Annotated in this window: 91 protein-coding genes; 42 read left to right on the top strand and 49 right to left on the bottom strand. The window is 41.1% G+C overall.

The window, feature by feature from the left end:
• Positions 1–141: 141 nt before the first annotated feature.
• From PL11201_RS27505 to PL11201_RS11665, 5 genes are all read right to left on the bottom strand, one after another.
• Positions 142–2,106, bottom strand: a complete 1,965-nt coding sequence (locus PL11201_RS27505) for a nitrate ABC transporter ATP-binding protein (RefSeq protein WP_079678860.1) — start codon at positions 2,104–2,106, stop codon at positions 142–144.
• A 39-nt stretch (positions 2,107–2,145) separates the two neighbouring features.
• Complete coding sequence (locus tag PL11201_RS11680; protein ID WP_079678859.1) at positions 2,146–4,149, bottom strand: ABC transporter ATP-binding/substrate-binding protein; 2,004 nt, start codon at positions 4,147–4,149, stop codon at positions 2,146–2,148.
• A 47-nt stretch (positions 4,150–4,196) separates the two neighbouring features.
• Entirely contained in the window at positions 4,197–5,036 is an 840-nt protein-coding gene (gene ntrB, locus PL11201_RS11675) for a nitrate ABC transporter permease (RefSeq protein ID WP_079678857.1), read from the bottom strand.
• 300 nt (positions 5,037–5,336) lie between these two features.
• Positions 5,337–6,665, bottom strand: a complete 1,329-nt coding sequence (locus PL11201_RS11670; protein WP_079678855.1) for a CmpA/NrtA family ABC transporter substrate-binding protein — start codon at positions 6,663–6,665, stop codon at positions 5,337–5,339.
• A 54-nt stretch (positions 6,666–6,719) separates the two neighbouring features.
• Complete coding sequence (locus tag PL11201_RS11665) at positions 6,720–8,255, bottom strand: ferredoxin--nitrite reductase (protein WP_079678854.1); 1,536 nt, start codon at positions 8,253–8,255, stop codon at positions 6,720–6,722.
• A 312-nt stretch (positions 8,256–8,567) separates the two neighbouring features.
• Between PL11201_RS11665 and PL11201_RS11660 the strand changes: the two genes are divergently transcribed.
• Positions 8,568–9,875: a cytosine deaminase gene (locus tag PL11201_RS11660; protein WP_079678852.1), complete on the top strand. Its 1,308-nt coding sequence runs from the start codon at positions 8,568–8,570 to the stop codon at positions 9,873–9,875.
• Positions 9,876–10,003: 128 nt separating this feature from the next.
• Here the strand turns inward: PL11201_RS11660 and PL11201_RS11655 are convergent, their stop codons facing one another.
• The gene (locus tag PL11201_RS11655; protein ID WP_079678850.1) at positions 10,004–10,660 is read right to left on the bottom strand and encodes a DUF2301 domain-containing membrane protein; all 657 of its coding nucleotides are present in this window, start codon (positions 10,658–10,660) and stop codon (positions 10,004–10,006) included.
• A gap of 199 nt (positions 10,661–10,859) precedes the next feature.
• On the opposite strand from PL11201_RS11655, the gene PL11201_RS11650 reads away from it, so the two are divergent.
• On the top strand, positions 10,860–11,510 hold the full coding sequence (locus PL11201_RS11650; RefSeq protein WP_079678848.1) for a calcium-binding protein: 651 nt from the start codon (positions 10,860–10,862) through the stop codon (positions 11,508–11,510).
• Between the two features lie 66 nt (positions 11,511–11,576).
• Here PL11201_RS11650 and PL11201_RS11645 read toward each other — a convergent pair whose 3' ends face one another.
• From PL11201_RS11645 to PL11201_RS11635, 3 genes are all read right to left on the bottom strand, one after another.
• Entirely contained in the window at positions 11,577–12,323 is a 747-nt protein-coding gene (locus PL11201_RS11645) for a DUF561 domain-containing protein (protein WP_200816756.1), read from the bottom strand.
• Between the two features lie 206 nt (positions 12,324–12,529).
• On the bottom strand, positions 12,530–13,339 hold the full coding sequence (locus PL11201_RS11640; RefSeq protein ID WP_079678845.1) for a creatininase family protein: 810 nt from the start codon (positions 13,337–13,339) through the stop codon (positions 12,530–12,532).
• Between the two features lie 102 nt (positions 13,340–13,441).
• Entirely contained in the window at positions 13,442–13,918 is a 477-nt protein-coding gene (locus PL11201_RS11635) for an ankyrin repeat domain-containing protein (protein WP_079678843.1), read from the bottom strand.
• 179 nt (positions 13,919–14,097) lie between these two features.
• Between PL11201_RS11635 and PL11201_RS11630 the strand changes: the two genes are divergently transcribed.
• From PL11201_RS11630 to PL11201_RS11610, 5 genes are all read left to right on the top strand, one after another.
• Positions 14,098–15,501, top strand: a complete 1,404-nt coding sequence (locus tag PL11201_RS11630) for a protein adenylyltransferase SelO (protein ID WP_079678841.1) — start codon at positions 14,098–14,100, stop codon at positions 15,499–15,501.
• Positions 15,502–15,726: 225 nt separating this feature from the next.
• Positions 15,727–16,110, top strand: a complete 384-nt coding sequence (locus PL11201_RS11625) for a hypothetical protein (RefSeq protein ID WP_079678839.1) — start codon at positions 15,727–15,729, stop codon at positions 16,108–16,110.
• Positions 16,111–16,304: 194 nt separating this feature from the next.
• Positions 16,305–17,384, top strand: a complete 1,080-nt coding sequence (locus tag PL11201_RS11620; protein ID WP_079678837.1) for a tocopherol cyclase family protein — start codon at positions 16,305–16,307, stop codon at positions 17,382–17,384.
• Between the two features lie 120 nt (positions 17,385–17,504).
• A complete protein-coding gene (locus tag PL11201_RS11615; RefSeq protein WP_079678836.1) occupies positions 17,505–18,974 on the top strand; it encodes a leucyl aminopeptidase in 1,470 nt (489 codons plus the stop codon).
• Between the two features lie 494 nt (positions 18,975–19,468).
• Positions 19,469–22,180 (top strand): PAS domain-containing protein, encoded by a 2,712-nt coding sequence (locus tag PL11201_RS11610; RefSeq protein WP_234996670.1) that lies wholly within the window; start codon positions 19,469–19,471, stop codon positions 22,178–22,180.
• A gap of 43 nt (positions 22,181–22,223) precedes the next feature.
• Here the strand turns inward: PL11201_RS11610 and PL11201_RS11605 are convergent, their stop codons facing one another.
• Positions 22,224–23,936 carry a sensor histidine kinase gene (locus PL11201_RS11605; protein WP_079678834.1) on the bottom strand — a complete coding sequence of 571 codons (1,713 nt, stop codon included), beginning with the start codon at positions 23,934–23,936 and terminating at the stop codon, positions 22,224–22,226.
• A gap of 394 nt (positions 23,937–24,330) precedes the next feature.
• Between PL11201_RS11605 and PL11201_RS11600 the strand changes: the two genes are divergently transcribed.
• A complete protein-coding gene (locus PL11201_RS11600) occupies positions 24,331–31,914 on the top strand; it encodes a DUF4347 domain-containing protein (protein ID WP_079678833.1) in 7,584 nt (2,527 codons plus the stop codon).
• Between the two features lie 375 nt (positions 31,915–32,289).
• Positions 32,290–32,487 (top strand): 30S ribosomal protein S21, encoded by a 198-nt coding sequence (gene rpsU / locus PL11201_RS11590; protein ID WP_079678830.1) that lies wholly within the window; start codon positions 32,290–32,292, stop codon positions 32,485–32,487.
• A 152-nt stretch (positions 32,488–32,639) separates the two neighbouring features.
• Here rpsU and PL11201_RS11585 read toward each other — a convergent pair whose 3' ends face one another.
• Together PL11201_RS11585 and PL11201_RS11580 are read right to left on the bottom strand one after the other, a co-directional pair.
• The gene (locus tag PL11201_RS11585) at positions 32,640–33,071 is read right to left on the bottom strand and encodes a GAF domain-containing protein (RefSeq protein WP_079678828.1); all 432 of its coding nucleotides are present in this window, start codon (positions 33,069–33,071) and stop codon (positions 32,640–32,642) included.
• Positions 33,072–33,110: 39 nt separating this feature from the next.
• Positions 33,111–34,229 (bottom strand): YihY/virulence factor BrkB family protein, encoded by a 1,119-nt coding sequence (locus tag PL11201_RS11580; protein ID WP_144017733.1) that lies wholly within the window; start codon positions 34,227–34,229, stop codon positions 33,111–33,113.
• A 122-nt stretch (positions 34,230–34,351) separates the two neighbouring features.
• Here PL11201_RS11580 and PL11201_RS11575 point away from each other — a divergent pair, with 122 nt between their 5' ends.
• The 4 genes from PL11201_RS11575 to PL11201_RS11560 all read left to right on the top strand — a co-directional run bounded on the left by PL11201_RS11575 (position 34,352) and on the right by PL11201_RS11560 (position 36,992).
• Positions 34,352–35,542 (top strand): aminotransferase class V-fold PLP-dependent enzyme, encoded by a 1,191-nt coding sequence (locus PL11201_RS11575; protein ID WP_079678825.1) that lies wholly within the window; start codon positions 34,352–34,354, stop codon positions 35,540–35,542.
• Positions 35,543–35,604: 62 nt separating this feature from the next.
• Positions 35,605–35,973: a DUF2237 family protein gene (locus PL11201_RS11570; protein ID WP_079678824.1), complete on the top strand. Its 369-nt coding sequence runs from the start codon at positions 35,605–35,607 to the stop codon at positions 35,971–35,973.
• A 51-nt stretch (positions 35,974–36,024) separates the two neighbouring features.
• Positions 36,025–36,294 carry a hypothetical protein gene (locus PL11201_RS11565; protein WP_079678822.1) on the top strand — a complete coding sequence of 90 codons (270 nt, stop codon included), beginning with the start codon at positions 36,025–36,027 and terminating at the stop codon, positions 36,292–36,294.
• 17 nt (positions 36,295–36,311) lie between these two features.
• Positions 36,312–36,992 carry an energy-coupling factor ABC transporter ATP-binding protein gene (locus PL11201_RS11560; protein ID WP_079678820.1) on the top strand — a complete coding sequence of 227 codons (681 nt, stop codon included), beginning with the start codon at positions 36,312–36,314 and terminating at the stop codon, positions 36,990–36,992.
• Here the strand turns inward: PL11201_RS11560 and PL11201_RS11555 are convergent.
• Complete coding sequence (locus tag PL11201_RS11555) at positions 36,989–37,675, bottom strand: potassium channel family protein (RefSeq protein WP_079678818.1); 687 nt, start codon at positions 37,673–37,675, stop codon at positions 36,989–36,991. The two genes, PL11201_RS11560 and PL11201_RS11555, sit on opposite strands and share 4 nt — an antisense overlap.
• 90 nt (positions 37,676–37,765) lie before the next feature.
• Here PL11201_RS11555 and PL11201_RS11550 point away from each other — a divergent pair, with 90 nt between their 5' ends.
• Positions 37,766–39,322, top strand: a complete 1,557-nt coding sequence (locus PL11201_RS11550) for a cation:proton antiporter (RefSeq protein ID WP_079678817.1) — start codon at positions 37,766–37,768, stop codon at positions 39,320–39,322.
• A gap of 256 nt (positions 39,323–39,578) precedes the next feature.
• On the opposite strand, the gene PL11201_RS11545 is transcribed toward PL11201_RS11550, so the two are convergent.
• Positions 39,579–40,043 carry an MEKHLA domain-containing protein gene (locus PL11201_RS11545; protein ID WP_079678815.1) on the bottom strand — a complete coding sequence of 155 codons (465 nt, stop codon included), beginning with the start codon at positions 40,041–40,043 and terminating at the stop codon, positions 39,579–39,581.
• A 37-nt stretch (positions 40,044–40,080) separates the two neighbouring features.
• Here PL11201_RS11545 and PL11201_RS11540 point away from each other — a divergent pair, with 37 nt between their 5' ends.
• From PL11201_RS11540 to ftsH, 5 genes are all read left to right on the top strand, one after another.
• A complete protein-coding gene (locus PL11201_RS11540) occupies positions 40,081–40,980 on the top strand; it encodes an alpha/beta fold hydrolase (protein WP_079678813.1) in 900 nt (299 codons plus the stop codon).
• 202 nt (positions 40,981–41,182) lie between these two features.
• Positions 41,183–42,400: a glycosyltransferase gene (locus tag PL11201_RS11535; RefSeq protein ID WP_079678811.1), complete on the top strand. Its 1,218-nt coding sequence runs from the start codon at positions 41,183–41,185 to the stop codon at positions 42,398–42,400.
• An 85-nt stretch (positions 42,401–42,485) separates the two neighbouring features.
• Positions 42,486–43,187 (top strand): cyclase family protein, encoded by a 702-nt coding sequence (locus tag PL11201_RS11530; protein WP_079678809.1) that lies wholly within the window; start codon positions 42,486–42,488, stop codon positions 43,185–43,187.
• A gap of 48 nt (positions 43,188–43,235) precedes the next feature.
• The gene (locus tag PL11201_RS11525; RefSeq protein ID WP_200816754.1) at positions 43,236–44,402 is read left to right on the top strand and encodes a GGDEF domain-containing protein; all 1,167 of its coding nucleotides are present in this window, start codon (positions 43,236–43,238) and stop codon (positions 44,400–44,402) included.
• A 140-nt stretch (positions 44,403–44,542) separates the two neighbouring features.
• Positions 44,543–46,432 carry an ATP-dependent zinc metalloprotease FtsH gene (gene ftsH / locus PL11201_RS11520; RefSeq protein WP_079679567.1) on the top strand — a complete coding sequence of 630 codons (1,890 nt, stop codon included), beginning with the start codon at positions 44,543–44,545 and terminating at the stop codon, positions 46,430–46,432.
• A 113-nt stretch (positions 46,433–46,545) separates the two neighbouring features.
• Here the strand turns inward: ftsH and PL11201_RS11515 are convergent, their stop codons facing one another.
• Together PL11201_RS11515 and PL11201_RS11510 are read right to left on the bottom strand one after the other, a co-directional pair.
• On the bottom strand, positions 46,546–54,318 hold the full coding sequence (locus tag PL11201_RS11515; protein WP_079678807.1) for a LamG-like jellyroll fold domain-containing protein: 7,773 nt from the start codon (positions 54,316–54,318) through the stop codon (positions 46,546–46,548).
• A 304-nt stretch (positions 54,319–54,622) separates the two neighbouring features.
• Positions 54,623–56,653: a flavin-dependent dehydrogenase gene (locus PL11201_RS11510; RefSeq protein WP_079679566.1), complete on the bottom strand. Its 2,031-nt coding sequence runs from the start codon at positions 56,651–56,653 to the stop codon at positions 54,623–54,625.
• Positions 56,654–56,703: 50 nt separating this feature from the next.
• On the opposite strand from PL11201_RS11510, the gene PL11201_RS11505 reads away from it, so the two are divergent.
• Positions 56,704–58,122 carry an aldehyde dehydrogenase gene (locus tag PL11201_RS11505; RefSeq protein WP_255377626.1) on the top strand — a complete coding sequence of 473 codons (1,419 nt, stop codon included), beginning with the start codon at positions 56,704–56,706 and terminating at the stop codon, positions 58,120–58,122.
• Between the two features lie 312 nt (positions 58,123–58,434).
• Here the strand turns inward: PL11201_RS11505 and PL11201_RS11500 are convergent, their stop codons facing one another.
• From PL11201_RS11500 to PL11201_RS11490, 3 genes are read right to left on the bottom strand one after another with little or no spacing between them, the layout of a single operon-like run.
• Positions 58,435–58,701, bottom strand: coding sequence for a DUF4926 domain-containing protein (locus PL11201_RS11500; RefSeq protein ID WP_079678803.1), 267 nt, complete (start codon positions 58,699–58,701; stop codon positions 58,435–58,437).
• A gap of 10 nt (positions 58,702–58,711) precedes the next feature.
• Positions 58,712–59,044, bottom strand: a complete 333-nt coding sequence (locus tag PL11201_RS11495) for a DUF6883 domain-containing protein (protein ID WP_079678801.1) — start codon at positions 59,042–59,044, stop codon at positions 58,712–58,714.
• Positions 59,041–59,292 carry a hypothetical protein gene (locus PL11201_RS11490; protein ID WP_079678799.1) on the bottom strand — a complete coding sequence of 84 codons (252 nt, stop codon included), beginning with the start codon at positions 59,290–59,292 and terminating at the stop codon, positions 59,041–59,043. The genes PL11201_RS11495 and PL11201_RS11490 overlap by 4 nt, the downstream gene beginning before the upstream one ends.
• Before the next feature lie 367 nt (positions 59,293–59,659).
• On the opposite strand from PL11201_RS11490, the gene PL11201_RS11485 reads away from it, so the two are divergent.
• Positions 59,660–59,869: a hypothetical protein gene (locus PL11201_RS11485; RefSeq protein ID WP_144017732.1), complete on the top strand. Its 210-nt coding sequence runs from the start codon at positions 59,660–59,662 to the stop codon at positions 59,867–59,869.
• A gap of 8 nt (positions 59,870–59,877) precedes the next feature.
• Complete coding sequence (locus PL11201_RS27060; protein WP_234996669.1) at positions 59,878–60,018, top strand: hypothetical protein; 141 nt, start codon at positions 59,878–59,880, stop codon at positions 60,016–60,018.
• An 88-nt stretch (positions 60,019–60,106) separates the two neighbouring features.
• Here the strand turns inward: PL11201_RS27060 and PL11201_RS11480 are convergent, their stop codons facing one another.
• Positions 60,107–61,462 (bottom strand): FAD-binding oxidoreductase, encoded by a 1,356-nt coding sequence (locus PL11201_RS11480; RefSeq protein ID WP_079678796.1) that lies wholly within the window; start codon positions 61,460–61,462, stop codon positions 60,107–60,109.
• 87 nt (positions 61,463–61,549) lie between these two features.
• Between PL11201_RS11480 and cbiD the strand changes: the two genes are divergently transcribed.
• The 4 genes from cbiD to PL11201_RS11460 all read left to right on the top strand — a co-directional run bounded on the left by cbiD (position 61,550) and on the right by PL11201_RS11460 (position 66,612).
• Complete coding sequence (cbiD, locus tag PL11201_RS11475) at positions 61,550–62,707, top strand: cobalt-precorrin-5B (C(1))-methyltransferase CbiD (protein WP_079678795.1); 1,158 nt, start codon at positions 61,550–61,552, stop codon at positions 62,705–62,707.
• Positions 62,708–62,784: 77 nt separating this feature from the next.
• Positions 62,785–64,404, top strand: a complete 1,620-nt coding sequence (gene guaA, locus PL11201_RS11470; protein ID WP_079678794.1) for a glutamine-hydrolyzing GMP synthase — start codon at positions 62,785–62,787, stop codon at positions 64,402–64,404.
• Positions 64,405–64,518: 114 nt separating this feature from the next.
• Complete coding sequence (locus PL11201_RS11465) at positions 64,519–66,105, top strand: SDR family NAD(P)-dependent oxidoreductase (protein ID WP_079678793.1); 1,587 nt, start codon at positions 64,519–64,521, stop codon at positions 66,103–66,105.
• 153 nt (positions 66,106–66,258) lie between these two features.
• On the top strand, positions 66,259–66,612 hold the full coding sequence (locus tag PL11201_RS11460; protein ID WP_079679565.1) for a Dethiobiotin synthetase: 354 nt from the start codon (positions 66,259–66,261) through the stop codon (positions 66,610–66,612).
• Positions 66,613–66,657: 45 nt separating this feature from the next.
• On the opposite strand, the gene PL11201_RS11455 is transcribed toward PL11201_RS11460, so the two are convergent.
• Complete coding sequence (locus PL11201_RS11455) at positions 66,658–67,026, bottom strand: Mo-dependent nitrogenase C-terminal domain-containing protein (protein WP_144017731.1); 369 nt, start codon at positions 67,024–67,026, stop codon at positions 66,658–66,660.
• 384 nt (positions 67,027–67,410) lie between these two features.
• On the opposite strand from PL11201_RS11455, the gene PL11201_RS11450 reads away from it, so the two are divergent.
• The 3 genes from PL11201_RS11450 to PL11201_RS11440 all read left to right on the top strand — a co-directional run bounded on the left by PL11201_RS11450 (position 67,411) and on the right by PL11201_RS11440 (position 71,238).
• Entirely contained in the window at positions 67,411–69,105 is a 1,695-nt protein-coding gene (locus PL11201_RS11450; RefSeq protein WP_079678791.1) for a tetratricopeptide repeat protein, read from the top strand.
• 234 nt (positions 69,106–69,339) lie between these two features.
• Positions 69,340–70,233: a type II secretion system F family protein gene (locus PL11201_RS11445; protein ID WP_079678790.1), complete on the top strand. Its 894-nt coding sequence runs from the start codon at positions 69,340–69,342 to the stop codon at positions 70,231–70,233.
• A gap of 231 nt (positions 70,234–70,464) precedes the next feature.
• Positions 70,465–71,238: an alpha/beta hydrolase gene (locus PL11201_RS11440; RefSeq protein WP_079678789.1), complete on the top strand. Its 774-nt coding sequence runs from the start codon at positions 70,465–70,467 to the stop codon at positions 71,236–71,238.
• A gap of 94 nt (positions 71,239–71,332) precedes the next feature.
• Here the strand turns inward: PL11201_RS11440 and sipA are convergent, their stop codons facing one another.
• A complete protein-coding gene (gene sipA, locus PL11201_RS11435; RefSeq protein WP_079678788.1) occupies positions 71,333–71,554 on the bottom strand; it encodes a regulatory protein SipA in 222 nt (73 codons plus the stop codon).
• Between the two features lie 143 nt (positions 71,555–71,697).
• Between sipA and rbfA the strand changes: the two genes are divergently transcribed.
• The 3 genes from rbfA (at position 71,698) to PL11201_RS11420 (ending at position 74,296) form a co-directional block, all read left to right on the top strand.
• Positions 71,698–72,087: a 30S ribosome-binding factor RbfA gene (gene rbfA / locus PL11201_RS11430; protein WP_079678787.1), complete on the top strand. Its 390-nt coding sequence runs from the start codon at positions 71,698–71,700 to the stop codon at positions 72,085–72,087.
• Between the two features lie 165 nt (positions 72,088–72,252).
• On the top strand, positions 72,253–73,857 hold the full coding sequence (locus tag PL11201_RS11425) for a glycoside hydrolase family 3 N-terminal domain-containing protein (RefSeq protein WP_079678786.1): 1,605 nt from the start codon (positions 72,253–72,255) through the stop codon (positions 73,855–73,857).
• Positions 73,858–74,071: 214 nt separating this feature from the next.
• Positions 74,072–74,296, top strand: a complete 225-nt coding sequence (locus PL11201_RS11420; RefSeq protein ID WP_079678785.1) for a DUF4327 family protein — start codon at positions 74,072–74,074, stop codon at positions 74,294–74,296.
• A gap of 382 nt (positions 74,297–74,678) precedes the next feature.
• On the opposite strand, the gene PL11201_RS26450 is transcribed toward PL11201_RS11420, so the two are convergent.
• From PL11201_RS26450 to PL11201_RS11410, 3 genes are all read right to left on the bottom strand, one after another.
• The gene (locus PL11201_RS26450) at positions 74,679–74,837 is read right to left on the bottom strand and encodes a hypothetical protein (RefSeq protein WP_159451533.1); all 159 of its coding nucleotides are present in this window, start codon (positions 74,835–74,837) and stop codon (positions 74,679–74,681) included.
• Positions 74,830–75,228, bottom strand: a complete 399-nt coding sequence (locus PL11201_RS11415; protein ID WP_079678784.1) for a hypothetical protein — start codon at positions 75,226–75,228, stop codon at positions 74,830–74,832. Before PL11201_RS11415 ends, PL11201_RS26450 begins: the two co-directional genes overlap by 8 nt.
• Positions 75,229–75,339: 111 nt before the next feature.
• Complete coding sequence (locus PL11201_RS11410) at positions 75,340–75,696, bottom strand: hypothetical protein (RefSeq protein WP_079678783.1); 357 nt, start codon at positions 75,694–75,696, stop codon at positions 75,340–75,342.
• Between the two features lie 177 nt (positions 75,697–75,873).
• Between PL11201_RS11410 and PL11201_RS11405 the strand changes: the two genes are divergently transcribed.
• A complete protein-coding gene (locus PL11201_RS11405; protein WP_079678781.1) occupies positions 75,874–76,788 on the top strand; it encodes a CDF family zinc efflux transporter Cdf31 in 915 nt (304 codons plus the stop codon).
• A 61-nt stretch (positions 76,789–76,849) separates the two neighbouring features.
• On the opposite strand, the gene PL11201_RS26445 is transcribed toward PL11201_RS11405, so the two are convergent.
• The 15 genes from PL11201_RS26445 to PL11201_RS11335 all read right to left on the bottom strand — a co-directional run bounded on the left by PL11201_RS26445 (position 76,850) and on the right by PL11201_RS11335 (position 94,188).
• On the bottom strand, positions 76,850–77,020 hold the full coding sequence (locus PL11201_RS26445) for a hypothetical protein (RefSeq protein WP_159451532.1): 171 nt from the start codon (positions 77,018–77,020) through the stop codon (positions 76,850–76,852).
• 438 nt (positions 77,021–77,458) lie between these two features.
• On the bottom strand, positions 77,459–78,853 hold the full coding sequence (locus PL11201_RS11400) for an IctB family putative bicarbonate transporter (RefSeq protein ID WP_079678779.1): 1,395 nt from the start codon (positions 78,851–78,853) through the stop codon (positions 77,459–77,461).
• Positions 78,854–78,924: 71 nt separating this feature from the next.
• Positions 78,925–79,638, bottom strand: a complete 714-nt coding sequence (locus PL11201_RS11395) for an NUDIX hydrolase (protein ID WP_079678778.1) — start codon at positions 79,636–79,638, stop codon at positions 78,925–78,927.
• Positions 79,631–80,194 (bottom strand): nicotinate-nucleotide adenylyltransferase, encoded by a 564-nt coding sequence (locus tag PL11201_RS11390; protein WP_079678776.1) that lies wholly within the window; start codon positions 80,192–80,194, stop codon positions 79,631–79,633. Before PL11201_RS11390 ends, PL11201_RS11395 begins: the two co-directional genes overlap by 8 nt.
• Before the next feature lie 31 nt (positions 80,195–80,225).
• Positions 80,226–81,161: an ADP-ribosylglycohydrolase family protein gene (locus tag PL11201_RS11385; RefSeq protein WP_079678775.1), complete on the bottom strand. Its 936-nt coding sequence runs from the start codon at positions 81,159–81,161 to the stop codon at positions 80,226–80,228.
• Between the two features lie 78 nt (positions 81,162–81,239).
• A complete protein-coding gene (locus tag PL11201_RS11380) occupies positions 81,240–83,033 on the bottom strand; it encodes an SLC13 family permease (RefSeq protein ID WP_079678773.1) in 1,794 nt (597 codons plus the stop codon).
• 169 nt (positions 83,034–83,202) lie between these two features.
• Positions 83,203–84,705, bottom strand: coding sequence for a NupC/NupG family nucleoside CNT transporter (locus tag PL11201_RS11375; RefSeq protein WP_079678772.1), 1,503 nt, complete (start codon positions 84,703–84,705; stop codon positions 83,203–83,205).
• Between the two features lie 436 nt (positions 84,706–85,141).
• The gene (locus PL11201_RS11370) at positions 85,142–87,940 is read right to left on the bottom strand and encodes a cation-translocating P-type ATPase (protein ID WP_079678770.1); all 2,799 of its coding nucleotides are present in this window, start codon (positions 87,938–87,940) and stop codon (positions 85,142–85,144) included.
• Positions 87,941–88,136: 196 nt separating this feature from the next.
• A complete protein-coding gene (locus PL11201_RS11365) occupies positions 88,137–89,204 on the bottom strand; it encodes a UbiA prenyltransferase family protein (RefSeq protein ID WP_079678768.1) in 1,068 nt (355 codons plus the stop codon).
• Positions 89,205–89,226: 22 nt separating this feature from the next.
• On the bottom strand, positions 89,227–89,589 hold the full coding sequence (locus PL11201_RS11360; RefSeq protein WP_234996668.1) for a DMT family transporter: 363 nt from the start codon (positions 89,587–89,589) through the stop codon (positions 89,227–89,229).
• 9 nt (positions 89,590–89,598) lie between these two features.
• The gene (locus PL11201_RS11355; protein ID WP_079678767.1) at positions 89,599–90,624 is read right to left on the bottom strand and encodes an NAD-dependent epimerase/dehydratase family protein; all 1,026 of its coding nucleotides are present in this window, start codon (positions 90,622–90,624) and stop codon (positions 89,599–89,601) included.
• Positions 90,625–90,634: 10 nt separating this feature from the next.
• On the bottom strand, positions 90,635–91,195 hold the full coding sequence (locus PL11201_RS11350; protein ID WP_079678765.1) for a YdcF family protein: 561 nt from the start codon (positions 91,193–91,195) through the stop codon (positions 90,635–90,637).
• Between the two features lie 2 nt (positions 91,196–91,197).
• Positions 91,198–92,265, bottom strand: a complete 1,068-nt coding sequence (locus PL11201_RS11345; RefSeq protein WP_079678763.1) for an NAD-dependent epimerase/dehydratase family protein — start codon at positions 92,263–92,265, stop codon at positions 91,198–91,200.
• Positions 92,266–92,341: 76 nt separating this feature from the next.
• Positions 92,342–93,808: a GMC family oxidoreductase gene (locus tag PL11201_RS11340; RefSeq protein WP_079678762.1), complete on the bottom strand. Its 1,467-nt coding sequence runs from the start codon at positions 93,806–93,808 to the stop codon at positions 92,342–92,344.
• Between the two features lie 5 nt (positions 93,809–93,813).
• Positions 93,814–94,188 carry a hypothetical protein gene (locus PL11201_RS11335; RefSeq protein ID WP_079678760.1) on the bottom strand — a complete coding sequence of 125 codons (375 nt, stop codon included), beginning with the start codon at positions 94,186–94,188 and terminating at the stop codon, positions 93,814–93,816.
• A gap of 79 nt (positions 94,189–94,267) precedes the next feature.
• Between PL11201_RS11335 and thiO the strand changes: the two genes are divergently transcribed.
• Positions 94,268–95,380 carry a glycine oxidase ThiO gene (gene thiO, locus PL11201_RS11330; RefSeq protein ID WP_079678758.1) on the top strand — a complete coding sequence of 371 codons (1,113 nt, stop codon included), beginning with the start codon at positions 94,268–94,270 and terminating at the stop codon, positions 95,378–95,380.
• A gap of 747 nt (positions 95,381–96,127) precedes the next feature.
• Here the strand turns inward: thiO and PL11201_RS11325 are convergent.
• On the bottom strand, positions 96,128–97,924 hold the full coding sequence (locus tag PL11201_RS11325) for a bifunctional serine/threonine-protein kinase/formylglycine-generating enzyme family protein (RefSeq protein WP_079678756.1): 1,797 nt from the start codon (positions 97,922–97,924) through the stop codon (positions 96,128–96,130).
• 460 nt (positions 97,925–98,384) lie between these two features.
• Between PL11201_RS11325 and dnaK the strand changes: the two genes are divergently transcribed.
• From dnaK to PL11201_RS11310, 3 genes are all read left to right on the top strand, one after another.
• Entirely contained in the window at positions 98,385–100,292 is a 1,908-nt protein-coding gene (gene dnaK / locus PL11201_RS11320; protein WP_079678754.1) for a molecular chaperone DnaK, read from the top strand.
• A 108-nt stretch (positions 100,293–100,400) separates the two neighbouring features.
• Complete coding sequence (locus PL11201_RS11315; RefSeq protein ID WP_079678753.1) at positions 100,401–100,901, top strand: DUF4112 domain-containing protein; 501 nt, start codon at positions 100,401–100,403, stop codon at positions 100,899–100,901.
• A gap of 305 nt (positions 100,902–101,206) precedes the next feature.
• On the top strand, positions 101,207–102,208 hold the full coding sequence (locus PL11201_RS11310; protein ID WP_079678751.1) for a PRC-barrel domain-containing protein: 1,002 nt from the start codon (positions 101,207–101,209) through the stop codon (positions 102,206–102,208).
• Positions 102,209–102,225: 17 nt separating this feature from the next.
• Here PL11201_RS11310 and PL11201_RS11305 read toward each other — a convergent pair whose 3' ends face one another.
• A complete protein-coding gene (locus PL11201_RS11305) occupies positions 102,226–103,188 on the bottom strand; it encodes an RNA-guided endonuclease InsQ/TnpB family protein (protein ID WP_079678750.1) in 963 nt (320 codons plus the stop codon).
• 11 nt (positions 103,189–103,199) lie between these two features.
• Here PL11201_RS11305 and PL11201_RS11300 point away from each other — a divergent pair, with 11 nt between their 5' ends.
• Positions 103,200–104,663, top strand: coding sequence for an ammonium transporter (locus PL11201_RS11300; RefSeq protein WP_234996667.1), 1,464 nt, complete (start codon positions 103,200–103,202; stop codon positions 104,661–104,663).
• Between the two features lie 298 nt (positions 104,664–104,961).
• Here the strand turns inward: PL11201_RS11300 and PL11201_RS11295 are convergent, their stop codons facing one another.
• The gene (locus PL11201_RS11295; protein ID WP_079678746.1) at positions 104,962–106,368 is read right to left on the bottom strand and encodes an NB-ARC domain-containing protein; all 1,407 of its coding nucleotides are present in this window, start codon (positions 106,366–106,368) and stop codon (positions 104,962–104,964) included.
• A 216-nt stretch (positions 106,369–106,584) separates the two neighbouring features.
• Here PL11201_RS11295 and PL11201_RS27415 point away from each other — a divergent pair, with 216 nt between their 5' ends.
• Together PL11201_RS27415 and PL11201_RS11285 are read left to right on the top strand one after the other, a co-directional pair.
• Positions 106,585–107,043: a prepilin-type N-terminal cleavage/methylation domain-containing protein gene (locus PL11201_RS27415; RefSeq protein WP_079678744.1), complete on the top strand. Its 459-nt coding sequence runs from the start codon at positions 106,585–106,587 to the stop codon at positions 107,041–107,043.
• Positions 107,040–107,381: a hypothetical protein gene (locus PL11201_RS11285; protein WP_079678743.1), complete on the top strand. Its 342-nt coding sequence runs from the start codon at positions 107,040–107,042 to the stop codon at positions 107,379–107,381. Before PL11201_RS27415 ends, PL11201_RS11285 begins: the two co-directional genes overlap by 4 nt.
• A gap of 241 nt (positions 107,382–107,622) precedes the next feature.
• Here PL11201_RS11285 and PL11201_RS11280 read toward each other — a convergent pair whose 3' ends face one another.
• From PL11201_RS11280 to PL11201_RS11270, 3 genes are read right to left on the bottom strand one after another with little or no spacing between them, the layout of a single operon-like run.
• A complete protein-coding gene (locus PL11201_RS11280) occupies positions 107,623–107,829 on the bottom strand; it encodes a type II toxin-antitoxin system HicB family antitoxin (protein WP_007354027.1) in 207 nt (68 codons plus the stop codon).
• A gap of 49 nt (positions 107,830–107,878) precedes the next feature.
• A complete protein-coding gene (locus tag PL11201_RS11275; protein ID WP_079678741.1) occupies positions 107,879–108,322 on the bottom strand; it encodes a pepsin/retropepsin-like aspartic protease family protein in 444 nt (147 codons plus the stop codon).
• A gap of 33 nt (positions 108,323–108,355) precedes the next feature.
• On the bottom strand, positions 108,356–108,562 hold the full coding sequence (locus PL11201_RS11270; protein ID WP_255377621.1) for a hypothetical protein: 207 nt from the start codon (positions 108,560–108,562) through the stop codon (positions 108,356–108,358).
• Positions 108,563–108,666: 104 nt separating this feature from the next.
• Here PL11201_RS11270 and PL11201_RS11265 point away from each other — a divergent pair, with 104 nt between their 5' ends.
• A complete protein-coding gene (locus PL11201_RS11265) occupies positions 108,667–109,341 on the top strand; it encodes an RNA-guided endonuclease InsQ/TnpB family protein (protein WP_079678738.1) in 675 nt (224 codons plus the stop codon).
• Here the strand turns inward: PL11201_RS11265 and PL11201_RS11260 are convergent.
• Both PL11201_RS11260 and PL11201_RS11255 read right to left on the bottom strand, forming a co-directional pair.
• Positions 109,331–110,443: an IS630 family transposase gene (locus tag PL11201_RS11260; RefSeq protein WP_079678737.1), complete on the bottom strand. Its 1,113-nt coding sequence runs from the start codon at positions 110,441–110,443 to the stop codon at positions 109,331–109,333. The genes PL11201_RS11265 and PL11201_RS11260 overlap by 11 nt on opposite strands.
• 722 nt (positions 110,444–111,165) lie before the next feature.
• Positions 111,166–112,101, bottom strand: coding sequence for a serine hydrolase (locus PL11201_RS11255; protein ID WP_079678735.1), 936 nt, complete (start codon positions 112,099–112,101; stop codon positions 111,166–111,168).
• 97 nt (positions 112,102–112,198) lie between these two features.
• Here PL11201_RS11255 and PL11201_RS11250 point away from each other — a divergent pair, with 97 nt between their 5' ends.
• Positions 112,199–112,921 carry a C40 family peptidase gene (locus tag PL11201_RS11250; RefSeq protein WP_079679563.1) on the top strand — a complete coding sequence of 241 codons (723 nt, stop codon included), beginning with the start codon at positions 112,199–112,201 and terminating at the stop codon, positions 112,919–112,921.
• Between the two features lie 69 nt (positions 112,922–112,990).
• On the opposite strand, the gene PL11201_RS11245 is transcribed toward PL11201_RS11250, so the two are convergent.
• Positions 112,991–115,168 carry a CHASE2 domain-containing protein gene (locus PL11201_RS11245; RefSeq protein ID WP_079678734.1) on the bottom strand — a complete coding sequence of 726 codons (2,178 nt, stop codon included), beginning with the start codon at positions 115,166–115,168 and terminating at the stop codon, positions 112,991–112,993.
• Positions 115,169–115,343: the final 175 nt, after the last annotated feature.

Genomic DNA, 115,343 nt, shown 5'->3' with positions numbered 1-115,343 from the left:
CTAGTTGTTGGGATGATTGCCCACGAATATGGAGGGCTAAAGCCCAACAACGAATTCCAGAATTTATTTAATATAAAAATTGTTAAATCAGAGTGAGAAATTGGGATAATAATTAACTCCCAATTCCTCTTAAAATATTCCCTATGGAACCGGTTTTAAATCCAAGGTTCCTACGGGGGTAAATGTTACCTCAAATTGCGTATAGGGAGTTTGGGTCACATCCGACTTCACTAAATTGGGCAGGGGGGTATTATTCAGATTTTGAGTTGCGTCGGCAGATTTAGCTTCATAACTCAAAATCTCCCCCTTTTGACTCACCTTAACTAAATAAACAGAAACTGCGGTCACTGGAGTATTTGTCCAAGCCTCATTAATTTGGGCAAAAACCTCTTGATTTAACTTTTCTAAATCAGCAGCACTAGGGGTTTTTGCCGTCGCACTACTAGGGGCAGTTGCCACGGAAGCAGGAGAGGACGTTGGCGATGCCGTTGTTGTTGGTGATGTTGTCGGTGATGTTGTCGGTGATGTTGTCGGTGATGTTGCTGTTGTAGCAGGGGAAGGAGAAGCAGAAGCAGGGGCTAAACTCCCTGGGGTTGGGGCGGTTGTAGCCACGGAAGACGGAGAAACCGTTGGCGACGCCTTTGTGGTAGGTGCGATCGCCGTTGTTGTCGTTGTCGTCGTAGTAGATGCAACGCTATTGGGACTAGGAGAAGTCGTCGCCACGACATTAGGAGAGGCGGTTGGCGTGGCCCCCAGGGAGGCAGAGGGACTGGCAGAGGGACTGACAGAAGGACTGATAGAGGGACTGACAGAGGGTGATAAGGTAGCAGTGGGAGTAGGGGTCAAGGTGGGAGAGGCTATAGTTACCGGAGTCGTGGTTTCCGCAACGGGGGTAGTTGCTGTTTCTCCCATCGTCGCCGAGGAAGACTCTGGGGTTTCCGCCTCTTTATTTGCGGTGGTGGTAGAATTGAAAACTAATGATCCGATTAAGGTAGCCAGAATTACTCCCCACAGAGCAAATAACACCTTGGTTTTCGTTTCAGGTGACATTTCTTCTTCGGTCGTTGCGGGGTCAACCCCATGGGTTAATTCAGGTTCAGAACGTTGAGCATAGGGATTGTCTTTGGGGCTAAGGTTAGGGTTAGGGTTAGGGTTAGGGTTATCGGGTTGCATATTCAGCACCTCTATTGCTATAGGACTATAACTGGGTGCTATTGTAGTGCTTTGTGCTGATCCGATGTTGGAGGTTGTATCTTCAGTTGTATCTTGATCTTCCTCATGGTGAGCAAAGCGCCGGAATAGGAAATCTAGGGCATAGTTGCGTAATTCATAATATCGGGGATCTTCGGTGATTTTGGCGCGGTCGCGGGGACGGGAGAAGGGAATATCTAATATTTCGCCAATTTGGGCTGCCGGGCCATTAGTCATCATCACCAAACGATCAGCTAAAAATAGGGCTTCATCAATATCATGGGTAATCATTAACACAGTAATCCGATGATCTTGCCAAATATTCAGAAGTTCTTCCTGTAATTCTTCCCGGGTAATGGGATCTAAGGCACCAAATGGTTCGTCTAAAATTAGCATTTGGGGACGGGTAGCTAAGGCTCTAGCGATGGAAACCCGTTGTTTCATTCCTCCTGAGAGTTGAGCGGGTTTTTTATTCGCCGCTTCCGATAACCCAACTAACTCTAAATTTTCGTTAACAATTGCCTTATGTTCGGCGGTGGATTTGTCAGGATATACTGACTCAACCCCTAACTGAATATTTTCTTTAGCGGTCAACCAAGGTAACAGGGAATAGTTTTGAAATACTACCATCCTTTCTGGCCCTGGTTCGGTGATAGTTTGTCCTTGAACTGATACTATCCCGGTGGTGGGTTGATTAAACCCCGCCACCATATTTAATAGGGTAGATTTTCCGCAACCTGAGTGACCAATAATGCAAATAAACTCCCCTTCTTGCACCTGAAGATTGACATTTTCAAGTACAACATATTCACCTTTTGCTGTGTTATAGACTTTAGAAACTTGATCAATCAGCAAAAAAGCATCGGATTTTGAGGATGGCATTGGTTTAGAAGAAATACTATCTAAAATTTGCATAATTTTTTAGGCTAAACAACGGTTGACGATGAGACTGTTTTAGGCTGCTATGGGATCGAGGATAATTTCTTCAATCCGAATTTCCTGTTTAATTTTGAGATTTTTGAGATATTTAATCGGATCGTTAGGACTAAAAATAGTGCCATCAAATAGCTTAATGCTTTGGCGATCGCGTCCTGTCTCGGACAATCCTAATTCCCGGGCGGCTTGGCCATAAACATCAGTTCTTAATACCCTTTCTATGATAGAAACCCAGTTTTTGGGAAAGGGTGTAATCCCCCAACGAGCCATTTCTGCCATGATCCAGAGAAATTCTGTAGCATCAGGGCAATTAGTTTTATCCACATAAAACTGATTGTAATTCACCAATAATTGTGGGGGTTGACCATTACCCCGGTCAACGGGGTCAATAAATCCTAAGCGGGTATATTCTGGTGCCGATCCGACATATTCATCCCGACATAATATCTCTAAAATTTCTTCTCGATTTCGCCGATCATCACAATAATCACAGGCATCAATTAATGCTTTGACTAGAGCAACATGGGTTTTGGGATAGCGATTTGCCCAGGCTTCGGTTACGCCTAAAACTTTCTCCGTATGTCCATTGGGGAAAATATCAAAACTATTAGCAATAACAAATCCTAACCCCTCATGAACAGACCGGGCATTCCAGGGCCCTCCCACACAATAGCCATCAATATTTCCGGCTTTTAAATTCGCTTGCATTTGGGGGGGTGGAATCACCGTTAAATTCACATCTTGATCGGGGTTAATATTTCCGGCTGCTAACCAATACCGTAACATTAAATTGTGCATGGAACTCGGGTGAACCATCCCCAATGTATGCACTTTGTCAAGGTGATTTTCGATATAAATTTTAAAATCTTCTAGGGTTTTAACCCCATTTTCATATAGGTTTTTACTCAGGGTAATCCCATTGCCATTTCGAGAGAGAGTCATGGCCGTAACAATCGGAATAGGTAAATTTTTACCGAATCCTAATGTCATCGCCAAAGGCATTCCTGCCACCATTTGGGCCGCATCTAAACGACCTTCTACGACTCCTTGACCTAAGAGTTTCCAACTGGTTTCTCGACTGAGGGTGACTTCACTTAATCCATATTCCTCAAAAATACCTTTTTCTTTGGCAATAATTAGGGGGGCGCAGTCGGTTAAGGGAATAAAACCTAGGTCTAAATTAACTTTTTCTAAGCCATTTTTGGCAACCACCATAGGGGCTTTTTTCGTTGCAGATTTTTTGGCTTTTTTCTGTTGGTTGAGAAAATAAACAATTTCATTCCGTAGGGCATAATAGCTGGGATGATTTACCACTTCCATCCGTTGACGGGGACGGGGAATATTCACCTCTAAAATTTGCCCAATATGCGCTTCTGGGCCGTTGGTTAACATCACAATCCGATCGGATAATAACAAGGCTTCATCGACATCATGGGTCACCATGACGGCGCTGACTTGGTTGGCTTCACAGATTTTCATTAACTGCTCTTGTAACCCACCTCTAGTTAAAGCATCTAAGGCTCCAAAGGGTTCATCTAGGAGTAATAATTGGGGACGAATGGATAGGGCGCGAGCGATCGCCACTCGCTGTTTCATCCCTCCCGAAAGTTCCCCTGGTCGTTTATCCGCAGCCTGTCTTAAACCGACTAATTTAATATGTTTTTCAACAATTTCTTTTCGTTCGGTTTTCGGCAGTTTACGATAGACTTCATCAACGGCTAAGGCGATATTTTCCCTCACAGTTAACCAAGGTAATAGGGAATAATTTTGAAATACCACCATCCGATCTGGCCCTGGTTCGCGCACTTCTCGCCCTTCTAAAATAATCCCCCCTTCTGATGCTTGATCTAACCCGGCGATAATATTTAATAGGGTGGATTTTCCACAGCCAGAATGTCCAATTAAGGTAATAAATTCACCTTTATTGATTTTGAGTTCAATGTTTTTCAGGGCTATATATCGTTCTCCATTGGGGAGATTAAAAACGCGATGAACGTGGTCAACTTGTACGAATACAGACATAATTTAATATCAGATGGGTTAGGGGGTTTACGGGTACTATTTCAAATTTATTTTTGTTCAGTAGGAACAACTTTAGAAGCAATAAAACCAATAGTTCTATCTAGGATTAAACCGACAACTCCGACATAAATTAAAGCCACGATAATCGCACTCATTCGAGAACTATTATAGGCATCCCAAATAAAGAAACCGATCCCGACTCCACCCACTAACATTTCCGCCGCAATAATCGCTAACCAAGATAGACCGATCCCAATTCTTAATCCGGTAAAAATATAGGGAACTGCGGAGGGAAATAACACTTTAAAGAAGTATTTATGTTTGGGTAAACGTAACACTCTAGCCACGTTTTTATAGTCTTGCGGAATTTGTTGTACGCCGACGGTGGTATTAATAATAATCGGCCAAACTGCTGTAATAAAGATGACGAAAATAGCCGCCGGATTAGATTGTTGTAAGGCAGCTAAGGCAATGGGTAACCAAGCCAGGGGCGGAATTGTTCTAAGAATTTGAAATAGGGGATCTAAGGCATCATACATAAAAGTATTACTCCCGACTAAAATCCCTAGGGAAATTCCTACAATCACCGATAAGCTAAAGCCAACCGCCACCCGTTGTAAACTGGCAATAACTTGCCAACCCAACCCTTTATCCGTGCCTCCATTATCGAAAAATGGGTTAATAATTAATTCCCAAGATTCTTTAACCGTTGTAATGGGAGATGGTAAATTAGAATTTTCTCCTGAACATAATAGTTGCCAAATTGCTAGAAAAATAAAAACCCCAATCAAAGGACGGATTACTTTATTCCGATTATTATTAAACCAATTGAACACAGAATTTAGAAGATTATTACTATCAGGATTGGCTTTGGTGCTAGTCGTCATGATAATTACAAATTAGTTAGTTTTTTCTCTTTAAGTTCCCCTTTACCAACGGGGTTTGGGGGGGAATATTGGTATCAACTTAAACCGAAAAGTCGTTAGGTCGATCCCCCTAAATCCCCATTAAAAAGGGGGACTTTGATGATCCGATTTCCCTAAATCCCCCTGACTTTAATTCTCCAATTCCCCCCTTATCAATGGGGTTAGGGGGGATCATTTCCACAGTCAGGGCGGGTTTATTAATATCATCTGTAGGAATTATTGGCTCTGGAAGAACCCGCCCCTACAGGAAACAGGGAAGAATTAGACTTTTTTGATTGCTAAACTATTGAGATAGGCTTTAGGATCATCGGGGTTAAATTGTATGCCATCAAAGAAGGTTTCAATCCCGCGAGAGGGTGTTGCTGGAATTTCGGCGGCGGGAACATTTAAAGACTTCGCCGCTTCCCGCCATAAATCTTCGCGGTTGACCTTATCAACGGTGGCTTTAATATCTAAATCGGCGGGTAAATATCCCCAGCGAATATCTTCGGTTAAGAACCAACTATCATGGCTCTTATAGGGATAAGACGCATTATCTCTCCAGAATTTCATCGCCAAGGGACTAGCGGTGATTACCCGACCATCCCCAAAATCAATATTTCCCCTAGAGCGCTCAATAATATCTTTAAAAGGCACTTTAAACCATTTATCTTGGGAGACAATTTGACACATTTCCTCGATATTTTCGGGTTTATCACACCATTGTTGCGCTTCTAATACGGCCATGGTTAAAGCTTTAGCCGCTTTGGGGTTTTTATCCACCCAATCTGCTCGCATACTAAAGGCTTTTTCTGGGTGATCTTTCCATAATTCTCCGGTAATTAATGCCGTATATCCGGCTTTTTGATTGACTAATTGGGCATTCCAAGGTTCACCGACACAGAACCCTTCCATATTTCCGACTTTCATATTGGCTACCATTTGAGGAGGTGGCACCGGAATAATTGAAATATCAGTATCAGGAACTGTACCCCCGGCTGCTAACCAATATCGCATCCATAAATCGTGAGTTCCTCCAGGGAATGTAACCGCAGCTTTGACTTCTTTTCCTGCATTTTTAGCAGTTAATAAAATATCTTTGAATTTGGCACTATCGTTAACAGTAATTTTAGCATCCAGATAGTCTTTACCTAAAGAAATTGCCTGACCATTGGTATTTAATCGGGCTAAAAGATACATCGGAACGGGTTGTTTGGTAATCGTTCCTAATGTCATTAAATAGGGCATGGGGGATAAAATATGTGCCCCATCAATTCCACCGCCACCGGAACCTAATTCTAGGTTATCCCGAGTGACCGGCCAAGAAGCCTGTTTAACCACCTTAACGTCAGACATTCCATACTTAGCAAAGAGACCCTTTTCTAAGGCAATAATTAGGGGAGCGGAGTCGGTTAAGGCAATAAATCCTAAGGTTGCTGTTGGTATTTCCGGTGCATCGGCGGGATTAATATTAACTGCCGGGGCTGGAGTAGAGGTTGTTGTGGGGGTTGTGGAAGGATTATTATTAGAAGCACAACCATGAATGATTAGAGTTCCAGCCGCCGTTGCACCAGCCGTGAACAGGAATTTCCGTCGTGAAAGTTTACTCATATTCTATGTTTTGACTCTGTATTAGTAGGGTGTTGATGTGGATTTTGAGATGGATTATTCTTTGACGCGAGCGCCAAATTGTTCCACCAGAATTTGTCGCAAAACGGGTTTGAGATCCTCACAGGGAATGGATTTTTGAACACATTCACCCAGTTGGGCATCTTTACCGACTTTTCCGCCCATATAGAGGTTCACCCCTTCAACGGTTTTGCCGTCTTTACGGGCTTTAGTTCCCATTAATCCAATGTCGGCTACTTGGGGTTGTCCGCAGGAATTGGGGCAACCTGTCCAGTGAATTCTTACGGGTTTTTCTAAGGTTAATTCCGATTCCAATTGTTTAACTAATTCTACAGCCCGATTTTTAGTTTCAACTAAAGCAAAGTTACAGAATTGTGATCCGGTACAGGAAACTAATCCTCGACTTAAGGCTGATGGATTAACTGAGAATTTTTCCAAAATCGGTTCGGTTAAAAACGCCTCTAACCGACTATCAGAAATATTGGGAATAATCACATTCTGTTCAACGGTTAAGCGAAGTTCTCCGATCCCATAAACTTCAGCAATCCGGGATAATTCTAACATTTCGTTAGCAGATAACCGACCAACGGGAATATTTAATCCCACATAGTTATATCCGGGTTGTTTTTGTTGATAAATTCCCAGATGATCCCGTTTTTCCCAAAGAATTTCGTCTTTTTCCGCTTCAGATTCCAAAGCATAACCGATTTGTTTTTCGACTTCAGAACGAAACTTTTCAATTCCCCATTCATCAATTAACCACATTAACCGAGTTTTTTGGCGAACTCCCCTGGGCCCATTGTCTCGAAAGACTTCTAAAATTCCTCGACAAAGACCGACAACTTGCTCGGGTTTAACCCAAACATTTAGGGGAATAGCAGCTTCACAACGGGTTGCGGAAAAGAATCCTCCCACTAACACATTGAAGCCAAAAGTTTCCTGTTTAAATGCAGGAATAAAGGCAATATCATTAATTTCAGCGTGAATCGAATTATCCCGACATCCTGCGATCGCAATATTGAATTTTCGAGGTAAATTACTAAACTCTGGATTCCCTTTTCCTTGGTTTGTAATCATATCTTGAACTTGTTGCACCAACTCCCGGGTATCATAGAGTTCATCGGCATCTAACCCGGCAACGGGTGAACCCGTGATATTACGGACATTATCCATTCCCGACTGAATGCTGGTGAGTCCCACCCTTTCAAACCGCCGAAAAATATCACTCAGATCTTCAATCCGAATTCCTCTTAACTGAAGGTTCTGTCTTGTGGTAATATCAGCACTACCGTCATCACCGTAGCGTTGCACGATTTCCCCCAAAACCCGCATCTGCTCACTGGTGATGACCCCATTCGGTAAACGCAACCGCATCATGAATTTACCTGGAGTCACCGGACGGAAAAACACCCCTAGCCATTTGAGGCGGTGATCTCGGTCGGTTTCGTCCATTGCTTCCCAACCTAATTGGGCGAAGGTTTCTAGTTCGTCTTTAACCGTTAAACCGTCTTTTTCAGCTTTGAATTTTTCAAATTTGTTTGTGGCTGTTTTTTGCGGGACTGTGCTGGTCATAGCGGATTCCTCAGTGTTGCTATGTCTCGAATTTGTCGGGCGAATGACAAATGGATCAAATTTGGCCAAACAGTAACAGGTCTGTGGGACACAAACCGTATCATGGAAGACTCAAATCTAAAATTAGAGTATTGACCTCTTGTGTTTGAACTGGGAGGTTCTTGACCTCAACCCAAAGGTTAAGCAATGTGAATAAGTTAGACCCCTATACCCGATGCAATCGTAGCTAATGTTACAAAACTTAAAACTTTATGAAGATTTTGCATTCTTATCATACATTTTTTACATAATCTGAAATTTTTAGCTAGAATTATGATTCCAAATACTTCTTGTTACGGGTTGAAAAATGTTCGAGTTCCGGTTTGTGTACTGACCAATATTGATGGGGCGATCGCAGCTTCAGCTAATACGGATGGTATGGCTTTAGTTGATATTAAAATCACCTCGGGAATCATTAATCAGATGGCTGTTGTCGGAGGTGTTGAGTTAGAAAATATCCCCTCGGTGGATTTACAGGGGAAACAAATTTGGCCCTGTTTTGTAGATGTTCATACTCATTTAGATAAGGGTCATATTTGGGAGCGATCGCCCAATAAAACAGGAACTTTTCAGGATGCGTTATTAGCAATATTTAAAGATGAAAAAACCTGGACTACCGAAGATATTTACCGACGAATGGAATTTGGGTTAAAGTGTAGTTATGTCCATGGAACCAAAGCCATTAGAACCCATTTAGATTCGGCGGGAAAATTAATAGATATAAATTGGGATGTTTTTAATACCTTAAAAAAAGCATGGGAAGATCGCTTAATTTTGCAAGGTGTTTCCTTAGCGACTTTAGACTATTATTCAACGGCGGAAGGGGAAAAATTAGTCAATAAAGTAGCTGAATCTGGCGGGATTTTAGGGGGTGTTGCCTATATTAATCCTGATTTAGATCAACAAATTGAGCGAATTTTTGCTATTGCTAAAGACCGGAATTTGAACTTAGATTTCCATGTCGATGAAAATGGAGAAGCCGAATCAATTTGTTTATCTAAAATTGCCGAAGCGGCATTAAAATATCAATTTGAGGGGAAAATTATTTGCGGACATTGTTGTAGTTTAGCCGTACAACCGGAGGATATTGTTCAAAAAACCTTAGAATTAGTTAAAGCTGCAAACATTGGAATTGTCAGTTTACCGATGTGTAATCTCTATTTACAAGATCGTCAATATGATCAATCTCAATCTCCTAAAACCCCCCGTTGGCGGGGAACAACCTTAGTCCATGAATTGAAACAAACGGGAATTTCCGTGGCTTTTGCCAGTGATAATTGTCGTGATCCGTTTTATGGATTTGGCGACCATGATGGGTTAGAAGTCTTTAAAATGGCGGTGAGAACTTGTCATTTAGATCGACCGTTTCAAGATTGGTTATCGAGTGTCACAACCATCCCGGCGGATTTTATGGGTTTACCCGATACCGGATGCCTTGGCGTGGGAATGGTGGCGGATTTTATTATTTTTCAAGGACGGTATTTGAGTGAAATATTATCTCGTTGTCAGAGCGATCGGATGGTGATTAGAAAGGGTAAAATCTTAAAAGAAAAATTACCTGATTATGCGGAATTAGATTAGCTTATTTGTGATAACTATTAATTACATCCCAGATATGATCCCCCTAAATCCCCCTTAAAAATGGGGACTTTGAAGTCTTGTTCCCCCCTTTTTTTAAGGGGGGTTAGGGGGGATCAACAATTTTTGTATTAGGCAAATTGTTGATTCTTTAAATAATCAAAAACGCTTTTATCCCCAATATCTCCTGGAATTCCTTGGAATATTTTCCGACCTGCAAAAATAATAAATTGAATCGCCCAAAATGCCAGGAAAATTCTTTGAGCATCAACTGACCAAAAACCCGCCATAAATCCTAATAAAAAAATTGGGACTAAAGGAGTTAAGAGTTTAGTTTCCACGCGATTAAAACAGAAGGCTTCTTTAAAATAAATTCCTGTTAAGGCTACAAAGGTAAATCCCACCCCAAATAAGCTATAAGGATGGTGATAAATGGTTAATGCTAAGGGTTCTGGATCGACCACAGCAAACACCACCGAAGCAATTCCACCAATTAACCAAAACAGTTCTAGCAGTTGATGTAACTGAATTAAATAGATATGAATGGTGAATAAACTCACCCCCAAAGCCAACCAAAAACAGAAGTAGATGGGGGTTAATGCTTGTAGAACCCCGGGGGTATTGAGTTGGAATAAAACTAATCCAGCAGCAACGGTGAAGCACAGGGCTGCTATAATTAGGCCTGTACGGTAAATGATCACACCTTGGCGATCGCGATCATTAATTGTATAATTGCCGAACTGTCCTTGATAAATAACGGGTATAGAGTCCTGTTGTGTTTGTACCATAATTGTCTCTCCTTGAGAATATCAAAAATACCTGTAGCACGATATACTAAATTCTACTCCCTTCCCCATAGAAAAATCTTAAGGCTGAAAGTAGATAGAGGTGTAAACCAATCACGTCTCTATAACTATCAACCTTAAACCAGATTAATTAAAATCATCTAGGGTTGAGACGAAGAACTACTGTGCTTGGTGTAACGGAATGTCTAAACCATATCAAAACAAAAACAAAAAAAAATTACAGCCCCCCGGGGATGATTTGAAACCAATTCAAATTGATGAAACCATTATGTCGGGTTTATTGAGTAAGCGACGAAATAGCCTAGACCACTCCGATCCCAGAATGATACTAAAAAGTATGATTGAACAAATGGAGTCATTGGGATTAATTAATAAAAATTTCTTTGATGTTGAAGATGACGATGAGGATGAAACATTTGATGTAGAAGAATTTGAAGAAAAAGTCAAGAAAATTTTAGGTAATAGCCGGATCAAGGTTAATCAAAAAACTTTAAATAAATATTTTAAGTATTTGAAAGAAAATCTTGAATTACCTTGTTATTTAAGTGGCTCAGAAGAATTTTTATGGGAAGAAGAATATCTTTACGGTTCAGGAAAAATCAAAGAATATGAAGAACTGAAAAAAACTAATCCCTCTTACACCGATGTTTTTGTATTAGAAAATTTTCAGCCTAAATTTGATGATACGGATGGGATTATGGTGGATGTTAAACGGGTCAGCGATAATCGACAATTTACCCTTCCTTTAGCAGAATTAGAAGTATCAGACGAAGATTCCCCCAACCATAGTTTGATAGAAGATTATTTAGCTTGGTTTATAACTTATTCATAGGTTTTTAGACTTAAATCCTGTAGAGACGTGCTATAGCCCGTCCCTACACCCGATCATAACTCCAAATTAGGCGTAAACTCGGTTGGCTTTCACCGTGGCTAAGGCTTCCACTAAACTCCGAACCACCGCCACCATCGCCACTTCGTTATCGAGGCGGTTAATAGCTGAACCCACGCCCACCCCGGCGGCTCCGGCTGCAATCGCCATGGGAGCGGTAATATTAGAAATACCCGAAGCGCATAATACGGGGACGGACACAGCACGAGAAATTTCCCAGGCGGCGGCTAAGGTGGGGGCTGCTTTTTCAATTAGTCCTAATGTCCCGCCATGAACCGGGGAAGAACTGGTTCCACCTTCGGTTTGGATGATATCTGCACCCGCTTTCACGAGTTCGAGGGCGAGTTCAACCTGCTGGTCAAGTTCCAGGATATGGGGAACGGTGACCGATAGGGTAATATGGGGCAGTAAGGCGCGGGTTTCGTGGGTTAGTTGCAACACTTCCGCCGCTTCAAACCGCCGTCCTTGAGTATAGAAGGCGTCGAAGTTACCAATTTCAATCAGGTCTACACCCGCTTCTACGCAGGTCACAAATTTTTCCGGTTCAACCGCAGAAACACAGATGGGGAGATGGGTTAATTCACGAACAATTTGCACTAAGTTGGGGTCGGCGGCAATATCCACAAAGGTTGCGCCCCCTTGGGTTGCGGCTTTGACCACAGAAGCGACCCGCCCAACGTTAAAATTGGTTAAACCGCTAATTACTTTCAGGGCGTTGCCTTGGTCGAATGCTCGTTGTAAGGATGAATTCATCATAATTTTAGTATTGATGTAGTGAGGCGTTCACGCCTCTGACTATCTTAGGTAAAAACATTGTCCCATAAGTTATGACATTCGGGTAATTGTAATCATAAAAATTATTTGTTATCTAAAATTATAGGATTTTTATTTCAGTCCTCTGTAGGGGCGAGGCGCGCCTCGCCCCTACGATTATTTGGATTTTAAGCCATGTTAATATTTAATTAATCCCTAAATCTTTGGGGTTGTTGAAATTTATATAAATCCTCAATAACTTGTACCCAACTATTTACTAAAGAGGCTAAAATGCGATCGCCTTTTTCTTTTGTTGCCACCGTTGCATCCCCTAAAACCCCGGTTTTGGTTAAATCTTTTGTTACCCAAGCAAAGGGTAAGTTTCCTTCCATACTTAATAAACTATTTTCGGGTAAATTATGGGGATATTCACAAACCGCTTGTTCCATTTTAACTTGTTCTGGAAGTAAGGATAACATTAAACTGGTTTCGGCATCTCCGGCGTGAATTCCGAGTTCTAATTCCTTCGGGGTTAATAATTCTGAGGCTAGATTGGGAACTCGCCAAACAAACAGGGGAAACACGGAAAAATCTTCATAGTTTTGATGTAAGTCCCGCGCCACTAGTTCTAAAATTTGGGGTTGTCCGCCGTGACCATTAATAAAGGCTAATTTTCTAAACCCAGCCCGATAAAGACTTGCGCCTAATTCCATTAATACCGCTATTAAAGTTTGGGAATTCAGGGTTATTGTTCCAGGGAAATGCCAATGTTCATTGGATTTTCCATAATAAATTGTTGGCAAAGCATAGGCAGGAATGTTATCATTAAGTTGGGCTAAGGCGTGACCTGTTACAGCCGTTGCGATCGCTGCATCAACAATTAACGGTAAATGGGGGCCATGTTGTTCAATGGAGCCAATCGGTTGTAAAATAACCACATTACTTTTATCGGCCATTGATGCAATTTCTCTCCAGGTTAAATAGGGGAAAAACCGTTTTGGGGGTATAAAGTTGTGCATGATTAATTTATGATTATTCTACATCAGGGTAAATACTGACAGAATTCATTTTATAGAAAATAGCGATCGCATTTTCCTCACCTTCCGAGTTCTATCAGATTTTTAATCACGATCTCGATATTGTTTGATTAATTCCACAACCTCTGTATGTTGCTCCGAAGATGCCCAAATTAAAGCCGTCCAACTATTCTGATCTTTTGTAGTTAAATCTGCGCCACTCTTTAATAATAACTCCACAATCGGTTTATGCCCGCTTCCAGCCGCACCCATTAACGCCGTTAACCCAAAATTAGTTTGAGCCTGAATATCCGCCCCGGTATCTAATAATAACTGCACGATTTCTAAGTAACCACTTGCCGCCGCTTCCATCAAAGGAGTCCAATGATCATTATCAGGTACATTGACATCTGCTCCCGCTTCTATTAAGAGTTTTACTATATCTTTTTTGCCTAAAGTAATCGCCGTAATTAATCCCGTATTTCCCTGTTCGTTTTGAGCATTAATATCAGGGTTTTGACTTAAAGCCGTTTTAACCCGATCTATTTCTCCCGTTTCAATTGCCTTAATTAACTCAGTCACTGGTTTCCCTCCTATTGAATTCGTTTATTTAAAAGTATCGATACGCAGTTAATGCTACTTCAAAAATAATAGCATTTATCACCTGATTATTAATCCCTGATCTGAGATTTTCCCCCTCGGAAATTGACAGTTTTTCCAAATTAGGGTAATATTGTCAATAGACTATCATTGGGGATTTTATGTCTAATCCGTTCCTGCACCTCGACTATGAACCCGCATTTGAGGCGTTAGGCGGTGAATATTCCGATATAGTAACGGCGGCGGAGTTCCCGAGGCACCAACTCCGGTTCCGCAATGATTTCGTATTAACCCAGTTAGGACTCAACCCCGAAACCGTTACCGACGACCATTTTATCGAAGCCTTTGGCAAATTTGAAGCCGTGCGTCCCCTGTTAGCGATGCGTTACCACGGCTATCAGTTTGGAGAATATAACCCCTATTTGGGGGATGGACGGGGGTTTTTGTATGGTCAAACCAGGGGAATAGACGGGGAATTATACGATTTCGGGACAAAGGGATCGGGAAGAACTCCCTACTCTCGAAATGCCGATGGTAGATTAACCTTAAAAGGTGGCGTGCGGGAAGTTTTAGCCGCCGAAATGTTGCATCGAATGCGGGTAAAAACCTCTCGGTGTTTAAGCTTAATTGAAACTGGGGAACAACTGTGGCGAGGAGATGAACCTTCCCCCACCCGTTCTTCCGTTATGATCCGGTTTAGTCGCTCCCATATTCGCTTCGGAACCTTTGAACGGTTGCACTATTTTAAACGAAAAGATCTAATCGAAATTCTCTTAGATCACGTCATTACCTATTATTATTCTAACCTGAAATTAGAGAGCGATCGCTATATTTTATTTTACGCCGAATTAGTCAAAAGAGTCGCCGAATTAGTCGCCCAATGGATGGCTTCCGGGTTTTGTCACGGGGTCTTAAATACCGATAATATGTCCATTACCGGGGAAAGTTTTGATTATGGCCCCTACGCCTTTATACCCGATTATAACCTGCAATTCACCGCCGCCTATTTTGATTATGGCAGGTTATATTGTTATGGAAATCAACCCTTTATCTGTGAAGGAAACTTAGAATTATTGCAAAAACCGTTATCTTTAGTTATACCTTTAGAAGAACTCAAAAAAGCCTTAGACCCTTTTCAACAGTATTACCGAGAATTCTATCGTCAACGGATGATTAATCGTTTAGGGTTTGCACAACTTCCCACCCCAGAAGCAGAGGAATTATTGCAAATTACGATTAATTTACTCAAAAATAATCGAATTAGCTATCCCGATTTTTTTATGCAACTGCGAGAACAATTTTGTCAGCAATGGCAAGACCAACCCCAGAATATTTTAAAAGATGCTGAACCCCTGGAACATTTAGACGCTTGGAGACAGCAATATTATCATCATTTACAAACCCTATCCTATCCTGAATTAGAGCAAATTAAACAGCGATTAAACTATTATAATCCTCAAATGGTGATTATTCGTCCTGAAATTGAAACAGTTTGGGAACAAATTACCCTTGAAGATAATTGGCAACCTTTCAATGATTTATTAACACAAATTCAAACAGAATAGCATCGTTTTTTGAGAGAGATAAAACATCGCTCCTACCGGAAAACAAAAGATTTATTGATACTAAGATAGCATCATAAATCCCCGCTAGAGCTACATCTTCTGAGAGATTTAGCCAGATCTAATCTAATTTTCAGTAAATTCAGTTAAAATACAGAAGTAAGACCCTGGGCGTTAACCTTAAATTGGGCTTAACCTCAGCAGCAATTATTTTAAAGGAAAGATCTGATGACGGAAAATCAACCTGCGAATACACAAACCCCGATAACAACATCCATCCTAGACAGTATTAAAGGATTTATCGGCAAGATTCTGAGTAATTGGAAAGTCAGAATCACCCTACTAGGAATTGTGCTTTTAGGAGGAGTAATTTTCACCTTCTTTTATCAACATATTGTAGCAGAAATCGGAATGAAAATGTGGACAAGTAGTTCTGGTGCCAGACCCATTGAATGTGTTTTGAAAGATAGTAATAATGATAATTATGTTAGCTGTAGTGCCTTATTAGGAGATCAAGTTGTCCCGTTAGAATGTAGTTCTAGTTTATTTAATTTGGGTTGTCGAGTTAATTATGGCTCTGCTGTACCCAATGTCAAGGCCTCAAGACCGTAGTCAGCCCTTCAGGGCTGTCTTAATCCAATACCAAGAGAGTCCTAAAGGACTCACTACATAAACCGTAGTCAGCCCTTCAGGGCTGTCTTAATCCAATATTAAGAGAGTCCTAAAGGACTCACTACGATTTTAATTTTTATCAACTATTTTATGATAATTTTAAATAGGTTTAGATTGTTTATTTTATAATTTTGATGTTTAATTTTAATCGTCAACAAAACCCTTTACAAACCCCCCATAGTGGCTATCATTGGGATGGCAGCGATCGCCGTTTTTTTGAAGGCTGGTACTATCGAGTCACATTACCCCAAGAAAAACAGACCTTTGCCTTCATGTATTCTATCGAAGATCCCATCGGAAATCAACCCCAAAGTGGGGGCGGAGCGCAAATTTTAGGGCCAGATGATGGGTATTTGTGTCGCACCTTTCCCGACGTCAAAACCTTTTGGGCAACCTCCGATCAACTGGGGTTAGGACATTGGGGAAAAACCGATTTAACCGCCACTCCTGGCTATTTAGAACCCGCAATTTTTGAAAATTCGATTCAACAAGGCTATCAAGGAACAGCCACCTTACATCAAGGAAAATTAGCCGATCCGGGTACATCCCAATATTGCCGTTGGCACTATACCATTCAACCGATTTATGGTTGGGGAAATCCTGATCAACCGCAACAATCAACCGCCGGGTGGTTATCTTTTTTACAAATATTTGAACCCGGATGGCAAATTTTAATGGCTCATGGTTTAGCCACAGGTTGGATTGATTGGAATGGCAAAATTTATGAGTTTGAAAACGCCCCCGCCTATGGCGAAAAAAATTGGGGTGGGAGTTTTCCTAAACAATGGTTTTGGGTCAATTGTAATAGTTTTGACCAAGAAACAGATTTAGCCTTAACAGCCGGAGGTGGGATTCGAGATGTGTTATTTTGGTCAGAATCCGTAGCTTTAATTGGCATTCATTATCAGGGAAAATTCTATGAATTTGTCCCCTGGAATTCAGAAGTTACTTGGCAAATTGAACCCTGGGGAAAATGGCAAATAGCAGCCAAAAATCAACACTATCAAGTCTGTTTAACCGCCACCACCGAACACCCGGGAACTTTATTAAGAGCACCAACTAAAGATGGATTAATCTTTCGTTGTCGAGATACCATGCAAGGAAAAATTCACTTGCAATTAAAAGCAGGAAATCGTATAATCTTAGAAGCCACCAGTTCCCTAGGTGGAGTCGAAGTGGGGGGAAACTTCTGGCAAGAAACCTGGACAAAATAAATTATATTTCATCCTCACCCCATTAAAATTTTTCAAACAGAGTCACACCAGGGACTTTTTCCTAACTCTTGAACTCAAAAAAGGTTTATACTTTTTATAGTCACTCAAACACCAACAACAATGGACTTTAAAACCACTAACACCTCCTTCTTGAACTGGTCGGGAGATATCCTCGCCCTGGGTTTATTTGAAGATCAGATAGAATTAACCGCAGACTTAGCTATCCTAGATAATCAACTTGCCGGAACTCTAAAAGAACTGATTGAGGAAACCGAATTTAAGGGAAAAGCAGATAGCAATATTTCAACTCGTGTAGGGGGAAATAGCCCCATTCGCAAAGTAATTTTAGTCGGTTTAGGTCAATCCGATACTCTAAAATTAGACAGCTTACGCCGCGCCGCCGCCAGTATTGCCAAAACCGCAAAATCCCTCAAAGGCAAAACTCTTGCGGTGAGCTTACCTATTTTTGAAACCCCAGAAACCACCGCCCAAGCTATTACCGAAGGCCTAGAATTAGCCCTCCATCAAGATACCCGATTTAAGTCAGAAACCGACGAAAAAGGTCACGGCATTGAACAGATTGAATTATTAGGTTTACCCGGCACAGAATCCGCTATTACCCGCGCCCAACAAATTTGTTCTGGGGTCATTTTAGCCCGGGAATTAGTCGCCGCCCCCGCCAATGAAGTCACCCCAATTACTATGGCAGAAATGGCTCAATCCCTAGCCCAAGAATACGGGTTAGAATTGAATATTTTAGAAAAAGAAGATTGCGAAAAATTGGGCATGGGGGCTTTTTTAGGCGTTGCCCAAGCCTCGGATTTACCCCCTAAATTTATCCATTTAATCTATCGTCCCTCGGGCACTCCCCGGCGCAAATTAGCTATTATTGGAAAAGGCTTAACCTTTGATTCCGGTGGGTTGAATATTAAACCCAGTGGTAGCGGCATTGAAATGATGAAAGTCGATATGGGCGGCGCCGGGGCCACCTTTGGGGCAGCTAAAGCCATTGGTCAGTTAAAACCCGATGTAGAAGTGCATTTTATTAGTGCGGTAACAGAAAATATGATTAGCGGCCGCGCCATGCACCCGGGGGACTTTCTAAAAGCCTCTAATGGCAAAACTATTGAAGTGAATAATACCGATGCTGAAGGACGATTAACCCTAGCTGATGCCCTAGTTTTTGCTGATAAATTAGGGGTGGATGCCATGATTGATTTAGCCACCTTAACCGGCGCCTGTGTAATTGCTTTAGGAGATGATATTGCCGGGTTATGGAGTCCCGATGATCAGTTGGCAATGGAGTTAGAAACCGCCTCCAAAACATCCGGGGAAAAACTCTGGCGGATGCCCTTAGAAGAAAAATATTTTGAAGGTTTAAAAGCCATCCACGCCGACATGAAAAATACCGGGCCAAGGGCAGGAGGGTCAATCACAGCTACCTTATTCCTGAAACAATTTGTGGAAAAAACTCCCTGGGCCCATTTAGATGTGGCTGGCCCGGTGTGGGCGGATAAAGACAACGGTTATAATAACGCCGGGGCAACGGGTTATGGAGTGCGAATGTTGGTTAACTGGGTCTTGAGTTAGGGTCGGTTTGACGTCCTAATTCCCTTGACTATTGCTATACCCCCTAACCTTCGGTGAGAAGGGGAAAATCAATCTGGAGATTATGCCCCTTCTTGATCGGAATTTCGGGATATCCAAGACAGATCAGTGAGCAATAATTAGGCCAAGTTAAATAAAACTATAGGAAACTTTAAATAAATATATAAAACAACAACAATTTTTAGCAATTTGTAGAATAACATTAAATAATTTCTTACAATTGAGCTAGACTAGCCAAATCTATAAGTTCAGGGTGACAGAAGATCGGCCAGCGCTGTGAACAATAAATCTAATCATTAACCCTTGATGGCAAGTGTAGGTCAAAGGGTATCGGGCTACAAAATTACCAAGCCCAGACTTTGCCGCGTTTGTCAGTGTGGGTCGTTCACCTTCAATCCCTAACTCTATCTTAATCGGATTGAAAGCTGCGATCAAACGGATGTTTAAAATTTTTTTAAGCCTTTTTTTAAAATCCCATGACTTTACTCGGATTATCACCCCTGTGTTCCCCTAATCCCATCAGCAACAGTCCCCTGGAGTTTCTGACTTTTAGTTCAGAATTGCTGATCATTTTGATTCACTATGCTTTGGCTTTTTTACTGATTAATCATTTATTTACCCCCCCTCGGTTAAAACCTTCTTTTCTGTCTAAGGTGGTAAAATCTTTAAACATTAATTGGGCTGATTCTCAACCCTTAATCAAAATTTTGGGGTTTTTAGGATTAGCTTTGATTGCCAATGGAACCCTACATCTAATCCATTTATTAATGTGGAAATATCCTCTCAACCCAGCGTTAAGAGGCAGTCAATTCATCGTAGCCTTAATCTTTTTCTTGGGAATGGGGGGATTAATTCAGATCATTAATTCTCACCGAGTTAAAAAACCCTTGATTGCATCCTTAACCCCCGATCAAATTGAGGATAAAGTTTCTCCCTCCCATTCCACATTAGATAAACTGCGATCTAATTTTAATAATTTGTTTAAACTGGACGCCACGTTTCCCTTTAAATTGGATTCCCAGCAACCCATTGAAGAAGTTTTAAAACTGACTAAATTCTCCATTGATAAAGCGGCGGATGCTATTTTATGGGTGGGAGAAGATGGAGAAATTTTATATGTTAATGACGCCGCCTGTCGTTCCCTGGGTTATGCACCCGAAGAATTATTGAGTTTAACCATTCATGATATTAACCCCGACTTTCCCGCCACCTCCTGGTCATTACATTGGAAGATTTTAAGACGTTGTGGTTCTTTGAATATTGAAGCCCGTCATCGCACCAAACATAATCGAATTTTTCCCGTGGAAATTATGATTAATCATCTGAATTTTAATGGGAGAGAATATCAATGTGCCTTTGCCCGAGATATTAGTGATCGCAAACAAATTGAACGGACATTACGAGAACGCCAAGGAGAATATCGCTCCCTAGTGGCTAATATTCCGGGTGCAGTTTATCGAGGGGTTTTAGAAGAAGATCGGATGATGGTGTTTTTAAGTCAAGGAATTGAAGTAATTACCGGATATCCGGCGGCGGATTTTATTCAAAATCGAGTCCGCTCCTTTAATAGTATTATTCATCCCGATGATCTGGCGAAAGTTAAACGCAAAATTAGGGTCAGTTTTGAATCTCGACAGCCCTATATTTTAGAATACCGTTTAATCAAAGTCGATGGAAAGATTCGTTGGGTCTATGAAAAAGGACAGGTTATTTTTACAGAAGAAGATGCAATTTGTTGGTTAAATGGAGCCATTTTTGATATTACTGAAAAACGCCAAGCCTCTGAAGCCTTAAAAGCCAGTGAAGAACGGTTAAAATTAGCTTTAGCCGGAACCGATCAAGGATTATGGGATTGGAATTTAGTCACCGGAGAGGTTTATTTTAGTCCCCAATGGAGTTCAATGTTGGGATATGAAACCAACAAAATTCAGGGAAAAGCCCGCTCTTGGTTAAAGTTAGTTCATCCAGAAGATCGGGAGCAAGTCGTTGAAGTTCTCAAACAACATTTAGAGGGACAAACCCCCTTTTGTCAAATTGAACATCGGATGTTAAGCCGTTCTGGGGAATGGAAATGGATTCTGAATCAGGGTAAAGTCGTGGTGCGGGATGAACAGCAACAACCCCTAAGAATGACCGGAACGGTTAAAGATATTGGCGATCGCCGAAAAGCCGAAGAAGCCCTGCGTCAATCGGAGGCCCGAGAACGAGCCAAAGCCCAACAATTAGAACTAACATTAAGGGAATTAGGACAGGCTCAAGCCCAACTGATTCAAACCGAAAAATTATCCAGTTTAGGTCAATTAGTCGCCGGAATTGCCCATGAAATTAATAATCCGATTACCTTTATTTATGGTAACATTAACTACGCCAATCAATATATCCAAGACTTGTTGGAATTAATCGCCCTTTATGAACAGCATTATCCCCAACCCCATGCCGAAATTAAACAGCATCAAGAAACTATTGAGTTAGAGTTTATTCTCGATGATTTGCCCAAAATTTTATCCTCAATGAAAGTCGGAGCCAACCGAATTCGAGAAATTGTGCTCTCACTCCGCAACTTTTCTCGATTAGATGAAGCCGACATGAAACCCGTTAATATTCATGATGGCTTAGAAAACACCTTATTGATTTTGCAACATCGACTACGCCCCCAAGCAAATAACCCCCGGGATAAACGCAATCCTCCCATTCAAATCATTAAAGAATATGGAAACCTACCCAAAACCGAATGTTATCCGGGTCAGTTAAATCAAGTGTTTATGAATCTCTTAAATAATGCCATTGACGCGGTATTAGAAGAAGAATCTAAGTTTTTGCACCCCCTTCCCCATCCCCATTCTCCCACCCCCGGATGGCAAATTTCCGCTACCTCCCCCACAATTCGGATTCGGACAGAATTGAATGAAGCGAACCGAGTCGTGATCCGAATTACTGATAATGGAAATGGCATGACAGAACGGGTCAAACACCGTTTATTTGAACCATTTTTTACCACCAAACCCGTCGGGAAAGGGACAGGTTTAGGATTAGCCATTAGTTATCAAATTATTGCCAAACATCATGGTAAACTTTTCTGTGCTTCTGAAGTCGGAAAGGGCACGGAATTTGTGATAGAATTGCCCTTAAAACAAGAGTTTAGACGCAATTCCAATCGTCTTTTAGAAGTCCATTCCTCCACCGCCTAACCCATTACCCATTACCCATTCCCTATTCCCTGTTCCCTGTTCCCTATCCCTTAACATGAACTGGAAGCCAAACACTAAAAACCGAACCCTGATCCATCACACTTTCCACCGTAATTACCCCCCCGAGAATTTGACATAAACGCTGACTAATAGCCAGTCCCAACCCAGTACCGCCAAATCGTTTGGTTGTAGAAGGATCAGCTTGAATAAACGGTTTAAAAATATGTTGTAATTGATCTTCGGTCATCCCAATCCCCGAATCTTTAACCCGGAACACTAAATATTGAGACGAATTAGCCACCATTCCATACATAAATTCATCATCTTCTGGAATCGGGGGTTTTTCTTGGGTGCGTTCAGCAATTAAATAAATCGTTCCTTTTTCGGTAAACTTAGAAGCATTGCTGAGTAAATTTAACAGAATTTGTCGAACTTTTGGCATATCAGCATACATAGTTCCAATATTCGGTTTGGTCTTGACCTTCAAAATATTATTATTTTTTTCTGCTAAAGGTGTCGCCGTGGTAATCACATCTTCTATGAGTTTATCAACGGGGAAATTTTCTAAATAGAGAGTAACATGACCAGCCTCAATTTTAGAAATATCTAAGATATCACTAATCATATCTCGCAGATGTTTTCCGGCGGTTTGAATTCGTTCTAAGTCGGGTAAAAAGTCCGTATACCCTAAATCTTCCGATTCATCATGCAGCATTTCACTATAGCCAATAATCGCATTTAACGGCGTGCGAAGTTCATGACTCATATTGGCTAAAAACACACTTTTAGAACGGTTAGCTGCTTCCGCCATAATTTTGGCTTTCTGTAATTCTTCCGTATATTCAGCTACCCGTTGAATCAGATGATTTAAAGATTCGGTTAGCACCCCAATTTCATCGGAACTGGTCACAGGAGCTTGTAGGGCAAAATCCGATTCCTCACTCACCTGTTCTGCGACCTTAATCATAATATCTAAGGGAGTTGCAATCATGTGACCCGTAAAAATTGCAAATACGATGGCCAATCCACTGGAAATAACGACAGTGGTAACAATAATAATGTTGCCAATCAATTCAATTTTTTCATAATCTTTTAGAGCCGTTTCAGCCCGCTTTCTGAATCTATTTTCTAGTTGAGTTGTTTCAGCATAAACCGGATAAACTTGAATAATCCCAGTTGTCCGATTTAAGTTAATCAAGGATTTTTGAACCGACTGTAAAATTTGAGGATTCAGATTCGGTTTTTCCGTAGTTTGAATCAGGATTTCAAACTGTTCTGAATAGTTAGTCAACCGTTCTTTATAGCGTTGGGTTAAGTCCTGTAGGGCTTGATAATCCTGTTGAATTTTAATATCCGTGGTTTCAGGAATATCTTGCAGTTGTTGCAATTGATTATTCATCACAAAGATATTTGAACGCAGGGCGGAAACTCCCCGTTCAATTTTTTCCGTGTCCTTGCTATCGCTAAGGAACTGCGCGAGGTTATCCTGATTATGCTTTAACTGGAGTAGACTTTGGCTGAGTCCATCGAGAACTTTTGCCTTTTGTTGGTCAATTTCTAATTGGGTACGCAAAGGTCGCACCGAATAGGTCGCCACCAAGAAGGCCGAGGTCACACCCATAAGGACGACCCCGATTACCACCCCATAACCCCAGCCAATTTTTTGCCGAATGCTTAAACGATTAAACATAGACAGGACAATGCCAGGAGAATTTTTACTTTTGGTTAAGTTATGTTGAGACGAAATTAGAGACATCCGTGAGGTCGCTCTTAGCCAGGAAGTTTATACTATATTCTATGCCAGGTTACGAGGATATTCTTTAATAATATTTTAGGCAGTTATATTCCATTCAATTTCTTCCATTCAATTTCAGCGAAATTAGTGACATTTTTGACTGATCATAGAATCCTTAACACTTTTTTAACATTTTGTCAATTGCAAATGTGACACTTTCACATCTGGTACAAACTGAATCAATCCCTCCAACCCACGCATCTACACTTGAGGGAAAGTGTAAATTGCGATGCCTTTTTTCTGCTTAATGCTAAGAGTATCACAGAAGTGTATCGATTTCCATCAGGTGCAGATTCAAGTTTTAGTTAACCCATATATTTGTTTAAAAACTAGCCAAATCAAGGAAATTTAGGGTATGTTATCTCACCAGAATTCTATTCAAGACCCCCTGAAAACAGTCGTTTTCATGGATTCTAATGTCGAAAACTACGAGACATTACTGCAAGGGGTTGATCCAAACGCAGAAGTTATTATACTCGATCCTAATCAAGATGGAATCGCTCAAATTAGTTATATTCTTTCTACACAAAAAGATATCGATGCCCTCCATATTATTTCTCATGGTGAAAGTGGGAGTTTACAGTTAGGCAATACACTTTTAGATCAAAATACCCTCACTAAATATACTGAACAGTTCCAAAAATGGCAAACCGGATTAAGTGAAAATGCTGATATTTTATTATATGGATGTAATGTTGCGTCTGGAAGTTTAGGAGAATCTTTCGTTACAAATTTATCCCAACTGACTCAAGCCGATATCGCCGCATCCGAGAATTTAACTGGTAGTATTCAGTTTGGCCGAGATTGGAATTTAGAATATGCAACCGGAACAATTGAAGCAGGTTCAGCCTTTGACAATCAAACCTTATTCAACTATGAAGGGGTATTACTGAAAACATTAGTCGATGAATCTTTTAGGAATAGTGCACTCACACCTCAACCCCCAGGAAGTCCTTCACCCACCATTAATTGGCTGTCCGGAAGTGGTCTGACAAATCCAACCCCGGATAACCTTCCTTTCTTAACAGCAAGAAGTAATAGCACTCCACAACCTGGAGGGATTCCAGGCGTTCCTACAGGAACAAATCCTACACCGATTGATAGCGAAGGTAATGGTGCATTAAGACTAACTCAATCCACCAAAGATCAGTCCGGTTTTGTCATTTACAATACACCTATTTCTTCTGCCTCTGGACTAACTATATTATTTGATTATTACTCTTATGGAGGAACTGATGACGGAATAAATAAAGGGGATGGATTAAGCTTTTTCTTAATTGATGGTACCAAATCTCCAACCCAGGCAGGGGCTTTCCGTGGTTCCTTGGGATATGCTCAAAACCGCACTAATAATACAAACGGCATCGCTGGAGGTTATGTTGGTATTGGATTTGATGAGTATGGAAGCTTTGCTACAGAGGTCAATAGCAACAATCAGACTATTCGCGTAGATGGCAGTCCACAAACAGAGGATACTAGCACACCGCCAAAGCTAAAACTCCCTCTTCCCGACTCAATTACAATTCGTGGGAAAGAATTTCTTAATGTAGCACAAACTCAACAAGATCGCAACACGTCTTATCCCTGGATTGCTACTTATAATACCCTACCCGCGGGCGTGAATGGAATTGATGGGCCAACTACCGCAACAAAAAGAACTGACGCAGGTGTTAAAAGAAAAGTAGGAATTCAACTATCTAACGATGGAAAATTACGCATTTTCTTCGATACTAATTCTAATGGAGTTGGAGATGCGGATGAATATGTATTTCCAGGTGTTTTGGATATCAAAATACCCAATGGAGGGACTTTACCTTCTACCTTCAAATTTGGCTTTGCGGCTTCCACAGGTTCGGCGACAAATATTCATGAAGTTGCGAACTTAAAAGTATTAACCCTGGGTTCTCCCCCCGTTGTTGATTTGAATGGCGGTACTACCGATATAAATGATAATACCACAACCTCTTATGCCACAACCTTCACCGAAGGCAATGGTCAGGTTTATATTGCTAGTAATATTGCCACCGTTAGCGATCCCGATGGAATTGATCCCAATCAGGATATTATTAGTCTTACCCTGGGGATTTCTGGTGTATTAAATGGAGCCTCAGAAGTTTTAACAATTGGGGGTACAGGGGGTACACAGTTTCCCCTGAATCTAACTCAAATAGCAACAGTTACAGTAGGCACTACTAGCTTCACGGTCAAATACGATGATATTACAAAGCAAGTTACAATCACTAAACCCGATGTTAATAACGTTTTAACTAATATTAAAACGGCTGACTTACAGAGTTTATTACAGAGCATTACCTACGAGAATACTTCACAAAATCCCACTGCTGGCTCTCGTATCATTAAGGTAATTGCTAATGATGGTGTTAATGTTAGTAATACTGCTGTTAGTACAATTACAGTTGTACCCGTCAACGACGCTCCATCAGGAACAGACAAAACCGTCATCACCAATGAAGATACGGCTTATACCTTCACAACAAATGACTTTGGTTTCAGCGATATTCTCGATAACAATAACTTCGCTCAAGTCAAAATTACCACCCTACCAACAACCGGAAGCCTGACTTTAAACGGTACACCCGTCACCGCAGGAAGTTTTGTCACCGTCAATGACATTACAACGGGAAACCTAAAATTTACCCCGGCTCCCAACCAAAACGGTAATAACTACGCCAACTTTACCTTCCAAGTTCAAGATGATGGCGGGACAGCCAATAATGGGGATGTCAACCTTGACCAATCACCCAATACCTTAACCATCAATGTGACTCCGGTTAACGATGAGCCATCAGGAACAGACAAAACCGTCACCACCAATGAGGACATCGCTTATACCTTCACAACAAATGACTTTGGTTTCAGCGATAGTCTCGATAACAATAACTTCGCTCAAGTCAAAATTACCACCCTACCAACAACCGGAAGCCTGACTTTAAACGGTACACCCGTCACCGCAGGAAGTTTTGTCACCGTCAATGACATTACAACTGGAAACCTAAAATTTACCCCGGCTCCCAACCAAAACGGCAATAACTACGCCAACTTTACCTTCCAAGTTCAAGATGATGGAGGGATAGCTAATAACGGTGTCAACCTTGACCAATCACCCAATACCTTAACCATCAATGTAACTCCGGTTAACGATGAGCCATCAGGAACAGACAAAACCGTCACCACCAATGAGGACATCGCTTATACCTTCACAACAAATGACTTTGGTTTCAGCGATAGTCTCGATAACAATAACTTCGCTCAAGTCAAAATTACCACCCTACCAACAACCGGAAGCCTGACTTTAAACGGTACACCCGTCACCGCAGGAAGTTTTGTCACCGTCAATGACATTACAACTGGAAACCTAAAATTTACCCCGGCTCCCAACCAAAACGGCAATAACTACGCCAACTTTACCTTCCAAGTTCAAGATGATGGAGGGATAGCTAATAACGGTGTCAACCTTGACCAATCACCCAATACCTTAACCATCAATGTGACACCAACTCCAGCACCAACTCCAGCACCAACTCCAGCACCAACTCCAGCACCAACTCCAGCACCAACTCCCGCACCGACTCCAGCACCAACTCCCGCACCAACTCCCGCACCAACTCCCGCACCAACTCCCGCACCAACTCCCGCACCACCAGCACCAACACCAACACCCGCACCAGAGAATATTTCTCCGGTGGCTGATAACCTGAATGCTGCGGTTTTACCGAATAGTAAGATTCCTATCTCACTATCAGGAACTGACCCGGATGGTAGTATTGCCAGTTTTACGATTACCAGCTTACCGGATATCGCTGATGGAGTGTTACTGCTCAATGGTCAACCCGTAACACTCAATCAGGTTTTAACGCCTCAAGAAGCCTCTCAACTGCAATTCCAAGCCATAGGAACCTTTAATGGGGGTAGTTTTGGTTATACGGTTACGGATAATCAAGGAGCCACTGACTCCACCCCAGCAACGGTAACTTTGATTCAGCCGACCGTGGTGAATCAACCTCCGAATGCTAATAATATCAACCTGGTTTTAACTCCGAATAGTACGACAACAGTTCTATTATCTGGACAAGATCCTGATGGAACGGTAGCGAGTATCACGATTAGTAGCTTACCAGATGCAGCCGATGGCGTATTACTGCTTAATGGTCAACCCGTGCAGGTGAATCAGGTTTTAACCCCTCAAGAAGCTGCTCAACTGCAATTCCAAACCACAGGCAACTTTAATGGTGGTAGTTTTACTTATACGGTTACGGATAATCAAGGTTTAATTTCCCCAAGTCCTGCCGTTGTTAGCTTAATTGCGCCTGCGGTGAATCAACCGCCTGTAGCGAATAACCTGAATGTTTCTGTCACCCCCAATACCACTGTGCCCGTGAGCTTATCTGGAAGTGATCCCGATGGCACAGTCGCCAGCTTTACGATTACTAGCTTACCAGATATAGCTGATGGGGTGCTGCTCCTCGATGGTCAACCTGTAACCGCGAATCAGGTTTTAACCCCCGAAGAAGCGACTCGTCTACAATTTCAATCTACGGGTAGTTTTAATGGCAGTGGCTTTAGTTACACAGTCACGGATAATCAAGGTTTGACTTCTACCGGAGCCGGAACTATTGGCTTGATTGAACCTCCGGTTAATCAACCTCCGATTCCCAATAATTTAAGTACCCTAGTTATTCCGAATAGCACCGTAAATCTACCGAGTCTATCAGGGACAGATACCGATGGAAACATAGCAAATTATACGATTACAGCTTTACCCGAGCAGACGGATGGGGTGTTATTACTGAATGGAAACCCTGTCACCCTGACTCAAACTATTACACCCGAACAGGCTTCTCAACTGCAATTTAAAGCTACAGGAAACTTTGACGGAGGTGGCTTTAGTTACACTGCTACGGATAATCAAGGGACGGTTTCGGTGCAGTCGGCAATAGTTGATTTAGTCCTGGTGGATGTTAACCAACCTCCGACGGCTAATAACCTTAACGTCCCCTTCTTGCCCAATAGTACCTCCTTGATTCCCCCGTTATCGGGTACGGATGCCGATGGTACGATCGCTAATTTTACCATCACTCAACTGCCCAATCCTGCCGATGGTGTGTTGCTGTTGAATGGAAAACCCGTCGAACTGAATCAAATCCTCACCCCCGAAGAAGCAGCGCAACTGCAATTTCAATCTACAGGTTCTTCAAACGAGGTTGTTTTTGCCTATAAAACCATAGATAACGAAGGATTAATTTCTCCGACAGCAGCTACGGTATCTTTAGTTCCCCTGGATGTGAATTTGCCACCCGTTGCCAACAATTTGGATCTGCCTGTACAACCCAATAGCACCGTCAACGTGCCTCCGCTTTCGGGAACAGATGCCGATGGTACGATCGCTAGTTTTACGATAACTCAACTACCCGATCCGGCCGATGGCATACTGCTCCTCAATGGTCAACCTGTAACAGCCAATCAGGTTTTGACTCCAGAAGAAGCCTCTCAACTGCAATTTCAATCTACGGGTAACTTCGATGGCGGTGGTTTTAGTTACACGGTCACGGATGATAAAGGAGCAACATCGACTGGGACAACTGTCAACTTAAACTTTGAACCCATACCCAATCAGCCGCCAGTTGCGACAGATCAAAGTCTGGAAACTTCCCCCAATACCCCAATTACCTTTAATATTGCCGATCAAGCCACCGACCTCGATGGCACACTCAATCTGGCTACGGTCGATCTTGATCCGAATACTCCAGGCCAACAAAAAACACTCACCCTGGAGAATCAAGGGACTTTCCAAGTTGATGATCAGGGTAATATCACCTTTACCCCCGTTGCTGGGTTTGCGGGAGTTGCGACCCTCAGTTATACCGTCGAAGATGATCAAGGCACAGTCTCTAATCCAGCCAAAGTTGAGATCACCCTGCCGAATCAACCCCCCGTTGCTGAAAATGTCACCCTTGAGGGAGTTGTTAATAATTCTGGTGCGGTAGAATTACCGGATTTATTAGTAACGGATTTGACGGGAACCGTTGTTAGCTATGATCTAACCAACTTGCCAACGGCTGAAGAAGGAACATTATTCCTCGGTGAAACCCCCATTACCGATCCCAGTCAAGCACAAGGACTTACCCCCGAACAAGTCCAAACCCTAACCTTCACCCCCAATCCTAACTTTACGGGTTCCTTTGTTCTGAATTATCAAGCAACCGATAGTTTTGGTGCAACCTCCAATGTGGCAACCCTCACCATTTCTGTCGTTGCTGCACCATCGGTAACACCCAGTCCCACGCCCAGTCCCACACCCAGTCCCGTTCCGACTCCCACCCCGGAACCAATACCCAGTCCCACACCCGTACCCAGCCCGGAACCCACACCCGTACCTACTTCTGCGCCCACCTCAACACCCGTACCCGCAGCAAACCGGGAGTGTGGTATTTGTCTCCCGGCTCCTAAACTCCTAGACGTGGTATTCCCCGAACCCCCTGTACTGGGTTTAATTTCTCCTAACCCAACCTCGAATATCCTTAACGGCACAGAGAATAACGATACTCTGACGGGAACGGTTCTGAATCAAAGTATCTTTGCCTTTGGTGGAGATGATTGGATTACCGCCTTTACAGGGAATGACAATATCTATGCTGGCGAGGGGAATGACACCGTTGATGCCACATCGGGCAATGACTTAGTAGAAGGTGGACTAGGTAATGATTACCTTCGGGGTAGTTATGGCAACGATACCCTGCAAGGTCAAGAGGGAAATGATACCCTGTTAGCCGGAATTGATGATCCTTCACTTCCCAAGGACTTAGAAGGACAGGATTTACTCCTGGGGGGTCAAGGAGATGATTTTCTCTCGGGTAACGAAAACAACGATACCCTGCTGGGGGGAGACGGTAACGATATTGGATATGGCGGTCAGAATAATGACCTGATATTTGGAGACCACGGCAACGATACCCTGTATGGCGACGAAGGCAACGATACCTTAATTGGCAGTCCTAGTGATGGTTCGGCGATCGCAGCCCAGGAACAGGACGTCCTCTATGGCTACACCGGAGAGGATTTACTCCACGGAGGCATCGGCAACGATACGGTCTATGGTGGTACGGGCAATGATTTTATCTTTGGTGGCCAAGACGACGACTTACTGCGAGGGGAGTTGGGGGCGGATACCATTTATGGGGATGAAGGCAATGACACCCTCTTTGGTGACAACCTAAATATCAACGGTGAAACCGATCCTCTGAGTAACGAAGGAGATGGCCCCGATCTGCTCTGGGGTGGAGCCGGAGATGATGCTATCTATGGCAACCGCAACAACGACACCCTTATGGGGGGTGAGGGTAGCGATACTGTCTATGGTGGTGAACAGGATGATGTCCTCTATGGGGATGCCGGAAATGATCTGCTGTTTGGTGACCAAGGCACGGATATCATCTGCGCTAGCGATGGGGATGACACGATTTATGGGGGTGTCGGAGGCCATAATATCGTGGGTAATAGTTCCGACCGAGATCAACTCAGTGGCGGGGCGGGCAATGACCTAATCTTAGCTAACGAGGGAGAAAATCTACTCTGTGGCGGTGATGGCAATGATACCCTCTACAGTGGACAACAGAACGATACCTTAAACGGCGGGGCTGGGGATGATTGGTTATTTGGGGATCTCGGTGATGATCTGATCACCGGAGGTACGGGTAAAGATCGCTTTGTCATCGGTGCTGATACTGGTTTCGACCAGATTACGGATTTCCGGGTGGGAGAAGATTTCTTGGTCTTGTCAAAGAGCTTAACGTTAAACCAACTGACTATTATCCAAGAGGGAACTTCTACCTTAATTAGTCTTGGAGAGCAGCCCCTAGTGCGTCTGGCGGGTGTACAGGCTAATTTAATTCTTTCTAATAGCTTTGAGGTCTTAGGTTAAGCTAGATCCGTAGCGTCTTCAAGTCTGTAATATTTGTGACTCGATCTCCTGATTCTCAAAAGTTAATTTTTTCCTACCTATTTGCGTCTATAACGGGTCTACTGGTCTTGTTATGGACGCTTAGAGGTCTATCTGTTTTAGCGTTTATCCCGGGTTATGTGATTTGGATTTTGCTATTTCTGTCTATTGCGACTGGAATTCTAAGTTCGGTAAGCAGATAAACTTGAGTTTCTAGGTTCTACATCCCAATATTGTCAGCGTTGTAGCCATTGCAAGATGGACTAGATATTGCCCCTTGCTGTAATATTGCATGAAGGGGGTTTAAAACTCACAAAAGATTTTCAAATGTTGTTGTAGACCATTCAAGGAGAGGACATGACCCAAGTTATTCTGGGTGAAAATGAACAGCTAGAGTCAGCTTTAAGGCGTTTTAAGAGGGAAGTTTCTAAGGCTGGTATTTTGGCCGATGTTAGAAAAAACCGTCACTTTGAAACCCCTCCAGAGAAGCGTAAGCGCAAGGCGATCGCTAATCAACGTCAAAGACGTGCTTTCCGCAAACAACGGACATCGTAGCTCTAGTTTTGGTGATTTTCAAAACCTGAAAACTGCTTTTATATCTACCGCGCCCCAACTCCCGCTTAATGCCTGATGGATGAAGCAGGGAGTAACGTCGCGGATTTTGCTTTTTATGGGAATCTTTAATTTTAACGTTTCAATTCTGATTGTTAAGTGCTTTGAATTTGAACAGAAATCTCTGTTACATAATCCACTAATTTCTGCTGATCTTGTTGATTAAAACGTTCACCATCTAAACGATTCAAAACCATTAAAGCACCCCAAAGTTGACCTTGGGAAAATAAAGGCATCGCTAAAGCACTTTCAATTCCCCAGGCTTGTGCAGTATCTTGGCGAACCCGAAGATCTCCCTTGGTATTTTCGACTAAAACAGGACATGAACCTTTAAACACTATTCCAGGCAAACCGGATATCGCTGCATCTCCTCGTTTTCCCACAACATCTGCTGCATATTTTCCTACGGCGGCTGCATAATAAACTTGCTCACCAGAGGATTCAGCGAGGGCGACAACAGCCGTTTCAGCTTGTAGTAATTCTTGAACTTGTTCAGCAATGGTTTGTAAAGATAATGGCATATTCATGTTTGTACTTTGCTCAGAGATTTAATTCGATTTAAACACTTATCTTTTAATTCTCATTTCATCTCCCACAATAACATTAAGTTGAGCCCCTACCAGCATAATTAAGGAACTAATTTGCAGCCAGAGTAACAACACTACAAACGCGCCAATTGTGCCGTAGGTAATATTAAATTTGCCAAAATAGTAAACATATAAACGAAATAAATTAGATACTAAAGCCCAAAATACAGCAGCTAAAATTGCTCCGGGCATCAGAGGAGTTCCATGTTTTCGGTAATTAGGAGCATAGCGATAAATAAAAGCATAGTTAGTAGAAACAATTCCCAAAGTAATCGGCCAGCGTAGTTTTTGCCAGGTTTCTAATAGGCTTGATTCTAATAAACAATTTTGTACTGGCGGTTGAATCATGCAAATAGCTAAATCTTCTAAAGCACAGTTTCCGATGGTTTCAATCATACAACTTTGACGGGCAATTCCTTCAACAATGATGTCACTGACTAATACTAATGCGGAAGCTAAAATTAATAATAATAGGGTTCCTAATGCTAGGGAGAGGGCAATTAATTTATTTTTCCAAAATGGTCTAATATGAGTCTTTTCCACGCCATGAATATGATTTAAGGCGGTCATCGCCGCACCAATTACACCGGAAAAAACCCACAAAGAAGCGATAAAACTCACCGAGAGTAAACCCGAACTTGGCGTTAGAGATAAATGATCAATTCCATTTCCGATTAAATTCTGAACATCTTCCGGGACAATTTGACTCAGTAAAGTTGCCATTCGGTAGACTTCCGTTTGCAATAATTCAAAAGAACTTAAGGCAATTAATAGGGCTAATACCGCCGGAAATAATGCTAGGGTAGCATGATAAGCCATTTCCGCCGCAAAACCAGGTAAACGTTGTTCTAGGGTAGCCTGAATCAGTTTTTTAAAGGTTGTGGGATTCAAATATAGAAAAAAACGGCAGAAACGAATCATCCGTCGCTGAGTTCTTTTAATCTGTTTTATGAGGATAGGAAACAGGACAATTAATTGATCCGCGACGAGATCAGCACCGCGCTGAATCAGTTTAACAAAATGGGTATGAATAGAACAAGGTCGCCACTTAAACGATTTCAGATTTCGCCAGAACATCAAAAAGCTGGCTATGCTCATAAATATTGAGGATTGATACGGTATTCCTAATTTACTAGACTTGGGAAAGATTTTATCAAAAAATAAGATTTTTTTAAGTTCAGAATTGGTTTAGGATCAAATAGTTGTTAATTTAATCAAACATGAAAAACACTATTTTAAACACTAAACCTGAGTATTCTCCCTTTTTTCGATATTGGTTATTTGATCCAGAAATCACTTTTCTGAATCATGGTGCTTTTGGTGCTTGTCCAATTCCGGTGTTAGATGCTCAATCTCAATTTCGCCAACAACTTGAACAACAACCTTGTCATTTTTATGCCCGAGAATATGAAATTTTACTCGATCAGGCTAGGGTTGAATTAGCTCATTTTTTCGGAGCAAATCCAGAGGAGTTAGTATTTGTTCCCAATGCAACAACGGGAGTCAATACGGTTTTGCGATCGCTGATTTTTTCAGAACAAGATGAATTACTGACAACCAATCACGAATATAATGCCTGTCGGAATGTATTAGATTTTGTTGCCAGTCGCACCGGGGCTAAAATTATTATAGCAGATATTCCTTTTCCTGTCCATTCATCGGAACAAATTATTGATGCAATTATGGAAAAAGTTTCTCCTCGAACAAAATTAGTTTTAATCGATCATATTACCAGCCAAACTGGGTTAATTTTCCCGATTCAAGCACTGATCAAAAAATTAACTCATTTAGGAATAGATACTTTGGTTGATGGTGCCCACGCCCCCGGAATGTTAGAGCTAAATTTACAAGCAATTGGAGCAACTTACTATACGGGAAATTGTCATAAATGGTTATCTGCACCCAAGGGAGCCGCATTTTTATCGGTACAAAGGGATAGACAATCATTAATTCGTCCAGTAACAATTAGTCACGGAGCTAATTCGACCCGCAGCGATCGCTCTCGATTTTTATTAGAATTTGACTGGACAGGAACCCCCGACCCCAGTGCTTATTTATGTATTCCTGAAGCAATTAAATTTATGGGTTCTCTGTTACCTGGAGGTTGGTCAGAATTAATTAAAACTAATCATAATTTAGTGGTAAATGCCCGAAAATTATTATCAGAAAAAATAGAAATAATTTCACCCTGTCCCGATGATATGATCGGTTCAATGGCGGTTTTACCGTTAGGGAAAAGATGGCAAAATTATTCCGATTTGAATAAACAACTTTGGCAAGACTATCAAATTGAAGTTCCAATTATGCCTTGGGAAGATCAAACGAAACAGTTAATGAGAATTTCGGCTCAAATTTATAATCATTTATCTCAATATGAATATTTGGCAGAAATTTTGTTAAGATGCGCTTAAGCGCAACAACGGCGCAACAACGGCTTATGATGGTCGAGTGAATTGAAGTTGAGAGAAAGATCATGCAAGAAGCCAAAAATGTTTTAGGCGGAAAACTGGAAATGTGTTGCTCCGATCCGATGACCGGATTTTATCGGGATGGGTTTTGTTATACTGGGGGACAGGATTTTGGCGTTCATGTAATTTGTGCCCAAGTGACCCCAGCATTTCTGGAATATACAAAAGCCCAAGGAAATGACCTGAGCACCCCTGTCCCGGCTTTTGGGTTTCCGGGGTTAAAATCGGGGGATCGGTGGTGTTTGTGTGCCTCCCGTTGGCAAGAAGCCCTGGATGCAGGAGTCGCGCCCCCGGTGGTGTTAGAATCAACCCATGCCAGGGCGTTGGAAGTAGTTTCTCTGAATCAGTTACAACAATATGCCGTTCAGGGTTAGCTGAAAACGATATAGTAAGAAATTGAAATTATTAACGGTTTTTGAGATCCTATGTTCACCGTAGACATTATTGTTAAATACACTCCCACCCCTTTATCCATTCAAAAAAAATCTGCTGAGGATGCCCAAGGAGCTTACAATCAGATTTTAGACGCACTCCGGGGAGGCAATGCCCAGGTCTTAGAATTTACTTGCGATAAAATTACAGATAAGAAACTGGCAATTCTCAGTAGTGAGATTTCTGCGGTACAAATTTCCGATAAAACCGGAGGAAATGCCACGGGAAGATCTCCGGGTTTTGTGGGTGCAACGGCCGAATAGAGGAAACAACAACGAGCATGGAATCTTCAAGTCCAGCGATACGGGTAAAAGAACTATGCTTTAGTTGGCCAAGCGGGGCGCAGGTCTTAAAATCCTGTTCCCTGGATGTTCCTCAAGGTGAGTTTTGGATGCTTTTAGGGACTAATGGCAGTGGAAAATCCACCCTATTGAGATTATTAGCGGGGTTATTACCATCGAAATCGGGAGAAATCCAACTCCAAGGACGGGTGGGGTTTGTGTTTCAAAATCCCGATCATCAATTAGTTATGCCAACGGTAGGGGCGGATGTGGCCTTTGGATTAGTGGAGGATAAGTTACCCTGGGTTGAAGTCAAACAACGGGTAGAAGACGCTTTAACGGCGGTGAAATTATTGGAGTTACAGCGACGTCCGATTTATGCCTTAAGTGGGGGGCAAAAACAAAGAATTGCGATCGCTGGAGCCTTAGCCCGACATTGCCAGGTATTATTATTAGATGAACCTACAGCATTATTAGATCCCGATAGTCAAAATGATTTAGTGATTGAAGTCCAACGGTTAGTAAAAACCCGCGGCATCACCGCCCTATGGGTAACACACCGTTTAGAGGAATTAAACTATAGTGATGGGGCGTTTTTATTAGAAAATGGTCAGGTGGTAGGTCGGGGTGATCCTGAACCCTTGAAACAACGATTAATGCAAAAAGAATTAAAAAGTTAAGAAATTGATTGAGACACACCGATAAAATCAATCATTTGATGTAACGATCCCGGTTTAGTCACAATTAATACAGTAGACCCGGGTTCTAAAACCGTACTGCCATTCGGGATCACCAAATCATCGTGGGGGTGAGGTTGATAACCTACAATCAAAGAACTCTCGGGAAACCGTGCATCCTGAGCAATTTCGGCCACACTGCGACCCGCAACACGACAACGATCAGGAATCGGCAGCTTGAGTACCTCAATTTGTCCCTGCTCAAAGTGCATCATCGATTCCACTTGCGGATACTCAATGGCATTCACCATCGTAGATACCCCTAATTCCACGGTACTCACAATATGATTCGCCCCCGACAAACGCAACGGCTCGGCAAAATCAGGGTGGCGCATCCGACTTAAAATATGGGGAACTCCGTAATGTTTTGCTAGGGTGACCATGGCTAAATTAAGGGCATCACTTCTGAGCATCGCCGCCAAGGAAGTCGCCTTCCGAATTCCAGCTTCCAATAATACATCCGTACTCACCGCACTGCCTTCAAAGGCCATGGCCCCAATTTTTTCCCGAGCATAGCGACAGGCGATGGGGTCAACATCAATCACCGCCACCGTATGCCCAAGTTCTAGTAACTTTTGGGCTAAACTTAGCCCCACTAATCCCCCACCACCGATGAGAACATACATAGCAATGCCTTAATTTTGGGTTGACAATTAATCTTAGCGTCTGGCAAGGTTAATTGTTAATATAAGACTTATTATTCAGCAGGATTGAGAGTGGATGTTACCGAATTAGTCAGGATTTCAATTATTCTCCTACTGGTTTCGACGGGAGTGGCGCTATTTTCCCGCAAGATTGGGATTCCCTACGTTACAGGTTTAGTGCTGGCCGGTTTGCCCTTCTCGAAATTTCTCTCTCAATCCGTGGGTTTAGACCCGGTTTTAGTGTTGAATCTATTTTTACCCATTCTCCTCTTTGAAGCCGGGATTAATACCGATGTCAGTCGTCTCCGCAGCACCTTTAAACCCATTGCCCTGTTAGCTGGCCCCGGGGCGATTTGTTCCAGTGCCATTATTGCCGTTTTATTAAAATTTGGCCTGGGACTCGATTGGATACCCGCCTTTTTTATGGGTGTGATGTTAGCCAATACCGATACGGTTTCCATGATTGCCGTTTTTAAGGAAATTCCCGTCCCTTCCCGATTGTCTACCATTGTGGAGGGGGAAACCCTATTTAACGATGCGGCGGCTCTGGTGTGCTTTAATCTGATTGCACAACTTTATGCCACGGGTTCCCTCACTGTCCTAGAGAGCTTCCAACAACTGCTGTTTACCTCTGTTGGCGGTGGTCTGGTGGGGTTAGTCCTAGGCTACTTAACTATCCCCATCTTTGCCCGGTTAGATGATCCCCTCAATAGTCTATTACTGACCGTGGCCGTGGCATTGGGAACCTTTCAGGTCGGGCACTTGCTGGGGGTATCCGGTGCGGTGGCGGTGGTGGTAGCGGGATTAATTTTTGGCAATCTGGGACTGTCTCGCCAAACCACAGCCTCCAGTCGGATTACCCTATTGAGTTTCTGGGAATATGCCGGTTTTACCGTTAATACCTTTATTTTTCTATTAATTGGGGTAGAAATCGACCTAGTAACCTTCTGGCAAACCTTACCTGCGGTTTTGTTAGCGGTTTTAGTTTACCAAGTCGCCCGGGGTTTAACGGTCTATCCCCTGTTAGCGGTGGCGAGTCGGTTTGACCGGGTAATTCCTCTGCGTTGGCAACATTTGTTATTTTTTGGGAATATCAAAGGCTCCCTATCCATGGCTTTGGCTTTAAGTTTACCGACCACCCTGCCGGGGCGGGATATTTTAATTACCTTGGTTTTTGGTAGTGTTTTGGTCTCCTTAGTTGGGCAGGGTTTAAGTTTACCTTGGGTGGTTAAACGTTTGAATTTATCAACGGTTTCCTTGATGCAGCAACGGGTGGAAGAATGGCAAGCGGAATTAATTACCGCCAAAGCCGCCCAGGATGAACTGGATAGTTTATTAAAGTCTGGAATTTTACCTAAATCGGTCTATGAAGAAATGCGTTCTACTTATCAAGTGAAAATAGCGGGAGCCGAAAGGTCTTTGCGAGAATTTTATAATCGGCGTCCGGCGGATTTTGAACAGTCTAAGGGAGATTATATTAGTAAATTAGACGCGATTCGGCGGCGTTTACTTTTAGCGGAAAAAGGGGTTCTCAATGAAGCAATGCGGAAGCGAATTTTATCGGAAACCGTTGCCCAAAAGCGTATCCAACTCCTTGACCAGCAATTACTGAAACTGGAGGATGATTAATCAATTATTGACAAAATTTCAGCAATTTTTGAGCTAAACTTACACTTCAATCCACAAGCAATCAAAATAATGACTGATTTAATTATACTATTTGCAGCGGCGCAGCCATTGGAGGTTTACTCGCTTCCATATTTAGGCAACCTGTTATTTTAGGCTACCTATTAGCTGGGATTATAAGTATATAGCAATCCTTGTAGGGGTTGGGTCTGGTCAACCCTCTTTGCACCTGGGTTTGGAGACCCAACTATTGCCTATTTCAAATATACATATATTTAGTATAAATAGCCGCCTGTCCACAATATTGATCTTGTTCATCTAAAACATTCCAGATGAAAACATCTTGAATTAAAAAGCGTTTTCCACTACTAGAAATTCTCACCCCTTGATAGTTTTTAACAAATCCTTTTGCCGTAGTTTCAGCTAACAAGCGATCTCGTTCCTCCTGTACCATGGGTTCGGCGGTTTTGCGAGAGGGCATTTGGGTGAATTCATCCCAGGTTAACTCCCACATTTTTAAAGCTCTTTGATTCCCATAATTCAAAATTGGATCTGGTTCAATTCCGTGGGAAACTAACACAAATGGCGCGTAAAATAAGGTTTCTGCAACTTCCTCCGGGGTGTCATTGACATTTAACAGGATTTCCCCCGTCCAATGTTGATAACTCCTCAAAAGTCTTTGAGTATGAATTATAATTCTGTCTTGTTTCCAGGGTGAAATCATCTATGATATAAAGATAGTATTTACAAATCTTAATAAAATGACAACCACAACGCCCCCCCAAATAACAACCTCCTTTGAACCCTTAACCTGGACATGGAGAGATCATCAAATCCAGTATACCGCCACCGGGAGCGGACAGCCCTTAGTTTTGATTCATGGGTTCGGTGCATCCATTGGACATTGGCGTCATAATATTCCTATTTTAGCCCAAGGAGGATACCGGGTTTTTGCTTTAGATTTATTGGGATTTGGGGCATCTGCAAAACCCAATCTCGATTATAGTTTAGAATTGTGGGAAGAATTGTTAACGGATTTCTGGGCAGAAAAGATTAAACAACCTGCTATTTTTATTGGCAATTCTATCGGGGCATTATTGGGTTTAATGATGGTTGCTAACCATCCTGAAATATCAACAGGGGCGGTATTAATTAATTGTGCAGGAGGGTTAAATCATCGCCCCGAAGAATTAAATTTTCCCCTCCGGTTAATTATGGGATTATTTGCAAAAGTTGTGAATAATCCTATTATTGGGCCGTTTATGTTCAATCAAATTCGACAAAAACACCGGATTCGGAATACCCTACATCAAGTTTATGGCAACAAACAAGCCATTACCGATGAGTTAGTAGACCTATTATATACTCCTTCTAATGATATGGGTGCTCAACAGGTCTTTGCTTCAATTTTAACTGCCCCTCCCGGCCCTCAACCCTCGGAATTATTACCCCAAATTCAACAACCCTTATTAATTATTTGGGGAGAAACTGACCCGTGGACACCCATTTCTGGAGCAAAAATTTATCAAGATTTAGCTAAAATTAACCCATCGGTTGAATTTATTTCGATTCCCGATACGGGTCATTGTCCCCATGATGAACGTCCTGAACAGGTAAACTCTATGATTTTGAATTGGTTAAATAAATTAAGTTTAAAATAAATTTTTGTAAGGGATAGGGAATGGATAATAGGAAATAGGCAATATAGCAATCCGCGTCGAGGTTGTAACATTTTAATACTAATATGAAACAACCGGAAGTATTACCCTATATTCCCTATTCCCTTTTGCTCAAGAATTTTGAACACAACTCAAATAGGATTGCTATATTCCCTGTCATACTATCTAATGAAGAACTAATCTTATGGGTATAGGAAACTACGAACGTCAAAGTAAATACTTTAATTATCCTGAAATTAACCAATCCCGGGAAGAAATTTATTCAGATTTAGATGGCAGGACAAATGAAATTTTGGAACAGAATGCTGATCAGTTTGAGAACGTGAATTTCTCTGTTTTACTCCCTCCCTTATTTTATCAAGGTCAATTTATTAAAGGATTATATTTTAGTGAATCTGTAGATTTGTTAAATAAACTTTTACCCCAACTTTCTGAGGTTTTTTTGTCAATTGCTGATTCCCTTTGGTGTGCCTATCCTTGGTCTAATACGGCTGATGCCTATTTTTGTTTATACGATAATCCCTCCCGGGCAGATTGGTTTAGAAAAACCTATCCCCAACGGGCAAATAAAATTTTAATTCCCGGTTCTAATGCCGATTTTATTAATGAATATTTGATTGCTCCTCAGCCTATTAATATTAAAGATATTGATGTTTTATGTGTGGCTAATTTATCTCCTGTTCATAATTTACCCATGATGGCAAAGGCGTTAAAAATTTATCATAAAAAATATAATAAACCCTTAAAAACGACCTTGATTTTAGAGGATCATTTTGATCCAAGTTATGTTGATTTACTCACGGGTGAAGCTCAATTAGAATGGCAAAAAATTAAAACTATTTTAGCGAATAATTTAGATGATATTCAGGTTGTTTCTCAAGTTGACTATTATCAAGAAAAGCCCCTGTATTATTCTCGATCTAAAGTTTGTCTCGTAGGTTCGCTTTTAGAAGGAAAAAATCGCAGTCTTTCCGAAGCAATGAGTTGCAATACTCCGGTAATTTGTTTTAGGCAATTCAATCAATATGTCAGAGGTAAAGCTGAATTATTCCCTCCAGGATCGGGGTTATTATCGGAATTTGATCCTGAAGCTCTGGCCGATACTATCCACACTGCTTTAGATAATTTAACGGTTTTTCAACCCCGTTTTAATTATTTAAAATACCAAGGTCGTAAAAACTTTTTTAATACTTGTTTAGATAGTTTTTCCTATTATTATAACACAGTTCCTGATTATATTAAAGGACAAGCCTATAATAATTTATGGTTGGATTTAGCCCTACAATATAATTATCAAATCAGTCTCCATGATTTTTTATATGGACGTTCTCCGCGATCGCATTTACAAGGATTAGTTAATATTTATAAAATTCTGAATCAATGGATCACAATTAAATCTTAATAGTAGGAGCGGGTTCGAGTTATCCTATTAATATGCACAAAAAATATCTCTCAACCCGCCCCTCACGGGTTGGATAATTATAACCATGAAAACGATTAATTACCGCAGAATTATTGATTTAACTCATAAAATTCATCCTAATATTCCTTTATGGCCCGGTGATCCAGTTGTGGAGTTAGAAACGGTTGCTGATTTTGCGACATCGGGATATTATTTAAGGCGGTTTTCCCTGGGAGAACATAGTGGAACTCATTTGAATTCCCCTAAAAGTTTTTATCAAGATGGAATGGGAATTGATGATTATTCTCCAGAGTCTTGTATTCTTCCTGCCGTGGTAATTAATATTAGAGAAAAATCCAGTCAAAATCCCGACGCTATTTTAACGGTAAGTGATATTGAATTATGGGAGAAACAGTATCATATTATTCCTGAAAATAGTATGGTTTTACTTTATACCGGTTGGCAGGAAAAATGGCATGATCCCGTTGCTTTTTTAAATATTGATACCGAGGGAAAACTGCACTTTCCGGGGTTTGGGAGTGAAGCAACTCAATTTTTAATCGAACAGCGCAATATTAAGGGAGTGGGAATTGATACCCATGGCATTGATCCGGGTTTTGATGATAGTTTTAATACTAATAAACTGATTTTAAAAAATAACGGTTTTGTCTTAGAGAACTTGACCAATCTGGATCAACTTCCCGCCACTAAAATTACCTTAATGATCGGGATTTTAAAATTAACAGGCGGTTCGGGTTCACCTGTTTCTGTGTTAGCCTTAATTTAAGCTGTCTTAATAAATACCTTTTTAAACTATTAATTTTGGAATTGTTTTATGGGTCTTGATATTTCCACAATGTCCGTGATGGTAAGTGCCTCATTAATTCTACAATCAATTACCTTAATTTACTTCTTTTTTCTAGCCAATAAATATCCAGGGGTCGGGATTTATGCTATCGGAACTTTGTTATCAGCAATCGGATTTTTGATTATTCCGATTTGTCCCTTTATATCTGATCAATTCATTGAATTTAATCTTAAATTTTTGTCAAATTTATTGCTTATATCCTCTCAAATTCTTTACACTATTGGGATTATACAATTTTTAAATAAAAAAGTTAATTCCTTTTTTTTTATTGCTTTAACCTCTGCCTCCTTAGTGATCCAATTTTATTCTATCTATATTAAAAATGATTTTATTATCCGAAATATGGGTATAATTTTTACATCTATCACTGCTTATTTTTGGGCTATTTATTTTTTAATCAAATTCCGAGAAAGATATCTCTATGCGTCATCTATTTTTATTTGCATTTCATTTGTTTTTAATATAATTTTTTTGCTCTTTAGAGCTATTATGATTCCCCTAACTCATACAAAAGCCTTACTAGACCCAAATGTGGTTAATCTAACCACATTTGGGTCTATGTTTTTGTTTGACTACCTGCGAAATGCGGGTTTTATTATGATGATTTGTCAACGTTTGTACCATCAAATTCATCAATTAGCGACTCTCGATTTTTTGACAAACGCATTCAATCGTAGGGCAATGCAACAGTGTTTAGATCAGGAAATAGCCAAATTTAATCGAAGTAAAATCCCCTTTTCTCTGATTATGCTTGATGTTGATCGCTTCAAATTAATTAATGATACCTATGGCCATGATCGGGGTGATTTGGTTTTGCAACACCTGACCACAATACTAAAACAAAACCTTCGGTCAGAAGATATTCTTAGTCGTTGGGGTGGGGAAGAATTTCTAATTTTGTTACCCAATACAGATATTCAGGAATCATTCCTGGTGGCGAATAGACTGCGAGCTACCGTGGAGGAAAACCCCGCCAATAATAGATTAATTTACTATACAATTAGTTTGGGTGTAGGAACGTTTAATCAAGAATATACTGGAAAATTAGATTCCCTATTAATCGCCATTGATCAAGCCCTTTATCAAGCAAAAGAAAATGGCAGAAATCAGGTTATTATTGCTAAAAATTTATAATAATTTATGGTTAGCTAGTCGCTCAACTCTTGAATTCTGACGACTTCAGCCATAATTTCCCCATCGGAGCGTTAAACTAGATAGAAATGAGCGTAGCAACGGGAAAAGGTAGAATGAATAGGTCTTGGATCAAAACCTGGATGGGAGGATCAAATCCTAAACAGATAGTCCCCCAGAAAACGAAGATCGGAAAACGACTGGGACGGCTTTTGGGGACTTGGATCATCGCCCAGGGGGTGCTTTTGGGAACTCCCTCCTTTGCCGATAACACCCCAAAAACCATAACCTATAGTCAACTGTTGCAGAAAATTCAAGCTGGGGAAGTCCAAAAAATTGAAGAAGACCCTTCGCGACAAATGGCGAAAGTCACCTTGAAGGGGGAGAAAGATAAAAAGCCTGGGTCGGTGTATTTTGTCTCCCTATTTGCCCAAAACCCAGAATTGATGCGGGAAATTCGGGATAATAATGTTGAGTATGGAGTTAGCCCTTCGGCGGATAATAGCATGGCCATGGGGCTGATTGTGAATATGCTGATTATTTTTGGCTTATTGGCTATTTTATTAATGATTCTGCGACGGTCTACCCAAGCCTCGGGCCAAGCCATGAATTTTGGCAAATCCAAAGCCAGATTTCAAATGGAGGCGAAAACCGGAATCCTATTTGAAGATGTGGCGGGAATTGAGGAAGCTAAGGAAGAATTACAGGAAGTTGTCACCTTCTTGAAGCAACCCGAACGTTTTACCGCCATTGGGGCTAAAATTCCCCGGGGAGTCTTGTTAATTGGGCCGCCAGGGACGGGAAAAACCCTCTTAGCCCGGGCGGTGGCTGGAGAGGCGGGAGTACCGTTTTTTAGTATTTCTGGGTCGGAATTTGTGGAAATGTTCGTCGGCGTCGGGGCTTCCCGGGTCAGGGATTTATTTAGAAAGGCGAAGGAAAATGCCCCTTGTTTGGTGTTTATTGATGAAATTGATGCGGTCGGACGTCAACGGGGCGCAGGTATTGGTGGGGGAAATGATGAGCGCGAACAAACCCTAAACCAATTATTAACGGAAATGGACGGGTTTGAAGGCAATACGGGTATTATTGTGATTGCGGCGACTAACCGCCCCGATGTTCTGGATGCGGCGTTATTACGTCCAGGTAGATTTGATCGACAGGTAATGGTGGATTTACCGAGTTTTAATGGCCGCTTGGGGATTTTGGAAGTTCATGCTCGGAATAAGAAGTTATCCGAGGAGGTTTCTTTGGATGCGATCGCCCGTCGCACCCCGGGATTATCGGGGGCCGATTTAGCGAATTTACTGAATGAAGCGGCGATTTTAACCGCCCGACGTCGCAAGGAAGCGATTACTCCTTTAGAAATTGATGATGCCATTGATCGGATTACGATTGGGTTAGCTTTAACACCGTTATTAGATAGTAAGAAAAAGCGTCTGATTGCCTATCATGAAATCGGACACGCTTTGTTAATGACATTGTTGAAGAATTCCGATCCTTTAAATAAAGTTACCATTATTCCCCGTTCTGGAGGAATTGGCGGTTTTGCTCAACAAATGTTTAATGAAGAAATGGTCGATAGTGGATTATATACAAAATCCTGGTTAATTGATCAAATTACGATTTGTTTGGGCGGACGGGCGGCGGAAATGGAGGTTTTTGGGGATTCGGAAGTTACGGTTGGAGCCAGTAATGATATTCAAACGGTGACGAATTTAGCCCGGGAAATGGTAACTCGTTATGGAATGTCAGAGTTAGGTTTAGTAGCTTTAGAAAGTCCCTCGGCGGAAGTATTTTTAGGTCGAGGATTTCCCTCTCAATCGGAATATTCGGAGGAAGTAGCTACCCAAATTGATCATCTAATTCGAGATCTGGCTTTTGAGTGTTATGAACAAGCCCGAAAACTGGTTCGTGAAAACCGAATGTTAATTGATCAGTTGGTGGAATTACTGTTAGAAATTGAAACTTTGGAGGGAGAACAATTTCGGAAATTAGTGGCAGAATATACTCCTTCGGCCGTTAAGGTTAGTTAAGCTGTTTAGCACCTAGATTTAGGTTTTTTTGTTCTCTGGCTTCCCTGTTTGATAAAAAAGCGATCGCCCCTGATAAAATTAGCAAGCGATCGCCATCTTCTCACTTTAGTTGATTACTTTGGTTGTGAGCTAATCCATTCCAGAATTTGATCAACCTTCTGTTGTAAATTGGCAACATCAACAATGACCTTACCAATTCCCACATTTTCATCCCGAACTTTAAACTGACGCACATCCCGGCCAAAGCCCATCAGCGCCGGACGTTCCACATAAGTCACCCGGTGCAACACCCGCCAGGTTTTATTGGGTTTTCCGGCTTGAGTTTGACGCAGAGCCCGGGCTTCCTCATCATTACTGCGTAACCATTCAGGGTCAACCACATAATTAAAGAAGTCTTGGAAATGTTGCGTACTCGATTCGAGATAGAAACTCATAAACCGATAACGGTCAACCTTTTCCCCTGGAATAATGGGGTTATCATTGTAGTCCGTCACCCCTTTATTTTCCATGCCACTCAAGTCGATATTCAACTGAAAACCCTTGCTGCGAGATTGGGTTTTACTCATGGTTTGAGTTAGGTTAACGGTGACTTGGGCGGTTAATTCTGAAGCCAAACTAAAAATGCTACCTTTCTTTTCCAATCCTAACGAGGCAGTCATCTCAAACGATCCACCAATGGTATGTTCGACGGTATTGGCAAAACTTTGAGCTTCAGTTCGCAGTCCACCGTCAGCATCCCAAACGTAGGTGTTGACAATGTTGCGTTTCCCAGAGCGAACTTGGATATTTTCCATGTTTTGCTGCCAGCCCTCAAGACTTGCCATTGCGTGTACTTGTTTATTCTGGTCGGTAATTTTACTTTGGATTTCTGCCTGTTTAACCTTGGCAGCGGCACTGGTTTCCTGAGAAGCTGCCCCAGTTTGAGCTTTAAATTCTTCAGCCTGTGCAGTTTGTTGCTCCGCAGTTGCTTCGATAGTCGGTTTGTTTTCTTCCCGTTGAACTCCAATAGTGGTGGGTGCATCGCCACTGTTGATGTCCCGATTCAAAGAAATTTCATCAATAAAGCGCACATTAAAGTTATTGAAGTAAGATTCCCTGCGCTTGTCCTCCGCTTCGATTTGGCGTTTGATTTCGTAAGCTTCTTGCAAACGATAGTAACTGGCAGGATAGAGAGAACCATACTGCGCCCGCATTTCGGGAACGTGCTTAAAGAAGCGATTGCTGGTGGCAGAGCTTCCCGTCATACCATCCAAACTGCCATTCATCGTATAAGCCGGATTCATCAAAAAGGTGATGGTGTTGACATCTGGGGGAATGCCATCTACAGGAAGCACTTGGTAGCCCACCATTTTCTTACTGCGAGCCAGTCGGCTGACAAACACATCTGCCAATGCTGAAACCACCAACGCATAGCCGATATTTTTGGGAATAAATCGATTGCCTAAATGGGGGAATTTGGGATCGTCTTCAAATGTACCGCGCAATTCCAGTTTATCGGTCATACTCTGGGATGAGCTAGAGGTAATACTACTTTCGTTTTGGGCTTTGTAGGTTGTCTCTAACTCACCTTTGAAACCGAAACGCATACCTCCTACTTTTTGGATAATTCCCATCCCCATCTCCATTTCGCTATCGCCACCTAAAAACAATTCGGCCTTAGAACCGCCACCAGCTTCTTGGTTTCGCGTCCACTTAAACTCCACATCTTCAGTCATGGTTAATTCCACTGAAGTTGCACCGTTATAATCATCCGCTAAGGTGAGGTTTTCACTGGGTACGGGGGGCGCTCCTTCGATATAACCGAGCAAAGTGGGAGCAAATTGGGCATTACCAATCCATTTTAATTCCAAGGTTTCCAGGGGTTTGTCAGATAATAGGTTGACCCCGTTGAGAGTCGGAGCCGCAAACAACCGTCGCATCATCGCGGTTTTTTGCCCCGTCGTTGGGTCGATGTCAATGGTGCTATATTCTGCACTCACCACAGAACTGCTAATTCCTCCCCAGGGGGTATTACTTTCTTCGACGATCGTAGCGGCGGTGACAGTGCCATCATTAGCGCCAACGTAATCTAAGACTTTGTTGGTCGAAATTATGCCATCTAAAGGCAAATAGATTGCCAAACCCGGCTCTTGACCCGTCAGACGTTTATTCAAATCCGCCTTAATTTCGACTTCGGTACGGGCTTTGTTCCACAAGCGAAATTCAGCCATTTGCCCGTCAAAATAGGCATCACCTGTCCAGTTACTCCGTCCGATGTAATTAATTGTGCGGTTAAGACTATTGGGAAGTTGACAAGTGCCTGATTGGACTAACTGACCATTCTTGTAAATTTTCGTATTACCAGAAGGATCTTGGGTGACAGCAATGTGTGTCCATTTTCCCAGGTCTAGGAAACCAGCAACTTGTATATTCTGGGGAGAAGTTCCCCGATGGATCTGGAACAGCAGTGTATTACCCGTGCCTGGATTAAGCAAGAGAATATTATCTGCAGGAGCTCCATTCCCAAAATCGACGATTCTCGACCAATTTTTAAAGCTGTTGTAACGCACCCAGACTTCTAGGCTAAATCCTTGTGCGTAATTAATGTTCATCGTAGGTAACGAGATGTGACCGTTGGCTCCATCAAATTTCGTCACCAGATTACTAGGTTTGAGATAACTCAGTTCACCAATGGGAGCCACACAAGCCCACCAAATGGGGTTAGTCAGCGTCCCGTTTTTGCCGTTACCTGAATTATCCCGAATTTCTGTTCCGTTGGCTTCATTGAGGGGATAGTAAGCCAATAATCCTGATTCATTCCCACTGAGGATAGTTCGACTATTTGCTTCAATTTCCTCATCACTGAGAACTATTCCCCAAATACGGACTTCTGCGACTTTACCAAATTGTTCGCCTTGGGGCATGGGGGTGAGAGGGAGGGTTTGATCCGTAACATTGGTGGCTTCAAACACAGTGGCATAATTATTAGTCACTAAGTCTAAAACTTTGCCACTTTCGATCTTATTCAAGGGATAATAGGCAACTAAGTTCGGTTCTTTGCCAGTTAGTCGCTGTCTCATATCCGCCTGAATTTCTATGTCGGTACGAGCTTTATTCCAAATGCGGAAATCCGACACCGTGCCATCGTAGCAATAGTTAGCACTGACATATTTTCCTAAATGGCAGATCTCGGCTTTGGTCAGAGGTTTTTTCATCCCAGTCCCACTATGCCAGAGTGTGCCATTGCGATAGATTTTCATTTCTCCGGTCGTGGCATTTTTGGTAAAGGCCCAGTGAACCCATACCCCTTTATACTCGGTGGTTTGGGCAGCTTTGGAGATTCGATCAGCCCCAGTGGTATCCGCTCCACAATCAAAGTAAATGACACCATCGCTCCAAGGAAAATGGATGTTCAAAACTGTCTGATTACTAGCATTAGTGGCACAAATAATCGAAGTCATTTTCGGGAGGGAAACTCCCCCTTTTGCCCAAAAACTAACCGTGATTTCATTGCTGATGGGGATACTTGTAGACGGAAGTGCCACATAATCATTGACCCCATCAAAATTCACCACCCCATAGTCAATGGGTTTTTGAGGAGAAAGATGATTATTCCCGATCGCATAAACATCACCGATGGGTTTTAAGATGGCTTGTTTGATATCTTCTAGCTTTTGCTTGAGTGTGGCATTATTGGGATCAACACTGAGATTAACCTGAGCATCTAATAGGGCTTTAGCTTTGATATCGCCCACTTCCTTACCATCAATGTAGAAGCGGGTCGTGTCTCCTTCACCAACAACGGTAAGATGATGCCAACCTGTGGATAATGCTCCCATACTGAAACCACAGTCGTAGAAGTATTGTTTCAGGGGGTCATTGGTCAGGTAAATCCCTAACTTTTTGCTACGACTGACGACAATGTGCTGATCTGTATTTTGCCCTCGGATCAGAGTATTCCATTCTGCTGTTGCGGGTAAAGGATAACAGAACCAAGTTTCAATGCTCCAGTCTTGAGTCAGAGACAGGGGTTGATTTAACTTAACCACGCTGTTGTCATTACTAAAGTTCAAGCAGGGGCGTTGAGAGTTAGGAATCCACTGCTCAAAAGCCGTATTCAGGCTGTCGGCTGTGGCATCATAGTTAGTGCGCCGCATCCGTCCTTGTTTGTCAAAGTAACTCAATTGCACATTGCCTTCGCAGGTTTCCAGGGCATTAAGTCCACTAGCTGGACGTACAAAGCCTAATAATGCTCCTTGTGTCACCAAACCCTTAGCATCTTTGGCAATTTGGGGCATAGTTTGGGGCGTTTGCTGAACTGTTCTCACAGCATTGAGAAAGTCATTGTTTAAGGTGTTGATCTCCGTCTGAATGGCGGTAACTAGAGCGATAACCTGTTGCAGACGAGTTTGCAGTGCGGTCTTCTGTGCCGCGAGGTCAGTGGTAGGGGTTTGTAGGATTTTCAGTTCATTTTGCAACTGAGTTAACTTTTCTTGCGCTCGTTGTAACTCAATGCTTTTATTGTTCAAAGCTTGTTGAGCATTGGCAATATTATTATTGCTGACTCGGCCGAGACTGACAATTTTCCACTCTTGTCGCCATGAATAATAAGCTGGCCAACTCACAATCCGGTAGTCGTAACTCCCATTGGAAAAGTCAGCAACCATAGTATTGTTTTCCCGACTCCGAAGACTCCAGTAACCATCAGTATTTTTCTCCAATTTCCAATGGTAAATCGCCGAGTTAGGGTCAGCATTGAGATCCCCTATAATTGGCTGTTGTTGGGGAGGAAATTTGAGAAGTCGATTCTCGTAGGAACTAACAATACGATAGTAACCGGGGGCTACAGCTTCAAATTTCAAGTCAATGGCTTGGTCAGCGATCTTATCACTAGCGCGTAATATTTTAGTGTCACGATCTAAAAAGACCGTCCATTGTTCACCCCAGTCTCGAACGAGAATTTTACACCAGTAGTTAAACAAGTTGTTAACTTCAGTTTGGTAATTCGTCTGGCATTGATTCAGTTGATTTTGTAAACTACTGATCAGACTTTGTTGGTTTGTGATTTCCGTTTGTTTCGCACTAATTAATTGAGGAAGTTGGGTGGCGGAAATTTGTTCTTGAGCAATAATCGCGGCAAGTTTGCTTTCTATATCCCGTTTTTCGACTATTAAACTTCCTTCTTGTTGCTCTTTGACTTCTAATAGGGTTACTTTCCCTTCCAAGGATGATTGATTATCCGCCAAAGTTGTCAAGTTAACTGTATCGGTGTATCGGGCTTCGGTAATGACATCAGATATTAACTGAATGCTTTGTTTGCGAATATCTAAAGTCGTCCAAGTGCCTTTGAGATTACCAATCCCAAAAGAGCGGACTAAAGACACACCATCAGGAACAACAAAACGACATTTAGCTTGATACCATCCGCCTCCAATATCGATAAATTCGGTAGCACTGGGCGTAATATTAATCCAGTCTAAAGAACTGCGATTATTTTTGCCTTTGTAGGTAATCGCAAAAATCTTGCCATTGGCTCCATCAACATTATTAGGGTTTACTGTCGGAGTGACTTTAAACTCAAATTCTTCTGTGTAAGTCGCCCCTTCAGAAACCGCAAAAAGTTCCTCATTTTCGTATTTGAACGCGGGAGTTGTTGTCCCTGGTATGTTACGAGATAGGGACACCGCACTCACATAAGCACCGCCATAAACAATGCCATCATTGTTATTCACAGAAAAATCGAGGACTTGACGATCTTTCCCTTCTTCGACAACCGCACCCAATCGCCAGTAACCCATTAAACCGACTTCTTTACCCGTCATTTGCAGGTACATGGTATCTCGGATCTGTGCTTCTGTACGAGCGACTTTCCAGATACAGAGTTCCGACACCGTGCCATCGTAGTAAAAATTGTTCTCTGGGGCAATTTTTCCTAAATGTAAGATCGCGGTTTTGGGCAGAGTTCTTTTCAAGCCCGTCCCACTATGCCAGAGTGTGCCATTGCGATAGACTTTCATTTCTCCGGTTTTGGCATTTTTGGTAAATGCCCAGTGAACCCATTGATCTTTATACTCCGCAGGTTGGGCAGCTTTAGATATCCGATCAAACCCACTGGTATCCCCTCCACAATCAAAGTGAATTGTGCCGTCGCTCCAAGGGAAATGAATGTTTAAAACTCGCTCATTATTAGCACCAGTGGCATAAATAACCGAATTTTGTTTGGGTAGAGAATTTCCCCCTTTTGCCCAAAAACTAACAGTAATTTCATTGCCAATGGGCATACTTTCGGGGGGAAGTTGCACATAATCATCTACCCCATCTAACACCAAACCTCGCCGTTTTTGCGATTGCATTTTCAGGTTAACGGCGGTTCCGGTTTGCCATTTAATATCTTCTAGGCTGAAGGTTTTATCATCAATTTTCTTGACAATGTAAGTGCCGTTATAATCTCTGGTATCGACAACCTGTACACCTTCCCCAGTATTTAAACCGTGATTTAAGGCGGTAATTCTTAATTTCCCGGTACTGGTGGTTTCACAAGCGGTAACTGCACCATTAAAAATTAACCCGGTTTGTTCTTCGGGGATGACTTCCCAGTTCCCTAATACTGGACTTGGGGGAGTGACTTCAAAGACATTATTATCAATTTTGGTGATACCTTGTTGGAAACTATTGTAATGACGAGTGCCACTAATTTTAACTTGGTTAATTTTCGTGGCATCCAGATTAGTCACCGTTGAGGAAACGACATTGACTGCATCTTCTTCTCCCTGTTCTAAACGAGTAATTTGTCCCTGGGGAGGGGGTGTGGTTGTGCCAATAATTTTGACGTTATCTAAGGTGTTTAAGGGTAATAACACTTGACGAGCGGTATTACGCCAAATTTTTTCGGTAGCGGTCGGAGCAATTTGCGATAATGTTCCATCTCCAGCCACCGCGAAACTGAACGCGGCTACATTCCCCGTATTAGTGGGAATAGCTAACATGACTTTGGTACTATCGCGTAATAACTGCATCCCGTCTTCGGTTTGCTGTTCCCGTTGTACATCGTATTTCGTAGCGGTTAAACCGTTAACAACAGTCAGAGTTCCTAACTCTAAAGTGCGTTTAATAATCCCCGGAAGGCTACGAGGAATCCGATTATCATTTGATTCTTCAAAAACGGTGTAATCTTGCACATCAAACAGCCCTTCTTCTGACATCAAAAGTGTGGTTAATTCCACTTTCTTAGTTTGGCTGTTGTAGGCAAAAATATGCCAGCGATGGACATCATTTTCGATAGTGGGAACTAAGACAACGGAAAACCAACCGTTTTGCAGGTTATTGACTATACTTAATTCGGTGGTGGGTTCGTAGAAAAAGTTACCGTTGATATCACGGAAGTCCAGGGTGTCAATATTAGTGAGTCCACTAGCCCCCTTCTTCATGTTTTTACTGGCTTCGTGCTTCTGGCGACTGCGCTTAAACCGGACTTCTAGCTTACGATTGAGCTTATTGGTCATGCCATCTAAGACAAAGCGATCGCACAGGAGGGTATTGGTTTTAGATTGACGGAATATATAGACGTGACCCGAAGCTGAAACCAGTTGTACAGGATTCACCGCCGTTTGGTCAAAGGTTTTGTAGCGAGAACGCAGAACAAAATTACCCACATTAGCCACATCGGTTAATTCTGCGGTTTCTTGGTCGATGACCGACTGATCATCATCTTCATTGGGTAATTCTAACTGTTGCCAACCTTCCCAGCCCGTTCTTTGCTCAGGGGGTATGTTCAGGTAGCTGTCTTCAAAGCCGTCTTGTTTGATGGTGTACCAAATTTTGCCGTCGGTATCGGTAGAAACTACTACTACTTTACCTTCATGGGCGATCGTATTGATATGTTGAAGTTTTTCTTTGGTTAGGTACATATCTGGGTCTCTGGTTGGGAAAAAAATTCATCCCTCTATTTAATAGAAAAAAGCGATGTCTTGTTAATATTCTTAATGTTTATTAATGTTTTTTCCCATAACATGAATTTATGTAAAATTACATGAAATTGCAAAAAAATAATGCTACAAGAGGCAATGGGGAATAGGAAAATTTATTAGCCACCAAATGATAAATGCTCTGTAGCAAACATTTAGTGATTTTATCTAAACCTCGGCTTTAAACGGGATAAATCTATTATTGGTGCGCTAGAATTTTACCCTGAAATTGAGATAAATTGAGTTTTTAGGTTTTAAAATATGGCGTTTGAGGTTTTCCCATCCCATCGGTTAAAGCATAACTTGTTGTTAATAACCACATCCAAAGTTTAGGATAACGTGGTTCTAACCAGGGTTGAATTTTGCGACTGAAATTAGGAAGCCAACCGCAAAGGAAACTAATAATAGATAACACCATAAATTGAATAAAGTTCTTCAGCCACCTAAAAACTTCTCCGACAGTTACAAAGTCTAAGATCCAAACTAATAATAAAGGGTTTATCCAGGCCGCTTTTAGAGCTAACTTTGTAAAAATCCACCAAGTTGTTCGATCTTTAATAAAGGTTTCGGCAATTTCTTGAGATTCCGTGGCTAAAACCCCAAAAAAAGTATTTAAAATGGAGTTAATTTTTTGCGGGGGTAAATATTTCCCCATGGGCACCATCATCCCTTTAGAAAATAACCAAGTTACAGAAATATTAGTTTGATACGCCCGAATTTGATCTAGGGAATCTGCGGTTAATAAATCATGTTTTAAAGCCGTATTTAATAAGTCCGTTAATCGAGATAAATTCCGCACTAAAGACCCAAATCCGGTAAAGACTAAGGGAGATTGTAAAGAGGCAGCATCCCCAATTAAAATTAACCGATCGACACTAATTTTGCGATCGCGACTGCCATTACTAAAATGCCCCGGAATATAACCAAAGGTCGGTTTTTTCCAAACTAATTTATCCATATCGCAGCGACGATATTCGGGTAAAATAGTGAAAAAATCCTCATACATTTCTAACAGAGAACCTGGGTTTTTAGGATTCACTTGATGATAGTGAAACAGATAAAATGTTAACTCATTGCCCGCCCCGGGAAACAGTTCCCAAATTAACTGTCTACCCCTAGAAATATCCCCGTGACTATTTAAAACATCCCCATAGGTGGCATCCCAAACCCCCGGTTCAAACCCGCCATCAATTACCGCCCCCACCGTCGGACAGACGCTATCAAAAGCCCGTCCTCCGTTCAATTGCCAAGCAATGGGGGACGCTGTTCCCATGGCATCAATTAATAGCCGTCCCGTGGCGGTGCGTTCAGTTTGGCCGGGAATATGAAGGGATTTAATAGTAACTTGATCGGGATTAATATTGGCTTGTAAAAACTCCGTTTCATCCCAAATTTCTCCCCCAGCTTGTGTGAGTTTTTCCCCGGATAATTTTAATAAAACTTCAGCATCTAAGGCAACATTTAAAACCCTGGGGGTATGGAGAATTTCAGCTTGAGCAATTTTAGGATTATAAGCATCAAAAAACTTATGAAATCCATCTTTATATTCTCGGGCGATGAAACTTTCAATTTCCGTCGGGGTAAATAATTTTAAATCAATTAAACTTTTTAACTCACTGCGAGAAATATTCCATTCTCGGTTCATACGACCAAAAGGCAACCGTTCAATTAATAAAACTTTATAGCCTAATCTTGCCATCACCGCCGCATGAATCACCCCTAAAGCACCCCCGATATAAATTAAGTCATAATTTGGGGAATCATTGGTCTGGGAATCATCAGTTTTAAAAATAACTTGCTTCGGAGTTTGGGGATTTCTGACTCCTTCCCGCCAACGTTTTTCCCACCAATAAACCCGTTGGAGATCAAATTCTCCATTAGGCATTTTTTTGAAGTATTTAACCGTTAGGGGATAGTCTTTTTCTAATCCTTCAAAAATGGATTGTTGAGATAAATCAATCTCTGGAGGTTCGGGATATTGATGGGGAAATGCGGTTCTAATTTCGGTTTTTAAATTCTTTAAAAATAGTTTTTCTTGGATTTTAGGCGGTTGACCAACGCGAAAAACTTTTAAATAGGTTGTCCGTTGAACTGACCAAACAAAAGTTGAAAATTCATTCCATTCTGTGCTGTTTTCCTGCTGGGGAGAGAATCGCAACCGAAACCCGTCGGGGGTGATCAATTTTTCCCCATTCGGCGCTTGAAAGTTTTCTTGCAACCAAGTACAAACCTGTTGAGTGCCGGGAGTGGGAACTTCAAGATATAAAATTTCTTTAATATTTGCCATTCTCAGCTTGACCTCAGTTGCAATAACTTTACTAGATCAAGTTGTACCATAAAAGGGTATCAAGGAATTTTGGAAAAGCAAAAATGAGTGAAAAAACAGCAATTCAAGGTTTAATCCAGCAACAGCGAGACTTTTTTGCCACGGGACAAACCCAGGATATCCAGTTTCGCCTCGCCCAACTTCAGCGCTTGAAACAGGCGATCGCATTCCATGAAACAGCGATTATTAACGCCATAAAAGCCGATTTATGCCGTCCTGACCTGGAATCATGTTTTGAGTTTTCCCCTGTTGCTGAACTCAATTATGCCCTTAAACATCTCAAATCTTGGGTTAAACCCCAAAAAATTCCCGCCTCTTTGGGTCAACTTCCCGCCTCAACCTTTATTTATCCCCAACCTTTAGGAATTATCCTAATTATTGGCCCTTGGAATTATCCGTTTCAACTCTTGATTTCTCCTTTAATTGGGGCGATCGCGGCGGGGAATTGTGCTATTTTAAAACCTTCAGAAATTTCTGTCAATACCTCTAAAATCATTAAAGATATTATTAGTAAAAATTTTGATTCTGAATATATTACCGTTGTTGAAGGGGGAATAGAAACTAGTCAAGAATTATTAGCCGAAAAGTTTGATCATATTTTCTTTACAGGCGGAACAAAAGTCGGGCAAATTGTCATGGAAGCCGCCGCCAAATACTTAACACCCGTCACCCTAGAGTTGGGCGGAAAAAGCCCCTGCATTGTGGATGATGATATCCAATTAGATTATACCGCAAAACGAATTATTTGGGGTAAATTAATTAACGCCGGTCAAACCTGTATCGCTCCCGATTATTTGTTAGTGAATTGTCTAATAAAATCAGAATTAATTATGGCATTGCAAAAATGGATTAAAACTTTTTTGGGTGATAACCCCGAAACCAGTCCCGATTATTCACGGATTATTAATCAATTTCATTTTAACCGATTACAGCAATTATTAAAAGCGGGTAATATTATTACCGGAGGCAAAACCAACCCCGAAACCCGATATATTGCTCCCACTTTAATTGATAATATTTCCTGGGATGACTTAATTATGCAGGAGGAAATTTTTGGGCCGATTTTACCGATTTTAGAATATCAGGATTTAGGAGAAGCGATCGCCAAAATCAACAGTCGTCCTAAACCTTTAGCATTATATTTATTTTCTCATGATAAAAATAAACAAAACCGAATATTACAAGAAACATCATCAGGAACCCTCTGTTTTAATGATACAGTATTACAAATTGGGGGAAAATCTTTACCCTTTGGTGGCGTAGGAGAAAGTGGAATAGGAAGTTATCATGGAAAAACCACCTTTGATCGATTTTCCCATTATCGCAGTGTATTAAAACAAACATTTTTATTAGATTTACCTTTACGTTATGCACCCTATAAAGGCAAGGAATGGTTAATTAAAAAAATTCTAATGCACTAAGCTGTTAAGCAGCTAAACCAACACAGATTCAGGACTTACGCAAGCAGGCTATATATAGCGTGTCAAAAATAGGCGATCGCATACCAATTATAATAGCTAATTATTTGTTTTCCCCCCAATGTTGGGGGCTAGGGGGCTAGATGGCTTGAAATGTATAGGGTTTAGACAGATTTCTCAATCGGCAATATTTGCCCCCTAAATCCCCCAAAATTGGGGGACTTTAAGAGGTTGTCCTGTTAAAGCGATCTCGTTTGAGTTACGAGCGAGATCGCTAACTCATTATTACGCTACATATAGCGTATCCTGAGATTGCTATATTGGTGCGGGCGCTGTGATGGAACACCCTACCAATTCAGGTTCATTAATAAGGCGTAAAAGTTTAACGGTTTCGATAGTTTCCATTGCAAAGGTATTACCTTCTTGATCTGTAAAGTCAATTAAAAATGCTTTTTGATCAAAAGACATCAAAACTGTTCCCATTTGCCCTCGACGGAGTAGAATTTGCTGATGGGTGACTTTGTGGGTAGCGATCGCATCTTCGGTTAGAGCAACCAGATCGTATTCTTGAATTTCGTTCATAATCAGTTAGTTATTCAATAGGATAAGTATTGGTCAGGCGGGGAAAATCTTCGGTAGTTTTGATGATCCAACAGCTTAAAACTAGAGATTCTCCAAAATCGGTAAGAAGTGAAAATACTAGGTCATAATGAGTGCCATATTGATCAACTTTGTAAAGTTCTGCCTCTCCTTCAATAGCAGCTTTCTGTAAAGCTTTTTCCAAAATTTCTTTGTTGGCTAGGGTAATACCAAGTCGTTTTTCAAAAAGGAGAGCTTTATGTTTGCCTTTTGAATGTTTGGAGTTGAGGGAATAGCGCTCAAGTTTGTCTCCTAGTTGGGCTTTGTCACCGTTGGGAAGTTTCATCGGTTTGAAGCTATGGGGTTACTCAGAATATCGACATAAATATAGTTCTCAGGATGTTTAAGTGATTCTACAGCTTCTTTTAGATGGTGGCGATTAGCTTCTGTAGATAGTAGATAATCTGTTTCATCGGTTTCAGTTGATTTGCCAATTAATAAAATTGCCTCAATAACAGTTCCTTCTGGCAAATCGAGGGAGGGTAAATCGAGTTTACCATTTTTAATAGTTGTCTTGTATTTAAGGGTATTCATAACATCTGATGTTTGAGAGATTTTTTAATTATACCCAATTCAACTGGGGTTGGGGTGGGAGATAGAGAAACCGGGTTTCTATTGGAAATTATTTACTAAAAAACAAAGTTTATGCAGAAACCCGGTTTCTGGGTTGGGGGAACAATATCCCAAAGTCCGTCAACTTAACGCCAAAAGCCCGGAACTAAAGTTCGGGCTAAGAGCTAAAGTCATCTAAAGATGACTCAAAACTGGTCTTTCTTAACCCGTTTTAACGGGTTTTAGCTTTGAGCCTGAAATTTATTTCAAGGCTTTTAGCCTTAAGTTGACACTTAAATCTATTATAATCATCAATAACAGCCAGACCCAACCCCAACCCACCCTCACCATGAACGACGCCTACTTACAACTATTACTCAAAATACTAAAAGCAATTGCCGAGAATAGAGATAATCCTGAAGCTGTCTATCGCTTACTCGAAGAAAATAGCGATAAATTAGATCAAACCTTTATTCTCACCTTGCAAGAATGGGCAAAAGAACAACTGCAAGATGCCGACCCCGACCAATCAAATTGCATCAAATTTATCAAGAGTTAATAGAAACTATGGAAGAAGCTTATCTCAACGCTATTGATCAAGCATCCCTAGAGGTTTCGGAAGGAATTTATGAAGCTAAAGAATTAGAAAAGTTAGCCAACAAAGAAGAAATATTAAATCAAGCGATGGAGTTAATTAAAGATAAATAAATCATAACAGAAATCAGGTTTCTAATCTTTATTTATGGGATGAAATCAACATTTTTGATTGAGAAACCCGATTTCTAGGAGTTGGTAGTTAAAGATGTTTTTCTCTTTCTAACCAAGCTCTCATTTTTCCGGGATTTAATAACCCATAGGGATCAACTTTTTGTTTAAATTGTAATTGTTCTAAATTAATCATTTTCATTCCTCCATCCTCTAAAATATAGGTATGGGGATTAAAAATAATTGCCCCCCGTTCTTCATGATAACGAATAATTTCATTTAACCTTTCCTCTGTGGTAAATCGCACTAATTGTAAAGAAGCGGGGTGCATTTCTCCATGTAGTCTTAAAAACTCTAAATGCTGCATCACTTCATCCCCAAAATGATCATAGAGATGTTCCAGTAGTTCTAATTTGCGATCCGCAGGTAAGAGGGTTTGTAAATAGGTAATAGAGGGATCAACACTGCGAGCGTGTAGGGTAGTATGGTTCCAACTATATTCTATTATTGTTGTTCCTTTCCCCGTTTCTTGGGATGATTTTTGATAACAAATTTCTCCCTGATACTCCTTGACTAATTCTTGGAATGGTTCTAAGCTAGTTTCCGATACTATTAACAAAGCTGCGGGTTTTCCCGTAGGAATTATATCTTTAAAAGCCGCAAAATAAGCCGGAATAGGAGACGCACAAACGGAGATTAATTTTTTAATAATTCCATCGGATAAAGCTAAATCTTGACCAAACCGAGCCGAGGTCATAAAATCATTAAAGGTAACAATTATTTCCGTCCAAGGATAGACGGGAGCTAGGGGTATTTCTAACTCCGTAATAATCCCATTTGTCCCATAGGCGTGATTGACTTTTTGTACGTCATCTCCCCTTAATTCAATAATGCGAGGTTCATCTTCTAGGGTTACTACTCGTGCGGCTTGTAAGTTACCGCGATCGCGTAATTGTCCATAATTAATCGAACCAATTCCCCCACTTCCTCCCTCAATAAATCCGCCAATAGTTGCGGTACGATAGGTAGAAGGAACCATGCGTAATTCCCAGCCGATTTCCCGTGCTTGTTTATCAAAAGCTGCCATTTTTACCCCCGGTTCCACACAAGCTAAACCGGGTTTTATCCACTTAATATTATTCAATTTAGAAATATCTAAAATCACCCCTCCTTCCAAGGGAATACACTGTCCATAATTTCCCGTTCCCGCTCCCCGAACCGTGAGAGGAATTTTATATTTTACACAAACTTTAGCCACTTGTAAAATTTCCGCTTCCGTTGCGGGACGTACCACAATATCTCCGGTTTTATCCTTGAGTTCATGTTGCAAAATTGGGCTAAAATGATAATAGTCTTGGGATAGTTTTTTAACTTGAGTTTGATCCGTAATCATTTCAATTCCTGAGAGTTCAGCACATAAGTTATCCCAGTTAATATCAGTTGTCATAATTTTTCAAGCCAATTTGTTTAAATTATAGGATAACCGCTCTCAAAATGGTCTAAAATCTGAAAAGATTCGGTAAACAGCCAAAATATGACCACAAATCAACCTCTTTCTGGATATACTCTACCCGTTTTTGCTTGCGCGGCGGCGGTAGCGGCTTTGGAATATTTAAAAACCAGAAATCAGTCTATTGAACAGGTATCTATTGATTTAATTGATCCGGCGGAAACCGCTAATATTCCGATTGAACAAATAGCGATTTTAACCGATAATTCTGCTTTAGCAATTACCCGTTCCGATCCTGGAGATAATTTAGATTTAACCCGAAATACTCCGATTTGGGCGATGGTGGAATGGTTGGATAGTTCAGAACTCCCCCCCACCGCTTACCAAGAGGGGGCCAGGGGCAATCAACTTTCTGATACTATTTTTATTAAAGGAGGAGAAGGAATTGGTCATGATCAAAAGACCGGACAAACAGCAATCTATCGTTATGCTAAAACTTTATTATTAGCCAATATTGAGAAAATATTACCTCCCAACAAATCTATTTTAATTACCTTTATTTTACCCCAAGGAAAACGACTAGCAACCCGAACTTCTAACGCAGCTTTTGGCATAGTTGAAGGATTATCTTTACTGGGAACCACAGGAATTTCTCAACCCTTAACGGTTCCAGAGCAATTAGAACAATATAAAATTCAACTCCAAGAAAAAGCAAAAAAATTTGATTCTTTGGTATTTTGTATTGGTGAAAACGGATTAGAATTAGCTGCAAGAATGGGGATTTCTCCTCAACGCATGATTAAAACTGCCAATTGGTTAGGGCCGATGTTAGTCTGTGCCGCCCTAGCAGAAGTTAAGTCAATCTTATTATTTGGTTATCATGGTAAACTCATCAAATTAGCCGGAGGAATTTTCCATACCCATCATCATATTGCCGATGGACGATTAGAAATATTAACCGCCTATTGTGCTAACTTAGGATTACCCACCTTCGATCTACAAAGAATTTTTAATTGTTCAACGGCCGAGGATGCTTTACAATATTTGCGAGAATTAGATGCAATCAAAGGGGAAAATTGGGTCAGTCGGGTATATGGAGAAATAGCAAAGACGATTGATCAACGATCCCAGAACTATATTTACACCCATTGTGAAAAAAATATCAAGGTTGGTTCGGTAATGTTCGACCGCCAGCGTAAAATTATCATTAAAAGTGAAAATGCTGATATAATTTTGGGGTAAATTTGTTATTCTAATCGGATACAACAATCAGGTTTATCCTTGGTTGACAATTAAAATTAAAACCCATTAAACTCAATATGTCTCCTCAGACTCAAACCCCAACTCCAACCGAAAATACCGATACGACCGGTGAAAAATTGAACCGACAAATGATCGTTATTCTCGATTTCGGTTCCCAATATTCCGAGTTAATCGCCCGTCGCATTCGGGAAACCGAGGTTTATTCCGAAGTCATTTCCTACCGCACCACCGCCGAAAAACTCAAGGAACTCGACCCCAAAGGCATTATCCTTTCCGGTGGCCCCAATTCCGTCTATGATGACGGGGCCCCCGAATGTGACCCGAAACTCTGGGAGTTAGGAATTCCCGTTTTTGGGGTGTGCTACGGAATGCAGCTAATGGTCAAACAGCTAGGAGGCACGGTAGAACGGGCTAAACGGGCCGAATATGGCAAAGCCTCCCTGCACATTGATGACCCCACCGACCTGCTAACCAACGTGGAACAGGGGGCGACCATGTGGATGAGTCACGCCGACTCTTGCACCCAGTTACCCAAGGGATTTGAGATTTTAGCCCATACCGAGAATACCCCCTGTGCGGCAATTGCTGACCACGAGCAAAAATTATATGGGGTACAATTCCATCCCGAAGTCGTTCATTCTATTGGCGGTCAAGCCCTAATTCGGAATTTTGTTTATCATATTTGTCGCTGTCATCCTACCTGGACAACGGAAGCTTTTGTAGAGGAATCTATTCGAGAAATTCGGAACCAAGTGGGGGATAAACGGGTTTTATTAGCCCTTTCTGGAGGCGTTGATTCTTCAACTTTAGCGTTTTTACTGCACCGTGCCATCGGTGATAAGTTAACCTGTATGTTTATCGATCAAGGGTTTATGCGCAAGCTAGAACCGGAACGATTAGTTAAACTATTCCATGAACAATTTCACATTCCCGTTGAGTATGTAAACGCTCGGGAACGGTTTTTAAAACAACTCGAAGGAATTACCGACCCGGAAGAAAAACGCAAACGAATTGGTGCGGAATTTATTCGGGTTTTTGAAGAAGAATCCGTGCGTTTAGGGCCCTTTGATTATTTAGCTCAAGGTACCTTATATCCTGATGTAATTGAGTCCGCCGATACCAATGTTGACCCGAAAAGTGGGGAACGGGTGGCAGTTAAAATTAAAAGTCATCATAATGTGGGGGGATTACCCAAAGATTTACGGTTTAAATTAGTAGAACCCCTGAGAAAACTGTTTAAAGATGAAGTCAGAAAAGTCGGACGTTCGATTGGTTTACCCGAAGAAATTGTCCGACGTCATCCTTTTCCCGGCCCGGGTTTAGCCATTCGGATATTAGGAGAAGTCACGGCGGAGAAGTTAAATATCCTGCGAGATGCGGATTTAATTGTCCGAGAAGAAATCAATAGACGTGGGGTTTATCACGATTATTGGCAAGCTTTTGCCGTATTACTTCCGGTGCGAAGTGTGGGAGTCATGGGAGATCATCGTACCTATGCCTATCCTATTGTCCTACGATTTGTGAGTAGTGAAGATGGAATGACCGCCGATTGGTCACGGGTTCCCTATGACTTATTAGAATTAATTTCTAATCGGATTGTGAATGAAGTTCGGGGCGTGAATCGAGTCGTTTATGATATTACTTCTAAACCCCCTGGAACCATTGAATGGGAATAGAATAAACCTGCCATAAACTGCCCGTAGAGACGTGCCACGGCGCGTCTCTATTGTTATTATTTGTGTTGAATTAAAGCCCGTCTCTTGTCGTTATTTTTGTTCAATTAAAATAATATGAACCCACAAATTTGTCTAGTTACCGGAGGAAGTTCTGGAATCGGTTTAATGACAGCCTTAGAACTCGCCAAACAGGGAAATCATGTTTTTATTGCCTGTCGTTCCGAACGAAAAGCCCAGCAAGCAATTAATTATATTATAGCACAAACAAATCAAGGAAAAGTTGAATTTTTACCTTTAGATTTAGCCTCTTTCGATTCAATTCGTACCTGTGTTAATTTATTCTTAGAACGTCAACTTTCTTTAAATATATTAATTAATAATGCCGGAATTTTTAATCAATCTGGAACCACTCAAGAAGGATTTGAATTAATTTGGGGAACTAATTATTTAGGGCATTTTTTACTAACTTATTTACTATTAGACAGACTCAAAACTTCAAAATCTAGTCAAATTTTATTCATCGCTTCAGATATGGCGTTATGGTCAAAAAATCTAGGATGGAAATTATGGATACAAAAAACCCCCTTGAACTTTCTCAAACTCTATGCAGATTCTAAGGTTTGTTTATTATTATTCATGCGACATCTGCTAGAAAATAGCTTAAATCAAACCTCCGTCAGAGTTAACGCTGTGCATCCCGGTTTTGTCCGGTCAAATATTAGTTTATCCCATCGTTTAAGCCAAATTTTAAGAGTGGGAAACTCTCCCCAAAAAGTGAGTCGGAATCTGATTAAATTTTTAACAACCCCCGAATATAAATTAATTAATGGTCAATTTTTAAATCTGAATTTTCAACCCATGCCCTTAACCGACCTGGCACAAAATGATCATTTATCCCAGGAATTATGTCAAAAAAGTTTATTCTGGACAGGACTATCTAACCCCATTTCCCAAAATCCAACTACTTATAATTCAGAGGATGGAATCTGGGGGCCCTATTCTTTAAATTTAACAGAAACTGAACTCCAAGAGATTCAAAAACAGATCTTTACAACGGTTTTACCCCGTTCTCCGATTCATGTATTTTCTAATAGTTATCAATTTATAAAAAAAAGAGATTTTGGATCATTAATATTACTATTAATTCAAGGCTATAAACGACAATTTAATATGGAAAGACACCTAGATTCTCCCGTAATTTTAGAACTTTGTAAAAATCCCTATTTACTCCAAAAAGCCAGGGAATATTTAGGCGAATCTCCCTTTCTTTGGCGTTCAGAATTATGGGCTAATTATCCCGCAAAACAATTAATTCCCCTTTGGCATCAAGATCAATATCCTCAGTTATTAACTAAAACTGGAAAAACCATACATATTTATATTGCCTTAACCGAAGTTAATGCCGGAAATGGGTTTGAATATTTACCTAAAAAATATCATAATTTATGTCCTATAAAAATGAATGATCCCTTTAGTGGAAATCCTTTTTTTGAAGTCAAATCAGAAATCGAAAAATCCGCTTTACCCGTAACTCTAAAACCCGGAGAATTTATCTTTTTTACCGATGATTTAATCCATCGCTCTATCTGTAATATTAGTGGTCAAGTACGTCTATCTTTAACCTTACGTTTAGCTGAATCTACCGTCAAAATCCAAGGAAATTATAGTTCTCATCTCCAATCCCCAATTTTACTTTTATAATCATTTTATGAAATAAAATACTGTTGCCTATCCCCTATTATATCAATAGGCAAGTGATGGTTTACAACTTCTTTGTGTCTTCGTGTCTTTGTGGTTAAATTAGGCTTTATTGCTATAGAATTTGACTGTAGACAACTTCACAAATTAATTGCAATGGACTACAAAACAGCCTATAATTTTTTAATTGACCAAGGCATGGCATTAGAAACCCAAAAAAACCCCGATGCTTTTTTAATTCGTTTGAAACAGGGCCAACCCCCGATTCCCGGTCAAGTCACCTCTATTTTATTATCCTTAAAAATTGCTTATGATACCTTAAAAGACAATTCAAACTTTGAGAAAATTTTAGTCTTAGCCTTACATCAGTTAGTTATAGAAAGTCAGCAACAATTTGCCGCGGGTCGGAATCGAGGCATTGAATGGCCTCCGTTATTACAAGAAGATTTACAGCGTATTTCCCTAGGGGTTAAAAGCATTTTTTCCGGTCAATGGTTGGTCGAAAAATAAATCGGGGGTTGACGGTTAACTTTGAATCATCAACCGTCAACTATTCTAGCAATAAGCCGAAATATCTTCTCCACATTCATCCGCCAAATAACATAATGCCTGAAACCGGAGATAGACTAATTCTTCATAAAAAGGATTGAGTTTACACAAAGGTGGAATATGAAACAAAACACGACCCCCGACTGTAATATTTCGTTCAAATGGACATTGAGCCGGAATCAGTTGACACAAACGGTGGGCTAATTGGGGGTCTTGGATTTTAATGCTTTCTAGCCAATGGCGAAGGGGACGTAGGGGCGTAAATCGACGTTGTGGGGGGAAAGAGCCAGACGGGGACAGGGGAGCGGGTTCAACGGATGTGATGCCGCGAATCAGGAAAGTGAGGTAGGACATGGTAGCATTAACCTTATTCATTATTTTCATTTGGAATAAAAACCAAACGTGGGTAACCGCTCATGTAGTGTCTACGAAACACTGTTGTAAGTTCCCGTAAAAGATTTGTAGTTTACCACAGAGATTAAAGGTTTCAAAGCCTAAGCAACAAGATATCTGGCCAGAATCAAGTCCTTAGCAAAGGTTTGTACCTTCTGTGATCATGATGCCCTAAATTTACAGAGTTTTCTCATAAGTTTTATTTAAATCAAAAATTTTTAATATAATAAATACAAATAATTGATTACAACCTAAGACTTGACAAAATTCTTAGAATTTGATAAGGGAAGAAACATTGCAACAGTCAGACTGGAACCCTAGTAGAATTGAACTATTAGCACTCAATGGTCAGGAGTCAACCATCCCATGTCGGAAGAATTAACCTCCTCCTTATTTCCTGTGGAAGCCTCCCCACAAACTCCCCCCGCTTCGGGATTAGGGTTTTTAGGCATTTTTAAAGCATGGCCACAATATAATCAAGGCAATCGATTCTATAAATTAGGACGCTATGAATTTGCCTTTGAACGTTATGATCAAGCTGTTAATTTTAAACCCAATTGGTATTCCGCCTGGTTACGACGGGGAAATAGTTTAAGAAAACTCAAACGTTATAAAGATGCCCTAGCTTCCTATGACCGAGCGATTAAAATTAAACCCGAAGATTATTGGGCTTGGACATTTCGAGGCATTGCTTTAGCTAAATTAGAACGATTTGAAGAAGCAGTTGCCTCCTTTGATAAAGCGATTACGATTGAACCCGAAAATTTTGAATCTTGGTATGAACGGGGGTTGGCATTAGAAGCCCTATTTCAATATAAAGCGGCGGCGGCTTCTTATAAACGGGCTATTGAAATTAAACCCAATATTTCCGCAATTTGGTATCATCAAGGCAATGCTTTAATGAATGAAGAACGCTATGCCGATGCCGTGGCTTCCTATGATCGTTCAATTCAACTGCAACCTGCCAATTATGAAGCCTGGTTTAATCGGGGTGAAATGCTATTAAGTCAACAAAAATATGCCGATGCTGTTAACTCCTATGACCAAGCGATTAAACTGCAACCCAAAAGTTATCAAGCCTGGTTTAATCGAGGAATTGCCTTACAAAAAATCCGCCGCTATTCAGAAGCCATTATCTCCTATGATACGGTAATTCAACTGCAACCCCAGGATTATGAAGTTTGGTTTTATAAAGGTATGGCTTTGTTAAATAGTCAACAGCATCAAGAAGCCTTAACCTGCTTAAATCAAGCCTTACAAATCAATCCCGATTTAGCGGCTATTTGGATTAGTCGCGCTCAAACTTTATTAGAACTGAAACAATATCAAGCCGCGATCGCATCTTTTGATAAAGCCACTCAATTAAACTCTAATTTTCCCGAAGCTTGGTTAGGTCGAGGGAAAGCCCTGTGTGAATTAAGACAATATCAAGAAGCAATTATCGCCTATGATAATGCCCTACAAATTCAACCGGACTTCATGGATGCTTGGAATGGTCGAGGGGAAGCCTTAGAAAAATTAGATCGATTTGAAGAAGCCTTAATTGCCTATGATAAAGTGGTACAAATGACCACAGAAGATACAGCATTAGCCACAAAAGCCGGACTGCAACGAGGGGAAGCCTTAGAAAAATTAGAACGTTATGATGAGGCGATTATTGCTTATAAAAAAGTGATTCGAGTCCAACCGGATAATTTTGAAGCCTGGGTACATTTAGGGAAAACCTTAGAAGCGGTTCAAAAATATTCCGAAGCCGCAGAAGCCTTTAATCAAGCGGTTAAAATTTGGCCAGATTCCTATGGGACTTGGTTACAGTGGGGACTCGCCTTAGAATCAGCCCAACGCTATCAGGATGCCTTAAGTGTTTATGATAAAATTGTTCAAAGAAAACCCGATTATTATGCAGCTTGGATTCGTCGAGGCATGACTTTTGAACAGATGAATTGCTATCAGGATGCTAACCGTTCCTATGGTGTCGCGTTAGAAATGCAACCCAATTCTGCGGAAGCAGTTATTCATCGAAATCGAGTCAATTTAAAGTTAAAAAATAATCCACACTGACTCCCGTAGTGAGCCCTTCAGGGCTCTCTTAACTCAATTGGGAAAAGAGAGCCCTGAAGGGCTTACTACGTTTGTAGTGAGCCCTTCAGGGCTCTCTTAACTCAATTAGGAAAAGATAGCCCTGAAGGGCTTACTACCTTGGGTTATCAAAAAGTCTTGCTTCTGGGGTTCCTTTTTGGCAAAATAGAGCATTCAGTCCAAGCTCCGCCCAGTGCAGTCATACCCAGTTCACGAATGAATCCCCGCGAAAAGGCTCTTTTTTTCTTTCAATTAGCAACCTTGTTAAACTCCGGTTTAACTGTAGAACAGAGCTTAACTTTGGTGGGGAAAGATAGCTACCCGCAACTCGGACGCTATCTCAACAAAATGACAGCAGCCACATCAAGGGGGAGCGATTTAGCTTCAGCCTTGGCTTTAGCATCCCGATATTTTGATCGGTGGACAATTGGTCTAATTTCCTTGGGCGAATCTCAAGGAATGTTACCCGAAATTTGCTATCGAATTTCCGAGATCGAAGAACGAAAAGCTCGCCATCAAAATCTATATCGGTCTGTAACCCTGGCGGCAATTACCACAGGTATTAGTATTATCCTGTTGATTCTCACCCTTTGTTACTTATCGGGTTTATCGGGTAGAGGGTGGTTTTTAGTATTAGGAATTTTCGCGATCACTATATTAGCTATTCCTAAAATTTTGCCTCGGCTATCAATGATTAAAAAAATTTCCACCGCCCGGATGATGTTGTATTTGGGAGAATTAAAACTACCCTTAAGTTGTGGGATGTCCTTGTTAGCTGGATTAGAATTGGTTCGCGCTCATATTCCTAAATCGGAAATGAAAGCTACTATTACCATTGCATTAGGTCAAATTCCCGCCGAAAAAACCCTCAGTCAAAGCCTAGAAGGTCGTTTACCTGCGGTAGCCCTGCAAATGTTACGGACAGGGGAAGCTACAGGACAATTAGATTTAGCCCTGCAAAAACTGACAAATTACTATGAGGAGGAACTTGAACAAACCCTGCGCCGTCTACAAGCTGTTTTAGTTCCCGCCACAATTCTGATTGCAGGTACAGTTGTCCTGCTGTTAGCAATGCAAGCTCTGAAATCCCTATTAATTTTGTTACCCTAGTTGATCTGGGGAATTAACTTTCTTGTTGCCTACACCCCCCACCCACAGAGAATTTTCGATGTCCGATTCCCAATTTTTGATAAAAAATTCGACTTTGCCCTTGTGAAACTGAGCAACACCCTTTAAGCTATTAAGTCAAAACACGAAAGTAAGCGCAATTGCAATACTGGGTTTTTCCCGTCGTTGTTTTGAGCGTCTAGTGGGATATTTGACTATCTCTTTTAAGCATAGATGAAAATACCAAAACCTCAAAGACCACAACCAAAATGGATTTTGGGGGTACTGGCTGGAGCATTGATTAGCAACGCTGCTGTACCCATTCCCCAAGCCCAAGCTCACCATCCGGGAGCCTGTCCGCCATCATCGGATTATGCCAAAGTTCCTTCACCGATTGCCGACTTTCCTAACCCGGATCGTACGGTATTCTGTGGGGAAGATCGCGTAATTCTGACTTACGGCCCCTTCCAAGTCCCGATCTTGGTCAGTGAATTAAAGAATTTCGCTGAAACCGGGGAAATGACCAAAACGATTAGCCAAATCGTTAAGGCTTCCAAAATTGAGCCGGATACCCTTCGCGGTCTGATGACCTTAGAAGTCGGCTTTGATTTAGTTCCCTTTGCTTGCATTCTCTATTCCCCAGAAGGTCAAGAGTTAACCAATACCGTTGGGACAACAATTAGAACCCATCGTGGAAAACCAGGAATCCCAAACAGCACCGAAGCGGTTAATGGTAAAGCGATTCGGGCGGCTCTAATCAATGCCCTGAGTGAAGATGGTAAGCTCTCCTTCTTAGATATTGTCAGTTACTATCCCGTCCCGGGAATGTATATTGATGTCGCTAATATTCCCGATACCGTTGATAAAGTCAAAGGCCTAGCGGGGAATCTCGATTCTCTGTTTAAGAAGGCTTCTCAATTTGGCAAAGGTGGCTGTTCTCTACAAGANCTCCCACCCCCACCCCCACCCCTGCCACCAGCACCACCCCCAGTCCGTGGTTTGTGGTAAGCGCGTGAGTCGGAGAATCATCCTTTGATTCTGGTGATGCCATCTATATCAACGGGTGGCATCACTTTGTTTGTTGGCTAAAGTTCAGAAAGTTTCAGGATTTCACCCCATCAATATACTGGCTATCAATTAAAAAGGCTCCTTTCTCAAATAAAACCCCCCAATAGCCACCGGGTCGTCTGTCAATTACAATGCCAACTTCACCGAGTTTAATCACGTTGGATGGACGTAAAATCGGCATGGGTTCTGCTGTTTTCACAAAGGGAGGAATCGCTATCACCCTGACTTTTTGTCGGATTTCAAACTCTTTTTCCATTGATCAACCTAAAAATTAATTTTCTTGTAAGATATCACGGGGCTTTGTCCCTTCATTCATCGGGATTTTGTCGTGAAAAAGAGAAATAACCACGTTAAACTTGAGAGTATGCAAGAAAAAGACCGTTTGAGGGGGTAGTAATTATGGCTACAGATCGCCGAGTTTCCCGGGTGGCTGCACAAATTAAACGGGAGGTCAGCCAGATATTACTGGATGGGATCAAAGATGACCGGGTTGGAATCGGAATGGTGAGTATTACCGATGTCGATGTTTCCGGCGACCTCCAACACGCCAAAATTTTTGTCAGTATTTATGGCACCGAAGAAGCCAGACGAGAGACGATGGAAGGCTTAAAATCAGCAACGGGTTATGTTCGTTCTTCTCTAGGTCAACGTGTCCGTCTGCGTCGGACTCCAGAAGTGGTTTTTTTAGAAGATCGTTCTCTGGAACGGGGCGACAAAATGTTAACTCTATTAAACGAACTCTCCCAGAACCGGAAACCGGATGAGGAGGGGGAGGGGGAGGAGGAGTAGGGGAGCAGGGGAGCAGGGGGAGCAGGGGAGGCAGGGGAGGCAGGGGAGGCAGGGGAGGCAGGGGGGGTAAACTCTTGCTATTACCTATTACCCATTACCCATTACCCATTACCCATTACCCATTGTTATAACTGATAACTGATAACTGATTACTGATCACTGAATATGACTCTTTCTCTCGCTGAACAAGTTGCCCAGATGGTTGTGGTTCGTGCCTCTGGTTTTTTGTTTGATCATCAAATTCGTTACTCCCTTTGGGAACCTCCAGCACAGAGATTAGAGCATTGGTTACATGACTTGGGTGTGGGTGGGGTGATTTTGGTCGATGGTAGTGCGGCGGAGTTGGCGATTAGAACTCAGTTGTTGCAGTCCTGGGCTAAATTTCCCCTATTGGTGGCGGCCGATGTGGAGGAAGGGGTCGGTCAGCGCTTTGCCGGGGCGACTTGGTTTCCGCCCTTAATGGCGATTGGTGCATTAGCGGATCAATCCCGGTCACAAGCGGAATTTTATGCCGAAAAAATGGGGGCAATTACAGCCCAAGAAGCCCTAATGGTGGGCTTAAATTGGGTTTTGGCTCCGGTGGTTGATGTGAATAATAATCCTAAAAATCCGGTGATTAATGTCCGTTCTTTTGGGGAAACCCCGGAACGAGTCAGTAACTTAGCGACGGCTTTTATTCGGGGATGTCAAGGATATCCGGTGTTAACTACGGCGAAACATTTCCCCGGTCATGGGGATACAGCGATTGATTCCCATTTGGAATTACCTGTAATTCCCCATAGTGATCCCCGTTTAGCTGAAGTCGAATTACCTCCGTTTGTGGCCAGTATTGCTGCGGGTGTGGATTCGGTGATGATGGCTCATTTGTTGATCCCGGCTTGGGATAGTAAAAATCCCGCTACTTTATCCCCGGTGATTGTTCAGGAACAGTTAAGGCAACGGTTGGGCTTTCAGGGGTTAGTGGTGACGGATGCTTTGGTGATGGGGGCGATCGCAAAACTTTATACTCCCGAAGAAGCCGCAATTTTAGCTGTAGAAGCCGGGGCTGATGTTTTATTAATGCCCCTTGATCCCCAAGTCACCATTGATGCGGTCTGTGCCGCGGTGAAGGAGGGCAGGATTTCCCGGGAACGGATTGAAGCCTCCGTACAGCGAATTAGGCAGGCGAAGGCGAAGGTATTCCCCGACTGGCGCCCTGATCAACCCTATTCTCCCCCTAGTCAAGATCCCCAGATATTATTTTATTCTCTATCTCAACCATCTTCTCAAGCTCTGGTTCAAACCATTTTGCAGGATTCTCTCAAACAGGGGGGAATTTTGCCTTTAGGGGTTCCGAACCCACCTCAACCCTTACGAAATTTAGTGATTGTGGATGATTTACTTAATTGTTCTATTTTAGGAAATCATACCCCAGCGATCGCCCGTCCAACTCAGTTGGGTTATCGCTTACAACTAATTGATTGTCATGATCAAACCGTTGGAGATCTAGGCAATGAATCCTTATTTAGCATTAATTCTGAACCCACCTTGCTGCAAATTTTTATTCGAGCTAATGCCTTCCGTGATAGTTCAGGATTAACACAAATTGCTCAGAATTGGTTAAGTATTCTCTTAAAACAGAATCATTTACAAGCTTTGGTGATTTATGGGAGTCCCTACACCCTGGAACAGTTTTTGCCCCAAATTTCCCCCAAAACTCCTTATGTTTTCTCCTATGGTCAGACTCCCGCAGCCCAGGAGATTGCCTTAAAAGTCCTTTGGGGAATTTAATCGGAATTTAAGAATAACCCAGTATCTTGAATGAAGACTTGATGCTTAACCTATGTCATGGGCTTCCGTCCAGTGACTTTGCATATTGTTATGGGAAAACCCCAGGTATTTGTATTGGCCTATACTGAAAAAAAAATATTTCCTAAAATCAATTTTTAGATTACACTGAATGTGATGCCAAAAACTTCTCCGGCAACGCCAAAGAGGGCGAATTATGACTTACACAACTGTCCAATTTTCATTAGATGTGATCAAAGACGAAGCCCGCCAACTCGTCAATAAGGGGGTTGTGAGCCGTCAGCAACCCATCTATACACTCTGCCAATATATTCCCGCGCGGGAATGGGCTTGTGTAGAGTGTGAGTTAGAAGAATGCGACTTCTTACTCCGAGACCGAATTGGCGACCTGATTGGTCATGAAACCTGGGATAACGACTAAAATCCCAATGAAATTTGAAAACAAAAAAAATCTTTCAGACATTATTAAGTTTGCTCAGTGCTGACTCCTGCGGTTGAGAACTGATTTGCCTGCCGATTCAGGTAGATTGAGGGACTAGAATCGCGATCCTTTAAAGCCCTTTCCCGGCTGTTTTAAGTTCAAAATATCTTAAATGCTTGAAATAAAAGAACTTAGGACTGCTTCTACCGATTGGTCTGATTTCAGAGGGTTTATCCTTCTGGCCTAAATAAAGGAAAGTGACTCTGAGATGCCGGGGTCAAGAATAAAGTTAAAATTTAAGTGCGTGCGATGGGATATCGGTTGCAACATGAAGTTGAACAATTTCGGGATGGGTTCTGCAATTAGATATCAATAAATATAGCTATAACGATAAACCCGCCCCACAATTTTGAACCCGATTCATGTCGATTCTGATTTCCATCAGTTGGGTTGTGGAAGCGTAGTTTATCGGAAATCTAGGTTTAAAACCCCGTCGTTCTGCGACGGCTTTTCCTGGTTTTTTCTCGTCCCAATTAGTCAAAAGTATTGGATTCTCGCAGACGTCTTAATTCATCTCGTAACTCGGAAATTTGGGTTGTAAGTTCTTGAATTTCTTTGACGGGCCCTGGGTCTGACACAGGGGGAATCGTGGAGGTAACAACTTCAGTTTCTGTGATTACGGTTATTGTTTCTGTATTAAGATTCTGCGAACCCTGGGAGAGAATTGTATCCACAAAATTTCGAGCTTCCTGTTCAGTAGTTTTTCCTTTTTCAGCCCATTCTTGGACTAACTCGCTAAACTGGGACTGAATTTTCCCGAAATTCTCATGGCGCTTATCAGGATTTTGTAGGATCTCGATGAGGGAAGATGTCGCACCCAGGGTAACTTGAAATCCCTGATGGCATAAGTCGGTTAATTGTTCAGCATTCATATAGTTAAAAAATTCTTCAAGTAGAGCAGGACGGCAATCTTGCCATCTTGCTATGGGGATTTTTGGGAGAAAGTCTGAAGTAGACCGATTTTTCCCGTATATTCTAACAGCTTATTCCCTCACTTGGTCGAGGTATTGATTCACGTCATCAATAATCCGGGTGAGTTCGGCTTCCGTGGTCAGTTTAATCCGTTCATCCCGGACAGTAATTAAGACTTTCGCTGCAAAAGGACTCGGCCAAATATTAGGATTACAGAAAACCTCTAAAAACACATCTCCGGTATATTGATATTCCATTGGCTTTTGAGGGGTGGGTTTACCGCCACCTGAAGCAGTTTTTGCCGCCACCATTTTGAGTTTTTGCATTAATTCATCCAGTACCCCTTTTAAATTCTGAGCCGCTGCGGGGGTAAAACGCAGGGAAACAGAACCCTGAGTTAAATTAATTGTGAGTGGAGGAATAGACATAGAATAACGATTTAAAACGATAATTGAAATCCTTTAATCTAATTTTACCGTGAAATTAACCTCAATTAACTTTTATATTTTTAGTGAAAATTAATCTCAATAGTCAGATTAATACAAACAGGGTGATATATTAAAAAAAGTTTTTGATCACCGTCAAAACTTAAAAGGAAAAATTTTATGGTTCAGGATAATCGTTCAAAAATTCAATTTGTTTTATTGCTAACACTGGGTTTAAACCTGTTAGTAATGATGATTAAAGTGATTGTAGGCAACATGACAGGTTCTTTGAGCTTACTCGCTGATGCCCTGCATAGTGTCACCGATAGTGCTAATAATGTTTTAGGATTAGTTACCAACCATTTTGCCTCTCCCCACCCCGATCGTGAACATCCCTATGGACATCAAAAATTCGATGCTTTGGGAGCATTGGGAATTGGTGTATTTTTAGGAATAGCCTGTTTTGAAATTTTCAGTAGCGCCATAAAACGGGTGTTTAAAGGTGGTGAACCAGTGACAATTTCTCCTAATGAATTATGGATTTTATTAATTGTTTTAGGAATTAATATTTTCGTAACTTATTATGAGCGAGCGGCGGGAAAGCGTTTAGGCAGTGCGATTTTAATAGCAGATGCTAAACATACAATGAGTGATGTTTGGGTGACAATTATGGTGATTGCTGGATTAATTGGGATTTGGCAAGGAACCGTGTGGAATTTGCCAAAATTACAATATTTAGATGTGATTTTAGCCTTTCCTGTGGCATTATTAGTATTTAAAAGTGGTTGGAGTGTCTTAAAGGAAAATTTGCCTTGGTTGGTAGATCAAATGGTGATTGCACCGGAAACCATTAAAGAAATTGTGATGTCTGTTCCGGGGGTGATAAACTGCCATGATATTGCCTCCCGTGGGATGATTGGACGACAGGTTTTTATTGAAATGCACTTAATTGTGGAAGCAACGGATGTAGAAACGGCCCACAGTATTACAGAAGCAGTAGAAGCAGCATTAGGACAAGAATTTAGCCCCGTCAGAATTCTAATTCACGTTGAACCCCCCCAATATAAATCGGAGCAAATTACTTATGAGTCGTGAAAAATTCCCCCCCTAATTCATAGGAGAGGAAATCAATTTTAACCCCTTAAAATCATTTCTCCTATTTTTTGGGAGCAGGAGCGGGGGTAGCAGGGGCGGGAGCGGGAGCCGCCGGAGGGGGAGTTGTGGCTGCGGGAGAAGGAGTAGTTTCTTTGGGAGCGCCGCCACAAGCAGTTAATAAGCTGGAAGAAGCTATGGCTAAACCTGCAAACACTAGAGCTAACTTTTTCATAGGAGATCTCAAGAAAATTGAAAGTAGGTGAGTAACAAGATTGAGAAAAAATATACCCTAATCTCAGGAATGTTCCTAAATGGTAAGTTAGAAATTCAACCAGAATAGAGATTTAACTATTCAAGTTTGCACCACAACAGTTTGAACTGAGTTGCAGTCATTCAGTTGCAGACTTTTGATTTCTATACCATTGAGAAAGCAGAACCTTCCCTTGCTTATTAAGGCAGGTTTAAGATTTCTCATTGTTCGTCTTCAATATAATACAGGTTTTTCTTAAAAATGGAAGATCCTCTAAGGAAAATTACTTAAACCGATTATTATTACTATTTCTCCCCGACCGCAAATGGGTGGATATCTAGGGCTTTAATTGTTACATCCCCTTTTCCGTAGGTCTTCCCTGTGATCCCTAGACCCTAAGAGCCAAATTTATTCATTCCTCTAAGCTTCATCCGCTAAAATCTGAGGCTTGGGTTGATAATAGCTGGCAATTAAAGCGATCATTAACCACCATAAAGTATTCACTTGGGGACGATATAAAACCGTATCAACGAAACCATGACCTATCAGTCCTATTAAGGTAGAAATGGCTGCGATCAACCAAAATCCTTGGGTATTTCCTAAAGCTCGGAGTTGTTTTAATTGCACCCATCCTTGATTAAAGGTTACGGTTAATAACCAGAGAAAACAACTTAAACCGATAATTCCAGTTTCAACTGCCACTTCTAACATCACGGAATAGGCACTCAAAGCCGTATAACGAGGCTGCATATAAAGAGGATAAATCTTATTGAAAGCCACGTTTCCCGGGCCAATTCCTAAGATCGGACGATCTTTAATCATTTCAATGACTGCCATCCAAACATTAATTCTAAAATTATTACTACTATCTCCCCGTCCAACAAACATACTCGCCACCCGATCGCGCACAGGAGGAACAAATGCCACTGCTAAGACGAGAAAAAGGGTTAATCCTGTTAATCCCATCGGTAAAGCCCACTGTCGCCAAAAGGGAGGAAAACTAATACTTAACCAATATAATAATAAGACTGAAAAAGTAAACATTAATAGCACTAATCCAATCCAGCCTCCTCGACTAAAGGTTAAGACTAAACAGGAGGAGTTGACAATAATCATGGTTAATGCTAGGGCTTTCGGTAAAATGCCTTGCCAAACAAAGAATGCAGCCAAACTTAGACCGACTGCGGGTAACAAATAGGCGGCTAATAAATTCGGGTTATCTAAATAACTATAAACCCGGGTTAAGTTAGATTGGGCAGAGGTGGGGTCAACCCAAGTAGCTAAGGCTTCTGCACCCGAAAACCACTGTCTTAAACCATAGACACTCACGAATAAAGCTGTGTGTAAAAATAGGGTAATAAAAATTGAGCGAACTTTCGGCGATCGCAATATTCTCGACATGAAAGCGAATAAAATTAAATAAAGAGTTAATTTCGTCCAGCCACTAAAGGCAGCTATTTTAACCGGAGATAAAGCCGTGGCAACGGTGGCAATTCCCCAATATAATAAAACGATTAAATGTATGGGAGTAAAGGCAGTTTGTGAGGGTTCATCCGTTAGGGTTAATAATAACCACCATCCGGCACAAGCAATTAATAAAACCCCGATTAATGCCGTTCCCACAAACGGAGCCAAACAAAATACAATACTAATTAATAATGCCCCCAAGGGTTCCCCCCACTGTAATAACCAACTTCCCTGTCGCCATTGGTGCAAAAATCCTGTGATCTGGTAGAGAAAACTACTATTACGCCATTGGTAGAGTAGTAGATTTTGTAGGGTAAATTGTTGCCAAATAGTGTTGAGGGTGGTCATGGGCTTTAATGGGTTTTGCGATCGCAGGGGTGAAAACTCAGATGTTAGTATACATTAGTTCAAGGTTAAATTCAAACAAACACTAAGGGTTTATCTTTTAAGGGGGCAAAAGCTTGTGCATCAAATCGATATAAACTTGCTGGTCTACCCGCCCCTCGGGATGTTTTCACCCCGGTATCATAGAGAAATCCTAACTTGAGTAACCTGGTTCTAAAATTAGAATAATCGGAAAATCCTTCTCCTAAAATAGTAGTATAAAATTGGTATAAATCCCCTAATGTAAATAATTCAGGTAACACCTCAAAAGCCACAGGACTATATTCTAATTTATTTTTTAATCGACGATAACCATAGTCTAAAATTTGATTATGATCAAAAGCTAAATGAGGAATTTGATCAATGGGATACCAAGCAATTCCGGTTACTCTATCGGTAATTAATTCGGCTTCTTCAAACCGAACGATCGCAAAATAACTCACGGATAAGTAACGAATATTATAGGAATCTGGGGCTTCTCTGGGGTCACGTTCTGGCCCTCCAAAGGTATATAATTGTTCCAAATATAAATTCTCAACCCGAATTTTTTCCGCTAAAATTCGATAGGCTGCATCCTCTAAAGATTCTCTTTTTTGAACTAAAGTTCCGGGTAAACTCCAAGTCTCGATAAAGGGTTCTTCTTTTCGTTTGACCAATAAAACTAATAGGCGATTTTGTCCGGTATCAACGGAAAAAATTACATTATCAACACCCACTTTAAAATCTTCTAAGATCAAAGTTTTATTCATATAATTTTTCTCGGTTAATATAATCTTGTACCGGGGTCGTTAAAACTTCTATATTACCCGTTTGGCGATAGTGACTGGAGGAAACTGGTAAACCTGTGATGGTAGCAATAGTTAAGGTCGCACCTAATTTTTTGAGGTGATCTAAGTCCATTTCTATCACCTGATAACCCGGTCGCGGGATAATTAATAATTCTACCTGTTTTAATAGGGTTTCTATCTGATACCACTGGGGAATTTGTTGAACTAAATCCGAACCCACGACTAAAGTATAATCCGCATCAGACCAGTAATTTTTAGCCCCTTTTAGGGTTTCCAAGGTGCGGCGACTACTGAGTTCAGGATGCAAAGCAATATTTTTTTTCGGGGCGTTAATTTCCGCAATTAATAATGATAACATTGCCATTCGATGTTCTAATAAAGTTTGGTGGGTTTTAAAGGGATTATCCGATGCCCAAACCACAACTTTATCGAACCGTTGAGACAACCAAAGCAGAATCGCTTGATGTCCTGAAGTGGGAGGATCTGCACTGGTTCCAAAGAGGGCAATTTGAGTCATTTTTAATCAGAGTTAATATTATTTTAGAGCATCACTCAAGGGTTTGTTCTAATCGATTAGCTAGGGCAATAATATCATCTTTTCGGGCTATTTGTTCTACCCATTCTGAAGGAATATTGTTCAACCCATAATAAATTCCGGCTAAACCTCCTGTGACGGCGGCTGTGGTGTCGGTATCTTCCCCTAAATTAACGGCTTTAAGAACCGCTTCCGGGTATGAAGATGTTGTTAATAAACACCATAATGAGGCTTCTAAAGTATGAATCACATAACCCCCCGATTGAATTTCATCGGTTGATAACTGGTCAATATTACCCCTCAAAACCCGGTCAAACCGAGAAGATTCTATGGTTAAACTGGGATGATAATAAATGGGTTTTATGGCTTCTATTCCTTGAAGATAGGCGGATTTTAGATCTAATCCTTGGAGTAATTTAACCGCAATACTAATATAAATTCCGCAGGCAATTTGGGAACGGAGATGACCATGGGTTAAACAGGAACATTCATGCACCCACTGGATTAATTGATAGAATGATACCGAAGAATATAAATAGGCCATAGGTAAAATTCGCATTAAGGAACCATTACCATTACTGCGTTCATCGGTTTCTCCAGCTTCTACGGGATTAACCTCATTTTGCAGGTTTTTAATTGCGTTATTGGTGGTTCCTCCAATATCAAATACAAGCCCATTTGCTGCCCATTCTTGATGATAGCGCCAACGACAAAAAGAGGCTGCGATCGCTTTTAAATTATAGCCCTGACAAAGACTATCTGCTAAACACAACATTAAGGAACTATCATCCGACCAAGTACCCGGCGGTTGTCGATGGGTTCCATAGCCAGTCATCGTTGTAATGGGGTTTTTTAGACGGTCTTGGCGACTGGTAAATTCCACCGGAACACCCAACGCATCCCCCACACAAACCCCGATTAAACCCGACAAAATTGCTGATTTTTTCATATTAAAATCCTTTTATAGTAATCCTAATTTATACTCAAAAGGCAATAGGAAAAACCGTTAGCCCTGAAGGGCTTACTACTATAATCCATACAGCCAAATAATTAATAAGGGGGTAACTATAGCTAAAATTATACTCAGGGGAGCACCCACCCGGGTAAAATCGAAGAACTTATAGCCCCCAGGACTATAAACCATTGTATTCGTCTGATAACCAATGGGAGTCATATAACTATTAGAAGCGGCAAAAGTTACCGCATACATAAAAGCAAAGGGATTTAAACTTAATGCAACCGCAACTTTTACCGCAATGGGAAGCATTAAAACCACCGTGGCATTATTTGAAAGAATTTCTGTCAGAATAGATGTAGCAATATAGAATAATAATAATATCCAATACCCGGATAAATCTCCTCCCAAACCAACTAAAGTATCCGCTAACCATTGAGTTGCACCGGACTTATTCATGGCTATTCCTAAAGGAATTAATCCTGCTAATAGAAAGATCACATCCCAACGGACAGAGCCATAAATTTCTCCGGGTTTGAGACATCCGGTAATAACCATTAAAATTACACCTGCTAAAGCACTCACTAAAATAGGCATAATTTCAAAAGCCGCCAGAACAATAACCCCCAAAACGATCGCCAGGGCAATCCAGGCTTTATCCTGTCTCAGTGTTTCCACATCTCGTTCTTCTAAAACCAGAAGTTCTCGGGTGGTTTGTAACCCAATAAAACTTTGTTTTGGCCCTTGAAGTAATAGTAAATCTCCAAATCGGAGGGTTACTTTTCCTAATCGCCCTTGAACTAATTCCGAACCTCGACGAATGGCTAAAACCGTGGCGTTATAGCGTTGACGGAATCTTAAATCTTTTAAAGTAGTGCCGATTAATCGAGAATTGGATAAAATCAAAACCTCAGCTATTTTTTCCTGTCCAGAACTCAAAATAGTTTCTAAAGATTCTTCCTTAAATTTAACATCAGGCAGAATATCTAACCCTTTTTCATCTCTAATTTTGAGTAAATCCTCGCGACTGCTTCTAACAATTAAAATATCTCCGACCTTTAATATTCTATCTGCTAAAGGTTGAGCAAACCGGATATTATTTTGAATGATTTCCAACACATCTAAGTCAAATTTGCGTTGAATTTCACTTTCTTTAAGCGTTTGTCCGACCAAGCTAGAACGGGGGGTAATGACTAATTCGCTTACATAATCTTTTAACCCATATTCGGTTTGCAAAATATCAAAATTTGCGGGTTTGCGGTCAGGTAAGAGTCGAGGAGCAATCACCGCCAGATAAATAATCCCAATTGTAAAAGTAATAATTCCTAATACGGTAAACTGAAATAACTGAAATTCCCCATATCCCATTTGTTTGGAAATACCACTGGCTAAAACGTTTGTTGAAGTTCCAATCACCGTAATCATCCCCCCCAAAACCGTCGAATAGGATAGGGGAATTAATAACTTAGAGGGGGAAATTTTTTGCTTGCGACACCAATCTTCGATAATCGGTAAGAAAATTGCAACAACAGCCGTATTATTAATAAAAGCCGTAATCGGGCCAACAATTAATCCCATGACTAAAATTTGTTGACTAGCTGTAGTTCCTCCCCATTTCAATAACCAATCTCGAACAGTTTGTACGACCCCAGTTCTTGTAATTCCAGCACTTAAAATAAACATTGCCATCACCGTAATGGTGGCGGAGTTACCAAACCCAGAAATTCCTTCATCGGGTGTGACTAACTTTAAAACCATTAAAATAACAGTAACGGTAAGGGCTGTTAAATCAACGGGAAGCCACTCAAAAATAAAGGCAATTAAGGCCAGAATAACAATACTAAGGGTGAGAACAATGTTCGTCATGTAAGTGAAATCAGGTGTTAATGTTGTGTTTTTGGTTAGGGTTAGGGAACAGGGAACAGGGAACGGGGAATAGGTTATAGGGAATAGGGAATAGGGAATAGGTTATACTCTGCTCCCCCTGCTCCCCCTGCCCCCCCTGCCCCCCCTGCTCCCCTGCTCCCTTGCTGTATTAAGATCTAGGAGAGGGAGAAGGGGTCGGTTTAGGAGAAGGACTGACCGTTGGGGCTGCTGTCGGGGCGGGAGTTGGGGCTGGGGAAACCGTGGTATTTGGGGCGGCGGGGGTACTGACGGCCGGAGGAGTCGCCGCCGGTTCTCCCATGATGCTAGGATTGCCGTTATCGTAGAATCCAGCTAAACAGGCAATCATCATCGTGGCTAAGGTTCCCCCAAATAGGGCTTTCCAACCCAGTTGGGAAATATCTTTCCGGCGCGAAGGAACTAAACCCACCATTCCGCCGACGAAAATTCCCACGGAAGCAACGTGAGCAAAACCGGATAAAGCATAACTAACTATTAACACTGTTCTAGGAGTAATTAACCCGGCTTTCGCGGCTTCTGCTAAGGCTTGATAGGGGGGAATGGCTGTTTCTAATAAACGACGACCAATAATCACAGAAGCTGTCCAAGAGTCATCAAAGGAAATTCCCGTTAAAATGGTCAAGGGATAGAAAATAAATCCTAAAATATTGGCTAAAGTGACAACTTGAAAAAAGTCTCCGACTGGACTGGGTAATAAACCCAACCAAGCTGAAAATTGATTAACTAAGGACAGTAATCCCAAAATTAAGATTAAAATGGCAGCAATGGCGACGGACATTTTTACACCATCTAATGCCCCAATAATGGCTGAATCTAAAGGGCTAATTTGATCAATTAATTCTCCGCCAACGGTTTGTAATTCATGGTTTTCATCTTCATGGGTGATTAAGTTTTCTTCTGGTTTTTCCTCCGGTAGCATCCCTAAAGTGAGGGGTCTTTCGGTTTCAGGAACTAATATTTTAGAGATCACAAAACAGGCGGGAATTGCCATAATTGAAGCGGAAACTAAATGTCCTAAAATATTAGGAAAAACTGGCTTTAAAAAACTTACATAAATGGCAAGAGTGGAGGAAGCTGCCGTTCCGAAACAACAGGTTAAAATCGCACAGAGTTCGGAACGGGTCATCTTTTCTAAATAGGGCTTAACCACAATGGCGGCTTCAATTCCCACAAAAATATTAGCTGCTCCGCTTAGGGCTTCTGCTCCACTTAAGCGCATGGTCTTATAAAATAACTTAGCAAAAACATTCGTGATGACTTGAATCACCCCTAAGTTATATAATAGCGCCATTAAACCCGAGAAAAAGATCACCGTGGGTAAGGCTCTAAAGGCAAAAATATAACCTATATTGACATCGGGAGTTTGCCCGGGAATGGGAACAATATTTTTTCCAAATACGAATCTAGCCCCGGTATCAGCGGCATAAAACAAACTATCGAGAAGACTACTAAACCATTCTAAGCCCGTTCTTGTAGGTGGAAATAGAAAGACTAGAAAGGCTAAAACTAATTGTAGGCCAATGCCTAAACCCATGGTTCGCCAGGGGACGACTCGTCTATCTTCTGAAAATAACCAAGCAATAAAGCAAAGGCCAAAAATTCCCAAAAATGAAATCAGATTCAAGTAAGTCATAAGTATTTTTGGAGGGATTTATGGTAGGGGACAGGAAACACTAAAACACAGGAATAGAAATTCCTGATGGAATGTTCTAGTTCGATAATTTGGAATAAGCTGTTACGCACTTAAATTTTATATCTTAGGGAGCAGGGACGCTCGCACTGCAATGATTCCACGATTTTGTACTATACACTTTAGGCGCCCAACAGCTTACTAGGATAGTAGATTTGAGTCTGGCGATAGACCATTACTTCACACCGAAAGCGAGGATAGGAAGTTCCCAACTCAGGACTACACCAAAGGGGATGGGAATAAACGGCACTGGATACTATTTATCCCCACTGTATTGATTGTTGGCTGATTTCGGTGTGCCTTTTGTTCTTGTGCAAACCTACCACTAACCCCGTCAAACGTCAATCTGGGTCAATACGGATTTTATTTTTCACATCAATTAGCGACGATTGATCCACCACTTATAAACCAGTTTTTCCATTTCAATCCAGATAAACATTAAGGCACTAAAACCAAGACAAATTGATAATTCAGTGAAGTTTAAAAAGTGAGTTCCAAAGAAACTTTGGAAGGGAGGAAAATAAATTAAGAGCAACTGAAGCACTGTTGTTAATCCTACAGCACCCCACAAATAGGGGTTAGTTTTAGGATTCATTTGGATGGTTAATTGAGTATCAGAACGAACGGCGATCGCATGACCCATTTGGGCTAAACATAAAGTCGTAAAGACCATGGTTTTCCAACGTTCAGGATTCCCACTACTTTCCGCTTCGCCATAGGCCCACAGCATCAAAACAATGGTTAAAATAGCAAAAATAATTCCAATTCTAATCATATATAACCCTAATCCTCGCGCAAAAATACTTTCTCGAGGGCTATAGGGAGGACGCTGCATGACCGCAGGTTCAGCCGGTTCCATGGCTAAGGCTAAAGCGGGTAAACCATCGGTAACAAGATTCATCCATAAAATTTGTAAAGGGGTTAAGGGAACACCCCCTAAACCCAATAAGGGAGAAGAAGCAATCACTAACACTTCCCCAATATTACTACCAAGAATATATTTAATAAAACGGCGAATATTACTATAAACAACTCGCCCTTCTTCGGTCGCCGCGACAATGGTAGCAAAGTTATCATCCAATAAAATCATATCACTGGCTTCTTTGCTCACATCGGTTCCGGTAATTCCCATGGCAATACCGATATCTGCTTGTTTCAAAGCCGGAGCATCATTCACCCCGTCCCCGGTCATCGCCACGAATTCGCCGTTTTTTTGTAACGCTTGAACAATCCGCAGTTTATGTTCAGGAGAAACTCGGGCGTAAACACTCACCTGTTCAACTTTTTGCTCTAATTCAGTTTGAGTTAATTTCTGTAATTCTTGACCGGTTAAACTTAAACTCTCTAATTCAGCAATGCCTAAATCTTGAGCAATTACTTTTGCAGTTAATTGATGATCTCCAGTAATCATCACTGGACGAATGCCCGCTTCTTTACAGAGTTTAACCGCTTCTCGAACTTCAGGACGGGGCGCATCTAACATTCCGACTAACCCTAACCAAACTAATTCCTGTTCGGCGGTTTCTTCCTCCCCTTCGAGGGGTAATAGTGTTAAAGATCGGGTGGCAAATCCCAAAACCCGTAAACCTTTCCCCGCCATTTCGTTATTTTGTTCGAGAATTCGTTGACGGTCTGCTTCTGCTAAAAAAACACTTTGATTACCAACTAAAACAGAAGTACATTGAGCTAAAATCAACTCCGGTGAGCCTTTCGTGAACATCACACATTCTGAATGTTCAGCGTCTGGAAGTTGACAAATGACACTCATCCGCTTACGTTCTGAGGAGAAAGGAATTTCAGCAACACGAGGGTTTTTGTGATTTTGAATCTCTCTAAATAAACCAGCTTTTCCGGCTAAGGATAATAACGCTCCTTCCGTGGGATCTCCTAGAATCATCCATTTATGATCATCTTGTTGTAATTGAGCATCATTGCACAAAACACAAGCTGTTAAAAGAGGCTCTAAAATCCTATACTCTGAGGAAATTGTGTTATTTTGTTCCGAGGTTATCGGTATTAATTCCCCCACCGGATCATACCCTTCTCCCGTGACTTGAAACACTTGATCAAAGGTCTGAATCGATTGCACCACCATTTTATTTTGGGTGAGAGTTCCGGTTTTATCCGAACAAATTGTTGTTACAGAACCCAAGGTTTCCACCGCCGGGAGTTTCCGAATTAAAGCATGGCGTTTGACCATTCTTTGTGTCCCAATCGCCAAAGTAACTGTTACCACCGCCGGTAAACCCTCGGGAACAACGGCCACCGCCATACTCAAGGACACTTCTAATAAATCTTCTAAACTCTGAAAACTGCCCGTTCTGATCACGCCACCAACTACTACCAAAGCAACTAAAGCTAAAGACCCACTCACTAAGACATTTCCTAACTGGGTCATCCGTTGTTGTAGGGGAGTCGGTTCACTTTCTACCCCCTGGATCATTTCCGCGATGCGTCCGAGTTCCGTGGTCATTCCCGTATTGGTGACGACGACTTGTCCCCGTCCCTGGATCACTTCCGTCCCCATGAATACCATATTAAGCCGATCGCCTAGAGGGGCATCTTCAGCTAATTCCATACTCGGTTTTTTAATTACCGCTTCTGCTTCCCCCGTTAAGGCGGCTTCTCGCACCTGCAAATTTTGGGCTTCCACTAGGCGACCATCGGCTGGAATTTGCACCCCAGCCTCCAGAAACATGATATCTCCTGGAACCAGTTCTTTCGCGGCCAGTTCCAGCATTTTATCGTCCCGCATCACCCGAACTCTAGGGGAAGACATTCGTTTTAGGGCGGCTAGAGCCTGTTCTGCCCGGCTTTCTTGGAAGTAGCCCAACATCCCATTCAAAATCACAATTGAAAAAATAGCAACGGCGTCTTTGGGAAAGTTGCCTTTGCGAAAATCAATCACGGCGGATACAATGGCTACGGCAATCAGCATCACGAGCATAATATTCGTGAACTGATCCCATAAAATCTCCAAGGTACTGCGACCCGGAGCTTCTTTTAATTCATTCAGACCATACTGTTGTTGGCGTCGAGTCACCTGTTGTGGCGTTAACCCGGTTTCACTATCGGTATCTAGGATCTGGAGAGCTTTGTCAGCACTCAAGGTATGCCAGGTTTTGAGGGGTGCTAAGGTTGAATCTGAAGACATTGATGAGGATTCGGGAGATACCATTGTCTAAGTCCTAAAAGTTCCAGCTAATCTACTCTGATTCAATCATAGATGATTTGGAGAATGTCTGAAAATTGTCAGGGAATAAGTAATGGGTAATGGGTAATGGGTAATTTTTCAGGGGAGAAACAGTTGTGATTAATGCTGAAATATTAAGAAAAATTGAGGAGTGAAGTGCAACAACAAGAGTGAAACCGAATTAATCAAATAAATGAATATTAAAATAGAGAATAACTAAATAGGAAATGAGCCAGATGATTAAACTCCATTTAATCGTCGGGTCTTGAATTAAAATCCGGCTAGGTTCTTCTCCATCGGCTAAAACCGTCACTAACCATTTATAGTGCATCACCGCATAATAAACAATGGGAACCGTAATCACTAAAGAGGGATTTTTACCCGATTTTATTGTAAACAAAGCATAGCACATAATCGTCATAGTTGCCGTACTATTCAGGAGAGAATCTAAATAGGGTAAGGTATATTGAGAAAGAACTGGACGTTGTTGGTTTTTGCTTCCCCGTTGATAGAATAACTCTAAATAAGAAGGTTCGGAATTAGGTGATTTTAGCTCGGGCTGTAGGGATGTTTCAGAATAAAAACTTTCTTGATTGATTTGAAGATGTAATAAAGATAATAATTCCGAACGCCGTTTAGAAAATCCTAAAAATAGAGTCAGAAAAAACGTACATAAAACAATCCAAGCCGTCGGCATATCTCCCAACGCATAAATTCCAGCTAATAGCCTCAGAACAAAGCCAAAGGCAATACAACTAACATCAAATAGGGGTATGTTTTTGAGTTTAATAGAATAAATAATATTATTAATCCCATAGAGTAAAACACAGATTAATGTGGGGATTCCTAACCCATAAGCACCTAAAAGGGAAACCGTTGTTAAACAGAATGCGATCGCTAATCCGGTTTTAATAGAAACTTGACCACTGGCAATGGGACGATACTTTTTTTTCGGATGTAGGCGATCGCGTTCCCGATCTTGAATATCATTAAAAATATAAACTGCCGATGCCATAGCTGAGAAAAAAATTACCGTTAATATTGATAACAGAATTGCCTGGGGTTGTAACAGTCTTCCCCCAAATAAAAGTCCCGCCAAACAAAATAGATTTTTTGTCCATTGATGGGGGCGAATTAGTTTAATTAGGGGGAGCAAAGTTGAGGATTTCACAGGAACAAATTCTGGATTGGTTTGATGATCATGGGTTTCTAATATTGATGGAGAATCCTCTGATTTTGGTATTTTCATGGTATTGAAAACAATCAATTATTTAACGAGACATAACAATAATTCCAGTAACAATTAAACCTAATCCGATCATTTGATTCAAGCCAAAACGCTCTCCCAATAGAAGATTTCCGATTAATGCCACTAAGCTAAAACCAATGGCTGCAAATACCGGATAGGCGGTAGAAACGGGTAAACTATCAAGAGCTTTGGCAAACACAATTAAATTAATCCCATAAACGATAATAGCTGCCATAAACCAAGGAGATAATAACAGGGTTAATAAACTTGGGTCGGGAGCTTCTAGGCGAGATTTTTTCAGTAATAAGTTACCGATTCCGCTATTAATAGCCGCAATTAAAACTAAACTCCAGGAAATCCAGTTGATTGAGTTAATGTTATTCACAGTGTATAATTAAGAGAGTTGTTTTAATACCCAAAGTAATTTTTCTTTCACCGGGCGACGATGGGCAGATCCCGCTTTTTCCGCTTGTAGTTGATTATAGTTTTGTTTAAACCAATCATAACTTTCACGGAACATTTCATCATTAGAATATTTGGGTTTCCAGCCTAATTTTAGCAGGGGATCGACATCAAAATAAAATTCTTTGTGATAGGTTAAGTAATGCCAAGGAGCGAGGGGACTTAATCCCATCCAGTCTAACAGTTGTAATGTGCCAATGGTTAATCCTGTGGGTAAACTTTTGACTTGAGAATCGGTTTCGGCATATTCAATTAAATGTTCTAATCCTTCTCGTAATGTGCCAAAGCGATCGCTTCCCACATTATAGATTCCGGGCTGACCTAAATCCAATGCTAAAAGATAGGCGTCCATCAAATCATGGGCATGGACAAATTGAAATTTAACGTCACCACTGCCAATTACATAAACATTTTTTCCCTCTTGAATCCATTCAAATAATATCTGAAAAATCCCTAATCTGCCTTCGCCTAAAATCGTCCGAGGACGAATTACAATTAAGGGTAAACCCGCTTGATCACAAATCTCTCTAACGGCTAATTCCCCCGCTAATTTTGCCCGTCCATAAATTTCAACGGCTTTAGTAGGGGTATTATTATTAATCGGACATTTAGCCTCCCCAAATAGGGCGCTAGAACTCATGTGAATAAAACTTTTAACTCCGGCTTTTGTTGCTGCTTCGGCTGCGATTTTACTGCCTTCTACGTTAACTTCCCAAAACTTATTCCCCGATTTTGTTAAGGGAACTAAAGCCACGTTATGATGGACAATATCAATGCCTTTCATGGCTTTTTCTACCCCATCGCGATCGCAAATATCACAGCTAATAAATTCAATCTCTGGGGGACGAGTCGGATCTTCCCAAATATCTAAAATTTTGACATCTTCCCCCCGTTGATATAATCGTCTGGCAATTAAATTGCCTAAAAATCCCGATCCTCCGGTAATTAAATGTTTCATGGTTTTATTGTTAATTTTTAAATTTATTTTTTGATTTATAGAATCTAATTAAATTATAAATCAAAGCTCCCCATTCGTAAAGTAAATGAGCGGGTAAATAATGATAAAATACAAGACGTAGTGGCATTGTTCGATTCGCTAATTCAGGATAAGAAGTCATCACCTTTTGAACCTTATATCCACAAAGTTTAAACATTAATTGACTCCGAAGTGCATGGGGTTTGTTACAATATAAAATCACTTCTTCTAAGGGCCACTGTTCCTGTTGTTCTAACCATTTTCTTAATAATCTAGCATTATCAAAAGTATCCAAATAGGGGCGGTCTTTAACGTTTTCAGGGACAAAAATCTGGAGTTCGGGACGATGTTTTAGGAGATATTTTGCAGCATACTGTTCTTCTGATTCAGGACATTCAAAACAATTCCCTGGAGAAATATACACTTTTTCGTTTTCAGAAACCTGCTTTAAAACTTGTTTTAAAACTTCTTCAAAATAATTGGATAAAAAATAATTTTGGGCAAAGTTTTCTCTAAAAACCAATCCTTCTGTCACCACAATATGGCTAACCATAGTTAATCTAGTCCCCCATAATTCTCAAAAATCCATTTTAGGCTTTTTCTCATTCCTGCTTCTAAAGCAATTGTCGGATTATAACCTAATTCCCGTTGAGCTTTAGCAATAGAGCAAGCAATGGTTTTATTCATTTCTGAGAGAACATGGATTTTTTGATGATAAAATCCTAAACTTTGTAATGTTCCATCAACAACTAAAGCAATTTCACTGACTAAACCGGGTAATTTTAATCGTTGATGGCTACAGGATTGCTGAAATTCTGTTTCTAATAAATGTTCTATAGTATCGATAATATGATTCATAGAATAGGGTTTTTCATCCGCTATCCAATAGGTTTCTCCGTTGGCTTTTTCGGTGATAGCTGCTAATATTAATCCTTGACAAATATTATCCACATAAGCCATAGATCGTAAATTATTCCCATCTCCAACAATTGGCCCTTTTCCATCTCGAATCATCTTAAAAAATAGGGTTTGACGTTGGGGTTGATGGGGGCCATAAAACCAAGGGGGACGGATAATCACGGTTTCAATTTTTCCCTGTTGCTGATAGTTATTTATGGCTAATTCCATCAACATTTTTGAACGTCCATAGTTCATATAGGGATGATAGGGGGAGGTTTCATCAAATAAATGATCGGGATGGGGATTACAACCACAGGGAGAATTTGAAGATACAATAATCGCTCGTTTTATCTTAGCAGAAATCGCCGAATTTAATAGATTTTTTGTTCCTTCTACATTGATTTGATAGAATTGGGATATTTTTTGAGGATGAATAATTCCGGCGGTATGAAATAAAATAGCATTTTCGGCATTTTCACAAAAGCGATCGCAATCTTGGGAATTTCTCAGATCTCCTTGATAAATTTCTATTTGATCGGATATTTTTTTTAATACTGTTGGGTCTTGATTCGGTAAAATTAAACAGCGAATTTTTAAATCTTTTTGAGGTTGATTTAGGGGTTCAAAATCTCCTAATCCTTTAACTAAAGATTCGACTAAATTAATTCCTAACCAACCTAATGCACCTGTTATTAAAACTAAATTTGTGTTGAGTTCTATCATAATTTTATTTGTTGTTGTGCTTTAGCACTATCATAGGTTGATAAGATGCGCTTAAGCGCAACAACGGCGCAACAACTTAGGGATTTAAGAATTTTAACGCATTTCGACGGGCGATCGCCATAATTGAACCTTGGGGATTGACTCCAGGGGCGGTACAAAGTAAACTGGCATCAGCAATATACAAATTATTAAATCCATGAACTTTACCAAAGGAATTAACGGCACATTTTTGTAAATTTTCTCCCATTGGACAAGAAGAAAAAACGTGAACTGTCATTAAATTAGTTTGTTTTATAGGAAGTTGTTCTGGGATTTTAGCTAAATCCTGGGGATGGGTCAAGGGGAAACTATTGGAAATACTAGGATAAAGAATTTTAGCATTCGCTTCAAATAATAATTGGGCTAATTTTTGTAATGCTTCTGATAATTTTTTTAAGTCTTGAGATGTTAATTGATAACGAACCAAAGGATCACGATAAAAGGGAATATTTCGCACTGTACCATAACCTTCTCCTGTAATCATAGCATAATAAATTGCCATTTTTTGCCAATTTTTTTGCACTTCTTCTGTATATTCAGGATGATCAGTCATTGACACAGATAAATAGGGAGGAGAACTAATTGAACAACCAAAACTAAATTTAGGGGAAAATTCCTTAACTTGATGGACAGGAACTCCCATATCTAAGGTGTTAATCTCTTGATCAAATTGAGCAATTATTTTAACCGTTGGGTGCATTCTTAAAGCATTACCAATATTATTTTTAATTCCACTTTTTCTTAATAAGGCTGGAGTTTGAATTGCTCCACAACAAACAAATACTGTTTCCGCTTGAATTGTGATCAGTTGTTTATTATAGTTATTGACTTGATCATAACCTGTTAAAATCCAGTTTTTGTCGCTTTGATTAATCTTTTTTATCCAAGTATTTGCTAATAATTTACATCCGGCTTTTAAAGCTCTGGGAATAAAGGTTTCGGTCATCGACTGTCGCGTTCCTTTTAAAATCTTATCTGATGATTCTTGATAACGAAACCAGCGAGGAACTTCTAAAGATTGCCAATTTAAACGAGTTGAACCTTCCTGTAATTTTAAGGAAGCAGCAGGAGCTTTTCCAGTTAAATAACAGACATTAACCGCTTTTTCGCAGGCTTCAAAATGGGGAATTAAATCGGCTTCTGTTAAAGCATCTACTTCAAATTCTCGACTCCATTGTGCTAAAATATCAGAGGGTGTGCGGTGATATAAACCACTATTAATTTCACTTCCTCCCCCCACACATCGACCTTCCACATATTGAATTTTGGGCTGTCCAAAAGCGGCAGTTAATCCCCCATTTCGATACTTTTGGCTCATTTCTTCAACGGAAAAAGGTTGACAGGATTCTAAGGATAAATAGGCTCCTTCTTCAATTAATAAAACATCCCGTCCGGCTTCAGCTAATAAACAGGCGGTAATCGCTCCTCCTGGGCCAGAACCAATCACGGCAATTTCAACTTTTATAGGAGATTCGGAGGGGGAAATTAGGTTGTATTCAGACATAATAATTATGAGATATAATTCAGGGAATTGATATAATCAGATTGCCAATATAATACAACTAGACTTTCATAAAATCGCATCAAATCTCGGCAAATTTGAAAAGGGGAATTTTTCCAAGATGCAATTTGAATTTGACGCATAGATGGCGACTGAGAATGAAAAAATGAACCTGTACGCAGCAAGCCCCAAATATCAAAAATTAATGTTAAAATCAATAAAGGTAATTTCAGATAATCCGGCATTCGATTCTGTTGTTCGATGACAAAATTAACCACTGAATTATTAGGGAAATACTGGAGAATTGGAGAATCTTTAAAACGATAATCAATCAAAGAATAACATAGGGCGGAGACTGTAGTTGTAAAAAATCGTTTAATCATTGTTAACCTATATAAAAATCAACCCTAAAAGTTTAAAATAGAAAATAGATTCAATTCCTAAGATGAACTTTTAAATTTTATGCAACAACATAGTGAAATTATTCTAATCGGTGGTGGTTTGATTGGCTTATCCCTGGCAGTTGAGTTAAGATTGCGGGGAGCAACGGTAACAGTTTTGAGTCGGGACATCCAAGAAGCGGCGGGTTTAGTCGGGGCGGGAATGTTAGCCCCCCAAGCCGAACAACTTCCCCCTGGCCCTATGCTAGAATTGTGTTTACGCAGTCGCGCCCTCTACAATGACTGGACGCGCAAACTGGAGGAAATCACGGGGTTAGATACGGGATATTGGCCCTGTGGTATCTTAGCTCCGGTTTATGAACGTCCCCACTGTACCAGTTTAGAAACGACTCCAGACACCCCCAACCATTGGTTAGAGCCCGAAGCAATTTTACAACAACAACCCGGGTTAGGGGATGATGTTGTCGGGGGTTGGTGGTTTCCCCTGGATGGTCAAGTCGATAACCGTCGGGGGTTAATCAACATATTGCAAAGGGCGGCTCAAGAATTAGGAGTTAAAATAGTTGAGGGAGTTACGGTAGAAAAATTGGTAAATTCTCCTAATCAAATTATCACAGAAATTCAGACAAATCAAGGTAATTTTAGGGCGGATAATTATATTTTAACGGCGGGTGCTTGGTCGGGACAATTGTTATCAATTCCCGTCTATCCCAGAAAGGGACAAATGTTATCGGTGCGGGTTCCAGACCCGATTAAACCCTTACCTTTGAAACAGGTTTTATTCGGTTCAGATATTTATATTGTACCGCGTCGAGATGGTTTAATTGTGATTGGAGCTACATCAGAACAGGTGGGTTTTACCTCCGGTTTAACCCCGAATGGAATTGAACATTTATTATCAGGAGCTATTCGATTATATCCGGTTTTAAAAGAGTTTGAAATTGAAGAATTTTGGTGGGGATTTCGACCGGAAACCCCTGATTTATTCCCAATATTAGGGCCTAGTTGTTGGCAAAACTTAACTTTAGCAACAGGTCATTATCGCAATGGGATTCTATTGGCTCCGGTTACGGCTCAATTAATTTCTAATTGGGTATTAAATCAACAATATGATCCGTTATTAAATCATTTTAGAGGCGATCGCTTTCAATATAGCAAGTCTAAATCAGTGTAGTAAGTCCTTTAGGACTCTGAGGCGTGAACGAGCAGAAAAAATTGTAGTAAGTCCTTTAGGACTCTGAGGCGTGAACGCCTCACTACAAGCGGCATAATGATATAATTTTTGTAGGAGGATCATTAGCCTTAGAAATAATGAAAATTAAAGATGTCATTAAAAGACTAGAAAAAAAACGCTAAACTATAAAAAATTAGGGGGTTGATTATTGAATTAAATATATCAAACCCGTAGGGGCGGGTTCAACAAAATCTAACAAATCCCACAAATAATCTTTCTAAACCCGCCCCAACCCCAGAAAGAGAAAGACGGCGGGTTTATTTAGGTTTATTATTATTAACAAATATTCGGGTGAACCCGCCCCTACATTCGGGAAAACCCGTAGGGGCGGGTTCTGTACAATCTAACAAATCCCACAAATAATCTTTCTAAACCCGCCCCAACCCCAGAAAGAGAAAGACGGCGGGTTTATAAAGGTTAATTATTATTAACAAATATTCTGGCGAACCCGCCCCTACATTCGAGAAAACCAGTAGGGGCGGGTTCTGTACAATCTAACAAATCCCACAAATAATCTTTCTAAACCCGCCCCAACCCCAGAAAGAGAAAGACGGCGGGTTTATAAAGGTTAATTATTATTAACAAATATTCGGGTGAACCCGCCCTTACATTCAAAAAAAAAAAAAAAAAGAAAGAAGGGAAAAGAAGAAAGAAGGGTAAAGGGCTAAAGGGCTAAAGGGTAAAGGGCTAAGGAGTCCACGCAGGCGGGAGGGAAACAACACGAAATCCGTAGTTGCTGTTCCGACTGTCCGGCACGTCCCTGCCACGATTGGCACTGCGGCAATTCCTGGGATTGTTGACCCACGAACCTCCGCGAATCACCCGGTATTGCGTATTTCCCCCAAACTCCCAAACACTGCCATCCGTGGGCGCACTATTATAATTTTCATGCCAAGGGTCGGCGCACCATTCCCAAAGATTGCCGTGCATATCGTATAATCCAAAAGCGTTAGGGGGAAAACTGCCGACAACCGTTGTCTTTTTCCGATAAATCCCTTTAGGCCCGGAGCCGTAGGTATAGTTGCCGTCATAGTTGACTAAATCGGGGGTGATGGTTTCACCGAAATAGAAGGGGGTGGTGGTTGCAGCGCGACAGGCATATTCCCATTCTGCCTCACTGGGTAAACGATGGGTACGTCCGGTAAATTGAGAGAGGCGATCGCAAAATTCTACGGCTTCAAACCAAGTTACACTCTCAACAGGTAAGTTATCTCCTTTAAAACTGGAGGGGTCGGGCTTGAGATCAATCTGACGTTTGGGTAAACCAGCTACCGCCCGCCATTGGGCTTGAGTCACGGCATATTGACCGATCAAAAAAGAGTTTATATTAACAGTACGTTGTGGCCCTTCATTGTCTGATCGTGATAGTTCACTGCTAGGGGAACCCATGCGGAAAGTTCCGGCGGGAATTACTGCTAAATCTAATATTATCCCATTGATATTTTCAGTTAACACTTGGGCTTGGGCTTGCCTACGGTTGGTAATTTTTCCGGTGGAGTTGACGGTTACGGTTTCAAAACTAACGGTTTTTAAAGAGGGTGTCGGTTTAATGGTTAATTGTTGTAATCCTGGTAATTTGAAGGGATTGGAGGCGGGGGCCGATTTAACGGTTAATTGTAATGCTTCTAAGACTTCTTGAGCCGTTTGAAAACGTTTTTCAGTTCCCTTTTGTAAAAGTTTATCTAAGACTTGACCCAAAGTATTATTGATTTTAACCGTTAAATAATTTCGCCACACCCAATCATCTTTACCAAAATCAAATAAACACCCAGGGTCATCAATATTCGTTAATAAATGAATACAAGTTACCCCTAAACTATATAAATCACTAGCAAAGATCGGTTTTCTTGCCCATTGTTCTGGTGCGAAATATCCGGGTGAACCAAGCTGAGTTGCTATACCCGCTAACGCCGTGTGGGTGGCTACTTTAGCTGTTCCAAAATCCACTAAAAATAATTTATTATCGCTTTTTCTTCTAATAATATTTTCCGGTTTAATATCTCGATGAATTACCTGTTTTTGATGAATAAATGCTAAAACAGGCAATAAATCTCCTAACAAATTAACAATTTTAGCTTCTGAAAATGCCCCATTTTGATCTAATTCTTGTAATAAATTTTGTCCTTCAACATATTCTTGAACTAGATATTGACGGTTATCTTGGATTAAATAGGCGAATAATTCAGGAATTTGGGAATGTTTGCCTAAATGTTCTAATTGTACGGCTTCTTGTTTAAAAAGTTCTCCGGCTTTTTCTTGATTATTCGTGCCTTGAGCTTGGGGTAAAAATTGTTTAATTACACAATAGGGTTGAGACGGTTTATCTTCATCCACCGCTAGAAACGTTCGACCAAACCCCCCTTGTCCTAATATTTTTAAAGCTCGATATCGTTCCCTTAATAGTAATTTAGAACCGCATTTTTGACAAAAAATTGTAGTTTTAGAGTTGAGTTGGAGGCAATCAGGATTAAGACATTGACTCATGGTTAAGGACTGGGGTGAGGATGGGACGATGCAATTAATTCAATATTATCACAACTGAATTCTAAGATTATCAACTATTATTTTATTGAGATTTTAGCGATCGCTTTTTCCCCTCGTAGTGAGTCCTTTAGGACTCAGCCCTAAAGGGCTTACTACAATTCGTCGGAAACTACAACCTAAAATATACGGTTAGCCACAATACCAAAACCGATCGCACTCCCTACAGTAGTAGATGTGAACCACAAAGGGCAGCCGTCCAAAGTTGAAGTCAAACCGTCCAAATAGGTTCGGTAAACACACCTTCAAGGAATGGACAAACCGCCCCCAGTATAGAGATAAGCAATCGTATCTTAAAAACTGTATGGAAATTGGACTCGCCGAGTCCAGAAGTCGAATTAAAACGACTAACCTCAAACAGAATCTAACTTTTTTGTAGTAAATTGGAGAACAATTAAAGAATATGGGAAAAGTAGTAGGCATTGACTTAGGAACCACTAACTCTTGCGTCGCCGTGATGGAAGGGGGAAAACCCACCGTTATCGCTAACGCCGAAGGGTTACGCACCACACCTTCAGTGGTAGCTTTTGCTAAAAATGGTGACGAACTGGTAGGTCAAATTGCCAAACGTCAGTCGGTGATGAACCCCGAAAATACCTTTTATTCGGTCAAACGGTTTATCGGACGTAAATCAGAAGAAGTTAACAACGAATCTAAAGAAGTTTCTTATAAAGTCCTGCGCGATAGCAGTGGTAATGTTAAATTAGATTCCCCCGCCCGCAATAAACAATTTGCCCCGGAAGAAATATCTGCCAAAGTGTTGAGAAAACTGGTTGATGATGCCAGTAAATATTTAGGCGAAACCGTTAAAGAAGCTGTTATTACCGTTCCTGCTTATTTTAACGACTCCCAACGTCAAGCGACTAAAGACGCGGGTAGAATTGCGGGAATTGAAGTTAAACGGATTATTAACGAACCTACCGCGGCTTCCTTGGCCTATGGTTTGGAACAAAAAAGTAACGAAACTATTTTAGTTTTTGACCTAGGGGGCGGTACCTTTGATGTCTCAATTTTAGAAGTCGGGGATGGGGTATTTGAAGTATTATCAACTTCTGGAGATACTCACCTGGGAGGAGATGATTTTGATAAGAAAATCGTTGACTACCTGGCGGAAGAATTCCAGAAAAATGAAGGAGTTGACCTGCGCAAAGATAAACAAGCCCTGCAACGGTTAACTGAAGCTTCGGAAAAAGCGAAACAGGAACTATCTAGCGTTACCCAAACTGAGATTAACCTGCCTTTTATTACGGCAACCCAAGATGGCCCGAAACATCTGGACATCACCTTAACCCGGGCAAAATTTGAACAGTTATGTTCTGATTTAATTGACCGTTGTTTGACGCCCGTAGAAAAAGCCATCACTGATTCTAAACTCAAAAAGTCTGATATTGATGAAGTGGTGTTGGTGGGCGGTTCTACCCGTATTCCCGCGATTCAAAAATTAGTTCGGGACGCCCTGGGTAAAGAACCCAACCAAACCGTTAACCCCGATGAAGTGGTGGCTTTAGGCGCTGCGATTCAAGCTGGGGTATTATCGGGTGAAGTCAAAGACATTCTGCTGTTAGACGTGACGCCGCTGTCCTTGGGTGTGGAAACCCTGGGTGGGGTGATGACTAAAATTATTCCGCGTAACACGACTATTCCTACTAAGAAATCGGAGGTATTCTCAACGGCGGTGGATGGTCAAACTAACGTAGAAATCCATGTTCTCCAAGGAGAACGGGAAATGTCGAACGATAACAAGAGTTTGGGAACTTTCCGCCTCGATGGTATTCCCCCCTCGCCCCGGGGTGTTCCTCAAATTGAAGTGATTTTTGATATCGACGCCAACGGGATTTTGAACGTGACCGCCAAGGATAAGGGGACTGGAAAAGAACAGTCCATCAGTATCACAGGCGCGTCTACCCTCCCCGATGATGAAGTACAACGGATGGTACGGGAAGCCGAACAAAATGCCGCCACGGACAAAGAACGTCGGGAACGCATTGAACGCAAAAACCAAGCCGATACCCTTTCCTATCAGGCAGAAAAACAGCTTCAAGAGTTGGGTGATAAGGTTCCCGAAGCTGACAAAACCAAGATTGAAGGGATGGTGAAGGAACTGCGGGAAGCGATCGCCCAGGATGATGATGACAAGATTAAAACCCTAACCACGGATTTACAACAAGCCCTATTTGCGGTGGGTTCTAATCTCTATCAGCAAGGAGGGGGCGGTGTTCCACCTGAAGACGGTGGCCCTAGTGCTGGCGGTTCCACACCTCCAGGTGGCGGTGATGATGTGATTGATGCTGACTTCACCGAATCTAAATAATTTCGTTGTTGTGATGCGGCACCATCCTAGTTGTTGTGCTTCAGCACAATTATTCCTCCCTCCTTGAGTTTAAGTAGGGGGGAATTTTTATTATTAAAGGCAAACAAAATGAAATCTATAAAACCCTCAAATTCTGATCTTGAAAGAGTTATTATTGTCCGCAGAATGCGACGTCTGAGCACTCTTTTAGATAATGCGATTCGGGTTCCTGGTACATCTATTGGGTTGGGAATTGATCCAATTTTGGGATTAATTCCCGGGGGTGGCGATATATTAGGAGGAGTGTTATCGATTTATATTGTATTTGAGGCGTTTAAGTTGGGTTTACCCCAGGAAACTTTAGTTACAATGGTATCCAATATTGCCCTAGAAACTATTACCGGAACTGTTCCTGTATTTGGAGATATTTTTGATGTTGCTTGGAAAGCCAATGTTAAAAACGTTGAACTTTTAGAAGATTACGTTAATTCCCCTGAAGTGGGGGAAAAAGCCGATCCTTGGTTTATTATTTTATTATTAGGGGGATTGTTATTATTAATTATATTAATTTCTCTAATCGGTATTGCCGTTTTAGCATTTATTTTTCAGAGATTAAGTGCTATGTTTTAATCGATTTAGTTGCGGATTTTTGCCATAAACTAATTTCCTGCTTCTGTTTGATACTATTGATAACTGCGTCTTAATCCTGCCTCTAGTAAAGCTAGAATAATCTAAAAAATAATTAAAATCTTAGAAATTCCACCGAGATCATCTTTGTTATCGGATCAGCTATCAGGTATAATGGGTTAAGGGTAGGTTTTGACCTACAGCAGAGCAAACCCGAAAAACTAATGGCACGGAATCCGCATCCAAACCCTTAGAAATTGTAGAGTAATCTGTATATTTAACAGTTAAAACTGAAATTCGCTATTAGCATGACATCTGAACATATCCGCCAACGCTCCGAAATTCTCGGCACTCAAGTTATCACCCGTGACAGAGGTAGACGACTTGGGATCGTCAGCCAATTATGGGTAGACATAGATCAGCGTGAAATTGTGGCGATCGGAATCCGTAATAATATTCTAGCGATCGCTGGAATGCCAAAATTTATGTACCTGAGTAGTGTCCGCGAAATCGGGGACGTAATTTTGGTGGACGATGATACCGTCCTGGAAGAAGACGTGGATGTAGAGAGCTACAGTACCCTGATCAACAGTGAAGTGATCACCGAAACCGGGGAACCTCTGGGACGGGTACGGGGCTTCAAATTTGATACCCGGGATGGCAAGTTAGAATCTTTAATTATCGCCTCCATTGGTCTGCCTCAAATTCCTGAACAAGTGATCAGCACATATCAATTGTCCATTGAGGAAGTTGTCAGCAGTGGCCCAAATCGATTAATTGTCTTTGAAGGATCAGAAGATCGACTCCAACAGTTGTCCGTCGGTGTGTTAGAACGTTTGGGTTTAGGAGAAGCACCTTGGGAAAAAGAAGAGGAGGGAATGTATTATCCCCCAACGGTTAAACCTGCTAACCAGTTAGGAACCGGACTTCCCCAAACCACGCCACAACGGGCGGGTCGCGCCCCGGCGGTGGCCCAGGAAGAATCCTGGGATGAAAATGACGCCTGGGAAGAACATCCCGCCCCAGTTCAGCCTTTACGTCAACCCCAACCGATTTATAATGACTATGAGGAAGAAGATAATTGGGGCGATGTGGAACGAGATGAGGATGAGCGCTATCGAGAACGGGAATTAGTTCCAATTGAACCCACTCCCCGTAAAGAACAAAAGCTCTATGCCAGAGAATTAGACTATGAATATGAAGATGAGGTAGATTCCGATGCTTGGGATGAGGGCGAAAATCCCAAACCCTATCAACCGCCCCGAATTAATATTCCAGAGAAGACAAAAATGCCCGAATACGAGGAGTGACATACTCTCACGCTAACCTAGCGGTATAGCGTGAGCTTCTTTTCTTCACAGATAAAGATTCCTGCTTCACAAGCTGAGTAACCTCGCTTGCTTCCACAGGCTGACACCGTAAGTCCGACGGCGTTAAGAGCTAAATTTTTGATATTAATTGCCGCATTGTGATCACGGTCTAAGACGGTGCCACAGTGCGGACATTCATGGGTGCGAACTGACAGAGCTTTAGGAACATTTTTGCCACAGCCAGAACATCTTTGAGAAGTACCATAGGGATTTACTTTCACAATCCAGTTGCCGCGTTTTACCGCCACTGCTTCTAGGATTTGCGAAAACTGTCCCCATGCTGCATCAAGGATTGACTTAGCTAAACGAGTCTTAGCCAAGCCTTTGATATTGATATCTTCCAAGCCAATCAGATCATATTTCTCGCATAACTTATGAGCAACTTGATAGTGAGTATCAAGAGATAATGGCGATGGTACACTTGCATCTTCAATTACGATTGAGGCATACCAGCCATCAGCTTTTTTGATTAGAGTGCAAGTCTTAGGCGTAAATCCATCAGGGATAGGACGATGCACAACCACTGGCATAACGCCAATTTTACTAAGCTTTAAATTATCGCCAATAATATGCGCTCCTGCTTTCTCACTATTAGTTTGTGGAAAAGTGAAAGAGCGTAACCCACCAGACTTTTTAAACCTCGGTCTGCCACCTGGTTTGCCTGTTTTGTCAGGCACCATCCATCGTTGCCATGCTTTATCCAAACGCATCAGATTTTGCTGTTGTACTTGAGCATAAATATCTTTGTACTCAGGAAACAAAACCTTAGTTTGCTTAAGTTCACCAGATTGGCGGTGATAGTTAGGACGTTCTGGAATATCACCAATTGGCTCAAACTTAATTGAGCATCGATCAACCCGGTTTTCACACAAGTGGCTACCAAGCTCTGAGGGTTTTTGTGTTTTAGGATACAGAATCATTGTTGGAATCAATGAGCAAAATACAGATTCAATCTTTGGATATTGGTTATAGGGAAAGAATAGTAGCGATGCTCAAAAAATTAGGAATTATTGGATTACTTACATTCATTCTGTTAGCTGGCCCTCTGACGGGAACAGCTTGGGCGCAAGCGGCAGAAGAAAATCCGATTAATACCGGAGATACTGCCTTTATGTTGGTTTCGGCTGCCTTAGTGCTGTTTATGACACCCGGTTTAGCCTTCTTTTACGGTGGCTTAGTGCGCTCTAGGAACGTCCTGAATACCATGATGATGAGTTTCATCTTAATGGGCATTGTCGGCGTTACCTGGGTATTCTGGGGATATAGCCTCGCCTTTGATGTCTCAACTCCCGTCTCGGAAGGCTTTGGCCAAGGCATTGAACAGTTCATTGGCGGATTAGATTGGGTATTTTTAAATAAAGTCACCGCCGAAGCCCCTGATCCGATTGGCTATGCGGCCACCATTCCTCACCAGTTGTTTATGGTGTATCAGATGATGTTTGCGATCATCACCCCAGCCTTAATTTCTGGGGCGATTGTGGAACGCATCACCTTTAAGGCTTACTTTTGGTTTGTCCTACTCTGGTCTACATTTATTTACTCTCCCTTAGCCCATTGGGTTTGGGGTCGGGGTTGGTTACAAGCCATTGGTGCTTTAGACTTTGCCGGGGGAACCGTTGTCCATATTAGTTCCGGGGTGTCGGCGGTAGTTATAGTTTGGATAATTGGCTCGCGGAAAAATTTTATGGTAGTTCCCCATGCCCCCCATAATGTTCCTTTTGTCCTATTAGGAATTGGGATGTTATGGTTTGGCTGGTTTGGCTTTAATGCTGGTAGTGCTTTAAGTGCAGGTTCTTTAGCTACCGTTGCTTTTGTCGCCACCATGGTTTCAACATCAGCCGGAGGATTGACTTGGGCGATTGTGGAATGGTATTTACGCGGTAAACCAACGGCCGTTGGGATTGCTAGTGGTTTCCTCGCCGGGTTAGTCGGAATCACTCCCGCAGCAGGATTTGTTACCCCCGTTGGTGCAATTTTAATTGGTTCTATCACCGCCGTTTGCTGTTTCTATGCCGTCAGTTGGCGGGTGAAATTAGAATTTGATGATTCTTTAGATACCTATTCTATTCATGGTGTGGGTGGAACCATTGGGGCTATTTTAACCGGAGTTTTTGCGACAAAAAGTGTCAATCCGGCTGGATTTGATGGACTTTTGTATGGAAATCCAGGACAATTAATTCCTCAAATTGTTGGGGTAGTTGCTACCTACATTTTTGCCGGGGCTGGAACTTTTGTGATTATCAAAATTCTTAGTTCCTTGATGGAAGTGCGAGTTAAACCGATGGTTGAAGAACAAGGTTTAGATATTGATCAACATGGAGAAGAAGCCTATGGCGAAGATTTTGCTTCCGGTTTAAGTTTTGCAACTGGAAGCTTTGCTGGAAAGGAAAGGTAATTTTAGGGATGTAGGGGTTTCGTTCCTAAAATGAAACTCCTATAAATCTCATTTTTAGAAACAAATTATCCGGCGGTTGAAACCGCAGCTAAACAAACAAAACCCGCCGACGCGGGTTAAAGATTCTGGAAGCGGATTTTTCCTACCCACATACCCCCTTTGTCCGCGCAGGCGGACATCGTTTGTGTAGCCGCGATTTCAATCGCTGAAATCGCTGTATGCCATTTTATACCTCTATTGAGTTTTAATGTTTGGTGCTATGGTCATGGTTAGCTCTCATTTAGCTATATCTTTAAAACTATTCGCTAACCATTTTAACATATTTTTTTAATATCGGTTGAATGGTGAAAACAGTTTCATTTTCATAGCTGAATTTTTCGATCATTCCCCGTCTTACTAAAGATTGAATTGCTTTAAATAATTCGCCTTGTGACCCTTGACATTTTGCCATTAATTGGGTAATTGAAACGGTTTTACTTTCGTTACTGAGTTGCGCGATCGCGTGTTTCTCGGACTCCGACAACCGCTGATAATGCTGCTGTAATATCGGTGTCAATTCATCGTTTAACAATACTGCTTGATAACTCAAATATTGAGATACTCTACCGCTAAATAAGTTATTAATAGTTTGAGCGACTAGTTTTAACCAGAGGGGATTACCTTGATAAAGGTTAATCAATTCTGGCCAGCGATCTTCATCTAATAAACCTTTTTCTCTAATAATTTCTGTTGCGGCTTCACCTAATCCAGTTAATTGTAATAAACATACCGCTGAATTATCATCTGTAAATGTTAAAATATCTGAAGGGGGTTCCCAACTATTGAGGATTAGGCAGCTATGATGAGGAATTTCGCCGATAAGTTTAAATAGGGTTCCATAATTTTCATATCCGGGTTTATAATTGCCTGCAAGTTGGCCGCTGTTGAGGATTTGTTGCACGTCATCTAGGATAATGAGACAGCGATGGGTGCGTAAAGATTCTATTAGTATTTCTAGTTGGGTATCAATATTTTCTGGTAAGGTAATTTCGGGTTGATTTGAGAGAAATTGAATCAGGTTTTTGAGGGTTGTTTCTAGGGGTGGGGAAGTGCGGAGACTGCGCCAAATAATTCGATCGAATTGAGTTTGAATTAGGGGGATGAGGTGACGTACAATCGCGCTTTTGCCGATGCCACTCATACCTGTGATGGTGAGGAGGCGACAGTTTTGGTGTGCGATCGCATTTTCGAGGGTGGTGAGGGGTGAGGAGGGGTAGTTGTAGAAGGTTTTGATATCTGGTGCGTCTCTTAAATCGAGTTTTTGTTGGGTGTTGTTTTCGTTTGAGTTTTGTGTTGGGGGTGAGTTTTGTGTAGGTTTGGGAGGGTGTGGGGTTTCTGTGCAGAAATTATTTATATTACCTTGTTCTATAAATATAAAATTTAAGTTAAGGAAATTAGAATATTGAGAAATTTGATATCTTTCCATTGTGGAGTGGAAGTTAGATTTATTGACATTTTCTTCTAATATTTCTGACATGATTTTCCATAATTTTGAGGCAATATCTCTGAGATGACCATCACTATAGCCGAATTCCTCTGCAATTTCGGTATATGTTTGACCTTGCCAAGCACCCTGCAATATAGCCTCTTGCACGTTGTCAAGGTGTTTTCCAGTCTTGGCAAATACTAGGTCGTCAGCAAATTTTAACACTTCCTTAACGTCCATTTTTTGGGTAGGTGGGGGTATTTTTTGATTATATCCGACAAAATCTTACAAAATCCTACATTTTTTGGATGAGCGGTGAAAAACCGCGCTTTGCCGACTCAGAGTAATTGTGAAAGTTCAGACATTTTCCGATATTTTCCGACTAGACAAATTTTAATTTTACCCTGAACATACATATAAATAGCTTAAATCCCCTAAAAAAATAGATAGTGGAAGATGGCTAAACTCACTAAGTCAAACTTAATCCTTCACAAGTTCAGCGAAGGCTTTACCTTAATTGAACTGCTTGTTGTTCTACTAATTGTTGGTATTTTATCAGCAATTGCTTTGCCTATATATTTGGAGCAGATTCAGAAGGCAAAACTGGTCGAACCAAAAGTATTCACGGCAAGTTGCCTCCGAGTACAGCAAGCGAATTATGAAGGCTACGGAACTCTGGCTGGAGAAGAAAATTCTCAATTAGAAGAAACTCTCTTCAGCCAAACGAACAAATACACAGTCAATGCTAGTTTGTACAAATCTCAAAATCCAGAGGAGTTCATTCAAGCAGTAGTCTGCTGTGTCGCAGCTTCAAATCAGAAAGGTAATCCTTCCTACGCACAAGCGTTGGTTTATACCAATACAAATGAAGTCGTTTCAACAACTTGTGAAAAAGTTGCATCTATCAAACCATGATTCAAAAAAAATTCTTGACTGCTGCTCTTATTGCAGCGAGCTTGTCTCTTGAATCTTTACCAGTTAATGCAGGAGTTCTTGGCGGAATTAATATGACAAAAGCCTGCCAACAACAAACTCTTGTTTACAATGTAGATGCTGTATTGGTTGGAAACCCACAAAACGCTTACTCATGGCGTTGTCGTGTTTACTTCATGTCATTTGGTAAACTTTGGCCCTGGTGGGATTATTCCGTTGATATGACAGCAGCTTGCAGAAAACAATACAATAATCCACGTGCATTTGCTGAAACAACTAATTGGCAAAGTCCCTATTCATGGCGTTGTCGTGTAAATTAAGATTTTGCTTTTTATTGCCAATTACTGATTGAGTATTGCTAAAAAGTGAGCAATAAGTTTACTGACTGATCACCTTTTATTTCACCTCATTCCCACAAGCGATCGCCCTTCCTTGAGTCCTTCCTTGAGTAAACGTGCGATCGCTCTTTATAAGTGACTACTGATACTTTACTACCGCCGCGATACCCTTCCTTAGCCTTCCAAAGCGCGGATCGCTTCTGCACTACTGACTCGTGGTAATTTAGGCACTCAATACCTCAAATGTAGTTAGCAGGCGAGGCGAAGTTTTAGGTAGAGGGAATTCTTCTAAATAAAGTTCCGTTGCTTCTTTGAGATTGGCGATCGCCTCTTCTATCGTATCTCCTTGACTAGCTGTTCCCACTTCAGGACACTCGGCTACATAAACATCCTCTTCCCAATAAACAATTGCCGTGAAAGTATAAGACATTTTTTTGCCAAATTCTTTTTACTCAATATAGCTATTCTTAGAAGGAAAACTACAGAATTGTCAAGTAAGTATCTACTGATTCTGAGGGTAAAACCTTTAAAGTTTGGTTGCGTAGGTCGGGTTCTAATCCCAAAGCTTCCAGAGGAATTACGCCGATTAAAGCATCTCTGCCTCCTGGTAATTCTAAACATTCAAAAGTGCCTTCTCGACCGCATAAAGATATTTTGGCATCTTGAAATATTCGTGCTTTGCTGATGCCTGTGGTAGTGGCGACATCAACTTCTTTGAGGAGTTCAAGACCCAGTTGTGAGATCGCCACTGGAGGCAAGCATAATGTAGTTGCACCCGTGTCTACCAAAACGTTATCTAGCGTGAGGGAACGTATTTGTTCAGTTGGAATGAATCCTCGTGCAGCAGCAGATTGGTCGGCACGATTGGTAATCGTCAGCGTTGTTAAAACTTTACCGATTGATTTGTCGGAAGTTGCGTACATTGTGATCAATCCTCCGAGTTACTGTATCTTAAATTATGACACATTTGGCATCTGGCACAAAAGAACTTTATCATGTTCTCGACCAGAGAATTTATCTGCATTATCTTCTAATGGTAAAGCCGCGATCTCTGCGAGAATATCGGCATGACTTTTATGCTGAGAATCAGACGTTTTCGGAATAACAATTATTTCAACGCTGGTTCCCTCTGGAAGTTCGATTGGCTGCATGAGCCGCAACACTCCCTTTTCATCGGAAATTTGGGTAGAAACCCCGTCCTTTTAGGACGGCTTTACATTTAGAGGTTTTCGCTATATACTAGAGAAATAGTGAAACACCTGAGAAGATGTACGCCACTCAAAAAAACCAACTTAGACGACTTAGCCAGCAGGAATTTAACGCCCTGACTGTTTTGTGTCGTTTGAGCAAGAATCTTTTTAATATGGCGTTGTATGAATGTAGGCAGTATTTCTTTACTCAAAGAAAGCGACTGACCTATGAATCTAACTACCATATTTGCAAGTCTAATGAGAACTATCGGCTTCTTAATACCGATATTGCTCAACAGACAATGAAGGTGGTAGATAGAAGTATGCGGTCTTTCTTGGGACTTCTTCAAGCCATCAGTATAGGACGTTGTGAACAAAAACCACAACTGCCTAAATACTTGCCCAAAGATGGTTATTTCCCTTTGATTATTCCGAGAATTAAAGTTAAAAATGGGGTGTTTAATATCCCCATGTCTCAACAATTTAAACAGGAATATGGGGAAGTGAAAATCCCACTCCCAGAAAGACTGAAAGACAAGAAGATTAAGGAGGTACGAATACATCCGAAATACTCGGCTCGATGGTTTGAGATTGAGTATATTTATGAAGATGAAAAAATCGAAACATCTGTTGATTCCGAAAAAGCGATAGCTATTGACTTGGGGGTTAATAATCTGGCAGCTTGTTTTGACACTGATGGGCATCAATTTTTGATTGATGGCAAANTAAGCTGTTGTGCATTTAAACTGTGATTATAGCATTACCTTTGTTTTTAAGTTTACGTCCCCATTTAATAGATAACTGTCCCTCATTTAAAAGCTGATGCAATAAACACTCTAGCTCATCAACTGATTTAAAGAGTCGATTAGCAATATATTCTTTAGCTGAATGCCAGACCAATTCAATTAAATTATAATCTGGACTATATTCTGGAAGAAATTCTAAATAGATATTCGGCATTTCTGCTTTGATTTTTTCTAGGTATTCTTCTTTTTTGTGAAAACTTGCATTATCAAGAATAATGACAATCTTGGCTCCTTTTTCTACAAATTCTTCTGCTTGATTTCCCGCTAATACCCACTCATGAATTAGCTCTTGATAAAAACTTTTTAACACTTGATAAAAATTATTTGCATTCCCTTTATCCAGAAATTCTACAAATCTTTTTTTGTCCGAGTACCTCAATCCTCCCATAACATTAACTTTTCCTTTTCTTCTGTCTCCTCTAATCTTTCTCCTCTTTCCTTTTTTACACCAGTTCTTTCTTTTTATTACTCTTAAATTAAATCCACTTTCATCCCAAAACCATACCTGTAATTGTTCTGGACTTTCTTTTGTTATTTTTAAATACTCTTCTATTTTATTTTTAAATAATTTCCTTTTTTCTGGATCTCTTTTCTCTTCCAAGCTATACTTTGCCCACAAGTAAACATACTTTTTTTTCTTTAATATCCTTCTCACTTGTGAACCACTTAATTTTATTTCTGTGATTTGTTCTAAATAAGTTGCCAATCTTTCTCCTGTCCATCTCCCAAATTCATATCCTAATTCTTCCGGTTCTTTTTCTACAGTTTCTAATAATATCTCTATATATTTATCTGTGGCTTTTCTATAATTTCCTTTCATTCTTTCATCTTTTAGGCTTTCTAACTTGTCCGGATCTCCATGTACACACCAATAACATACTTTATTTATTGAACATCCCAAAAAATTGGCAATTTCACTTTGTTTTTTACCATCATTTAGCAATAGTAGAATCAAGATTCTTTCTCTGATTTGTCCATTTTCTTCCTCTTTCAATCTTTTCTGTAGTTTCTCTACTTGCTTTTCATTTAAGTGATTTTTAGCAGGCATCTTTTTATTGATTTTTCTAAACTTAGTTTTTCATTATACCCTATTTAGATGCTTAACAGCTNGCCAATATTTTGGTTAAAAGTAAGCACAGACTTGATTTTGAGCGAGTGTCTAGCGGGTTTTTGGCTAACCCTTTAAGGATTTACATCTCTTAAGAATCCGCGCCGTTTTACGGCGCGGGAGTGTCAATTGATTATCCTCTCTTAAACTTTAACAACATAACATTTAGCAAGGATGATTCGCGATCGCGTTTCCTTGAGGTCTTTCTTGAGTCAACGCGCTCTTATAGAAACCCCTTGTTTGAGGGTGAAGAAACCGGGTTTCTGATAGTTTTGCTATTTTTGGGAGTTTTGCTCTACCTATTAGCTTAAGCTACACAAACAAAACCCGCCGACCCGGGTTGGAGATTCTGGGGGTGGATTTTTCCTCCCCACATACCCCCTTTGTCCGCGCAGGCGGACATCGTTTGTGTAGCCGCGATTTCAATCGCCGAGGGCTTTATTTCTTATGGGGAATGTCACATTACATTAAAGTCACATTACATCAAAGTCACATTATATCAAAGTCACATTATATCAAAGTCACATTATATCAAAGTCACATTATATCAAAGGCGGTTGAAACCGCATCTACACAAACAAAACCCGCCGACGCGGGTTAAAGATTCTGGCTGCAATTTCAATCGCCGAGGGCTTTTTACCCATGGGAAATGTCAGATCAAATCAAAGTATTTTCATCGCTTCCACAACTTTTTGAGAAATAAAAGGTAAAATTTCCTCGTTTTTACTTTGGGCTTTTCCTTCCGTAAATACTACTAATAAATAGGATTGAGTTGCATCAAGTTCAATATAAGCCGCATCATGGCGAACTTGGCTAGTATGTCCGGCTTTTGACCAGAGTTTTGCCGTTTTAGGTAATCCACCTCCGAGAAAACCTGCGACTTGATTCTCTGGATTTTCCGCTAAATCTTTGGGGTCAAGACTGCGTTGAATTAATGTCATCATCTGACCCGAAGCAACGGAAGAAACCGCCACTCCACCAATAATACTATGCAATAATCGAGCGGTGGCATTAGTGGTTAACATATTGCGATTTTCCATTAATTCCCCTAAAAAAATCCGTTCTCGACCATAGGCTCCATCACCCCAAGTTTTTTGATTCACATTAATTGATTCAAATTCCGGCCAGTTAAGGGTTTGTAAATAACGATTAACTAAATTACGCTGACTTTTCCAGGTTTCAAACGGCCCTGTGGATAATTCTGGCCCGCTGGTAGTTCCGGTTAATACATCAACTACTAAACTGGTAGCATCGTTACTAGAATTAATCATCATATCTCTAGTGGCTCTTTCTAATTCTGGGGTTGTCCGTAACATTCCCTTCTCTTTCCACTCAAAAACAGCCAGTAAATAAAATAATTTCACAATACTAGCCGGATAAATTCGTTCAATTCCCCGATAGTTAAATCCCCGCACGGGATATTTCCAAAAGTCTTCCGGGGTTAAGGCACCCCCGGTATTAACAGAAATAGGCGGGTCATATACTAACCAAGTCATAGCCACTTGATTGGCGGCTAAACCTGGAAATTGGGTGCGAGTTGCATTTATAATGCCAATGCCTTGGGTTTCTAATTGTTCATCGGAATGGAAAAAAGTCATTTCAGGTGTCAGTGTCAGGTTTGCTGGTTTTGGCTAAGTGTCAAAAGTCAACCCTCAACCGTCAATATCCATTAAATTAATATCCATTAAATTAATTATGATTGCCAAACCCTTATCAGATATGATTGAGTATTGCTGTAAAGAGAATTTAGATCTCTATGATGGAGCGGACTGCCAAACTTTAGCAACGCAAGCAGCTGCCTCTCGTCATTTACGTCTACTTCCCAAACCCACAAATCACACAGATAATTCCCCTAATATTCTAGTTCAATTATGTGAAGATAATTATACCGCTTGGCTACGCACTGGCGATCAAAAGCATTTAGAGATGGCGACTCAACCTTATCTTCCTCCGATTTGGTCAGAGGCTCAAATTCAAGCTGCAATTCCCCAGATTATTCAGTTTACTCAAGCCGCAATGGCAACCCCCAATTATTATTTTTGGGGCGGAACAATCGGCCCTAATTATGATTGTTCGGGTTTAATCCAAGCTGCCTTTGCTGATGCCGGAATTTGGATTCCTAGAGACGCCTATCAACAGGAAGCCTTTGCCAAACCAATCACTTTTAATCGAGAACAATTAGATTTTTCGAGTCTTCTCCCTGGGGATTTAATATTTTTTGGAACCGTTGAAAAAGCGACTCATGTTGGATTATATCTCGGAGACCAACAATATATTCATAGTTCGGGTAGCGAACATGGTCGTAACGGCATAAAAATTGATGTATTATCATCAAAAGGAGATGCTTGTATTCAGTATTATTTTAAACAGTTACGGGGAGCAGGACGAATAATTTCTAGTTATCAAACTGCTTCTTAATTCCATCTCAAGTGAAGTCATCTGCTGCTTAACGGGGGTAGTTTGTCAGCGAATCAATATAGTTTGGGATTAAGATTGGATATCGATATCCCTAGAAAACTCATACAAATTTTTTCCCGTGGTCTTAGCCCGATACATAGCCGTATCTGCTAACTTAATTAAGGTTTCTATATCTTGAGCATCCGCTGGATATAAACTAATGCCGATGCTAGTAGTAATTGAGATTTTGTTTCCTTCTAAAACCGTATCTTGAGTAATGGTATCAAGGATTTTTTGGGCTACCCTGGCAACATCCGACTTACTGGGAATACCCGGGAGAATCACGGTAAACTCATCCCCACCCAATCGAGAAACCGTATCACTCCCCCTTAAACACCCCTTCAGTCTGTCCCCAATGGTTTTGAGGAGTAAATCTCCAATCTGATGACCGAGGCTATCGTTGACGTGCTTAAAGTCATTGAGGTCTAAAAATAACAGCGCAACCATGCGATTTTGACGATTAGCCCATTCTAGGGATTGAGTTAAACGTTCTTGGAATAAAATTCGGTTGGGAAGTCCGGTGAGGGGGTCATGTTCGGCGGAAACCCGCAATTGGGCATTAGACCGCTTCAGTTCAGCAGCAATTTGTTTTAAATTGTCTTCTAACAGTTTACGTTCGGTAATATCTCGAATCACTCCCACTAAATAGAGATTTCCCGCCGCATCTCGGTGGAGCGATCGCTTTGTGGCAATATAATGGGTAATCCCATTAATATCGGTCAACTGTTCTTCATTTTCCTGTTCCCAAGTCGTATTAAATGCCATTTCATCCTGTTGACGAAACAGTTCGGCTTCATGTTTAGGAAAAAGTTGGTCATCACTCTTTTCCATCAACACATTTAACGGATAACCCACAAACTTACAATAGGCTTGATTTAACACAATTTTCTGATGCTCTTTATTTTTCACAAAAATCGGGTCGGGAATCGTATTAATAATACTTTGTAAAAATTCGGTAGACCGTTTTAACTCTCCTTGTAAATGCGCTAAATAAGCAATAATTACCCCCGCAGACCCGATTAAAGCCAAGTGAGCCGGAACCACGGGAATCCACCACCCTTGCAGAAAAGCCAGGTAAGTAACCCCGGTAATCCCAATACTAATTAAAATGATTAAGGACACCGAACGTCGGGGGGATTGAAGTTTCCAACTCAAAGCAGCCCCTACCCAAGACCATCCAAAAATCCACAGCCATTCTAAGGGTTCTGGCCAGACTTTGATTAACGTTCGACCATCTAAAACTGAACTAATAATTTGACTGGTTAATTGGGCTTGTAGTTCAACGCCATACATCGGTTGAGAAGACTTAAATATCCCATCACTATAGGAGGTAAATTCTGAATCTTTAATACTCGGAGCCGTAGAACCAATAATCACAATTCGATTTTTAATTAAATCAGGAGAAACTCGATTTTCTAAAATATCTCGCATCGGAATGGAGGGGAATGTTCCCGCCGGCCCTCGCAAATTAATTAAGAATTGATAACCGCCATCATCGGCCCTAATATAAGAGCCATCATTGGGTTGAAACCGACGAAATACTGTATTTTTAAATTGTAATTCATTAGGATTTTGGGGAGAAGGTTTAGCTTCAATTCCTTTGTTTTTTAAATGAATTGAAGCTAGTTGTAAAGCAAAACTTTTGCGAAATTTTTGCTTGTTTTCTGTGTCGGTAAGATAGAGTAATCCCCTGCGAGCCTTGCTGTCAGCATCTCGAGGTACATTATTAAAACCAATTTTATTTTTATTTTCTAAAATCTCAGGAGGGCGCACCCCAGATTTCCCACTACTTTCTACTAATTCAATGCCAATTAAATTGGGAATCGTTTTGAAAGCCTTGGCTAATTCTGACTGTCCGGGTTCAATGGGTAAATCTCTGTAAATATCTAAACCAATAGCTTGTGGTTTAGCCGCATTAACTTTTTGTAAAAGTCGAGCTAAAGTTCTATCGGAAATGGGAAACCCATACTCTTGTAAATCCTGCTCATCAATCCCAATAATTAAAATCCGATCATCTACAGATTCTAAGGGACGTGCTCGAAAATATTGATCATAAAGCGTCCATTCCGACGGTTGCAAAATTCCTAAAAATCGAATAAAAATCACCACGACCGTCACACCGGAAGCGGTGAATAATACTCGACCTTCTTGAGATAACCAGTGCTTGAGCGGAATTTGACGGCAATACTCTTTAAATATTTTGAACATCGGTCGCAACGATCCTATTTATTTATCTGTTCAAAGTCACTGTCTTACGAATTACGAATTACGAATGGGTTTTGGGTGATATTCAGCGAGCAAGGACGCACTGCTACGCAGGGCTAACGCCAACGCACTGCTTGGTGCTCCCCCTGCCTCCCCTGCTCCCCCTGCTTCCCCTGCT

Source organism: Planktothrix sp. PCC 11201 (genome assembly GCF_900009135.1).
In the GTDB taxonomy this organism is placed as follows: Bacteria; Cyanobacteriota; Cyanobacteriia; order Cyanobacteriales; family Microcoleaceae; genus Planktothrix.
Note: the sequence above shows the minus strand (reverse complement) of the source record. Positions and strands in the feature narration are given on the sequence as shown.

Bases quoted from the DNA above. Each gene is read 5' to 3' on its own strand.
- PL11201_RS27505 (WP_079678860.1), bottom strand. From the start codon at position 2,106: ATGCAAATTTTAGATAGTATTTCTTCTAAACCAATGCCATCCTCAAAA.
- PL11201_RS11680 (WP_079678859.1), bottom strand. From the start codon at position 4,149: ATGTCTGTATTCGTACAAGTTGACCACGTTCATCGCGTTTTTAATCTC.
- ntrB (WP_079678857.1), bottom strand. From the start codon at position 5,036: ATGACGACTAGCACCAAAGCCAATCCTGATAGTAATAATCTTCTAAAT.
- PL11201_RS11670 (WP_079678855.1), bottom strand. From the start codon at position 6,665: ATGAGTAAACTTTCACGACGGAAATTCCTGTTCACGGCTGGTGCAACG.
- PL11201_RS11665 (WP_079678854.1), bottom strand. From the start codon at position 8,255: ATGACCAGCACAGTCCCGCAAAAAACAGCCACAAACAAATTTGAAAAA.
- PL11201_RS11660 (WP_079678852.1), top strand. From the start codon at position 8,568: ATGATTCCAAATACTTCTTGTTACGGGTTGAAAAATGTTCGAGTTCCG.
- PL11201_RS11655 (WP_079678850.1), bottom strand. From the start codon at position 10,660: ATGGTACAAACACAACAGGACTCTATACCCGTTATTTATCAAGGACAG.
- PL11201_RS11650 (WP_079678848.1), top strand. From the start codon at position 10,860: ATGTCTAAACCATATCAAAACAAAAACAAAAAAAAATTACAGCCCCCC.
- PL11201_RS11645 (WP_200816756.1), bottom strand. From the start codon at position 12,323: ATGATGAATTCATCCTTACAACGAGCATTCGACCAAGGCAACGCCCTG.
- PL11201_RS11640 (WP_079678845.1), bottom strand. From the start codon at position 13,339: ATGCACAACTTTATACCCCCAAAACGGTTTTTCCCCTATTTAACCTGG.
- PL11201_RS11630 (WP_079678841.1), top strand. From the start codon at position 14,098: ATGTCTAATCCGTTCCTGCACCTCGACTATGAACCCGCATTTGAGGCG.
- PL11201_RS11625 (WP_079678839.1), top strand. From the start codon at position 15,727: ATGACGGAAAATCAACCTGCGAATACACAAACCCCGATAACAACATCC.
- PL11201_RS11620 (WP_079678837.1), top strand. From the start codon at position 16,305: ATGTTTAATTTTAATCGTCAACAAAACCCTTTACAAACCCCCCATAGT.
- PL11201_RS11615 (WP_079678836.1), top strand. From the start codon at position 17,505: ATGGACTTTAAAACCACTAACACCTCCTTCTTGAACTGGTCGGGAGAT.
- PL11201_RS11610 (WP_234996670.1), top strand. From the start codon at position 19,469: ATGACTTTACTCGGATTATCACCCCTGTGTTCCCCTAATCCCATCAGC.
- PL11201_RS11605 (WP_079678834.1), bottom strand. From the start codon at position 23,936: ATGTCTCTAATTTCGTCTCAACATAACTTAACCAAAAGTAAAAATTCT.
- PL11201_RS11600 (WP_079678833.1), top strand. From the start codon at position 24,331: ATGTTATCTCACCAGAATTCTATTCAAGACCCCCTGAAAACAGTCGTT.
- rpsU (WP_079678830.1), top strand. From the start codon at position 32,290: ATGACCCAAGTTATTCTGGGTGAAAATGAACAGCTAGAGTCAGCTTTA.
- PL11201_RS11585 (WP_079678828.1), bottom strand. From the start codon at position 33,071: ATGAATATGCCATTATCTTTACAAACCATTGCTGAACAAGTTCAAGAA.
- PL11201_RS11580 (WP_144017733.1), bottom strand. From the start codon at position 34,229: ATGAGCATAGCCAGCTTTTTGATGTTCTGGCGAAATCTGAAATCGTTT.
- PL11201_RS11575 (WP_079678825.1), top strand. From the start codon at position 34,352: ATGAAAAACACTATTTTAAACACTAAACCTGAGTATTCTCCCTTTTTT.
- PL11201_RS11570 (WP_079678824.1), top strand. From the start codon at position 35,605: ATGCAAGAAGCCAAAAATGTTTTAGGCGGAAAACTGGAAATGTGTTGC.
- PL11201_RS11565 (WP_079678822.1), top strand. From the start codon at position 36,025: ATGTTCACCGTAGACATTATTGTTAAATACACTCCCACCCCTTTATCC.
- PL11201_RS11560 (WP_079678820.1), top strand. From the start codon at position 36,312: ATGGAATCTTCAAGTCCAGCGATACGGGTAAAAGAACTATGCTTTAGT.
- PL11201_RS11555 (WP_079678818.1), bottom strand. From the start codon at position 37,675: ATGTATGTTCTCATCGGTGGTGGGGGATTAGTGGGGCTAAGTTTAGCC.
- PL11201_RS11545 (WP_079678815.1), bottom strand. From the start codon at position 40,043: ATGATTTCACCCTGGAAACAAGACAGAATTATAATTCATACTCAAAGA.
- PL11201_RS11540 (WP_079678813.1), top strand. From the start codon at position 40,081: ATGACAACCACAACGCCCCCCCAAATAACAACCTCCTTTGAACCCTTA.
- PL11201_RS11535 (WP_079678811.1), top strand. From the start codon at position 41,183: ATGGGTATAGGAAACTACGAACGTCAAAGTAAATACTTTAATTATCCT.
- PL11201_RS11530 (WP_079678809.1), top strand. From the start codon at position 42,486: ATGAAAACGATTAATTACCGCAGAATTATTGATTTAACTCATAAAATT.
- PL11201_RS11525 (WP_200816754.1), top strand. From the start codon at position 43,236: ATGGGTCTTGATATTTCCACAATGTCCGTGATGGTAAGTGCCTCATTA.
- ftsH (WP_079679567.1), top strand. From the start codon at position 44,543: ATGGGAGGATCAAATCCTAAACAGATAGTCCCCCAGAAAACGAAGATC.
- PL11201_RS11515 (WP_079678807.1), bottom strand. From the start codon at position 54,318: ATGTACCTAACCAAAGAAAAACTTCAACATATCAATACGATCGCCCAT.
- PL11201_RS11500 (WP_079678803.1), bottom strand. From the start codon at position 58,701: ATGAACGAAATTCAAGAATACGATCTGGTTGCTCTAACCGAAGATGCG.
- PL11201_RS11495 (WP_079678801.1), bottom strand. From the start codon at position 59,044: ATGAAACTTCCCAACGGTGACAAAGCCCAACTAGGAGACAAACTTGAG.
- PL11201_RS11490 (WP_079678799.1), bottom strand. From the start codon at position 59,292: ATGAATACCCTTAAATACAAGACAACTATTAAAAATGGTAAACTCGAT.
- PL11201_RS11485 (WP_144017732.1), top strand. From the start codon at position 59,660: ATGAACGACGCCTACTTACAACTATTACTCAAAATACTAAAAGCAATT.
- PL11201_RS27060 (WP_234996669.1), top strand. From the start codon at position 59,878: ATGGAAGAAGCTTATCTCAACGCTATTGATCAAGCATCCCTAGAGGTT.
- PL11201_RS11480 (WP_079678796.1), bottom strand. From the start codon at position 61,462: ATGACAACTGATATTAACTGGGATAACTTATGTGCTGAACTCTCAGGA.
- cbiD (WP_079678795.1), top strand. From the start codon at position 61,550: ATGACCACAAATCAACCTCTTTCTGGATATACTCTACCCGTTTTTGCT.
- guaA (WP_079678794.1), top strand. From the start codon at position 62,785: ATGTCTCCTCAGACTCAAACCCCAACTCCAACCGAAAATACCGATACG.
- PL11201_RS11465 (WP_079678793.1), top strand. From the start codon at position 64,519: ATGAACCCACAAATTTGTCTAGTTACCGGAGGAAGTTCTGGAATCGGT.
- PL11201_RS11460 (WP_079679565.1), top strand. From the start codon at position 66,259: ATGGACTACAAAACAGCCTATAATTTTTTAATTGACCAAGGCATGGCA.
- PL11201_RS11455 (WP_144017731.1), bottom strand. From the start codon at position 67,026: ATGAATAAGGTTAATGCTACCATGTCCTACCTCACTTTCCTGATTCGC.
- PL11201_RS11450 (WP_079678791.1), top strand. From the start codon at position 67,411: ATGTCGGAAGAATTAACCTCCTCCTTATTTCCTGTGGAAGCCTCCCCA.
- PL11201_RS11445 (WP_079678790.1), top strand. From the start codon at position 69,340: ATGAATCCCCGCGAAAAGGCTCTTTTTTTCTTTCAATTAGCAACCTTG.
- sipA (WP_079678788.1), bottom strand. From the start codon at position 71,554: ATGGAAAAAGAGTTTGAAATCCGACAAAAAGTCAGGGTGATAGCGATT.
- rbfA (WP_079678787.1), top strand. From the start codon at position 71,698: ATGGCTACAGATCGCCGAGTTTCCCGGGTGGCTGCACAAATTAAACGG.
- PL11201_RS11425 (WP_079678786.1), top strand. From the start codon at position 72,253: ATGACTCTTTCTCTCGCTGAACAAGTTGCCCAGATGGTTGTGGTTCGT.
- PL11201_RS11420 (WP_079678785.1), top strand. From the start codon at position 74,072: ATGACTTACACAACTGTCCAATTTTCATTAGATGTGATCAAAGACGAA.
- PL11201_RS11415 (WP_079678784.1), bottom strand. From the start codon at position 75,228: ATGAATGCTGAACAATTAACCGACTTATGCCATCAGGGATTTCAAGTT.
- PL11201_RS11410 (WP_079678783.1), bottom strand. From the start codon at position 75,696: ATGTCTATTCCTCCACTCACAATTAATTTAACTCAGGGTTCTGTTTCC.
- PL11201_RS11405 (WP_079678781.1), top strand. From the start codon at position 75,874: ATGGTTCAGGATAATCGTTCAAAAATTCAATTTGTTTTATTGCTAACA.
- PL11201_RS26445 (WP_159451532.1), bottom strand. From the start codon at position 77,020: ATGAAAAAGTTAGCTCTAGTGTTTGCAGGTTTAGCCATAGCTTCTTCC.
- PL11201_RS11400 (WP_079678779.1), bottom strand. From the start codon at position 78,853: ATGACCACCCTCAACACTATTTGGCAACAATTTACCCTACAAAATCTA.
- PL11201_RS11395 (WP_079678778.1), bottom strand. From the start codon at position 79,638: ATGAATAAAACTTTGATCTTAGAAGATTTTAAAGTGGGTGTTGATAAT.
- PL11201_RS11390 (WP_079678776.1), bottom strand. From the start codon at position 80,194: ATGACTCAAATTGCCCTCTTTGGAACCAGTGCAGATCCTCCCACTTCA.
- PL11201_RS11385 (WP_079678775.1), bottom strand. From the start codon at position 81,161: ATGAAAAAATCAGCAATTTTGTCGGGTTTAATCGGGGTTTGTGTGGGG.
- PL11201_RS11380 (WP_079678773.1), bottom strand. From the start codon at position 83,033: ATGACGAACATTGTTCTCACCCTTAGTATTGTTATTCTGGCCTTAATT.
- PL11201_RS11375 (WP_079678772.1), bottom strand. From the start codon at position 84,705: ATGACTTACTTGAATCTGATTTCATTTTTGGGAATTTTTGGCCTTTGC.
- PL11201_RS11370 (WP_079678770.1), bottom strand. From the start codon at position 87,940: ATGGTATCTCCCGAATCCTCATCAATGTCTTCAGATTCAACCTTAGCA.
- PL11201_RS11365 (WP_079678768.1), bottom strand. From the start codon at position 89,204: ATGAAAATACCAAAATCAGAGGATTCTCCATCAATATTAGAAACCCAT.
- PL11201_RS11355 (WP_079678767.1), bottom strand. From the start codon at position 90,624: ATGAAACATTTAATTACCGGAGGATCGGGATTTTTAGGCAATTTAATT.
- PL11201_RS11350 (WP_079678765.1), bottom strand. From the start codon at position 91,195: ATGGTTAGCCATATTGTGGTGACAGAAGGATTGGTTTTTAGAGAAAAC.
- PL11201_RS11345 (WP_079678763.1), bottom strand. From the start codon at position 92,265: ATGATAGAACTCAACACAAATTTAGTTTTAATAACAGGTGCATTAGGT.
- PL11201_RS11340 (WP_079678762.1), bottom strand. From the start codon at position 93,808: ATGTCTGAATACAACCTAATTTCCCCCTCCGAATCTCCTATAAAAGTT.
- PL11201_RS11335 (WP_079678760.1), bottom strand. From the start codon at position 94,188: ATGATTAAACGATTTTTTACAACTACAGTCTCCGCCCTATGTTATTCT.
- thiO (WP_079678758.1), top strand. From the start codon at position 94,268: ATGCAACAACATAGTGAAATTATTCTAATCGGTGGTGGTTTGATTGGC.
- PL11201_RS11325 (WP_079678756.1), bottom strand. From the start codon at position 97,924: ATGAGTCAATGTCTTAATCCTGATTGCCTCCAACTCAACTCTAAAACT.
- dnaK (WP_079678754.1), top strand. From the start codon at position 98,385: ATGGGAAAAGTAGTAGGCATTGACTTAGGAACCACTAACTCTTGCGTC.
- PL11201_RS11315 (WP_079678753.1), top strand. From the start codon at position 100,401: ATGAAATCTATAAAACCCTCAAATTCTGATCTTGAAAGAGTTATTATT.
- PL11201_RS11310 (WP_079678751.1), top strand. From the start codon at position 101,207: ATGACATCTGAACATATCCGCCAACGCTCCGAAATTCTCGGCACTCAA.
- PL11201_RS11305 (WP_079678750.1), bottom strand. From the start codon at position 103,188: ATGATTCTGTATCCTAAAACACAAAAACCCTCAGAGCTTGGTAGCCAC.
- PL11201_RS11300 (WP_234996667.1), top strand. From the start codon at position 103,200: ATGAGCAAAATACAGATTCAATCTTTGGATATTGGTTATAGGGAAAGA.
- PL11201_RS11295 (WP_079678746.1), bottom strand. From the start codon at position 106,368: ATGGACGTTAAGGAAGTGTTAAAATTTGCTGACGACCTAGTATTTGCC.
- PL11201_RS27415 (WP_079678744.1), top strand. From the start codon at position 106,585: ATGGCTAAACTCACTAAGTCAAACTTAATCCTTCACAAGTTCAGCGAA.
- PL11201_RS11285 (WP_079678743.1), top strand. From the start codon at position 107,040: ATGATTCAAAAAAAATTCTTGACTGCTGCTCTTATTGCAGCGAGCTTG.
- PL11201_RS11280 (WP_007354027.1), bottom strand. From the start codon at position 107,829: ATGTCTTATACTTTCACGGCAATTGTTTATTGGGAAGAGGATGTTTAT.
- PL11201_RS11275 (WP_079678741.1), bottom strand. From the start codon at position 108,322: ATGTACGCAACTTCCGACAAATCAATCGGTAAAGTTTTAACAACGCTG.
- PL11201_RS11260 (WP_079678737.1), bottom strand. From the start codon at position 110,443: ATGCCTGCTAAAAATCACTTAAATGAAAAGCAAGTAGAGAAACTACAG.
- PL11201_RS11255 (WP_079678735.1), bottom strand. From the start codon at position 112,101: ATGACTTTTTTCCATTCCGATGAACAATTAGAAACCCAAGGCATTGGC.
- PL11201_RS11250 (WP_079679563.1), top strand. From the start codon at position 112,199: ATGATTGCCAAACCCTTATCAGATATGATTGAGTATTGCTGTAAAGAG.
- PL11201_RS11245 (WP_079678734.1), bottom strand. From the start codon at position 115,168: ATGTTCAAAATATTTAAAGAGTATTGCCGTCAAATTCCGCTCAAGCAC.